This is a genomic window from Lysobacter sp. ESA13C (assembly GCF_019970005.1).
Lineage (GTDB): Bacteria > Pseudomonadota > Gammaproteobacteria > Xanthomonadales > Xanthomonadaceae > Lysobacter > Lysobacter antibioticus_B.
The window spans coordinates 230,687-344,485 of sequence record NZ_JAHXYK010000006.1 but is presented as its reverse complement, the minus strand read 5'-3'; the positions used below and the strand labels follow the sequence as shown (position 1 = coordinate 344,485).

The following is a 113,799-nucleotide window of genomic DNA, read 5'->3' as shown; positions in this document are numbered from 1 at the left end:
CGGCGCCCTGGCGGTATCGCTGGGCCTGCTGGGCGGCTGCGTCGCCTTCGAGCGCTCGCCGGTGACCGAACGCAGCTGCGACCCGGAACTGCCCGGCGAGTGGAACCTGCGCGCCGACGGCATCGCCAAACGCATCCGTATCGACGCGCGCTGCCACACCGAGGACTGGCCCGGCCTGCGCGAGCAACCGGTCGCACTCGACCTGACCGGTTTCAAAGTCGGACGCGACCGCTACATCGTCCTGACTCCCGCCGATGCCGAGCGTGCGATCGGGGCCGAGCAGAAGCAACTCAGCAAGACCGCGCCGGCCGGCGCCGTATTCCTGGTCCTGTACCGCATCGAAGGCGACCAAGCCAATGCCTGGTTGCCCGACTCGCAACGCGCGCTTACGGCGATCGCCGCCGGCAGCCTGCGCGGGCGCAAACTCGAAGACCGCTTCGCCCTGGTCGAGGGCACGTCGCAACAACTGCGCGACACCCTCGAAGAGCACGCCGGTCTGCTCTACGACACCGACAAGAAAGCCATGGTGCTGCAACGCGCCACCGCCAAGGACACACGATGACCCAGCCCGCTTCCGTACGTATCGTCGAAGTCGGTCCGCGCGACGGACTGCAGAACGAGAAGACGCAGATCGCCACCGCCGACAAGATCGCCCTGATCGATCGCCTGTCGGCGACCGGCCTGCGCAGCATCGAAGCGACCAGTTTCGTCAGCCCGAAATGGGTGCCGCAGCTCGCCGACGCCGCCGAGGTCTTCGCCGGCATCCATCGCAAGCCCGGCGTGCATTACCCGGTGCTGGTGCCGAACGAACAAGGCTACGAACGCGCACGCGCGGTCGGCGTGGAAGAGATCGCGGTGTTCACCGCGGCCTCGGAAGCGTTCAACCGCACCAACATCAACGCCAGCATCGACGAGTCGCTGGCCCGCTTCGAACCGGTGATGGCGCGCGCCAAGGCCGACGGCGTCGCGGTGCGCGGCTATGTCTCGACCGTGCTCGGCTGCCCCTACCAGGGCGCGGTGCCGGTCGCCGATGTGGTGCGCGTGGCGCGCGCGCTGCATGCGATGGGCTGCTACGAGGTTTCCCTCGGCGACACCATCGGCGTGGGCACGCCGGGCAAGGCGCGAGCGATGTTCAAGGCGGTAGCCTCGGAAGTGCCGACCGCGGCCTTAGCCGTGCATTTCCACGACACCTACGGCCAGGCCCTGTCGAACATCCTGGCCTGCCTGGAAGAAGGCGTGGCCGTGGTCGACTCGGCGGTCTCCGGCACCGGCGGCTGCCCCTACGCCAAGGGCGCCAGCGGCAACGTCGCCAGCGAAGACGTGGTCTACATGCTGCACGGGCTCGGCATCGAGACCGGCGTCGATCTCGACGCGCTGGCCGAGACCGGACGCTGGCTGGCCGGCCTGCTCGGCCGCGAAACCGGCAGCAAGGTCGGCAAGGCCCTCGCCGCGTGAAGCCCGGCGCGCCCGCGGACACTCCGCTGCCATCGGCGCAAGCCTCGGTGGCGGATACGCTGGCGGCGCTCGAACGCGCACTGGACGACCCCGCCCTCGATCCGGGCTTGCGCCGCGTGCTCAACGATGCCGCCGAGGCCTTGCGCCGTGGCGGCAACGGCAGCGGACACGAAGCCGCCGGAGCCGATCACGCCTGCCTGTATCGTGCCGCCTTCGATGCGATTCCCGACCTGGTCACCGTGCTCGACGAAGAAGGCACCGTGGTCGAGATCAACCGCCACGGCACCCAGGAGCACCGGCGCATCCGCGACGAGATCCTCGGCCAGCCGATCCACATCCTCAATCCGGAACTGCCGCGCGATCATTTGATCCCGGTGTGGGAAACGCTGAACCGCGGCCAGAGCTACATCATCGAAGTCACCAACAAGCGCGGCGACGGCACGCGCTTTCCGGTCGAAGTGCATTCGGCCGGCTTCCTCCATCAGGGCCAGCGCCGCATCATCGCCATCGCCCGCGACCTCAGCAATCGCCAGGAAGCCGAGCTGCGTTTCCGCGAGTTGGTCGAACTGATCGATCGCGGCGTGATCGTGCAGGACGACAACCTGCGCATCGTCTATGCCAACAGCGCGGCGATGCGCCTGCTGTCGTTGCACAGCGGCGAAAGCATCGCCGACGAACTGCGTTCCGGGCAGTGGATGGTGATCGACGAGCGCGGCCACGAACTCAGCCGGGACCAGTATCCGTCCACGGTCGCCCTGTCGACCGGCCGCATCGTCGAAAGCACCGTGCTCGGTCTGTACCACCGCGACCGCCGCGAGCTGATCTGGCTGTCGGTGACCGCGGTGCCGCGCTTCCCGGCCGGCGGCGACCGCCCGCACCAGGTATTCGCGCTGTTCTCCAACGTCACCGCGCTCAAGCGCGACAGCGCCCTGTTCGACCGCGCCCAGGCGCTGGCGCACATCGGCGGCTGGGAATGGGACTCAGGCCGCGACCGTCTGTACCTGACCGACGAAGCCACTCATATCCTCGGTTACGACACGCCGCTGATTTCGATAGAGGAACTGCTCAACTGCCTGCGCCCGCTCGATCGCCACCGCCTGCGCAACGGGCTCGAACGCAGCCTCGGCAACGGCCGCGGCCTGGACCTGGAAGTGCAAGGCCTGCGCCCGGACGGCAGCAGCTTCTGGGTGCGCGTCATCGGCGACGCCGGCACCGGCGAGCCGATCGGCCAGGTCATCACCGGCACCCTGCAGGACATCACCGAGCGCAAGCTCGAAGAGGAACACCTGCGGGTACAGGCGCGCAGCGATCCGCTGACCGGCCTGCTCAACCGCGACGCCGTGCAGGCCGAACTCGAACAACGCCTCGATACTTTCCCGCAATCGCCCATCGCTGTGCTCTACATCGATCTCGACCGCTTCAAGGTCGTCAACGACGTGCTCGGCCATGCCGCCGGCGACCGCCTGCTGGCATCGGCGGCGCGGCGCATCCGCCAGGCCGTAGGCGAACGCGCGCAGATCGCCCGCTTCGGCGGCGACGAATTCCTGGTGGTCTGCTCGCTCGACGGCGAGCCGCAGCGCGCCGAACGCATCGCCGATTCCATTCTGGAAACCTTCGGCGACAGCTTCCGCGTCGACGGCGAGGAGTTCAGCATCACCGCGAGCATCGGCATCGCCCAGTCGCCGCTAGACGGCCGCACCGCCCAGCAGCTGATCCAGAGCGCCGATGTCGCCATGTACGACAGCAAGCGCCGCGGCCGCAACAGCTGGCAGGCGTTCACGCCCGAACTGGCCGAACAGCAACTGCATCGCCTGCAACTGGAAACCCATCTGCGACGCGCGGTGCACAACGACGAACTGCACCTGGTCTATCAACCGCAGGTCGATCTCAGCGACGGCAGCGTGATCGCAGTCGAGGCCCTGATCCGCTGGCGCAACCGCTCGCTCGGCGAGATGCGCCCGGACCGTTTCATCGGCCACGCCGAAACCACCGGCGACATCGTCGGCATCGGCGGCTGGGTCCTGCACGAGGCCTGCCGGCAGTTGCGCGAGTGGCGCGACCAGGGCCTGCGTATCGAGCGGGTCGCGGTCAACGTGTCCTATCGCCAGTTCCTCGGCGACGACCTCGCCAACAGCGTCACCGAGGCCTTGTCCGAGTACGGCCTGTCCGGCAGCGCCCTGGAACTGGAATTCACCGAGCGCGTGTTGATCGAGGACGCCCCCGACACCGTGCGCACCTTCGCCCGCCTGCGCGAACTCGGCGTAAGCCTGTCGATCGACGATTTCGGCGAAGGCTACAGCGCCCTCAACTACCTGCGCCGGCTGCCGATCCACGGCCTCAAACTGAGCCAGTTGTTCGTCCAGGGCGTGCCCGACAACCAGTCCGACGTCGCCGTCTGCCAGGCCGTCACCGGCATCGCCCGCAGCCTCGGCCTCGGCCTGGTCGCCGAAGGCATCGAAACCGAACGCCAGCGCGCCTTCCTGCGCGAACTCGGGGTCGCCATCGGCCAAGGCTTCCTGTTCGCGCCGGGGCTGGCCCCGAACGACCTGCGCGACTACTGCCTCGGCCGGATGCGGGGTTGAGGCGCGGCCTCCCCTCAGCTCAAGGCGGCCCTTGCACCGAGTCGGCCTCGTCGACGGGGTCGTAGATGTCCAGGATCAGCTCGATGCCTCGCTGGCCCAGCGCTAGCAACGCCTTCGGGGACAGGCCCAGACCGTCGTTGCCGCTGCGCATGAAAAGGCCGCAGAAAAGATCGGGTTCGTAGCGCGCCAGCGATTGCCAGATGCTCGGGTCGGCGGACAATTGATCGAGAATTTCGAACACCTGCGCTTCCAGATCCTCCGGCTCCCGGTTCGTCGCTCTCAATCTCCAACTGCCGGTCTTAGCGATCCGGGTGGCGCCATCGCCGCCTATTCCAACCGTTTCGCCCTTGCTTACCGCTGCACTCGGCTGCGCCCCCAGCAATGCGCTGATAGCGTCCGGAACGAGATCGTCACCGAACAGGCGCAGTGTCGCGAATGAATGATCCAAAGCGCCCATCGACTGTCCTTATCTTCATATGTCAGAGCATCCGAGGCAGTGAGCGATCGGTTACCAACGGCTATACGGGCGAACGCTGTCGTCGCGGCTATTCAACGAGCCAGCCTTGCTCGTCGAGCAACGCCATGATTTCCGGCAGGGTGTATTTTTGCCAGGGAATCGTACCTTCAGCATCGTGCGAACGACGATACTCGCCGCTATCGAAAGCGTGATAAATCCGGAGCACCAGACCTTGTATGTCCTGCCAGACGTAAGCGGCCAGATCGTTGATGGCGCAGTCGGCGTCGGCATAGGACAGCTCGCCCATGGCGAACTCGCAGGCGACGAAGCGCGCGAACCGGTGCTGAAACTGTTCGGGCGGAAGACCGTACCGCGTGCAGAACTCGGATACGACCGCCGGGGTCAGCGCGTTATAGGGGGCACGGGCGACGCTTAGCGCTACCAGGGCGCTCAAACCTTCTTGCATGAAACAGGCCTCTGCTCTGCTGTGGGCGGGAGCCGGATGGCCTGGCCGGCACGGCGGACGGAGCCGACATGCTGCCATACCAGGATTTCCGCGGCCTACCCAACCTGTATCTGCGACAGAACCAGAATGATTCGCCAAGCAGACAAGGCCCAGCGGCCGCGCGCATAAACGCAATCGCAGCGGCAATACGGACACGGGGCGTTCGGAGGCGCACGCCAGGCGGTTCCCTGCGCCCTCGGCCAGCCTCAACATCTTCGCAAGCGCCCCGACCTGAGCGAGGATGTAGCCCGATCCCTTCGAAGAGTTCCGCCCGCATGACCTTGCCGCCCGGTGTCGTAGTGCGTCCGATCCTGCCCCGCGACGATGCCGCGCTGGCGGCCATCGCCCGGCAGGTGCAGGCGGAATTCGGCGCCGGCTCGGTCAGCGACCCGGAAGTGGATGCGATGCAGCGCTTCTACAGCCGGCCGCGCAGCGCGTATTTCGTGGTCGAACGCGACGGCAAGCTAGGCGGCGGCGCCGGCATCGCGCCCTTGCTCGGCGGCGACGACGGCACCTGCGAGCTGCGCAAGTTCTACCTGCTGCCGTCGGTGCGCGGGCTGGGCCTGGGCCAGGCGCTGCTGGACAAATGCCTGCTGACGGCGCGCGGCTACGGCTTCGGCCAGTGCTATGCCGAGATGCTGGACCGGATGAGCGAGGCCCAGCGCTTGCTGCAGGGCAACAGTTTCCAGCTGCTGGAGGCGCCGATGGGCTACGGGGAACTGCCCGGCAGCCACACCTGGTATCTGCGCTCGGTTTAGGTTTGCAAGGCGTGGTGGGCCCGACCGGGCCACAGGGACTGCAGCGCCCTGCCCCGACGCCGGCCCGGCGGGTCCTTTAGAATGGCGCCCTTTCCGCCTTCAGGACCGCTCATGCAACTCGACAACGTCCGCGCCGTGATCACCGGCGGCGTTTCCGGCCTCGGCCTGGCCGTGGCCCAGCACCTGGTCGCCCGCGGCGGCAAGGTCGCCCTGTTCGACGTCAACGACGACAAGGGCGCGCTGGCCGTCGCCGAACTGGGCGCCGACAAGGCCCGCTATTTCCGCACCGACGTGACCGACGAAGCCGGCGTGGCCGCCAACCTCGGCGCCGCCAAGGAGTTCCTCGGCGGCCTCAACGCGACGATCAACTGCGCCGGCATCCTCGGCGCCGGCCGCGTGCTCGGCAAGGACGCGCCGATGGCGCTGTCGCAGTTCCAGACCACGGTCATGGTCAACCTGGTCGGCAGCTTCAACGTCGCCAAGGCCGCGGCCAACCTGATGCAGCACAACGAAGCCGGCGAAGACGGCGAGCGCGGCGTGATCGTCAACACCGCCTCGGTGGCCGCCTACGAGGGCCAGATCGGCCAGGCCGCGTACTCGGCCTCGAAGGCCGGCGTGGTCGGCATGACCCTGCCGATGGCGCGCGAATTTTCGCGCTTCGGCATCCGCGTGATGACGGTCGCCCCCGGCATCTTCTGGACCCCGATGGTCGACGGCATGCCCGACTCGGTGCAGCAGTCGCTGAGCGCTTCGATCCCCTTCCCCTCGCGCCTCGGCCGTCCGGAGGAGTTCGCCGACCTGGTCGCCTACATCCTCGGCAACCGTTACCTCAACGGCGAGACCATCCGCCTCGACGGCGCGACGCGGTTGGCGCCGAAGTAAAGCCGGGAATCGGGATTCGGGATTCGCACAGCGATCCGCGCCCGCTCCCAACCTCCTCGGCTCCCTGGTTCTTTCTAATCCCGAATCCTCAATCTCGAATCCCTAACGCCCATGAAAGCCTACGACGTAAAAAAAGGTAACGTAATCGAGCACAACAACACCGTGTACCAGGTGCGCGACATCGAACGCAGCTCGCCGCAAGGCCGCGGCGGCAACGTCAAGTTCCGCTTCACCATGTACTCGGTTCCGGGCGGCACCAAGTTCGACCTGAGCGTCGGCGGCGACGACGAGCTCAAGGAAGTCGAACTGACCCGCCGCCAGGTCACTTACTCGTACAAGGACGGCGACGCGTTCGTGTTCCTCGACGACGAGGACTACACGCCGTACACGCTCGATGCCGATGTGGTCGGCGACGACGCCGGCTACATCGTCGACGACCTCAGCGGCTGCTACGTGCAGATCATCGACGATCAGCCGGTGGCGCTGCAGTTGCCCGCCAGCGTCGCCCTGGAAGTAGTCGAGACCCCGCCGGAACTCAAGGGCGGCACCGCGACCAAGCGTCCGAAGCCGGCCAAGCTGCAGACCGGCATCGAGATCATGGTGCCGGAATACATCGGCAACGGCGAGCGCGTACTGGTCAATACGGCCACGGGCGAATTCGCCGGCCGCGCCGACTGATCGTGGCGCAAGGCTCCGACTATCGCTTCGCAGCGGCGACCGACGCGGACCTTCCGCGTCTGTTGCCGGTGCTGCGCGAGTTCTACGAAGTCGAGCACCTGCCCTGGAACGAAGCCGCCCTGCGTCGCGCACTGACGACGCTGGTGGCCGACGCCACTACCGGCCGCCTGCGTTTGATCGAACGCGACGGCGAGATCGCCGGCTATTTCGTCCTGGGTTTCTGTTTCAGCCTGGAATTCGGCGGCCGCTACGGCCTGCTCGACGAGCTGTTCGTGCTGCCCGCGCACCGCGGCGGCGGCCTGGCCAAGCGCGCCTTGGCCGAGATCGAAGCGCTATGCCAGGCCGAGGGCCTGGATGCGTTGCGGCTCGAGGTCAACGACGACAACGCCCATGCGCGCGGCATTTACGAACGCGCGGGCTATGCGGCGCATCCGCGCCGGCTGATGACCAAGTGGTTGCGAGATTGAGCAGCGTCCGTCCCGCTCCGGGTAGGAGCGGCGCGAGCTGCGACCGCGAAACCACGGCTACGACGAAACCCTCTGCGCAACATGGGTCGCGACTTTCGTCGCTCCTATCCCAGGCGCATCGGCTCTTGTAGGAGCGGCGTGAGCCGCGACCTCGAAATCACGGCTACGACGAAAACCCTCCGCGCAACGTGGGTCGCGACTTGCGTCGCTCCTGCCCCTGGTGCATCGGCTCTTGTAGGAGCGGCGTGAGCCGCGACCTCGAAATCACGGCTACGACGAAAACCCTCCGCGCAACGTGGGTCGCGACTTGCGTCGCTCCTGCCCCTGGTGCATCGGCTCTCGTAGGAGCGGCGTGAGCCGCGACCTCGAAATCACGGCTACGACGAAAACCCTCCGCGCAACATGGGTCGCGACTTGCGTCGCTCCTACCCCTGGTGCATCCGCTCTTGTAGGAGCGGCGTGAGCCACGACCACGAAACCGCGGCCACGACGAAATCCTCTGCGCAACGTGGGTCGCGACTCACGTCGCTCCTACAGAAGACCGCCAGCGCCGGGTAGGAGCGGTGTGATCCGCGAAAACGAAAGCAAGCCCTCCACGAATCTTTCGATCGGGTGATCGCGACTTGCATCGCTGCTGTCCCTGGCGCGTCGGCTGCTTGCATCACCCCGAGAAAACGCCTCAAAACGCTGCAATTTTGCGCATATACCTCCCGGCATGAGCGCAACGAAAGCATCGCCGAATCCGCACGCCGCGATGACGCTCACATAACTTCCCCTGTCGATCGCCCGCGCGCGCTTGCGAAAACGTGACCCGCCCCGCTGGCGCGACGCTGCCACAAACCTGCAATCTGTAACGCTCAGGCTTATCTTTTCCTGCGGCGATACGCCGCCACGCCCAGCACCGGAGCCAGGCCTTGACCGCATCCACCCGTCGCGACTTCCTCAAACTCGCCGGCGCGTCCGCCGCGCTGGGCCTGCTGCCTCCTTCAATCCGCGCTGCGCTCGCCACGCCGGCCGCACGCGTCAGCGGCACGATCCAGGACGTGCAGCACGTGGTGATCCTGATGCAGGAAAACCGCTCCTTCGATCATTACCTCGGCGCGCTGCGCGGGGTCCGCGGCTTCGACGATCCGCGCCCGATTCCGCTGCCGGGCGGCAAGACGGTCTGGCAGCAGCCGAAGTCGACGACCAACTCGCAGGCCGTGCTGCCGTTCCATCTCGACACCCGCAGCACCGCCGCGCATTGCATGGCCGATATCGACCACAGTTGGAAGGGCTCGCACACGCGCTGGAAGGACTACAACGCCTGGGTCGCGACCAAGGGCCCGATGTGCATGGGCCATTTCACCCGCGAGGACCTGCCGTTCTACTACGCGCTGGCCGACGCGTTCACGGTGTGCGACGCCTATTACTGCTCGCACCACGGCCCGACCAATCCGAACCGCATGCACCTGTTCGCCGGCACCAGCGGCATGACCGTCGGCGATTTCGGACCCCAGGCGGTCAACAACGCCGACGACGGCAACTGGACCGCGGACATGGCGCTGGACAAGCCGACCTTCGTCGGCCATCGCTGGACGACTTATGCCGAGCGTCTGCAAAACGCCGGCATCGCCTGGCGGGTGTACCAGGAGCACGACAACTACGGCGATAACTCGCTCCCCTACTTCGCGAACTTCCGCAAGCTCGACCGTCAGTCCGAACTCTACAAACGCGGCCGCGCCTGGGCGCCGGGTTCCACCGCCGAGAACGCCAAGGCCTCGCGCGGCGAATACCTGATCGCCGATTTCGCCAAGGACGTGCGCGAAGGCACCTTGCCCGCGGTGTCGTGGATCGTGCCGCCTTACATCATGAGTGAGCACCCGGAAGCTACGCCGGCCTACGGCGAGTCGCTGACCGCGCGCCTGCTCGAAGCCCTGGTCGCTAATCCCGAGGTCTGGTCCAAGACCGTCTTCATCATCAACTACGACGAGAACGGCGGTTTCTTCGATCACGTGCCGCCGCCGCTGCCGGCGATCACCTCCAGCCTCGGCAAGAGCACGGTCGATACCGCGACCGAGAACTACAACGGCGTGCCGGTCGGGCTCGGCGTGCGCGTGCCGATGTTCGTGATCTCGCCGTGGAGCAAGGGCGGCTGGGTCAATTCGCAGGTGTTCGACCACACCTCGGTGCTGCGCTTCCTGGAAGCGCGCTTCGGCATCGCCGAGCCGAACATCAGCGCCTGGCGCCGCACCGTTGCCGGCGACCTCAGCACGGCCTTCGATTTCGCCAATCCGAATGCGCAGTGGCCGGCCCTGCCCGACACCGACGGCGCCATGTCCGGCGCCGACGCCAGCTGCAAACTGGCGACCCCCAAGCCGCCCGCGCAAGCGCGGATGCCGCGCCAGGAGCGCGGCCAGCGGCCCGCGCGCGCGCTGCCGTACGAGCTGCGCGTCGACGGCCGCATCGAAGCGAGCAGCGGACGTTATTGGCTGGATTTCGGCAACGACGGCATCGCCGGCGCCTGTTTCAACGTGTATGCCGGCAACCGCAGCGACGGCCCCTGGTACTACACGCTCGACCCGGACACGCAGTTGTCGGATTACTGGAGCGCCAAGCAGTACACCAAGGGCATCTACGATCTTTCGGCCTATGGCCCGAACGGTTTCCTGCGCGTGTTCCGCGGCGACCTGCTCAAGGCAACCGCGGCCCAGGGGGCGGACCCGGAAGTCTCGGTCCGCCACGACGCGATCGGCGAGATGCTGGTGCTCGAATTCGTCAACCGCGGCCGCGCCGCCTGCCGCCTGAGCCTGCGTGCGAACCGCTACAGCGACGCACCGGCGCGCCATTACGACCTGGCGCCGGGCGCGACCCTGCGCGACCACTGGCCGCTTGCCACGAGCAAGCGCTGGTACGACTTCAGCATCACCTCCGATTCGGATGCGGGTTGGCTGCGGCGCATCGCCGGCCATGCCGAAAACGGCACGGCCAGCGTCAGCGATCCGGCGATCGGGGTCTGAGCCCGCGCCGCATGCTACGACGCCGCTCTCGCTAGAGGGCGGCGGTAAGGCCGATCAAGACCTCGTAGTCGCAACGCCCCCGAACATCACGGTCGCGGCTTGCGCCGCTCCTACCCAATGGAGCGGCGCCGCTTTGGGGTAGGAGCGACGCAAGTCGCGACCGCCCGAAGACGGGATCTGCATAGGCAGCGCACGTCCACGAAGCCGGCGCACTCCGGCCATGTCTGTCGCATCGGGTGGAGGTCGCGGCTCACGCCGCTCCTACAGGGGGCGACGCTGCATCGAGTGTAGGAGCGAGGTAAGTCGTGCCCCCCGCAGCCAAGATCCGCAAACGCAACGGACGTTGCCGTTGCCGTTGCCGTTGCCGTTGCCGTTGCCGAGATTTTGATCTGCTTTGCCGGTCAAGTGGAGACCCGGAGGGCGGCGCACAGGACGTGCGCCGTTTTTCGATAGGACAAGGATGTCCTATCGAAAAATCCCGGCGCTAGCATCGCACTCGTGGCCTGTGCCCTTGCAAGGAGAGCCCTTTTCTTTGGTTAGCTTTCTTTTGGGCCAGCAAAAGAAAGTAACCCGGCCGCGTCAGCGGACGGAAGCTTTGCTCTTGCTTGAAAGTTACGCCGGAGGCCGGCAGAGCGTGGTCGCGACTTACGTCGCTCCTGCAGGGGTGTGCTCTGCTCTTGCCTGTGGTTTCTAAGAAACAAGATCAAACGCCAAGAGCTTCCGCCGCTAAAGCGGCGGGTTACTTTCTTTTGTCATAAGCAACAAAAGAAAGGTAACCAAAGAAAAATGCTTTTCTTTGAATCAAGGGCCCGCACGTTCGATGCCAACGCAGGGCTTTTTCATACGGGACATCCCTGTCCCGATGAAAAACGGCGCGCATCCCTGCGCACCGCCCTCCGGGTCTTCGATGTCCTTCGCCAGTGCGAAACGACGCACAACAAAAGCCACAGCAAAAACAGCCATAGCCATAGCAAAATCCAGCCTTAGCCAAGAAGGAAATCGCACGGGACAGGGCAACAGCATCGCGAAGACTGGTAGCACCGCCTGAAGCCCTGCGGTCGCGGCTCACGCCGCTCCTACAGGAAGCTGCGGCTGGTAGCGCCGCGAGGCCGGGACGGCGCGGTCGCGACTTGCGTCGCTCCTACCCTTTGGTACGCATCGCTCGGGCGGTATCGCCCGGCACCGCCAGCATCTTCATTGCGGCCGCCGCCTCAGCCACGATCCAGCCACTTGCGCGCCATGCGCCGCATCGACTCGTCGCTGCCCGGGTCCTCGAGCAATTCGGCGATCTCGCGCCAGGCCAGGTCCAGCGATTCCTCGCTGATCACGTAGTCCTCGTTGTCGCTCGCGCGCACGACGTAACGCAGGTCGTAATGCCAATGGCCGGGGACGTCGCGACGTTCCGGGATCCAGTGGCGGTCGAGGTCGAACAGCTCGGGCTCGACGCTGAGCCCGGTCAGGCCGGACTCCTCCTCGGCTTCGCGCAGGGCCACCTGGGCCAGGTCGCGGTCGCCGTCGGCATGGCCGCCGAGCTGCAGCCAGCGCTCCAGTTTGCGGTGGTGGGTCAGCAGGACCCGGGCCCCAGCCCGGTCGATCAGCCACGCACCGCCGGTGAAATGGCCGGCCAGGCGCTCGCGCAGGAAGGGGTCGCCGGGCGCCAGGGCGCCGTCCGGGGCGGTGCCGCGGCCCTGGGCCTCGTCGAGCAAGGCTAGAAACGCCAGCGTATGTTCGGCTTCCTGCGGCCAACGTCGGCCATATTCGATGAGATTGGAACGCAGAACTTCGACGACGTCGGAATGTTTCGCAGGCATGCGGAGTGAACACTGGCGCGCGACCGGGGGCGCGATTATGCGGGCAAAGCCCGTGACGGTGTGCGCTTGCCGCCCATTTCCACCCTGGGTTAAGGTGGCCCGCCGCTCCACTGAGGGAGGCGGTCATCGTCGTCGCCAGAACGACGGGTAGAGATCACTTCTTACGAGAGAGAGGGGAGTTCGATGTCGAGAGGCCTGTTCATCACCAAACCGGTGGCGCCGTCCGGCCACGTGGATGCCGGCGAGCCCGTAGAGGGCAGCCTCGAAGGCGAGGCAACGCTGAAGCGATCGTTGACCGCCACCCAACTGGTGATGCTAGGCATCGGCGCCGTGATCGGCGCCGGCATCTTCGTCCTCTCCGGTCACGCCGCGGCCGAACACGCCGGCCCGGCCATCGTACTGAGCTTCATCGTCGCGGGCATTACGTGTGCCTTCGCCGGTCTGTGCTACGCCGAGTTCTCGGCGATGATGCCGGTCTCCGGCAGCGCTTATTCGTATTCCTACGCCACCCTGGGCGAATTCGTCGCCTGGTTCATCGGCTGGAACCTGGTCCTCGAGTACCTGTTCGCGGCCTCGACCGTCGCGGTCGGCTGGTCGGGCTACCTCAACAGTTTTCTAAGCACGTGGGGCATGGGCCTGCCGGCCTCGCTGGCGGCCGCGCCGCTCAACGTCGTCGACGGCAGCATCGTCTACACCGGCGGCCTGATCAATCTGCCGGCGGTGGCGATCGTCGCCGCGCTCAGCGGCCTGTGCTATGTCGGCATCACCCAGTCGGCCTTCATCAATACGATCATCGTCGCGATCAAGGTGATCGTGATCACCCTGTTCGTGGCCTTCGCCGCCAAGTACATCAACCCCGACAACTGGGTGCCGTTCATCCCGGAAAGCCAGGGCCCCGGCAAGTACGGTTACGACGGCATCATCCGCGGCGCCTCGGTGGTGTTCTTCGCCTACATCGGCTTCGACGCGGTCTCGACCGCGGCCGGCGAGGCCAAGAACCCGCAGCGCGACATGCCGATCGGCATCCTCGGCTCGCTGGTCATCTGCACCATCATCTACATCATCGTGTCCGGCGTGCTGACCGGCCTGCTGCCCTACCACATGCTGAGCACGCCCAAGCCGGTCGCGACCGCGCTGGAAGCCTATCCGGCGCTGAGCTGGCTGAAGATCGCCGTCGAAATCGGCGCCATCGCCGGCCTGAGCTCGGTGATCCTGGTCATGCTGATGGGCCAGCCGCGCATTTTCTACTCGATGTCGAAGGACGGCCTGCTGCCGGGTTTCTTCGCCAAGGTGCATCCGAAGTTCCAGACGCCCTACGTCGGCACCATCATCGTCGGCATCTTCGCCGCGCTGCTGGCCGGGTTCCTGCCGATCGGCCTGCTCGGCGAGCTGGTGTCGATGGGCACCCTGCTGGCCTTCGCGACCGTCTGCATCGGCGTGCTGATCCTGCGCAAGACGCGTCCGGACTTGCCGCGCCCGTTCCGCGTGCCGCTGGCCGTGGTGATCTGCCCGCTCGGCGCGGCCGCCTGCCTGTACCTGTTCTGGAAGCCGTTCTCCGAGCATTGGCACCTGATGACCGGCTGGACCGCGATCGGCATGCTGATCTACTTCGGCTACGGCTACCGCAACAGCAAGCTGCGCAAGGCCGCCAACGGCGCCTGACCGGCACGCAGTCAGCAAGGCCGGCGGAACTTCCGCCGGCCTTTTTCCTTTTCACGTAACGCATCGCACCAGCGATCGGATTCGAGTCACCAGGCCCGGCGGCGTTTGACCGCCATCCCCGCGCAGGCGGGGGTCGAGCGAGTTCAAAGGTTCTCGCAGGTAAGGCCCTGGATTCCCGCGTTCGCGGGAATGACGAGCGGAAGGTCGCTGCACAGCCGCAAGCAGCACCAGGAAGAAACACATGCTGGGACAACTCTGGGCGACCAAACATCCGCATGCCGCCCACACCGACGCCGAAGGGCTGAGCCTGCACCGCACGCTCGGGCCCTGGGGCCTGACCGCGCTCGGCATCGGCGCGGTGATCGGCGGCGGCATCTTCGTCATCACCGGCAAGGCCGCGGCCGAACACGCCGGCCCGGCGATCATGCTGTCGTTCGTGCTCGCCGCGATCTGCTGCACCTTCTGCGCCCTGGCCTATGCCGAGTTCGCGGCGATGGTGCCGGTCTCGGGCAGCGCCTACACCTACACCTACGCCACCCTCGGCGAACTCGCGGCCTGGTTCATCGGCTGGATGTTGATATTGGAATACGGCGTGTCCGCGTCGGCGGTCGCGGTCAGTTGGACCGGCTATTTCCTCAGTCTATTGGAACATTTCGACATCACCCTGCCCGCGGCGCTGGTGCAGGCGCCGCTCGACGCCAAGCTGCGTCCGACCGGCGCGATCGCCAACCTGCCGGCGGCGGCGATCGTGCTGCTGCTGACCTGGCTGTGCTACGTGGGCATCCGCAAATCCTCGGCCATGAACATGGCGATGGTGTTGCTGAAATCTGGCCTGATCATCCTGGTGATCGTGGTCGGCTGGAAATACGTCGACCCGACCTTGTGGCAGCCGTTCATCCCCGAATCGCAGGGGCCCGGCAAGTACGGCTGGGAAGGCGTGCTGCGCGGCGCCTCGATGGTGTTCTTCGCCTACATCGGCTTCGAGGCGGTGTCGGTGGCGGCGCAGGAATCGCACAAGCCGCAGAAGGACATGCCGATCGGCATGCTGGCCTCGCTGGCGATCTGCACCGTGCTCTACATCGGCATGGCCGCAGTCATGACCGGCCTGGCGCCGTACAACCTGCTCGGCACCGACGAGCCGGTGGTCACCGCCATCGCCGGCCACCCGGAGCTGAACTGGCTGCGCCTGGTGGTCGAGATCGGCGCCTTGGTCGGCCTGTCTTCGGTGGTGCTGGTGATGATCATCGGCCAGCCGCGCATCTTCATGATCATGGCCCGCGACGGCCTGTTGCCGCCGATCTTCACCAAGATCCACCCCAAGTACCGCACCCCGCACGTCAACACGGTGATCACCGGCATCGGCATCGCCCTGCTCGCGGCGCTGTTCCCGCTCGACATCCTCGGCGACATGACCTCGATGGGCACCCTGATCGCCTTCGCCGCTGTCTGCGCCGGCGTGCTGATCCTGCGCCGCACCCAGCCGGACCTGCCGCGCCCGTTCCGGATCCCGTTCGCCTGGGGCATCTGCCTGGCCGGCATCGTCAGCTGCCTGGTGCTGCTGTCGACCATGACCGCGCACAACTGGATGCTGATGGGGGTCTGGACCGGCATCGGTTTCGCCATCTATTTCGCCTACAGCTTCCGCCACAGCCGGATGCGCAAGAACGGCTGAACGACCCGGCCGGCCCTTGATCGGCCGGACCAAGCCCATCGCGGCCCCGCGGCAACGCTGTGTTGCCGCCAGGACCGGCAATGACGCGGCGACCGGAGCGATCCGGTCGCCGTTTGTTTGTAAACTGCGACCATGAACAGTTCTCTGCCCTACGACCCCCAACGCCTGTCGCACTGTGCCGGCGAGATCATCGTCAACGTGCGCGAACTGGCGCTGCGCGGCTGGACCCCGGCCACGAGCAGCAACTTCTCCAGCCGCATCGACGCCGGGCACGTCGCCATCACCGTCTCCGGCCGCGACAAGGGCCGCCTGACCGAAGGCGACATCATGGTGGTCGACCTCGACGGCCAGCCGGTCGCGACCAGCCACCGCCCCTCGGCCGAGACCCTGCTGCACACCCAGTTGTACAAGCGCTATCCGCAGGTCGGCTGCGTCCTGCACACGCATTCGCAGACCCAGACCGTGGCCTCGCGCCTGTACGCCGGCATCGGCCACGTCCACCTGGAAGGCTACGAGCTGCTCAAGGCCTTCTCCGGCACCACCACCCACGAAACCGCCCTGGACCTGCCGGTGTATCCGAACACCCAGGACATGCCGACCCTGGCCGCCCAGGTCGACGCGACCCTCGACAGCCAGCCGATGTGGGGCTATCTGATCGACGGCCACGGCCTGTACGCCTGGGGCCGCGACATGGCCGAGGCACGGCGCCATCTGGAGGCGTTCGAATTCCTGCTGGGATGCGAACTGGAACTGAGGAGACTGCAGCGATGAGTCGCCTGCGCATTTTCGTCGAGGACCAACCCGACACCCCGCAGCTGAGCACCTCCGACCAGGGCGAGATCGCGCGCGAGCTCGCCAGGATCGGCGTCGGCTTCGAGCAATGGCAGGCCGCGCAGCCGGTCAAGCCGGGCGATTCGCCCGAGACCATCATGGCCGCCTACCGCGGCGACATCGACCGCATCGTCGCCGAGCGCGGCTTCAAGACCGTCGACGTGGTCAGCATCGCCCCGGACAACCCGCAGCGCGACACCATGCGCAACAAGTTCCTCGACGAGCATTACCACAAGGAAGACGAAGTGCGTTTCTTCGTCGCCGGCTCGGGCTTGTTCACCTTGCATGTCGAGCCGAAGGTCTACGAGATCAAGTGCGAACAGGGCGACCTGATCTCGGTGCCCGACAGCACCCTGCACTGGTTCGATATGGGTCCGGAACCCAGCTTCGTCGCGATCCGCTTCTTCACCGAGCCGGACGGCTGGGTCGGCTACTTCACCGGCACCGACCTGGCGCAGCAGTTTCCGCGCTACGAGAAGGGCCAGGCGGGCTGAACCAGGAAACCAGCGAAGAGGAGTGAGGAGTGAGCGGGTTGCGCTCGGGCCCGATCCGCCTCGCTCGTTTGCCGGCCGCCGCTGGCGCTCACTCCGCGCCATAACGCCCAACGCTCACTCCTCACTCCTCTCCGCTCAAGACTAGTCTTATGCCCATCCGCGCCATCCTCACCGATATCGAAGGCACCACCAGCAGCATTTCCTTCGTCAAGGACGTGCTGTTCCCGTACGCGCGCCGCGCCCTGCCGGGCTTCGTCGCCGCACGCGGGCGCGAGCCGGCGGTGCGCAAATGGCTGGATGCGGTCGCGCTGGAAAACGGCGGCGTGTGCCAGGACTCGGTGGTGGTCGAGGTGCTGCAGGGCTGGATCGACCAGGACCGCAAGCACACCGCGCTCAAGGCCCTGCAGGGCATGATCTGGGCCGACGGCTACAAGAGCGCCGACTTCACCTCGCACATGTACCCCGACGCCGCACCGGCGCTGCGCCAATGGAAGGACCAGGGCCAGCGCCTGTACGTCTATTCCTCCGGCAGCGTGCCGGCGCAGCGCCTGCTGTTCGGCCACAGCGATGCCGGCGACCTGACCGAACTGTTCTCGGGCTGGTTCGACACCGAAGTCGGCGGCAAGCGCGAACGCGACAGCTATGCGCGCATCGCCGAATCGATCGGACTGCCCGCAGGCGAGATCCTGTTCCTGTCCGACGTGGTCGAAGAACTCGACGCCGCGCGCGAGGCCGGCCTGGCCACGGTGCTGATCGACCGCCTCGACGACTACCCGCAACCGCGCGAAGGCGAAGCCACTCACGGCCACACCCGCGCGGTGTCGTTCGCGCAGGTCGAGGTTTGAAGGCAAGTGACGGTTTCGCCGTCGTTTGAATCGCGGTCGCGGCTCGCGCCGCTCCTACCCAGGAGCGGTATCGCGCAGGGGTAGGAAAGGCGTCCCACAGGGATTTCCTGCGGTCACGAGCCGCAACCGCGAACCGACGACAGCGATCGAATCCACGGCCGCCCGTCACAGCGACGCGATGTCGGGGCGCGCGGCTTACGCCGCTCCTACAGGATCCCTGCGACGACGCTACAACCGGCTCAAATGCCGGATCCGCACTTCATCGCGCTCCACGCCGCGTTCGCTGGCGACCTGGCTGCGGATGCGCTCGACCAATTCGGCCGGATCGAAGCCTGCCGCATCCGGCGGCGCGTAATCCAAGGTGGTCTCGCCACGGATGCAGAAACGCCCGCCGACCAGGATCTCGTAATCGGCGAAATAGAAATGATGCTCGGACGCGGGGCTCATGAACGCGGCTCAGGTGCCGACGTGGACGTCGTTGCCGCTTTCGGCGCAGCCCAGATGCTCCAGGGCGATCGACAAGGCCAGGGTATAGCTTTGCGCGGCGTAGCCATGGACCAGGCGCAGGCGCGGGCCGCATCGCGGCGCGATCGACGGCTCCAGGGCGTTCATGTCGTCGTCGTGGACCTCGATGTAGGGCATCGGCAACCGCGCCAGTGCGCCGCGCAAGGCCTCGCTCGCCGGCACGCAGGCGCCGGGGTCGAGCAGCAGCAGTTCGGTATTCGCCGCGCGCATCGCCTGCAAGCATTCGACCAACTCGTCTTCGCTGCGGCAACTGCGCAGCGCGAGCGCCTTGCCGGCGATGGCGGCGCGCTCGACCAAAGTCGCGCGCACCGCGCCGGCCAGGGCCGGAGCTCTCGGATCAACCTCGGACACACCGCCTTGCGGGCCGCGCAGGATCAGGATCGACACGTCGGTACTCACGGCGCACTCGGAATGGCGCGCCTGCGGAGCACTGTAGGAACGGCGGGCGTAAAGGCGCCATTCGCTGCGCGGGCGGCGGCGTAAAACCGGCGTCAATTCGTGGTGGGTTCGCGGCGTACGGTTCGCCGGAAAGTTCGCTGATACGACGCTGTTTGCGTCGCGGTCTGCGTCTCGATGTCGCGGCTTGCGCCGCTCCTACCCAAGAGCCGCGCAGCAAAGGGGTAGGAGCGGCGCGAACCGCGACCGCGTCGCTGCAAGATCGCGGCGAAAACATCGGCAAGGGCGATCGTTCCGCGGCATCGGCAGCGAAGACGACCGCGCGCCCTCACCCGTGAATCTTCTCCCCACGCGCCAGCATCGCCACGAATTTCTCGATCCGGCTCGCGCGCGTCTCCGGCTTCTTCGCCGTCTGCACGCGCCACAGCACCGCGTAGCGGTTGGTCTTGTCGAGTTGCTCGAAGAACGCGCGCGCCTTGGGCTGCTTGGCCAACGCCTTGGCCAGGTCTTCGGGTACTTCGATCTTGCTGGCCGAATCGTAGGCCGCGTCCCAGCGCCCGTCGGCCTTGGCCGCCTCGACCTCGCGCAACCCGCCGGCGGCCATGCGGCCCTCGGCGATCAGCCGCTCGACCTTGCCGATGTTGATCTTCGACCACAGGCCCTTGGGTCGGCGCGGGCTGAAACGCTGCAGGAAGAAACAGGCGTCGAAGCTGCGCTTGAGTCCGTCGATCCAGCCGTGGCACAGGGCCACGTCGAGCGCCTGTTCGTAGTTTACCGTGACCACGCTCTGCCCTTTCTTGGCGATCTTCAGCCAGACGCCGGTCGCCTCGGGATGGGCGAGCAGCCACTGCTCGAAGGCGGCAGCGTCGTCGAAGACGATGATCGGCGAATCGTCGAGTGCGGCCATGGCCTCAGTCCTGTGCGGTGTCGAGCAAACGGTAGGAGGCGGACATACGCTGCTCGCCCTGCCAAGGATCGAAGACGCGTACTTCGACCTTGTGTTCGCCGGCGGCGGCATCGGTCGGCAGCGGCGCGTTCCACAGATGCGCCGAGGGCGTCGCGGTGGCGGCGCGGTCGTAGCCGCGCAGGCGTTCGGTCTCGTCGTCGCGCGCGTTCTCGGCCAACACCGCAGGGTCCGGCTGTTCGACCCGGCGCATCGGCTTCCAGTCGCCGTCGTCGAGGCGGTACTCGACCCGGCTGTCCTCGCGGCCCATGTAGACGTTGGCGAACACGCCACGGCTCGGATACGAACCGCGCCGCAGCACCTTCGGCAGGTACAGGCGCAGGTAGGGGTTTGCGACCTTATCGCTGTCGCTCTGGCGCGCCGGGAACCAACGCAGGCCATAGCCGGCATCGGCGCGCACCGACAAGCGCGCATAACCGTTCGGCGTGCCGTCGCTCATGGTCGTGTCCGGAATGCCCTGCGCATCCTTGACGCCGGACCAGAACGCGCCGCAGGCGGCGCCGACGTTGTATTCGTGCAGCGGCTTCGCGCCCTGCCAACCGCTGGCGGCATCGTGGAAGACGTGGCGCTGGGTGTGGCTGTGGCCGCTGAGCACCAGCAGGTTCGGAAAATCCTTCAGCAGCCCGAATAAGCGCTCGCGATCGGCGCGGCGGAAGGTCTCGCGGCCCGGCGCGGCATCGAACAAGGGGATGTGCATGGCGAGCACCAACAGGCGCTGCCTGGACACGCCCGCCAGATAACTTTCCAGAAAGGCGAACTGGTCCGGGCGCAGGCCGCCGATGTAGTCGGCTTTGCTGCCCGGCTGATAGACCACATCGTCGAGCACCACGAAATTCGCCTGCGCTTCCTCCCAGGCGAAAGTATCCGGCCCGTAGACGTGGCGGAAACTCAGCAGCGAATCCTCATCGCGGGTCGCGTCGAAATCCAGGTCGTGGTTGCCCGGCGCGTGCAGCCACGGCACCTCGAGGCTCGCGGTGACCGCATTGAGCTTCGGATACAGGGACAGGTCGTCGTGGGTGATGTCGCCCAGACTCAGGCCGAGGTCGGCGACGCGGCGGCCGGCGAGGCGGTCGGCGAGCAGGGGCTCGACGATGTCGCGTCGGTAGTAGTCGACGTCGGTCGCGGTCTTGGTCTGCGGGTCGGCGAACACCAGCACGTCGAGATCGCCGGCTGCCTTGCGACGTTCGGGGATCAGGCCGTAATCGCGGCAGCTCGTCGCGACCGGCATGCCGCCGTACTTCAGCGCCGGACCTGCTTGCAGGCGCACGTTGAGCCAATAATCCGGCAATCCGCTGGCCCGGTTCGCCAGCCGGTAACCGGCCGGTTTGATCAGGAACTGACTGCGGTTGTCGCGCAACGGCAGCCGATAGCGGCCCTGCGCATCGCTGACGACGATGCGCTCGCCATCGGAGACACGCTGCCCTTGTAGCCCCGGCTCGCCCGCATCGCGGCGGCCGTTGCCGTTGCGGTCCTCGAACACGCTGCCCCCGTCGCAGGGCGCCGCCTGGGCCAGCGCCGCGGCGGGAACGATCAAGGCGAGCAGCAAGGCGGCGACGGATGCGGATGGACGCATGGAGGGCTCCGGAGTAAGCACACATTATGCGTCGATCGGGCCCCGGACCGAGGCCGGCGGCACGGTGCGAGGATGGCGGCGGAGCGGTCCAGCCGCCCGGGCAATGGCTGGCCGTTCCTTGGGGATTCGGCAGTCGCGCGAATGCCTCGGCGGTTCGGGCAGCCGGGGGTTCATGCACTGAGGTTGGATGGATCGCAAACCCGATGCAGCATCGCTCGCTGCTTACGCCGCTCCTACAGGGCTGCGGCTGGTAACGCCGCGAGGTCGAGACGGCGCGGTCGCGGCTTGTGACCGAAGGAAATCCAGTAGGACGCCGCTCCTACCCAAAAGCGACCGCGTTGCCGTTGCCGTTGCCGTTGCCGTTGCCGTTGCCGTGATTTTGATCCGCTTTGCCGGTCAAGTGGAGACCCGGAGGGCGGCGCACAGGACGTGCGCCGTTTTTCGATAGGACAAGGATGTCCTATCGAAAAATCCCGGCGACAGCATCGCACTCGTGGCCTGTGCCCTTGCAAGGAGAGCCCTTTTCTTTGGTTACCTTTCTTTTGGGCTTAGCAAAAGAAAGTAACCCGGCCGCGTAGCGGACGGAAGCTCTGCACTTGCTTGAAGCTTCTAAAGAAAACAAGATCAAACGCCAAAAGCTTCCGCCACTAAAGCGGCGGGTAACTTTCTTTTGTCTAAAGCAACAAAAGAAAGTCACCAAAGAAAAGTGCTTTGTTTTGAATCACAGGCCCGCATGAGCGGTGCCTCCGCGGGGATTTTTCATACGGGACATCCCTGTCCCGATGAAAAACGGCCCGCATCCCTGCGGGCCGCCCTTCGGGTCTTCTGTGGCCTTCGCTAGTGCGAAGCGACGCACAGCAAAAACAGAACAACTGACAGCAACAGCCACAGTTGCCGTTGCCGTTGCCGTTGCCGTTGCCGTTGCCCCAGAGCTTGGCGTAGTACCGAACTCGCGAGAACACCTGGAGACCCGGAGGGCGGCGCACAGGACGTGCGCCGTTTTTCGATAAGACAGGGACGTCTTATCGAAAAATCCCGGCGTCGGCACCGCACTCGTGGCCTGTGCCCTTGCAAGGAGAGCCCTTTTCTTTGGTTACCTTTCTTTTGGGCTTAGCAAAAGAAAGTAACCCGGCCGCGTCAGCGGACGGAAGCTTTAGATGTTGCTTCACCGCACTGCGGTAAGAAACGCAGTGACCGCCAGTTGCGTGGTCGCGGCTCGCGCCGCTCCTACCCCAGGAGCAGACCGCCCGAGGCCGAGACCAACCCCCTAATCGCCCTGCGAACCCCGATGCGGCTTGCCATGCCGCTCGCGCAACACCGCCACCGCGTCGCCCAGCGACAGCCCGCGCGCGCGCAACAGCACCTGCAGGTGGAACAACAGGTCGGCGGCTTCGCCGCACAAGGCGGCATCGTCCTGGGCGACCGCGGCCAGCGCGGTCTCGACGCCTTCTTCGCCGACTTTCTGCGCGATCGAGCGCACGCCTTTCTCGAACAGCTTGGTGGTGTAGCTGCCGGCGGGACGCTCGCGTTCGCGCTCGGCGATCAGTTCATCGAGCTCGCCAAGAAACGCCAGCTCGTCTCCCGGCGCGCTCGGGAAGCAGCTGTCGCGGCCGAGGTGGCAGGTCGGCCCATGCGGACGCGCGCGCACCAGCAAGGTGTCGCGGTCGCAATCGGTCTCGATCGAGACCAGGTCGAGGTAGTGCCCCGAGCTTTCGCCCTTGGTCCACAAGCGCTGCTTGCTGCGGCTGAAAAAGGTGACATGGCCGCTGTCGAGGGTGAGCTGCAGGGCGGCACGGTCCATGTAGCCGAGCATCAACACGCGCAGGTTGACCGCGTCCTGGATCACCGCCGGCAGCAGGCCGTCCTGCTTGTCCCAGGCCAGGGCGTCGATCTGCTCCGCGCTCAGCGTCGCGGACGCTGCGGTGGAGGTATTAGTGGAGCTGTCGGACTGGGACACCCTGCTCTCGCAATGCTGCTTTCAAGGCCGGAATGCGGATGCTGCCGGAATGGAAGACGCTCGCGGCCAGGGCCGCGTCGACGTCGGCCTGCAGGAACACCGCACCGAAATGCTCGATCGCGCCGGCGCCGCCGGAGGCCACTAACGGCACCTCGCAGATCGCGCGTACCGCGGCCAGCTGTTCGAGATCGTAGCCGCTGCGCACGCCGTCGCTGCCCATGCAGTTCAGCACGATCTCGCCGGCGCCACGCTGCTGCGCCTCGACCACCCAGTCCAGGGTATGCCGGGCCAGAGCTTGGGTGCGCGAGGGGTCGCCGGTGTACTGGCGCACGCGCCATTCGCCGTCGGGGTCGCGCAGGCTGTCGATGCCGACCACCACGCATTGCACGCCGAACTCCTCGGCGATCTCGCCGATCAGCTCGGGACGCTCCAGCGCCGGGGTGTTGATCGAGATCTTGTCGGCGCCGGCGTTGAGCACCCCGCGCGCGTCGGCGACCGAGCGGATGCCGCCGGCGACGCAGAACGGGATGTCGATGGCGCGCGAGACGCGTTCGACCCAATCGCGGTCGACACTGCGCCCCTGCGGGCTGGCGGTGATGTCGTAGAACACCAGCTCGTCGGCGCCCTCGTCCCGATAACGCAGGGCCAGCTCGACGATGTCGCCCATGTCGACGTGGTCGCGGAAACGCACGCCCTTGACCACGCGCCCGTCGCGCACGTCCAGGCAGGGCACGATGCGCCGGCTCAGCCCGTTCAGCATCGGCGCACCTGACGCAGCGCGTCCGTCAGTTCGAAACGGCCTTCGATCAGGGCCTTGCCGAGCACCGCACCGGCGCAGCCGACGCCGTCGGCGGCGACGATGTCGGCGATGTCGCGGATGCCGCCCGAGGCCTGCAGCTGAACGTGCGGGGCGACCTCGTGAATGTGCCGGTACAGGTCCAGATTCGGCCCGGCCAGGGTGCCGTCGCGCGAGACGTCGGTGCACAGCAGGTGGCGCAGGCCGGCCTGGGCGTAGCGTTCGAGCAAGGGCTCCAGGCGCATGCCGCTGTCCTCGGTCCAGCCGGCCACCGGCAGCTCCCAGTCGCCTTCGCTGTTCTGGCGCACGTCCAGGGCGATGGTGATGCGGTCGGCGCCGAAGCGCTTGAGCCAGCCGATGACCAGATCGGGTTCCTTGATCGCCAGCGACCCGACCACGACGCGGTCGGCGCCGGCGTCGAGGATGGCCTCGACATCGGCCTCGCTGCGCACCCCGCCGCCGGTCTGCACGCGCATCCAGCTGGAGGTGGTGATTGCGCGCAGCAACGGCGCCAGGGTGTAGCCGCCGTAGCGCGCGGCGTCGAGGTCGATCAGGTGCAGCCACTTGGCGCCGGCCTCGGCGTAACGCGTGGCCAGGGCCAGGGGCTCGGTTTCGTAGCGGGTTTCCTGGGCGTAGTCGCCCTGGTGCAGGCGGACGACCCGACCGTCGCGAACGTCGATCGCGGGATAAAGCGTGCTGTTGCCCATGTTCACGCCTCCAGCGCCAGGAAGTTGGCGAGCAGGCGCGAGCCGACGGCCGCCGAGCGTTCCGGATGGAACTGGGCGCCGTAGCAGCGCCCGCGCCCGGCGACCGCGGTGAAACTGCGGCCGTAACTGGTGCTGGCCAAGGTGTCCGAGGTCAGCGGCGCGGCATAGCTGTGAACGAAATAGGCTTGGTCGCGCTCGCCGATGCCGGTCAACAATCCCGGGGCGCCGGTGGGCGTTTCGCATTTGTCGAGGAAATTCCAGCCCATATGAGGCACACGTACTCCTGGTCCTGGTTGCAGCCTGGTGATCCGGCCCGGAAGGAGTCCGAGGCACTCGACCTCGCCCTCCTCCGAGGACTCGTACAGCAGCTGCATGCCCAGGCAGATCCCGAGCAACGGCTGCTGCAAGCGGCGGATCGGATCGACCAGGCCCCGTTCCCGCAACCGCGCCATCGCGGGGGCAGCTGCGCCCACGCCCGGCAGGATCACGCGATCGGCGGAGGCGATCGTTGCGGGGTCGGCGCTCAGGATCGAACGCGCACCCAGCCGCTCCAATGCATAACGCACCGAGCCGATGTTCCCCCCACCCGAATCGACGACTACAACCCAAGACATCACAAGACCCCTTTGGTACTCGGCAATTCGCGACCTTCGCGGCGGATCGCCTGGCGCAGCGCGCGCGCCACGGATTTGAAGCAAGCCTCAACTTTGTGGTGATCGTTATCACCTTCCACGTTCAGATTCAGGTTCAGCCCGGCGGTTTCGCACAACGAACGGAAGAAATGCGCGACCAGTTCGGTCGGGAAATCGCCCACCCGCTCGCGCGCGAACGTGCCGGAGAAGACGAAATAAGGGCGGCCGGAGAAATCCAGCGCCGCACGCGCCAGAGTTTCGTCCATCGGCAAGACGACGGCGTGTCTGCCTAATGTGCTTTCTTGAAGTGTGCTTTCTTGAAGTGTGCTTTTTGCGGGTACAGCTTCCTGAAGTGTGCTTTCTTCGACTGCGCTTTCGGTGCCATCCGCGGCCACCGCATCGAAGCCGTAACGGCCGATGCCGCGCTTGTCGCCGAGCGCCTCGCGCAGGGCCTGCCCCAGCGCCAGTGCGCTGTCTTCGATGGTGTGGTGCTCGTCGATGTGCAGGTCGCCTTCGCAGCGCAGCTCCAGGGCGAAACCGCCGTGCTTGCCGATCTGTTCGAGCATGTGGTCGAAGAAGCCCAGGCCGGTGTGGACCTTCGGCTCGGCGACGCGGTCCAGGTCGACCGCGACTTCGATCCGGGTCTCGCGGGTGTTGCGCTGCACGCGCGCGGTGCGCGGGCAATCGGCCAGGGTGTGGGCGATGCCGGCCCAATCCCACTCGCCGCCGAACTGCTCGGTGCGCAACTGGAACGCGCGGATGCCGAGGTTGGCGGCGAAACCGTTGTCGGTCTCGCGGTCGCCGACCATCGCCGAGCGCGACCAGTCGATGCCGCGGTCTTTCAGCAAGGGCAGCGCCAGGCCGATGCCGGGCTTGCGCGTGGGCAGGTTCTCGGCCGGAAAGCTGGTGTCGATGAGCACCTCGCGGAAGACGATGCCCTGGCTTTCGAACACCTGCATCATCAACTGATGCGGGCCGTCGAAACTCCAGCGCGGATACGCCTCGGTGCCGAGGCCGTCCTGGTTGGTCACCATGACGAACTGATAGCCGGCGTCGCGCAGTTTCAGCATCGCCGGGATCACCCCGCGCACGAACCGCAGCTTGGCGTAGCTGTCGATCTGGAAATCGGCGGGTTCTTCGATCAGGGTGCCGTCGCGATCGACGAACAGGATCGGCGTCAAGGCGCTCATGCCGCCACTCCGCGCATCTGCGCAAGGCGGGTCAGCACTTCGATCACCGCCGCGTTCTGCTCCGGCGTGCCCAGGCTGATGCGCAGGGCGTTGCCGAGCTGCGGCGCGGCGCGCATGTCGCGCACCACCACGCCGGCATCGAGCAGGCCGTCGAACGCGGCCTGCGCGTCGTCGAAACGGGCGAGCAGGAAATTCGCCTGCGAGGGATAGACCTGCAGCACGCCGGGCAAGGCCTGCAGCGCGGCGAACAATCGCTCGCGCTCGCCGATCGCGGTGACCACGCGCGCCTTGGTGGTGTTGTGCGGCACCTCGGCCAGGGCGCGCAGGGCCAGGTTCACGCAGGGCGTGGGCAACGGGTACGGCGCCTGGCAACGCTGCAACGCGGCGATCAGCTCGGCGTCGGCGATCACAGTGCCGATGCGCGCCGCGGCCAACGCGTGCGCCTTCGACAAGGTCCGCAACACGGCGATATTGCGGCGCGCAGCGAGCAGGCTCACCGCCGAGGCGCCGTCGGCGAATTCGAGATAGGCCTCGTCGACCACCACCAGGGCGCGGCCGCGCAGCCGCAAGGCCAGCGCATCGATCTCGGCCAGCGGCAACAAGGTGCCGGAGGGGTTGCCCGGCGAGCACAGGAACACCAGCTTGGCGTTCTCGCGCTCGACCGCCTGCGCGACCGCGGCGAAATCGCAGGCGAAACCGGCAGGCGTGTCGCGCAAGGCGACTTCGACCGTGCGAGTGCCGTGCAGGCGTGCGTTGACCGCGTACATGCCGAAGGTTGGCGGCGTGATCACGATGGCGTCGCCGCCGGGACGGCACAGCGCGCGCACCAGCAGATCGATCGCCTCGTCGCTGCCGCGGCCGGCCAGCAGTTGCTGCGGCTCGCAGCCGTACAGCCCGGCCAGCGTTTCGCGCAGGCGCTGCGGCTGCGGGTCCGGATAACGGCGCACCGAGCCTTCGCCGTCGGCCACGCTCGGCCAGGCCGCTTCGTTGGCGTTAAGCCAGACTCGGCCGCTGCGCTTCTCGCTGCGCGCCGAGCTGTAGCCGGCGAAATCGCGCAGGTCCTCGCGCAACAGGTTCAGGGGGTTGTCGTCGTTCATTTCGATCGGACTCGATTCGTTCTCAGCACTCATGCCGCTGCCGCCCGCAAACGCAAGGCCACCGCCTCGCGGTGCGCATCCAGCCCTTCGGCCGTCGCCAGCTCGACCGCGCAGGGGCCGATCGCCAGCAAGCCGCGCGGCTGCACTTCCTGCACCGTGATCGCGACCTGGAAGCTGGCCACGTTGACGCCGCTGGCGTAGCGCGCCGCGCCGCTGGTCGGCAGGACGTGGTTGGTGCCGCTGCAGTAGTCGCCCAGCGCTTCCGGCGCCCAGTCGCCGAGGAACACCGAACCGGCCGCCTCGACTTCCGGCAACCACTCGCGCGCATCGCGCAGGGCCAGGATCAGGTGCTCGGGCGCATAACGGTTGCTGACTTCAAGCGCGCGTTCGATCGAATCGACCCGGATCGAACGCGAGCACTGCAACGCCGCACGCGCGGTGTCGGCGCGCGACAGCTTGGCCAACTGCAGGTCGAGTTCGAGGTCGACTGCATCCAGCAATGCCTCGTCGTCGCTCACCAGCAGCACCTGCGAATCCGGCCCGTGTTCGGCCTGCGACAGCAGGTCGGCGGCGACGAAATCGGCGCGTGCGCCGGCATCGGCGACCACCAGCACTTCCGAGGGGCCGGCCGGCAGATCGATCGCCGCCCCGCCCTCGAGCAGCGCGACCTGGCGCTTGGCTTCGGTGACGTAGGCATTGCCGGGCCCGAACAATTTGTCGCATTTGCCGATGCTCTCGGTGCCGAAGGCCATCGCGGCAATAGCTTGGGCGCCGCCGACCTTGAACACCCGGGTCACCCCGCAACGGCGCGCAGCGTAGAGCACCGCCGGGTCGGCGCTGCCGTCGCGGCGCGGCGGCGTGCACAAGGCGATCTCGCGGCAACCGGCCAGATCCGCCGGCACCGCCAACATCAGCGCGGTCGACGGCAATGGCGCCGAGCCGGCCGGCACGTACAGGCCGACCCGGCGGATCGGCCGCAGGATGCGTTCGCAGCGCACGCCGTCGGCGGTGTCGATCGCATACGGCTCGCTCATGCCGGCGTCGTGGAATACCGCGATGCGTTCGGCGGCCTCGTCGATCGCCGCGCGCAAGGCCGGCGTCAGCGAGGCTTCGGCGGCGTCGAACTCGGCGGCGTCGACAGCGAAGCGCTCGGGCGCGCCACCGTCGAACCGTTCGGCATACAGGCGCAATGCGGCATCGCCGTCGCGCCGCACCGCTTCGACGATCTCGGCAACCGCGGCCGCGGTCGAGGCCCGGGTCTGTTGCGCCGGACGGCGCAGCGCCTGTTCGCGCGCGTTTTCGTCGAGCGCATTCCAGTCGAGGCGTTGCATCTTCGCGCTCATGCCAGCATGCCCTCGACCGGCACCACCATCAGCCCGCGCGCACCGGCGCGCTTGAGTTCTTCGAGCCGCTGCCAGGTCACCGCGCCGTGGCACAGCGCCTGCAGGGCCACGCCGTCTCCGTTGTCCAGGCTCATCACCGTCGGCGGCTCGGCGTCGGGCAACAGCGGCAGCAATTCGTCGAGCAGGTTGCGCGGCGCCTGGAACATCAGCAGCTTGCTGTTGCGCACGCGCAGCGCGCCGTCGAGACGGCGCAGCAGCAGGTCGGCCAACTCGCCGCGCACGTCGTCGAAGCCGCCGGCCGGGCCGGCCAGCACCGCTTCGCTCTCGATCAGGGTCTGCACCGGCTTGAGCTGGTTGGCCGACAGGGTCGCACCGCTCGACACCAGGTCGCAGATCGCCTCGGCCTGGCCCAGGCGCGGGGCGATTTCGACCGAACCCGACAGCAGCACGACCTGGGCGTCGACGCCCTCGCCGGCCAGCCATTGCGACAGCAACGCCGGATAGCTGGTGGCGATGCGCTTGCCGGCCAATTGCTGCGGGCCTTCCCAGTGCCAGGCCTCGGGCACGGCCAGCGCCAGGCGGCAGCCGCCGAAACCGAGCGCGCGCCATTCGCGGAATGCCGATTCGCGGCCGTTGCTGCGGCGGTCGCCGTCCTGTTCGAGCAGTACGTTGCGCCCGACCACGCCGAGGTCGCAGACGCCGTCGGCGATCAGGCCGGGGATGTCGTCGTCGCGCACCAGCAGCAGGTCGACCGGCAAGGTTTCGCCGTAGCAGAACAAACGGTCGCGGCTCTCGCGCCAGCTCAGGCCGCAGGCGGCCAACAGCGCACGCGCCGGCTCGGCGAGACGGCCGGATTTCTGGATCGCGATGCGCAAGCGGTCACGCGCGGCGGCGCTGGCGGGAGGGCTCATGAACGGGTCTCGGATGGGGGGCGGTCGATGCGGGGACGAGGCGGCAGTCCGATGACGGGGTGTGCCGAGAGAGGCGCGGACTTGCGCGGTCTTTCAGGAATTCAGCGGTGTCGCGCGGCGCGCCGGTGCAGGGCCGCGCCGTAACCGCCGGTGCCGCGTTCGAGCACGCGGGCGACGCGCCCGATCGTGGTCACGCTGACCTGGGTGCGGTCGTGGATTTCGCGATACGGCACGCCTTCGTTGAGCAGGGGCACGACGCGCCAGCGGTCGCTCATCGCCTCCAGTTCGGCCGGGGTGCACAAGTCTTCGAGAAAGGCCCGCACCTGTTCGGCGCTGCGCAGGCCAGCCAAGGCCACCGCCAGGTCGGCGATCGCATCTTCGGTCTGCTCGGTGTCGTTGGCGCGGCGCTTCATTGCGGAGAACTCATGTCGGCGTGGTAGCTAGGTCGCTGGATCGGTTGCCCCGCCGGGCAGGCGGGGTTCGACGCCCGGGAATCCAACGCCTGGGGATCGAACCCAGGCGCGGATCATCGAACGCATTAATGTACTAACGCGTTAATACATTATCGATCGAGCCGGCCGCCGTCAAGCCGGCCTGTCGCAGTAAGGAATTGCGTTAAGACTCAGATGCGCCCGATCCCACGCCCCTGACCGGGGTCGAGGCGCCGCGACCGCTCCCCCGACGCCCCGCCACCGCGACGCAAAGGCCTGTGTCCGCCACCGCCACGGAAGATGAATACGAACCCTGCCCTCGCTGCCGTACCGAGTCGCCCCGCCTCGCCCCAGCGCCGCTGGGCCGGGTGGGCCCTGCTCTGCCTGCTCGCCGCGGCGTTGCTCGCACCGGCGTCCGCGCACACCGTGCTGAACCTCGAACGCAGCACCCGCGAGGTCGAACTCGCGCCGTTCACCGCCTACTACCACGACACCGGCGGCCGCCTCGATCTCGACGGCGCGCGGCGCGCGCTCGCTGAAAAGCGTTATCGGCCGCTGCCGAACGGCAACGGCTCGTTCGGCTTCCAGCCCGGCGCCTACTGGTTCCACATCGCCGCGGTGAACCGCAACGCCGAGGTGCCGCGCTGGCTGTTGGTGCAGCAGTTCGCGCTCAGCGACCGTCTCGATGTCTACACCCGCGCGCGCAACGGCGCTTCGACCCACCAGGTGGGCGGCGACAGCCAGTTGTTCGCCTCGCGCGCGATCCGCTACCGCCATCCGAATTTCTGGATCGACCTGCCGGCCGACCAACCCGTCGACATCTTCGTGCGCGTGCGCAGCGACAGCTCGATGCAGGTGCCGCTGACCCTGTACACGCCGAGCGCCTTCACCGAGCTCGCGCGCGACGCCCAGTTCGGCATCGGCATCTACTACGGCATCCTGGTCGCGTTGTTCTTCTACAACCTGGTGCTGTGGCTGAGCCTGCGCGACTCCAGCTACTTCTGGTACCTGTTCCATATCTGCGCGTTCGGCCTGGTGCTGCTGACCCTCAACGGCCTGGGTTTCGAGTACCTGTGGCCGCGTTCGCCCTGGCTCGCCGACCACTCGGTGCCCTTGTCGATCTGCCTGGCCCAGATCGGCATGCAGCAATTCGCGCGCAACTTCCTCAGCCTGCACCGGCGCTGGCGCCTGGGCGATTACGTCGGCCTGGGCATGATCGCGTTCTTCGTCCTGCTCGGCATCGCCGCGACCCAGCTGCCGTACCGCATCGCCACGCCGATCGCTTCGGCGGCGGTGTTCGTCAGCATCGCCTGGATCGCGGTCGAAGGCATCGTGGTGATGCGCCGCGGCTACAAGCCGGCGCGGCTGTTCCTGCTGGCCTGGTCGGCGTTCCTGCTCGGCACCGGCATGTTCGCGGCGATCGCCTTCGACCTGCTGCCGAAGATGTTCATCACCGAGTACGGCGTGCAGATCGGCTCGGCGCTGGAGATGCTGCTGCTGTCGGTCGCCCTGGGCTATCGCTACGCCTCGCTGCGCAACGAAAACGAACGCATCGTGCGCGAGGCCAAGGAGCAACTCGAACACAAGGTCGAGCAGCGCACCACCGAGCTGCGCAGCACCCTGGCCCTGCTCGAGGATGCCCATGCGCGCCTGCGCGAAACCAGCCAACGCGACGGCCTGACCGGCCTGCACAACCGCAGTCATTTCCGCGAGGCCTTCGAGGCCTTGCTGCACCGCTCGCGGCGCCAGCACCGGCCGCTGGTGCTGATGATGATCGACCTGGATCACTTCAAGCAGATCAACGACCACCACGGCCATCTGGTCGGCGACGAGTGCCTGCGCTGGGCGGCGGGCCTGATCGCGCAGATCCTGATCCCGCAGCACGCCCTGCTGGCCCGTTTCGGCGGCGAAGAATTCGTCGCCGTGCTGCCCGACCACGACCTCGATGCCGGCGCCCGCGTCGCCGAGGCCTTGCGCCTGCGCCTGAGCTCGCAGCCCTGCCCCAGCCGCAGCCACGACATCCCGGTCACCGCCAGCATCGGCGTGTACGAGATCACTCCGGACTCGGACATGGGCGTGGAAGCGGCGCTGCAGTTCGCCGACCAGGCCCTGTACCTGGCCAAGGCCGAGGGCCGCGATTGCGTGCGGGTGTGGGGGGCGGCCGTGCAGGCTTGAACCACTGCGCGACTCGCGCAGCGCGGACTCAGCTCGGCGCGTACATCACGTCCGAGCGCAGTGCGTACTTGACGCCTTCGAGCACCGCGGCGCCTTCGTGCCAGGTGTCGTGCACGAACAGCAGGCCGGCGCCGGTCTTCGGCACCACCTTGAACTGGCGGAAGTCGGTGTCGCCGCCGACGAAATCGTCGTTGAGATAGACCAGCAGGGTCAGCCTGCTCGACCGGCCGTCTTCGCTCCAAGGGCCGTCCTTGTGCATGCGGAAACGCTGGCCCGGCGAATATTTGTAGAAGCGCAGCGCCCGCGGCAGGCCGACCGCGCTTTCGCCGTCGAGCATGGGCAGCTCAAGCGCAGACAGCCGCTGCCATAAGCGTTCGACCCAGGCCGGCGACTCGAACACCACGCGTTCGTTGTTGCGCACGTGCTGCAGGCTTTTCTGCTGGCCCGAGGGGGTGCGCACGCCGGCGGATTCGAAGCCGTGGTCTTCGGCGAGTGCGACCAGTTGCTCGCACTCGGACGCAGTGAGCAAGCCTTCGATGCTGAAGACGCGGTCGTTGTGGAAGATCGTCTGCATCCTGGGCTCCTGCCGGGGAACAACGATGCGGTGAGTGATTCGGTGCTTGGGGCCGAGCGGCCCTTCACCCCAACCCCTCTCCCGCTGGCGGGAGAGGGGCTTTGACGCACGTGCCGCTTAGCTTTGCACCGCAGCGCGCGCCGCGGCGATCAGGGTGCCTTCGTGGACCAGTTGCACGGCGGTGGCGACTTCGCCGTCGAGCGCGCGGTCGCGGTCGAGGAAGGCGATGGCTTCGCGCAGCTTGGCGTGGGCCGCGGCGACCGCCTTGCCCGGACGGAACTCGTCGGCGGCGGCCAGTTCGGCGCGCAGGCCTTCGACCTCGGCGAGAAAGCCGGCGTGATCGGCACTGTCGCCGACCGGACCACCCGAGACCTTGCTCGCGAGCGTCTTGGCGTCGGCGCGGTCGGCCAGGTCGCGGGCGGCGTTGATCATGTCGCGTCGCAGGTCCAGCGCCTGGGCGGCGGTGTACAGCTCCAGCGCGAGCACCTTGCCGAGGTCTTCGGTCATCGACAGCACGTGACGGGCTTCGTTGGCGCCCATCGAGACGTGGTCCTCGGCGTTGGCGCTGGTCGGGATCGAATACACCGAGGCCGGATGCGCGCGGCTGGCGAGATCGTTGACGATGGCCGCGGCGGTGTACTGCACGATCATGTGGCCGGATTCGGTCGCGTCTTCGTTGCCGATCAAAAAGCCCGGCAGGCCGTCGTTGGTGGCCGGGTCGACCAGCTTGTTGAGGCGGCGCTCGGAAATGCTGGCGAGCACCGGGATCGCGGCCTTGACGTAGCTCATCACCAGGGCCAGCGGCATGCCGTGGAAATGGCCGGCCGAGATCACCTGCTGCTCGACGTGCTCGGCCTGCGCATCCGGGAACACGATCGGATTATCGGTCAGCGAATTGAGCTCGACTTCGAGCACGCGCGCGGCCTGGGCGATGGCGTCGCGCACCGCGCCGTGCACCTGCGGGATGCAGCGCAGCGAATAGCTGTCCTGCGGCTGGTGCTTCTTGCCGCCGCGGAACGGACGGAAGCGGGTGTAGAACTTCTCGCGGCCGTGGCGCTGGCTGAAAGGCACCCAATCCCAGCCGATGTCGAAGCTGAGCTGCTGCGCCTGTTCGGTGTCCCAGCTCTGCGGCAGCCAGGGACGGAAGCGCGGCACCAGGTGATAGGGAATATCGGCGAGGGTAGAGCCTTCGAGCAAGCGGCGCAGGTTGGCCGCGACCTCGACCTGGCCCGGGTGCGGACGCAGGTCGTGCACCGCCTCGGCGAAGGCGCCGAGACGGCCGGCGAAAGCGTCGATGGTCATCGCCGCGGCGAGGTCGGCGGTGTCGAGCAGGTCTTCGAGGCGGGCCAGCGCCAGCACGCCGCAGGCGAGCATCTGCGCGGTGCCGTTGTTGAGCGCCAGGCCTTCCTTGTAGGACAGCTTGACCGGGGTCAGGCCGGCGAGCTGCAACGCTTCCGCGCCGGGCATGCGCCGGCCGTCGTAGAAGGCTTCGCCGCCGCCGAGCAACACGATGGCCAGGTGCGACAACGGCGCCAGGTCGCCGCTGGCGCCGACCGAGCCGAGCTGCGGCACCACCGGCACGATGCCGGCGTTGAGCATCGCCGCGAGCGCCTGCAGGGTCTGCACGCGGATGCCGGAGTGGCCGCGCATCAGGGTGTTGATGCGGATGCACAGCATCGCGCGCACGATCTCCGGCGCGAACGGATCGCCGACGCAGACCGCGTGGGTAACGATCAGGTTGCGCTGCAGTTCTTCGTGCAGGGTCTCTTGATTGCGCTTGGCGCCCGGCAACTGGTCGCGCAGGTGGTGCGCGCCGAGCAGACGGTCGGCGTTGCTGCCGAAACCGGTGGAAACGCCATAGATCGGTTCTTCGCGGCGCACCTGTTCGGCCAGGAAGTCGGCCGCGCGGGCCACCGCGGGCAACTGCGCCGCGGCCAGTTCGACCTGGGCGCCGTAGGCCACGGCCACGAGTTGCGAACGCGTCAGCGAACGGCCATCGAGTTGGATCTTGTTCAAGTTGTAACCTCGCCTCGCACCCTGGCGATCATCTGAACGGCCGCGCTTACGCCGCGAACGGCGCAGCCCGGCCGAGCGTACTCGGGAGTCGGTGCGTCAATGAAACGATGGGAACCGCGGCGGCGTCATTGCGCCGCGGCGTGGAGTCGGCCCGCATCCGCGCCGGATCGCTATCCGGTGCGGGACGAACCAGAGAATCGGCCGCGCACGCGAACCCACGCGCCCGCCGCCGCAGACCCGCCGCACAGACGGCCGGCATGCGGATCGCGAGATCCGCCACGCCGGCACGGCCTGCACGGGTCGGGATCACTTCATGACCCGCGACTGCTCCAGTTCGACCCGCAGCGTGCGCGCCAGTTCGGCGCGCGACACCTCGAACTGGTCTTCGCGGCGCAGGTCCTTGACCGTCGCCGTGCCCTTGGCGATTTCGTCCTCGCCCAGCACCACCACGAAACGGATGCCGGCGCGGTCGGCGTACTTGAACTGCTTGCCGAGCTTGGAGGTTTCCATCACCACTTCGGTGTTGAGGCCGCCGTGGCGCAACTCGTTGGCCACCGCCAGGCAATGCGGCAGGTGGGCGTCGTCCATCTGCGTGACCAATACCTGCACGCTGCTGTCGGCGGTGCTGACCAGGCCGGCTTCCTGCAACTGCCAGAACAAGCGGGTCAGGCCGATCGAAATGCCGACGCCGGGCAGCTTGGACTTGGTGTAGTGGCTGGCCAGGTCCTCATAGCGCCCGCCCGAACAAATCGAGCCGATCTGCGGGAAGTCGTCGAGGGTGGTCTCGTAGACGGTGCCGGTGTAGTAGTCCAGGCCGCGCGCGATCGAGAAGTTGAGGGCGTAGTTCTTTTCCGGCACGCCCAGCGCGCGGATCAGTTCCAGCACCTCGCGCAGCTCGGCCACGCCTTCGCGCAAGGCCTCGTTGCCCTCGCCCAGCGCGGCCAGCTTGGCCAGCGCGTCGGCGTGCGAGCTCGAACGCACCGCGACGAAGTCCAGGATGGTCGCGACCGCGTCCGCGGCCAGGCCGAACTCGGGCCCGGTCAGGGTGTCGCGCACGTAATCGGGGCCGCGCTTGTCGAGCTTGTCGACCTCGCGCAGTACCAGCGCCTGCAGGCCGCCGTCGGCGACGCCCTGGGCCTCGAAGAAGCCGCGCAGCAGCTTGCGGTTGTTGAGCTGGATCGTGAACGGACCGATGTCGAGCTCGGAGAACACCGCGTAGATCGCCGCCGGCAGCTCGGCGTCGTAACGCACGCTGAGGCTGTCTTTGCCGATCACGTCGATATCGCACTGGTAGAACTCGCGGAAGCGGCCGCGCTGCTGGCGCTCGCCGCGGTACACGCGCTGCATCTGGTAGCGGCGGAACGGGAAGGCCAACTCGTGCTCGTGCTCGGCCACGTAACGCGCCAGCGGCACGGTCAGGTCGAAGCGCAGCGCCATCTCCGGCACCCCGCGCTCGCCCGATTGCGCGCTTTTCTCCAGCGAGCCGGTGGACTGGGCAAAATAGACCTGGCGCTCGGTTTCGCCGCCGGACTTGGTCAGCAGCACCTCCGACAGCTCCATGACCGGGGTTTCCACGGGCAGGAAGCCGAAGCGCTCGAAATTGCGCCGGATCGTGTCCAGCATGCGCTGGAAGGCGATCTGGTCGCGGGGCAGCAGCTCCATGACTCCCGGCGGGGTACGAGGCTTGATCAAGCGGAACTCCAATACGTCGGCCGCGCCGACAACGAGCTGTGGGGGTTGGAAAGCGCCACAGTTTAACGGCCGCCCCCGCTCCCTGCTCGTCCGATCAACAGACCCCTTGCGCCGGCCGGGGGTGAGTCGCTAGAATTTGCGGCTCAGCAGTCGGGGTGTAGCTCAGTCTGGTAGAGCGCTACGTTCGGGACGTAGAGGTCGCAGGTTCGAATCCTGTCTCCCCGACCAATGCTGAGAGTGTTTCTGACTAAGCCGGCCTTGCGCCGGCTTTTTCGTGTCTGCGCACCGCGGCCGCGAGGCCGCCCGGCCTGCGCCAGGCCCGGATGGGCCGGCCACGCCGCGATCCCTTCCCGCTCGCAATCGCGTATTCGACGGACCTCGGCATTCGGCTCGCGACTGCGCCCGGCGTTCCCGCGATGAGAGCGCCCGCCGGCCCGAGCGAGCGGCGACGACGCCGTCGCGGCCACGCCCGCCGGCCCGCGCGCCCGGCCCCTAGCCCTGCGGCACCCCGGTCATGTCGGGCAAGCGGTGGGCCACGCCCTTGTGGCAATCGATGCAGGTCTTCTCGCCGGTGCCCAGCCACAGTTTGTGGATCTGCGCCGCCCGCGTGCCCTGGCGGGTCAGGTCCATCGAGTCGTATTCGTGGCAGTTGCGGCATTCCAGCGAGTCGTTGGCCTTGAGCCGGGTCCACTCGTGTATCGCCAACTGCAGGCGGTGGTCGAGGAACTTCTCGCGGGTGTCGATGCTGCCGAACAGCTTGCCCCAGACCTCCTTGGAGGCTTGCATCTTGCGCGCGATCTTGTCGGTCCAGTCGTGCGGGACATGGCAGTCCGGGCAGGTCGCGCGCACGCCGGAGCGGTTGCTGTAGTGGATGGTGCCCTTGAGTTCCTCGAAGACGTTGTCGCGCATTTCGTGGCAGCCGGTGCAGAACTTCTCGGTGTTGGTCGCCTCCAGCGCGGTGTTGAATCCGCCCCAGAACACGATGCCGGCGACGAAGCCGGCCACGGTCAGAAAGCCCAGGCTGTAATGCACGCTCGGCGAACACAGGGTGTGCCACAGCGGGGCCAGGATCGCCTTGAGTCGGGTCCACATCGCCTAGTTCCTCGCCGGCGGGTTCAACAGGCGGTCGACGTCTTCGAAGGTATTGGCGACCAGCGGCCGCGCATCGGTCTGCACGATGTGGCACTGGTTGCAGAAATAACGCCGCGGCGAGACCGCGGCCAGGAACTGGTCGTCGCGGTCCATGTAATGAGTGACGCTGACCGGAGGCGCCTGGAACGTCGCCGCATTGGCGCGCGAATGGCACAGCAGGCAGCGGTTGCTGTTCTTGTCGACCTGATAGCCGTCGATGGCGTGCGGGATCGTCGGCGGCTGCATCGGGTAGGCGCGCACGCGCTTGAGGTCGGCGTTCTCCACCCGCGCCAGCGGCGGCGGCACGGCCTCGCCGCCGATCGGCACGCCGCGCCGGAGCGCGTCGAGCTGCATCCCGGCCGGACCGGCATCCGCGTCGTCTGCGGCGGCGAGCATCGGCGCGGACGGCGCTTCGGGCGCCGCGGACGGCACCTTGGCCGAACCGAACAGCCAACCGGCGATGAAGGCCATGGCGGCGAGGACCACCACCAGGCCCGAAGCGATCAACAGATATTTATTGCGCATACCGCCCGCCTCCTTAGGCCGCCTGAACCTTGACCGCGCATTTCTTGTAATCGGTCTGCTTGGAGATCGGGTCGGTCGCGTCCAGGGTGACCTTGTTGATGAGCTGGCCGGCATCGAACCAGGGCACGAAAATCACGCCGCGCGGCATCCGGTTGCGGCCGCGCGTCTCCACCCGCGACAGCATCTCGCCGCGGCGCGAGGCCACCCGCACCGGATCGCCGCGCTTGAGCCCGCGCGCCTTGGCGTCGTCGGGGTTCATGAACACCACCGCGGCCGGGAAGCTCCGGTACAGCTCCGGCACCCGCATCGTCATCGAGCCCGAGTGCCAGTGTTCGAGCACCCGCCCGGTCACCAGCCACAGATCGAACTCTTCGTCGGGCGATTCCGCCGGCGGCTCGTACGGCAGCGCCCAGATCACCGCGCGGCCATCGGGGTTGCCGTAGAACTGGAAGCCGCTGCCGGCCTTGACGTAGGGATCGGCGCCCTCGCGGTAGCGCCAGCGCGTCTCCTTGCCGTCGACCACCGGCCAGCGCAGGCCGCGGGCGCGGTGGTAGTCGTCGAACGGCGCCAGGTCGTGGCCGTGGCCGCGGCCGAAGGCGGCGTATTCCTCGAACAGGCCCTTCTGCACGTAATAGCCGAATGCGGCCGACTCGTCGTTGTCGTAGCCGGCCTCGATCTCGCTGCTGGGATAGCGGTCGACGTTGCCGTTGCGGAACAACACTTCGTACAAGGTCTTGCCCTTGAAGCCCGGGTTCGCTGCCAACAGCGCCGGCGGCCAGCATTCGTCGGTGACGAAGCGCTTGGAGAACTCCATCAACTGCCACAGGTCCGAGCGCGCCTCGCCGGGCGCTTTCACCAGTTGGTGCCAGAACTGAGTGCGGCGCTCGGCGTTGCCGTAGGCACCCTCTTTTTCCACCCACATCGCCGCCGGCAGAATCAGGTCGGCGGCCTGCGCGGTCACGGTCGGGTAGGCATCGGAGACGACGATGAAATTGGCCGGATTGCGATAACCCGGCAGGGTTTCCTGCATCAGGTTGGCGGCGGCCTGCACATTGTTGTTGACCATCACCCAATAGGCGTTGAGCTTGCCGTCGCGCAGGGCGCGGTTCTGCTCCACCGCGTGATAGCCGGGCTTGTCGTGGATGGTGCCTGGCGGAAGTTTCCAGATCTCCTCGGCCTTGCGGCGGTGTTCGGGATTGGTCACCACCATGTCCGCCGGCAGGCGGTGGCTGAAGGTGCCGACCTCGCGCGCGGTGCCGCAGGCCGAAGGCTGCCCGGTCAGCGAGAACGGACTGTTGCCGGGCGTGGCGATCTTGCCGGTCAGCAGATGCAGGTTGTAGACCATGTTGTTGGCCCAAACCCCGCGGGTGTGCTGGTTGAAGCCCATCGTCCAGAACGAGGTGACCTTGATCTTGGGGTCGGCGTAGAGCTCGGCCAGCTTCTCCAGCCAACCGCGTTCGACCCCGGTCATTTCCACGGTCTTTTCCAGGGTGTACGGGGCGACGAAGGCGGCGAACGCAGCGAAGTCGATGTCGTGGCCGCCGTTCGGGTCGTCGGCATGCTTGGCCTGGCGCTGCAGCGGGTGCTCCGGGCGCAGTCCGTAGCCGATGTCCTGGTTGCCCTGCTTGAAACGGGTATGGCGGCCGACGAAATCGCGGTCGACCCGGCCGCTGCGGATGATGTGGTTGGCGATGTAGTTGAGGATGACCAGATCGGTTTGCGGCTTGAACACGATCGGGATGTCGGCCAACTCGAAACTGCGATGCTCGAAGGTCGACAGCACTGCGACCTTCACCTGCGGATGCGACAGGCGCCGGTCGGTCACCCGCGTCCACAGGATCGGGTGCATTTCGGCCATGTTCGACCCCCACAGCACGAACGCGTCGGCCGCCCCGATGTCGTCGTAGCAGCCCATCGGTTCGTCCATGCCGAAGGTGCGCATGAAGCCCATGACCGCCGAGGCCATGCAATGGCGCGCGTTGGGGTCGATATGGTTGCTGCGGAACCCGCCTTTCCACAGTTTGTTGGCGGCATAGCCCTCGAAGATCGTCCATTGTCCGGAGCCGAACATGCCGACCGCGCCCGGCCCTTTGTCCTTGAGCACGCGCTTGAACTGCGCGGCCATGACGTCGAAGGCCTCGTCCCAACCGACCGGCTCGAACTCGCCGTCCTTGGCGTAGACGCCGTTCTTCTTGCGCAGCAAAGGCCGGCTCAGGCGGTCCTGGCCGTACAACACCTTCGACAGGAAATAGCCTTTGACGCAGTTCAAGCCGCGGTTGACCTCGGCGTGGACGTCGCCGTGGGTGGCGACGACGCGGCCGGACTTCACCGCCACGTTGACCCCGCAACCGGTGCCGCAGAAACGGCAAGGCGCCTTGCTCCACTTCAACCCGGTCAAGTCGCCCTCGGTGACCAGGTTGCTGCCGCCGCCGCTCAGGGGAATGCCGGCGGCGGCCGCGGCGGTGGCGATCGCGCTGTTGCGGATGAAGTCGCGTCGGGTGACGGCCATGGCCCTACTCCGCCTGCAAGGAAGATTCGATGGGTTGATCGAGCGCGGCAGCCGGCTCGGCGTGGTGATAGACCAACAACACGTTCAACACCCCGGGCATGTCCCGCAGCGTGTCGATGCGCTCGGTGAGTACCGTGCGCGCCTGGGATTCGCAGACCACCACGCTCGCGCTCGCGCTGGCCAATGCCAGTTCCAGGTCCGGATACGCGGCGACCGCGGCGGCGACCGTTTCGGCGGCACCGGCGCGGTGCTGCACGATGAAACTGGCGATATGCACCTCGCCTTCGCGGTTCGCCCTCGAATTCATGACGACGCCTCCGCCGCGCACTCGAAGCGCACCGCTGCGGCCGGGCAGACGCCGACACAAGCGCCGCAGCCGTTGCAACGCTCGGCATCGACCCTGAGGCCGCCCAGGCGCCCCGGGACGCGCACGATCGCCTGCTGCGGGCAGGCATCCTGGCAGCTGAAACACACCACGCCCTGGCGGCCCAGGCAGCGTTCGGACACGACGGCCCGCCAAGTCCACGGCGGCGCCGAAGGCTGCTTAGACAGCGCGCCGGATGCGCAGCTTTCCGCGCAGGCGCCGCAAAAACTGCATTCGCCCGAAGCCGGGTCGAACACTGGGCGACCGGTGGCGTCCATGCTCAGCACCCGCTCCGGGCAGGCAGCCACGCAGTCGCCGCAGCGGGTGCAGGCATCGGCGAACGCGCTCGCCGGCCGCGCCCAGGGGGGCCGGATCGACGGCTGCTGTGGTTTCGGCCCCCGGCCGAACAGGAGTGCGCGCCTGGACAGGCTCGTCGCCGACATCGCCGTCAGGGCCCCGTCGGCGGGCCGGTGAAGATCTGCCAGATCCACACCGCGAAGCCGTAGCCGGCGACGACCAACACCGCGAGCAGCGGAAACACCACCCCGGTCAGCAGCAGGAACGCCGCGCGTTCGCGCCGCTTGCTGCTGCCCGCAGACTCCGTCGGCCGGTCCATCCGTCATCACCTGTCATTGAGTGAGGCGATACCCGCCGGACGCTAACACAGCCTCCGGCCCCGCATTGCGACGCAGGCCGCAAGCGCGGGAGCGGGCGCAACAGTCGACAGCCTAGGCGCCCGCGGGCGGGCGGCCTTGATCCAGATCAAACCGCAGGCGTCCGCCGCGGGGAACGGATGCCGCGCCGGCAGGCTCCGGCGCGGCGTTGCTGTCGCCGCTTACCGCAGCGGGAACGGCAAGGGATTGGTGTGGTGCACGACAATGTTCACCACGCTCACCCGGCACTGATAGTGCAGCAGCGGGACCAGTTCGTTGGCGCCCGGATCCGGCCAGACCTGCGAGCGGTAGACATCGCAGACCGACTGCGCGAACGCGCCCTGCCCCCGATAGGCGAACAACATCGCGTTGTCCCACAACTGCCGGAAATACACCACCGAATCCGGAGACGGAGCCACCGCGGCGGCATTGCCCGCACTCATCAGCGTCGAGGCGCCGAGCGCCCCGGCCAACACCAGCTTCAATACATTCATTGTCTTGGTACTCCTTGTGATGGACGATGAAACGAACGACGGCACAGCGTCTGTATAGACGAGGCTGTGCGGCGGCATCCCTTACCTCAAACAGCGCCGGTCGCTGGTTCCACGATGCGCATCACAGGCGAAGTGCGGCGCCGAGTCGCCGAGGCCCGCCGTTTCGCGCTCTGCGCAGGCGGATTCGTGCCTGGCACGGTAAGCACCGCTGCCCGGCCAGAAGCCGCGGCCGGCGACGACATCGCGGAGAGGCGCTCGGGTGTATGGCCGGTTCGGTTCGAGCGGCTCGTTAAGCATTGAGTCCCCTCAACCCGCCAGGTGCAGGCTCATGACCGACCTTCCCGATACCCCGTCCGCCGCCGAGACCGACATCCGCGAGCACATCGAAGCGATCTCCGCGGCGGCCGAGCGCGCGATCGCTGCCTTGCATTCGGTTTCCGGGGATGCCGCCAACCAAGTCGCGCAATCTGCCGCGGCCTATTTCGACGGCGTCACCAAGATCGCACTCGCCAGCCAAGGCGTCTTGATGAAGCAGATGACCCAGGACCTGGTCGAACAGTCAGTGCAACAGTCTGCCGAAGACGCCCTGGGCCTGTTGGCCACCGACGTGCTGATGGGCGCGGCCGCCGCGGTCGCCGCCGCGGCCGCTGCCATGGAAGCCGAGTCGGCGGCTTTTGCAATCGACCGGATCGACCAAAGCATCGCCAAGTACTCGTCGATGATCCGGGACCGCATGCCCTGACTCCGACCGTCTGCATGCCGCTCGACCGGCGGCGATGCAACGGCCGCAGGCAGCAAGATGCCGCGCGAACCCGGCCTCCCTCGCGCCTCGGCGGCCGGCCCAAGCTCCGGCTATTCGAGGCCGGCCATATCGCGGTTCCGGCCGCCCCGAGCCTGCTCTATCCTGTCCACCGGCCGCGCACGATGCGCGACCCCATGCCATGCAAGGAGCTGCAAGCCGATGGGCCATTACTTAAAAATCTGGAACTGGATCGCGATCTTCGGGGTCTTCACCGCGCCGCTGTTCGGCGTGCGTTTCTCGCCGAGCAGCCTGCTGATGGGCCTGATCCCATTCGTGTTCGCCCTGCTCTCGGCCTCGTTGGTGCGGGCATCGTGGTTCGCCTTGCTGGTACGTCTGGGTTCGGGATTGTTGGCCTTGCTGGCAGCCGGCATGGTGCTCCGCTACGGCGCCGTCACGCCGCGCGTGGTGCGGGTGCTGTTGTTGTTTTCGGTCGTGCCGATGCTCAACGCGATCTACCTCGTCCCCTGCCCGCCCGAATTGCCGACCTTGCGTCCGCACCGCACGCCGCTGCCGCCGCGTCCGGTACCTAGCCAAGACCCGGATCGTCCGGCGCCCTGAGCCACGACGCCGTGGCCGCGGTAGCGAGGCTTTGGCTGCCTGTTCCAGGCTGCGCCGCATCCGCAGGCAGGAACTCGCCGACCCGCGCGAAGCCATAGCCTTGCCCGCGCAAGGCCGGCACCAGGCGACGCACGATGTCGACGATGCCGTGACGGGCGCGGCCGTGCTCGTCGTCGCCGTCGTGCAACAGCACGATCGCACCGGGGTGGATGCGCGCCAGTACCGACTCGACCACGCAGGACACGTAGCCGGGCGCCTCGGGTTCGAGCCAGTCGCGCGGGTCGACCGACCAGCCGACCACGGTATAGCCGAGGCGTCCGAGCGCATCGACCTGCCCTGGCGCGATTTCGCCGTAGGCCGGGCGGAACAGTCGCGGTATTTCACTTAGCCCTGCGTCGCACAGGGCCGCCGCGGCGGGATGAATTTCGCGGTCGATCCAATCCTCGACGCCGAAACCGCGCGCATCGGCATGACTCAGCGAGTGGTTGCCGACCTCGTGGCCTTCGCGAAGGATGCGTTCGATCAAGGCGGGCTGCGCGCGCGCGGCCTCGCCGACGCAGAAGAAGGTCGCGGCCACTTCGAGTTCGGCCAGCAAGGACAACAAGGCCGGCGTGGCGCGGCCGGGGCCGTCGTCGAAGGTCAGCGCCAAGCGGCGTTTATCCGGCAACCCGCGGCCGAGATAGGTGCGCGGGTGGTCGGCGAGGAAGTCGTGATAGTCCATACCCTGCCCCGCCCTCAGCGCGTCAGCCAGGTCTTGCGATGGCCGCGCAGTTCGTCGATCAGGCCGATCACGTTGGCCGGCAGCAACAGCACGTCGATCACCGTGTTGCAGATCGACACCAGCACCAGGTCCAGCGGCCCGAGTTGCAGGCGCGTGCGCGCCTGCATCACCGCGATGAAATTGAGCAGGGCCATCAGCCACCAGTTCAGGGCGGCGATGCCGAGCAGGGTCGGGCTGCGATAGATCGAGGCGCCGGCGATCAGCAGCAACAGGGTCGGCACCAGCGCCGACTGCGCCCACAGCAACCACCACGGCAGCATCTTCATGGTCCGCGGCCAGGAGATGCGCCAGGCGACGCGGAAGGACTCCAAACGCCCGCGCGCCCAACGCCGGCGCTGGCGGAACAGGCCGAAGAAAGTCGAGGGACAGATGGTGTAGGCGATCGCATCGGGCGCGTAAGCGATGGAATAACCGTGGGCCAAGGCGCGCCAGGTCCAGGCGATGTCCTCGACCAGCCATTCGCCCCAGCCGCCGAGTTCGCGGATCACCTCGGTGCGATGCAGCGAGAAGGCGCCGGCGACGACGTTGACCACGCCGATCTTGCTCTGCACGTAACGGATCGCCGCGAGCGCGCCGACATGCTCGTAGAACTGCAGACGGTGCAACCAGGAATTATGCCGTCCGGCCGGCACGATCAGGCCGCAGGCGGCGGCGTGGCGCGGCGAGCTGTACAAGGCTTCGACCGCCCGGCGCAGCGAGCACGGCATGATCACGGTGTCGCTGTCGATCACGGTGACGACGTCGGAATCGGCCGACAGCTGCGGCAAGGCCGCATCGAGCGCTAAACCCTTGGCGCCGCCGTTGCGCTCCAGCGAGATCAATCGGTAGGTCTTGTCGCGCGGCTGCGCCAGCCAGGTCGCGACCGTGGCCGGCGTGGAATTGGTCGAACCGTCGTCGACCAACAACACTTCGATACGGCCCGGATAGTCGGCGCGCTCGATCGCATCGAGCGTCATCAGGAACGACGCCTCGGGCTCGTTGTAGAACGGCACCAGGATCGACACGAACGGATAGTGGGCGAGCGTCGGCGCGGTCGGCCGGCGCACCGCCTTGAAGAGCGCCCACCCGGCCAGGAACACCAGGCAGCACAACAGCACGAAAGTGGAGAAACCGACGAGGCCGGTGAGGACGAACTGGCTGAACATGAGGCGATGCATCCGGCAGCGCGATACGCCTCCGCGGCATCGTCGATGCGCAGTGCGTTCGCAGGGTCTGATTGGCAGACCGGACGCGTCGATACGGGTCGCCGCGCGTGTGCGCGGCCCCGCACGCCTGGTGCTTGTAGGGGAACTACTTTTGCAGAACTCAGGGGTAGGACGTGGTGGGGTTAATGGTTGCTTGCGAAACGGTGCCGCATCTATCCATCGATCGAAACGCAATGCGTTGTCGCGTTTTCTCAATAGAGAATGAAAGCAGCAAGCGTTTTATTCTGTGACGACGGCAAGCAGTTCGACGATCGTTGTAGCCGACGTCGCTCGACATGCGATCGATGATCGATGAAGAATCGAAACCGTTCTGTCTTATCCCTTGGTCATGATGAACAATCCCCCGACGATCGCCCCCACGCAGGCCGCCCCGATGTTCCGTCCGCGCTTCGATATCGGCGCCCAGCGCATCGATTGCGGCCGCGAGCCCGACGTCGCTACTCACGACGCCGCCGACCAGTTCGCCACCTGGCCGCTGCTCGACTATTCCGCCTGCGAACCGACCGAAGACCAGGCCGCGATCAACCGCTGGTTGGCCGCCGCCGACCTGCGCGAACGCGACATCCTGCACGTCGGCACCGGCAACTCGTCGGTGGCGCGCCTGCTCGCCGGCAAGGTGCGCGGCATCGTCTCGGTGACGGTGGCCCACAACGAATGGCAGCACGGCAACGCGCTCGGGCTGCCGCAGTACTCGGTGCATCTGCTCAACAAACACAGCGACGACTTCGCCCGCCAGTTCGAGCCGGCCAGTTTCGATTGCATCCTCGACAATAACCTCGCCAGCTTCGCCTGCTGCCAGCGCCACCTCGAACGCTATTTCGAGGCCCTGGTGAGCCTGCTGCGGCCCGAGGGTTTCATCCTGACCCACTGGCTCGGTATGCAGTGGACCCTGGACGTCGGCGTCGACGACGTCGAGCCGGTCTGGCAGCTCGATGCCGGCAAGCTGCGCGCTATCGCCAGCGCTTACGGCCTGGCGGTCGAACGCCAGGACGAGTTGTTCTTCTTGCGCCGCGCCCGCATGCCGAACGCCGGCGCGACCAAGCCCTGACCCGCCGCTCGCCGCGCCGTCGCCTGCGACCGCCGTGAGCGAGCGCCCTGCCCCAGTACCGCCTCGCCTGCGCAGCCGCTTCGCCACGGCGGCGCGGCTGTGGCGCATCGGCCGGCGCGAGCCGCGTTTCGGCTGGCTGCTGCTCGACAACCTGATCACCACCTTCGGCGCCAGCTTCACCCTGATCGCGCTGCCGTTTCTGGTGATGCGCCTCACCGGCAGCGCCTTCGATCTCGGCCTGACCGCCGCCATCGAAGCCTTGCCCAGCGTGTTGTTCCTGTTCTTCTTCGGCGGTTTCCTCGACCGCGCCAACCCGATCCGGGTGTTGTGGATCTGCCGCGCGCTCTACGTCGCGATCAACGCCAGCATGGGCCTGCTGACCTGGTTCGGCCTGATGACCATCGAGATCATCTACGCACTGGCCTTGTTCGGCGGCCTGGTCTGGGCGGTTGCGTATCCGGCCGGGCGCGCGAGTTTCGGCCTGTACATCCGCAAGGGCCTGCTGCCGGCCGGCAATGCCTTGTTCGCGGTGGCCTCCAGCCTGGCGATGATGCTGCTGCCGATGCTCGCCGGCAGTCTGATCCTGGCCTCCAGCGACAGTCACGGCCTGGCCATCGCGTTCTGGATCGACGCGCTCAGCGTCGCCGCCTCGCTGTGGCTGCTCGCGGCGGTGCGCCGGCGCGGGCCGGTGCGACGGCCGGCGCAAGAAAGCGCGGCCGACGCGCCCTCTAATGACATTGCAGGATCGCCGCCTGCATCGTCGCCCGCGATCATCCCTCGCAGCTATTACCTGTATCTGTTGATCAGCACGGTGCTGGTGTTCGGGCCGGTGCAGATCCTGCTGCCGGTGTTGCTGGTCGAACACGGCGACACCCGCTACTTCCTGGTATATGTCGCCCAGTTCGCCGGCATCACCGCGGCGGCGGCCTTCGCCGGCCGCACCTCGACCGGTCTGGCCGGGGTGATCGTCAAGTTGCTGGCGTGTTGGGCGGTCGCCGCGCTGGCCTACGGCCTGCTGGCCTGGAACGCCAGCCTGGCGACGGTGTTGGCCGCCTTCTGCCTGCTCGCGGGTGCCTCCAATTTCTACGGCATCCAATCGCTGTCGTGGCTGCAGCGCAGCGTCGCCGCGCAACACATGGGCCGCGAGATGACCTGGTTTTCGGCCGCGACCATGGGCGCGATGCCGCTGGCGACCATGTTGACCGGTCTCTTGCTCGAACGCCTGCGCTTCGCCGCAACGACGCAGTGGCTGATGGCGCTGATCGCGCTGTCCTTGCTGGCCGGTGTCGTGCACCTGCGTCTGCGGCTTGCGCGCGCACCGGTCTTGCAAACGCTCCGGGGGCCGACGGCCCCCGGAGCTTGACGCCTTTGTCGCTTTCGACGCTCAGTTCGTCTTCAAGCCGTACATGAAGGTCGCCGGCACGCCGTTGATCGCGCCTGCGGTGCCCGGGTTCGGGCTGGTGTTGCCGGCGCCGCCGATGCCGTCCCAATTGGTCTGGCCCAGCGAATACAACCCCGCACCGACGATCGACAGCGCATTGAGCGCAGCGGTCTGGGTCGGCGCCGCACCGTAATAGGTGACGAAGCTGCGCGCCGCCCCCGGTGCGAGCGAACCGAAGCGGAAGTCCATGTGCGCTCCGAGATCGCCCGGGCCGTTATCGGTCATCGGCCCGGACAAGCCGGAGTTGGCCGCAAGCGGGTCGAGCGAGTTGAAGCCGTTGTTGTTCCAGGCCAGCAGGAACGGCGAGGCCCCGGCCAGGGTGATGTACTCCGAGAACGTATTCGGCGGCACGTCGTAGTCGATGCCACGGGTGTAACGCAGATCCTTGACCGTGGTGCGGCCGATGTTCTCGATCTTGACGTCGACGCGATACAGGAAGCTCGTCGCCGCGATCGGCGTGTACTGATGGGTCACCCGGAACGTGCTGCCCACCGTCACCACCGACGTCGCCATGCTCGTGGTCGGAGTGAAGCTGACCAACGTGACGTTGCTGGTGCCGGCGCAACGCGAGGTCCGGCCGGTCACCAGTGCGGCCGGATCGGCATTGGCCACGCCCCAGCCTTCGCAGGGCGCGCCCGGTGCCGAGGCTTCGCCGTTAGTCGGCATGTAGCGCAGGCCGACCAGGCGGGTGCCGTAGCGGCCGCTCGACAGGTCGATGTTCGGGCACTCGATGTTGAGATAACCGGTCGGCGCCACGCCGAGCTGGATGATGCCGTTGTTGATCAGGCCCGGGCAGCCTTCCGGCGGATCGACCGCGCAGACGTAGCCCCAGTCCTTCGCCTCCACGCTCGGCGTGTCGACGCGCTGGAACTTGGGAATGCGTTCCAGGTGCGGCAGGAACTCCTTGTACGGCAGTTGCGGCCGGAATGCGCCGGGGTCCCACAGATCGGCGCAACCGGTGTTGAGGCCGGGGTCGACCTGGACGAAGTAGAAGTCCTGGATATCGCCTACGCCCTGCCAGTCGCTGAAGGTGTTGCCGGCGAGGATGAAGCGGTCGCTCTTGCGGTCGATCGCATACAGGCTTTCGCGGAACTTGTCGCCGAAGCGGCGCGGCGACAGGCCGCCGTAACGCAGCAGATCGCTGGTATTGGCCGCGAACAAAAAGCCCTGGGTGCCGGCGATGGTGCCGACCACCGCGACCGCGCCCTCGCGGCCGTCGAGGCCGCGCGCTTCGACCACATCGAAGGCGGTGAAGCTGGCCTTGTCGCGATCCACCCAACTCGCCTGCACCAGCGGTCTGCAGCTGTAGCGGGCGTAACGGGCCAGATAGGCCTGCGAGGCACTGCCCTCGTCGAGCCCCGTGGACGCACCGACCGAGACCGTCTCGCCGGTGTAGTTCGCGTTCAATAGTGCGGTCAGGCCATGGAAGTCGCGATGGTCCTGGCCGTCGATCAACACGCTGCTGCACACCGGCCCGCCGTTGGCGTCGGTGCGGAACATCAGGCCGCCGCGTTTGGCATCGGTGGTCAGTGCGGTGCCGGCGACGACGATGTCGGTGAAGCCGCCGCTGCTGGCGAGGTTTTCGGTGACGGCGCGGAAGCGCAGCCCCGGCCAATCGCCGCTGCCGTCGTAGCGGTGATCCCACAGCACGTTGCCGACCGCATCCAGGCGTGCGATGCGGCCGAGGGTGCGGCCGTCCTTGTCGTTTTCCTCGCCGACCACGACCAGGTCGCCCTGCGCCGGCGCCTTGCTCGGCATCACCGATCCGGTTTCGATCAGGTCGTAACCGGTCGCGCGGTGACTGGTAGCGACGTTGTCCAGCAACGTGGTCCAGATCTGCCGTCCGCGGCAATCGATCTGCAGCACGTAGATGAAACTGCCCTCGCCGAGCTGCACCGCGCCGGTCACGGCAAAACCGCGCTCGCCGCTCAACTCGACGATGCCGTAAGCGTCGGAGCGTTTGCTGCCGGCGATCATGTAGGCCTGTTGCCAAGTGTTGATGCTGCTGTCGTCGGTGACGCCGAGGTCGTTGGCGCGGGTCACCAACACCTGGGTATTGCCGTCGCTGGAGCGACGCGTGCCGACGGTGACCGAGCCGCGGCCCGGACAATAGTTCACCGCCTTGACGTCCTCGCCGCCATCGCGCCAAGGTTGGTTGCCGTAGTGAGTTTCGAAGTTCTGGGCTTGCGCCCAGGGTGCTGCGAGCATCAAGCCCGCTGCCAGCACCGCGGCGTGATGCCGCAGCCTGGAGCCGGTACGTCCCATGAGTTCCATATGAGCCTCGTTGCGGAATCATTCCGCGTGGATGGGTCGATCGCACTGCATCGCCGAACTTAGCCCTCCTCGACGCGCGTTCCGAGGAAGAACACGGGGCGATATCGGGACATAACGGGAACGATTCGCGCGATCGGACCGCTGCGTTCGAGGCGAACGCATGAGGTTTCCGTTAAAGCGCACAGCGCGTCACAGCGCCAATGCGAGCGCCGGCAGATTAACGTGGCGCGCGCCGACCGACGGCGCGCGACGAATGCGGCGTGGCCGCAAGCGTGCGCTGCGACCTGAACTGTCTGAACGCGTTGTTCGAACGCGCTGCGGTATTACTGTCGCCGCGACCGCCGCACAACGCATTCGACGTTGTCGCGGCGCGGGCGCGCCGAAGCAGGCGGCAACGCCGGCCCTATTTCGTCTCGCCGAGCAACTCCACTTCGGCCAGCTCTATGCCGCCCTGCCCGGCGCCGTCGGCGAGCAGGCGCAAGCGATAACGCGAGTACGCGGCGGCCTCGGCGATGGCGAACGCACGCGTCTGCTTGCGCCAGGCGAAGACCTGCCCGCTGCGTTCGTCGAGCGTGGTCCATTGCGCGCCGTCGTTGGAACCCTGCAAGGCCCAGGCCTGCGGATCGCCGCGTCGCGCCGCCGAGGTCAGGGTGTACAAGCGCACCGTCGCCGGCGCCTTGAAGTTCCAGCTCAGCAGCGGCATCGGCCCGCTCAAGCGCGTCGAAGTGGTCGCGTCGTCGTCGAACAAGGCCGCGGCTTGCTTGGCCGCGACACCGGCGACCGTCGCATTGTCGCGCCGCCCCAGGTCGCGCAGCGGCTTGGGTGTCTCGCCGTCGGCGCTCAGCGATTCCGGCAAGGCCTGCGCGCTGCTCGCCCAGTTCGACGGCGACGGCCCCATGCGGAAATCCAGCACCGCGCCTTGCGCCAATAATTCATGCGGCAGGGTCAAGCGGTCCCAGGCTTCGCCGTTGACGCGCAGCGATTGCACGTAGCGATTGCGCGCGCTGACCTTCGGCGCGTTGATCTGCAGCTCGCGGCCGTTTTCCAGGCGGATGCTCATACGTTCGAAGCGCGGCGCGCCGATCACGTACTCGGGCGAGCCCATGCGCAGCGGATAGAAACCGGCGGCGCTGAACAACCACCACGCCGACATTTCGCCGTTGTCCTCGTCGCCGGCATAGCCCTGACCGATCTCGCCGCCGACGTAGAGGCGGTCGAGGATGTCGCGCACTTTCTCCTGGATGCGCCAGGGTTGGCCGGCGGCGGCGTACATATAGGGAATGTGGTGCGAAGGCTGGTTGCTGTGGCCGTACTGGCCCATGCGCACATCGCGTGCTTCGAGCATTTCGTGGATCACGCCGCCGTAGCTGCCGACCTCGAACGTGCCCGGCGTAGCGAAGAACAGATCGAGCTTGTTGCCCAAGGCGGTGCGCCCGCCGTGCAACGCGGCCAGACCGGCGCCGTCCTGCGGCGCGTGGAAGGCCATGTTCCAGGCATTGGTCTCGGTGTAGTCGCCGCCCCAGCGGGTCGGGTCGAACTCGGTCGCGGTGTAGCGCCAGCGGCCGTCGCGATGGCGGCCGACGAAGAAGCCCAGTTGCGGATGGAACAGGTTGGCGTAGCCGAGCGCGCGATTGCGGTAGTAGGCCGCGTCGTCGCGATAGCTGCCCTGGTAGGGATCGTCGGCGCCGGCCTGCTGCGCCAGCGCGCCGGCCAGGCGGCCGATGGCGAAGTCGTTGATGTAGCCGTCCATCGACCACGACAGGCCTTCGCCGACCGTGGTGTCGGTGTAGCCGGCGAAGATCGCGCGCTCGATGCCCTTGCGGCCCGCGCCCGGCACCGGGCTGACGCTGGAGGCGTTGCGGAGCGCCGACTGATAGAACGAGCGCACGTCGAAATTGCGCACGCCCTTGAGCCAGGCATCGGCGAAGGCGACGTCGGAACTGGTGCCGACCATCAGGTCGGCATAGCCCGGCGAGGACCAGCGCGCGATCCAGCCGCCGTCGCGGTACTGCTGGACGAAGCCGTCGATCATCTCGCCGGCATGCGTCGGCGTCAGCAGCACGTAGGCCGGCCAACTGGTGCGGTAGGTGTCCCAGAAGCCGTTGTTGACGTAGACCTTGCCGTCGACGATGGCCGCGCCGGTGGCGCCGGCGCTGTCCTTGCCGGTCGGCGCCGAGAACGGGCTCGCGTATTTGTACAGCGGCCGCTCGGCGGTGCCGGTGTTCTCGTAGCCGCTGTTGGGGTACAGGAACAAACGGTAGAGATTGGAATACAGCACCGCTTGCTCGTGCGCCGGTGCGCCCTCGGCGCGGACGATGCCGAGCTTGGCGTCCCAGGCGGCGCGGGCGCGTTCGCGCACCGCGTCGAAGCCTTCGTCGGCGCCGATTTCCAGCTCCAGGTTGCGCTGCGCCTGTTCGACGCTGATCAGCGAGGTGGCGATGCGCATCGTCACCTGGCGGGTGGGATCGCCGCTCAGGTCGAAGCCGTACCAGGCCGAGACGCGGTCGCGCCCGGCCTTGTCGCGGTCGAGCCGGGCGCCGTCGCGGATCGGGCGGTCGAACCGGGCGTAGAAGAACAAACGCGAGGCGCCGGTCGAGAGCTTGCTCATGCTCTCGCTCCAGCCGCTGAGCGCGCGGCCGTCGCGGTCCAGGCGGATGTCGCCGTGTTCGTCGCGGTGGTCGAACAGCAACTGCGCGCGAGTCTCGCCGGGCTCGGCCGGGAAGGTGAAGCGCATCACCGCAGCATGGTCGGTCGGGGTCATCTCGGCGACCAGGCCGTTGTCGAAGCGCACCCGGTAGTAATCGGCGCGCGCGGTTTCCTCGTCGTGGCCGAAACTCAGCGCGCGCTTGCTGCGGTCGAACTCGGGCCGGCCCTCGCCGATCGCCGGCATCACGTGGAAGGTCTGGCGGTCGCCCATCCACGGGCTCGGCTCGTGCGACAGCGCGAAGGCTTCGATGCGCGGGCGGTTGTCGTCGCCGTTGCGCTCCTGGTACTGGTAGATCCAGTGCGAACCGGCGTTCGTGGTCGGGGTCCAGAAGTTGAAGCCGTGCGGCAGCGCGACCGCGGGAAAGGTGTTGCCGCGCGAGAAGCGGCTGTTGGAATTGCTGCCGCGGCGGGTGTCGACGTAGTCGCTCGGGCGCAGCGCCGCGCGCTTGCCCTTGGCGAGCGCCGGCGCCGGGGCGATGCGCAGGTCGTCCAGATAGCCCTGGTAGGGCAACGCCGTGTCGCCGTCGTGGACCAGCAGGATCTTGCGCACGCGGCGACCGGCCGCGACCTCGCCGATGCGGCTGCTGACCGCGTTCCACTGGTCGGGATAGAGCAGCCGCGCCATGCCCTGCTCGCGCGCGGTCAAGGCGTTGCCGTACAGATCGAGCGGCTTGCGTTGCGACAGACGGCTGCCGTCGTCGAACACCAGGTCGATGGCGACATAGGTCGAACCGTTGCGCAGCGCATCGAGTTTCGACGGCGCCGGCTGGCCGGCGATGTGCGCGCTCGACAGCGGGAACAGGCGATAGGAAAGCTGCGTGTCCTTGGCGACGGCGATGTCGACCTCGAAGGCCTGAACGCTTTGCGCCGCGCCGCTGCCCACGCCCTGGTAACGCAACGCGCGCACACCGCTGAAGCCCATGTCGGGCTTGGCGGTCAGGGCGGCGGCCTGGGGCGGGCCGCCGTCGGCACTCAGGCGCGGCACCGCCCCGGTGGCCGTGGGTCCGGCCGTGGGTTCGGCCGCGGCCGGCTCACCGGCCTCGAACGAGGTCCAGAAGCTGCGCGCGGGCCCGGCCATCGCCGTCGGCATCAGTGCCCCGGCCAAGGCCAGCGCCAAGGTGTGCTTCGCCGCTGCCCGTGCGCCATCGCGGCGCGCTCTCCACGTTGCCGACATTCCCGCTCCCATTGCCCGGACGGCGACTGCCTCCGATTCGCACTGTGCCGACCGGCACAGGCCCCTGTTTTCACGATTTAAATCGATCTAAATCGAGCTTGTCAAACCGCGCTGCAGCATCCGCAGCCGCGTCGCGGGAATAAAAAAGCCAATCCAGACAAGCACTTCCAGCATCGTTCAAGCAGCGGACGGGGCCCCTTGGCACACCTTTTGCACCACCCTCCCTGCAAATGTGATTTGCATCACATTTTTATCTTGGAATAAATCGCATCTGCACCCCCCTGCCTTACGGACCCTGTCGCTCATGCCGACTCCGCACCGACTTGCTCTCTCAATCGCCTTGGCGACCGCGAGCGCAATCTGCCCCCTGACGTCAGTTTTTGCTGCGGAGCGTCAAACGACCGCAACGAATGCGATGCCGGAGATCGAGCGCCTGCGCGCCGACCGGCAATGGCTCGCTGCGCTGTCCCGCATCGAAAGTGCGCAAGCGGCAACGCCCGGCGACGACCGCCTGTACCGCCTGCAAGTGCTGACCCTGGCCGACCTGGGCAGCGCGCATCGCGCCTGGACCTTGTACCAAGCTCGCCCCAACCTGTTCGATACCGCCGAACGCAAGCGCCTGGACTCCGGCCGCCTCGCTCGCCTTGCGGTCTGGGGCAGCCTCTACCCCGAAGACGAAGCCACCCGCCTCGACGAAATGCGCAGCGCGCGCGACGCCTTCGAGCAGTACCGCGCCACCCAGACGCCGGAGCAACGCCAGGCCGACCTGCGCACGCGTTTCGACGAATTGATGCTGCTCAACCATCTGGAACGCCACGCCGAGGTGGTCGAACGCTACCGCGCCCTGCAGGCCGAGGGCGTCGAGATACCGATGTATGCCTTGTCCAAGGTCGGCGCGTCCCTGCTGGCCGACAAACGCCCCGAAGAAGCCGCGACCGTGCTCGAGCGCGTCGTGCGCGAATGGCCCGAGGACCACGACTCGCAGCTGCAGTTGGCCTACGCCTATTCGGAAGGCGAGCGTTTCGACGACGCCCTGGCCCAACTCGACAAGATCAAGGCCGCCGAACCGGCCTGGGTGCGCGTCAACGGCGCCAAGCAGAGCGTCGAAAACTGGCGCCATTACGACGCCGACAGCACCCAGACCATGATCCGCCTGTACGGCGAAGACACCGTCGGCGCGCAGCAGCGACTCGAAGCGATGGCGGCGATCGGGCCGGACAACCCCGGCGTGCAGACCAATCTCGGCGTCGCTTATCAAAAACGCGGCTGGACCGATCGCGCGCTGCAACGCTTCCAGATGGCGAGCACGCTGGAACCGACCGGCGTCGGCGCGCGCGTCGGCCAGGTCGGCGCCTATCTCGACCACGCCCGCGTCGACCTGGCGCGGCCGATCCACGACGAATTGATCGCCAACCGCCCGCGCGACGTGCAAGTGCGGCAGATGAGCGAGTCCTGGGACAGCCGCCTGGGCTGGCAATGGTTGTTCAGCACCGCCAGCGGCCGCAGCGATGCGCGCGGCGGCGGCGCCACCGCCTCGCCGCTCGGCACCCGCGATGCCGTGCACCGCCTCGAGGTGCGCAGCCCGCTGATCAACGACCGCTGGCGCCTCACCGCGCACGCGCAGGATGCCTGGGCCGATTACCCCGGCGACCGCGTCCATGATCGCCGCGCCGGCATCGGCGCGCTGTATGCCTACGACCGCCTGAGCCTGGGCTTCGGCATCGACCGCGCCAACGACCGCTGGCTCGATCGCGGCGACCGCACCGGTTATTACGTCGATGCCGGTTGGCGCCTCAACGATGCCTGGCGCGCCAATGCGTCCTGGTATCGGCAGACCCCGGACGCTTCGTTGCAGGCGCGCGGCGCCGGCATCGATGCCGATGCCTTGAGCCTGGGCCTGCGCTGGACGCCGAGCGAGCGCACCTCGCTCGGCGCGAGCGCGCAGCAACTGCGCTACAGCGACGACAACCGCCGCAGCGCCGTCGCGCTGAACCTGGATCAGCGCCTGTACACCAGCCCGCATCTCCAGGTCGCCGGCCTGGCCGATCTGTCGGCCAGCCGCGCCAGTCGCCGCGACGCCGACGTGCCCTATTTCAACCCCAGCCGCGACGCTTCGCTGAATCTCGGCGTGCGCCTGGATCACGTCGCCTGGCGCCGTTACACCCGCCACTTCCTGCAGCGCCTCACCGCCACCGCCGGGCCGTACTGGCAGCAGGGCTACGGCAGCGCCTGGGTGCCGCAACTGCGTTACGAACACGAATGGCGGTTCGGCACCGGCCGCACTCTCAACTACGGCCTCAACTGGTCGCGCCCGGTCTACGACGGCGTGCGCGAAGACCGCGTCGCCTTCGATCTGAGCTTCCGCTGGGGTGAGGAATGAACATGCTGTATTTCGCTGCGCCGCTTGCTGCCCCCCTGCGCGGGTTGATCCACCGGGCGCTCGCATTCGCCGTGCTGGCCGTGGCCGCGCTGGCTCCGCTCGCGGCCGGCGCGAACGAACTGTTGGTGCTGAGCTATCACGACGTGCGCGACGAAGTGGCGCGCAAAGGCGATCCCGATGCCTACGCCGTCAGCACGCAGAACTTCGCCGCACACCTGGACTGGTTGTCCGGCCACGGCTACCACCCGGTCGCACTGAGCGAGGTCATCGCCGCCTCGCGCGGCGGCAAGCCGCTGCCGCCCAAGGCGGTGCTGCTGACCTTCGACGACGGCCTGCGCAGCATCTACACCCACGTCTTTCCGCTGCTGCGCGCCTACAAGTACCCGGCGCTGATGGCGGTGGTCACCTCCTGGGTGGACCTGCCGCGCGATCAGAAAGTCGATTACGGCCCGCGCATGTTCACCCACGACGACTTCGTCACCTGGGAGCAATTGCGCGAGATGCAGGCCTCGGGCCTGATCGAAGTGGCCTCGCACAGCCATGCCCTGCACCGCGGCGTGACCTCCAACCCGCAGGGCAACAGCATGCCCGCGGCGATCACCCGCGCCTGGGACGAGAAGGCCCAGCGCTACGAAAGCGAAACCGAATACCTGGCGCGCATCCGCAAGGACCTGGGCGACAGCGCCGCCGAGATCAAGCGCGAACTCGGCGTCGGCCCGAAGTCGGTGATCTGGCCGTACGCGGCCTACAACAGCCAGACCAACGCGATCGCCGACCAACTCGGCATGGCGGTCACCTTCGACCTGGAAGGCCGCCACCAGAAGATCGGCGCCGACCTGCACGGGCTGGCGCGCCTGTTGGTGTTCAACAACCCCACCGTCAACGACCTGGCCTATGAGTTGCGCCACGACGAAGCACTCGACGGCCTGCGCGCCCTGCAAGTCGACCTGGATTACGTCTACGACGCCGACCCGGCGCAGCAGGCGCGCAACCTGGACAAGCTGATCGAACGGGTCAAGCAGATCGGCCCCAGCCACGTGTTCCTGCAGGCCTTCGCCGACCCCGACGGCAACGGCTCGGCCGATGCGCTGTACTTCCCGAACCGGCATTTGCCGATGCGCGCCGACCTCTACAACCGCGTCGCCTGGCAGCTCAAGACCCGCGCGAACGTCAAGGTGTTCGCCTGGCTGCCGGTGCTCGGCTTCGAGCTGCCCGATGCGGCCTTGAACCAGCGCCTGAAGATCCAGGCCAGCAACCCGAAAGAAACCTTCCGCCTCAATCCGTTCGAGCCGCAGACCCGGCGCATCGTCGCCGACATTTACGAAGACCTCGCGGTGAGCGGCTACACCGAAGGCCTGCTGTTCCACGACGACGCGCTGCTGCGCGACGACGAGTTGCGCGGCCAGGCGCCGGCCGACCCGGCCGCGCGCACCCAGGCGCTGATCGACTTCACCCGCGAACTGGCGCGCGCCGCCGGCAAATGGCGTCCCAAGCTGATCACCGTGCGCAACCTGTTCGCCGCGCCGGTGCTGGAGCCGCGCAGCGAAGCCTGGTTCGCGCAGAACCTGGCCGCCTTCAACCAGGCCTACGACTACACCGCGGTGATGGCGATGCCGTGGATGGAAAAGAGCCGCGATCCGCAGGCGTGGATGGACCAGCTGCTGGCCGACGTGAAACGTTCGCCGCGCGGCCTGTCGCGCACGATCTTCGAGTTGCAGACCGTCGACTGGCGCAACGAACGGCCGATCCCGGCCGCGCGCCTGAAGGCGATGGCCCACCGTTTGCAGGCCGGCGGCGCACGCCACCTGGCCTGGTACCCCGACAACTTCATCGACGACCAACCCTCGACCCGGGACGCACGCGAAATCATGTCCGCGCGCGGCTTCCCCTACATCGAGCGCTGAGCGCCGCCCCGACCGCCAATCGCCGCCTATCGACATCCGGCCAGCCTGTACGCGCTGCCATCGAGCCCATCATGAGCCAGGTCACTAATCCGCTGCTCACCGCGCTGTTCCAGTTCGCGTTCTTCTATCCGATCGTGATGTCGTTCTTCTGGATCTCCGGCGGGCTGTACTACTACTTCCGCCGCGAACGGAAGGCGCGGGTGCGCACCGATCCGCCGCCGCTGGAGAACGCGCCGTTCGCCTCGATCCTGATCCCGTGTCACAACGAAGGCGACCACGTCCACGAAACCATCGCCGCGGCCCTGGCCCAGCGCTACCCGCAGTTCGAAGTGATCGCGATCAACGACGGCAGCCGCGACGACACCGGCGACAAGCTCAACCGCCTCGCCGCCGCGCACCCGCAACTGCGCGTGGTGCACCTGGACCGCAACCTGGGCAAGGCCAACGCCATGCGCATGGGCGCCCTGGCGGCGCGTTCGGACTACCTGGTCTGCATCGACGGCGACGCCCTGCTCGACGAATACGCGATGCATTGGATGATCTGGCACCTGTGCTCGGGCGCGCGCGTCGGCGCGGTCACCGGCAACCCGCGCATCCGCAACCGCTCGACCCTGCTCGGCCGCCTGCAGGTCGGCGAGTTCTCTTCGATCATCGGCATGATCAAGCGCGCCCAGCGCGTCTACGGCCGCATCTTCACCGTCTCGGGGGTGATCTGCGCCTTCAAGCGCAGCGCCCTGCACCGGATCGGCTACTGGTCCGACAGCATGGTCACCGAAGACATCGACATCAGCTGGCGCCTGCAGATGGACCATTGGGACATCCGTTACGAGCCCAATGCGATGTGCTTCATCCTCATGCCCGAGACCCTCGGCGGCCTGTGGAAGCAGCGCCTGCGCTGGGCCCAGGGCGGCGTGGAAGTGTTGATCCGGCACGGCCGCGACCTGCTCTCGTGGCGTCGCCGGCGGATGTGGGCGGTGCTCGGCGAGTACGTGTTGAGCCTGGCCTGGGCCCACATCATGGCCTTCATCATCGGCCTGTGGGCGCTGGGCCTGGTCGTCGATCTGCCCGAACAATTGCGCGTGACCACGCTGCTGCCGTCGTGGCACGGCGTCATCCTTGCCCTGATCTGCCTGCTGCAGTTCGCCGCCAGCATCGTCATCGACCGCCAGTACGAAACCGGGGTCGGGCGCAACTACTACTGGATGATCTGGTACCCGATGGCGTACTGGCTGCTCAGCTTCACCACCACCGTCGCCGCACTGCCCAAGGCCTTGTCGAAACGCCGCGGCACGCGCGCCACCTGGGTCAGCCCGGACCGGGGGATTCGATGAACAGCCAACTCTCTCCGGCGACGCCGAAACACGCCGACTCGCATCGCACGGCACGCAAGCGGGCCGCGCACAAGCACGACTCGCGCCTGATCCAGAAACCCGGCTCGCAGGACGCCTGGCCGCGCACCTTGTGGGGCGTGGTCACCGGCGCCTTCTGGCTGGCCTATCTGTATCTGTGGATACCGGTGGCGACCTTGGTGATGTGGCTGCTCGGCATCCGCCGCACCGCCTCCGAACTGTATCTGCGCGAGCACGGCGTCGACCCGTTCCTGATGCTGGTGCTGCCGGCGACGGCGGCGGTCGTGGTGGCGATGCTGCTGATCTGGGCCGAATACAACCGCTGGCGTTTCGCCACGGCCAAGGGCGAACGCCGCGGTGCGCAACCGACCGTCGGCCTGGACGAAGTCGCCGACCACCTTGGCGCCAGCGCCGAAGTCGCACAGGCGCTCAACCAAGGCCGCATCAGCGTCCTGCACATGGACCCGAACCACGCCGTGCCCTTGTCGCTGACCGCGGTGACTCCGCCAGCGATCAGCCAACCCTTCCCACCGGTGGCGCCGATGCCGCGCTTCGCCCGCGACATGGCGCCGCAAGGCTCATGGATACTGATGATCGCGCTGGCGATCTCGGTCGCGATCGTGGTCGGCGTGTTGGCCGTAGTCTCGTTCGGCTATCGGCAGATCCAGAGCGTGGCGCCGAAACGCACCATCGAAGGCACACCGGGGTTGGACCGCCCGGCCTACTTGCCCGAAGAGCCCGAGCCAGCGCTGGACCCGGTCGCGATCGGCAAGCACACCGCGGCCGGCATCGAATCGGCGGTGCGCGATGCACGGCAACTGCAAGCTGCCGAGGCGATGCGTCCCGCCCCCGCGCGCCCGCGCGGCAACACCGGCGCCCTGGCGCCCAACGCCAAACCGCGTCCCTTGCCCGGCCGCAGCCCGAAACCGCCTTACCCCATCGACGCACTGCGCCGCGGCGAAGGCGGCCTGGTGACCCTGCGCGTGCAAGTCTCGGCCGATGGGCGCCCGCTCAAGGTCGACGTCAGCAAACGCAGTAGCAACCGCGAACTCGACCGCGCTGCCGTGCGCACCGTGCGCACCTGGCGCTTCGCCCCCGCCGTGCGCAAAGGCAAAGCGGTGGCGGCGGTCGTGATCGTGCCGGTGGAGTTCAAGCCGGATCGCTGAGCGGCCGCTTCTCCCGCTTGCGGAGATGGCTCTTGCCTTCTCTCGCTGGCGGGAGACAGCTCAACTGCGACTGGAAACGCAAAAACTCGAAACACCCGCCCTTGCCCTTCCCCCCCTTTGAAAAAGGGGGGCTTGGGGGGATTTGCCTTTGCCTTTGCCCAAGCCGTAACCCAGCCCCCCCCTCATCAGTGCAGACTCCCCGCCGACCCCGCCCCGACGCCACCCTCCCCCGCGGCCGCCGAAACACAAGCCGCCATCACCGGGTCCAACCGCCGCGCCAACGCCTGAAACACCTCCCGCAACAACCGGTGATTCTGCCCCGCGGGATAACCAATCTCGACCAACACCTCAGGCTGCAGAGTCCGCACGATCCCGTGCAACTCCTGCTGAAAAGCGGAAAGCGCTTCGAACGCATCAACGGGCATGACCACCCCTTCCCGCGGGGGCGTGAGCTCAGGCTTGCGACGCATACGCGGTACTCCTGTCCTTAGGCAAGGAACCCGCGCGGTGCGACACGCGACCGGCGGGATGTCGGGAGGTTCGAAACCGCACACAGACGGCGGGCGTATTCCCCTTGCGGGTGTTGTATTAGCCGCCCTCCCGACGCAGGCAAACGCGTCGGCATGCCCAAACGTCAGGCATGAAAAACCCACCATTAACGAAGGCGGGCACCGCTGTGTGTTTGGGAGTTTCGACGCTCCTTGACTGCGACTTTGCAGAGCTTCCGAACGGCTGTCAATCAGACATGTCCGAGTCCGTCGCCAAATCACGTATCCCATAAAGGATGTTCCGGACGGTGGGCTCGCGGCGTCGATGTCGGCTTTCGACCCAAAGCGGTCATATGGTCTGCGAACTACGAGATGTGGCTTCTGGCACCCTTTGTGAAAAGCGCTCGTCCTTCAGTAATCCTATGTGACGCGGTCCAAGATGCCGCACGCACGTTCGACACTGCCAATTGGTTAGTAGCAACTAAGGGGAGACGATGTACGTATCGGAGATCCATATTCGTGGTTTTCGCTGCTTCAGTGCGGACAGTCCTCTAACGCTCAAACTTCGCCCGGGCCTAAATATTCTCGCGGGCCCGAACGATGCAGGAAAAACCGCGATCATTGACGCGCCCCGTCATGTGCTTTGGACGCGTGGCGATGATTTTGTGCGCCTCGATCCCGGCGACTTCCACGTGAGTGCCGGCGGCGAGCGAGCCACGGAAATGCTAATTAGGTGCAGCTTCGAGGGCCTGGAACCTGATGAAGAAGCCCGCTTCCTTGAGTGGTGCACCAACGAAAATGGCGTCCTTCGACTTTATGTTTGCTTACGTGCCTCCCTGCGTAAACAACCCGGCGGCGGCTTCGCCGTTGCGACTCAGTACCGCGCCGGCCGCGACGCCGACGGGTTGCCCCTCGAAGGTGAACTGCGCGAATACCTGAAGGCGACCTACCTCAAGCCACTGCGTGACGCGGAGCGAGAACTTCGCTCTGGCCGGCGTTCTCGCTTGTCACGCATCCTTGGCGCCCTGCCAGTGATGGCCTCGCAGTCGAAGGCGTCCGCAACTGGGGAAACTGCCACCTTAGTCGACGTGATGAAGCGCACCGACGACGACATCGACGATAACGACGGCGTCACCAAGGTGGAGGAGGCTGTCAACAGCACTTTCTTGGATAAGCTCTCGTTCGCGAACGACCAATTGACCGCCACCTTGGGCCTTGGGGCCAAGGGATCGTTCGAGCAGCTTCTTGAACGTATGGAGCTTTATCTGGATCCGCCCGCTGGTCACACCGAGCGAGTTGCTCGCGGCCTGGGCTACAACAACCTGCTTTTCATGGCTGCGGAGCTATTGCTACTTGAATCCCATCCCGAGCAAGTGCCATTTCTTTTGATCGAAGAGCCGGAGGCGCATCTCCATCCGCAGCATCAGACCCTGTTTATGCAGTTGCTGGAGGAGCACACCGTTCCGCCCAAAGCTGGCGAGGCTCGCAAGCAGGTGCAGATCTTGTTGACGACCCATAGTCCGCAGCTGGCCGCCGGGGCGCACCTCGAAAACGTGACCCTGGTAGTGAACCAAAGCACCTTCTCCTTGGACAAGGGGCAAACCAAGCTGGAAGACGACGACTACACGTTTCTTCGCCGTTTCCTCGACGCGACTAAAGCCAATCTATTTTTTGCCCGCGGCCTGCTGATCATCGAGGGCGACGCGGAGAATCTGCTGCTGCCAACAGTTGCCCGAAAGCTAGGTCGTCCGCTGGGCAAGCATGGCGTCTCGATTGTCAATGTCGGGCATCGGGGGTTATTTCGCTACAGTCGCATCTTGCAGCGGCTGGACGACAGAATTCTGCCGATTCCCATCGCCCTAATGCCGGATCGGGACATCCCGCCAAACGCGGCGAAGGGCATGATCCGCACGGGTCGGCGCACTGAGAGCGACTACTCCGCCGCTGAGCTTGCCGACCATATGGTCACATTGAAGTCGGACGAAGGTGGCTGCGTAAAAGCCTTTCCGTCGGAGCAATGGACACTGGAATATGACCTGGCTCGCACAGTGGAGTTGGCGGTGATGGTCCACCAAGCGGTGATGCTGGCGAAGCGACCGGCCGGCAAGACCTCGGAGCAGATCAAAGACGATGCGGCCAAGCAAATTGCGACTTGGCGTGGAGAGGCCGGCAGCACGGATGAGGCCGTTGCCATGCGCATTTACGAGCCGATGCTTAAGAAGAGCGTGTCCAAGGCTCAGGTTGCCGAGCAGATGGCGAAGTTAATCGACGAGCTGCCGGACGATGCTGTGACATTTCGCAGAAAGCTACCAAACTATCTGGTGAAAGCGGTGGACTACGTCACCTCTGCAGCACCGCATCCTGAGGACTCCGCTGCAGAGGCTGGTGAGGCTGCGGAGGCGGAGTCTTGATCCGGATTCCAGAGCTGACGCCAGAGTTGCTCGATGAGTTGGGAAAGTCGTTGGGCGGCTGCACGTTCGATGACGAGAATCAGATTCGTTTCCTGCGTACGGTGGACTCATGCGAGGTCCAAGCGGCGCCCGGCAATGGAAAAACGACGTTGTTGATTGCGAAGTTAGCCCTGTTGTCGCGGACCTGGACGTCGCGTGTCCAGGGCGTATGCGTCATCTCGCATACAAACGCGGCGCGCGACGAAGTCGAAAAGGCTCTGCTAGGGCATGCGGCGGCCTCGGTGTTTCTCGGCTACCCACATTTCATCGGGACGGTGACGGCCTTCTTGCACCAATACCTCGCCATGCCTTACCTGCGGGGTCTAGGTTGGTCGGTAGAGCGTATCGACGATGATGCATTTGCCGCCGCGGCCAAGCGGGCGATGCGCGGTAAGGCCAGCCTCGTCAAGCGGACCAAACAACGAAAAGGGATGTTTGCGCGCCAAACCGAGACCTGGGCTTCCAATCTGGAGCTGGCCGATGATTTTACGTGTATGGCAGGCCAGCCACCGGACCGTCTGAAGGTGCGTGCGCTGCGAGGCCAGCACGGCCCCAGTACTGATTGCGGTTCTGATCTGGAGTCCTTAAAGACTGAACTAGTCAACCAGGGCATATACCGGTTCGGTGACTTGGTTGCCCTGGCAAAGAAGGCGCTCGACCTGTCTCCTAATCTCGCTGATCGGGTCCGTCGGCGTTTTCCGCTGGTTCTGCTCGACGAAGCGCAGGACACAAGCGGTAGTCAGTTGAAAATCCTAAATACGTTGTTCGGGAATGGCGGGGCCGCCTATCAGAGGTTAGGCGATCGGAACCAGACGCTATACGAAGGCTTCGCCGAGGAGGACACCCTCTGGGCGCCGGCGGCTGCGGTCATACCCCTAAACCGAACCCGACGGTTCGGCTCGGAAATCGCTGCGTTTGCCAGCAGTCTTACTACCAGACATCGGCAGCAGATTCAGGGCGAGCCAGGTCTTCCCTGCCGGCGCACCTTGCTGTTGTTTGACCAAGCGTCGATCGATCGCGTGCATCCGGCCTATGTCGAGGAGATTCAGACGCACTGGCCGAACCCGCCTGGCCCGCCGGCGGCGTTGTGGGCCGTTGCATCGCGTCATAGCAGCTATCGTCCGCGAGGGGCTTGGTTGCCAAAAAGCTTGGTGGACTACTATCCAAGCTATCGGGCCGACAGTTCATCTTCGGCACAAGCTGAAACTCTGTGCAGGATGATGCAGAAGGCTTCGCTATTGCACGCTGGTGGCGGGCAGCCACGCGCGTCGCTGGCCTTCGCCGAGTCTGCACTGGTGCGCTACTTGCGACTGTATGGCTGCACGGCCGAGAACGGAGGGCGCATCCACAATGCAAACCTGTGGCGCATTCCGCTGTTCTCCGAGGATCGATGTCGCAGCTTGGCTGTGCGACGCCTTTTCCGCGACAGCATCCTGATGGGAACTTCTGCATGGGCGAAGAACGAGTGGGAGTCGTTCTGCGAGCGCCTGAAAACTTGCTTGGGTTTGGGCGATGCGTCCGGCGACAAAGATGCTCTCAAGCTGTTCCTAGAGTTTGAGGACCGTGAGGCTATGACGGCGTCGACACCTACGCAGTCGGCCAAGTTAGCGCAGATTGACGGTCTGTCTGTGCACTTGGGCTCCATCCATTCGGTCAAGGGCCGGACTGTTGACGCCGTGCTCTTGGTTGAGTCCGAGATCTGGAAGGGCAACAAAACAGAAGACAAATGCATGGACCTGGAGACAATCCTTCCCCACGCGTTCGGAATCGAAGAATGCGATTTCAGCGGAAACGACGCTCACCTTACTGCTGCTACCAATGCATTCGTCGGAGTGACACGGGGCCGCCAGGTACTAGCTTTAGCGGTGCGAAGATCAGCTGTGTCGGTGCAACTTCTGGCCGCAGCGCGTGATCAGGGCTGGATTGTGCGCGATCTCACTTTGGCCCCAGCCAGCTGATTAAGCGGCGTTGACTGGCTAGCTGTTTGTTGGATTTCTGCGCGGTGCCGTCCGCTCTTGGCCGAAAGCAGACAATTCTTAGAGAGAGCGGCCTAAGTCGATGTCTTTGTCGTACTTGAGGTTGAACCCGTAGGTGTCGATCACGCCTGCAGGAGGCATCTCCTCAACGACTGTAAAGGTCGGCCCAAAGTACTCCCAGAAGACCCAATCTCTGTGCGGATCCCAGTACTCTCCGACGACCGCCTGGATAGGCTTTCTTGCCTCCAGACGCGCATCGAGCTCACGGACCAATCGAAATGGCGCCTTGTGATAGTCAGGCATCTCGACCCGATACAGTCGAATAGCTTCTGGTGCCGCGTTCTGGCCCCGTAGAAAAGCAGTCGATGCTACCGTGCTGTCGGACGCAAATAGGCAAATCGATCGCGAGGGCGCGTCATTCGGTCGGTGCGCCTCCAAAATCGCGACGACGTGCGGGTAATAGTCTGTCGCTCTTGATGCTGTGACGACCTGACCTGCTGAGAGCACCTGCAACGTGGCGTGGAACAGCGGCGGATGTAAATTGGTCATGAGCAGCAATGGGTGTAGATATGAAGGCGGTAGCGTGTCACATCGCTTGGGCTGTTGGTACAACCATCTGGGCGAAACTATGAGATTGCGTAGCCAGTTCCCGCGTAGGGATTGCCAGTCGGTGACGTGCCTAGGCGAGGAGACTGACGTAGCTACCCAACCGCGGTCGAGTTGCTGCGAGCGCGCCTCGTCTTACGGGATCATGTCCGCTCACGACCCATAGCGGACATCAGGCCACACGCGAGCGTACTTGGCGTCTCTCTCGGGCGTAGCCACTCGGGGATCGACCCACGTAGCGAGTGAAGGCAGTACTGAACGTGCTCGCCGACGAATAGCCCACGCGCTCGGCTACCTTCTCGATCACCAGGTCCTGACGATCGAGGATGTCCTTCGCGATTGCCATCCGCCAGGCGAGCAGATACTCCATCGGCGGCATGCCGACCGCACGAGTGAAGCGTTGGAAATAGGCCGACCTTGACAGCGCGGCGGCCTTTGCCAACTGCTCCACCGTCCAAGAGCGAGATGGATCGCGGTGCATCTCCCGGATCGACAGGGCCAGACGCTCGTCCGCGAGACCGCGTAGCAGACCTGCCGGCGCAGTGTCGCCCGGTGCTGCGCGCAAGGCTTCGATAAGCAGAACCTCGACCAGCCGGGTCAGGATGAGGTCGCGCCCCGACCTCGTTTGCATGGCTTCCTCGCGCACGAGCCGCACCAGCACGCTGAAGCGATCCTCGCCCCGGACGTGGATGACCGGCGGGAGCAGCGCCACCAGCAGCGCCGTGTCTGGCGAATCGAAGACGAAATAGCCACCCAGCATGCGCACGTCGGGCTCCCCCTCGATGGAGCCATGGCGCAATTCATGGCCTTGGTCCGCGATGGCGGTGGGATCGACCTGCTGCGGCTCGATGGGCTCGAACCCAGACAGGACAAATCCCGGTGTAGCGGGCAAGAACACGAAATCGCCTGCCTCCAGACGCAGCGGATCCGCGCCATCGACCTGCAGAAGGCAGGCGCCGTCGGTCACCACACAAAACCCAGGGTGTCCGAATGGCGCGTAGCGGACACCCCAGCGCCCGGCGCCGGAAATGCTCTTGCCCATGACCCGGGCGGGTCGAAGCAGGGTGATCAGCTCGGTGAGGGGGTCGGCCATGACAGGACTATACCCAATGTTATGTGGACTCTACAGCATCGATAGTCCGACATTGCATGCCTATCGTGGTCGCACCTACCAACCACGGAGTCCCCGCAATGAAGACCATTCTGATCACTGGCAGTTCCTCCGGCTACGGGCTCGAAACCGCCCGTTACTTCCACGATCGCGGGTGGAATGTCATCGCCACGATGCGCCGCCCGAATCCCGACCTCCTGCCCGCGTCCGACCGCATCAAGCTGGTCGCGCTGGATGTCACCGATGCCGACAGCATCGCCCGCGCCATCGAGGAGGCCGGCCCGGTCGATGTTCTCGTCAACAACGCGGGCATCGGCGTCGTCGGCGCCTTCGAGGCCACGTCGATGCAAACGGTGCGCGAGGTGTTCGAAACCAACACGTTCGGCACGATGGCGATCGTGCAGGCGGTGATTCCGCAGATGCGCGAGCGCCGGGCGGGCACGATCGTGAATGTCACCTCGAGCGTCACTTTGGCCAGCATGCCGCTCGCTGCCGCCTACACGGGGAGCAAGACGGCGGTCGAAGGTTTCACCGGCTCCCTGGCGCACGAACTGGGCGCGTTTGGCATCCGGGTCAAGCTGGTCGAACCCGGCTACGGCCCGACCACGCGGTTCGCCGAGAACGGGGCCGAGCGCATGAATGGTCTTATCCCGGATACCTATGCGGACTACGCCCGCCCGATCTTTGAGGCCTTCGCCCGTCCGCAGGCGACCACGCGACCCGAGGATGTGGCCGAGGCGGTCTGGCAGGCCGCGCACGACGGCTCCGACCAGTTCCATTTCCCCGCTGGAGCCGATGCCGTCGCATTGGCAGGGCCGCGGTGAATACGCCGGCACGATTGCCCCGGTCTGGAAGGCGACAGCGGCGCTGGATGCCGGTCCTCAGGTTGCTCCTGGCAGCGGTGCTCGTCGCCGCTGCCTTGGGGGCGTCGGGGCATTCCCGTGAAGCCCCGATACGACCGCTTACTCCCTTCAGCCTGGAGGTGGTTCGCCAACATTCCGACGCAGCATCCGGCGCGGACCAGTCCGTGGCCCTGGTGCTCGGCGGCGGTGGGTTGCGTGGCTTCGCCCACATCGGCGTGCTGCGCGCGCTTGAGGAGCGCGGGATCCGGCCAGACATCGTGGTCGGCACCTCGGCAGGTGCCCTGGTCGGTGCCGCCTATGCCAGCGGCGTTACCGTCGAACAACTGGAAGCTGCAGCAATGGACATCGACGTGCCCGCGCTGATCGACTGGACGCTAGACGAAGGCGGCTTGATGCGCGGCGACGAGATTGCACGTTGGGTGGATGGCGCGACCCGGGGACGACCGATCGAGGATTTCCCTGTGCGCTTCGGTGCGGTCGCGACCGATCTCGACAGCGGTGACGCTGTTCTACTTGCGGTGGGTGCGCCTGGGGATGCCGTCCGCGCTTCGGCGGCTGTACCGGGTGCGACCGTGCCGGTGGCCTATCCCGGTGGTCATTTGGTCGACGGCGGCGTCAGCAGCCTGGTGCCGGTGCGCTTTGCACACGCGATGGGTGCGCGTGTCGTCATCGCGGTGGACATCTACTGCAATGCCGACGAGTTCACGGCGTTATCAGCCCCGGGCGTGCTCCGGCGCTCCATGCGCCTGCAAACATGCCTGTTGGCGGATTCGGAATTGAGTGAAGCCGACATCGTCATCCGGGCAGATGTGCCAATGCCGAAGATGTCCGAGGCAAGTTCCAGGCAAATGGCAATGGATGCGGGTTATGAGGCTGCCACTGCGGTCTTGAACAAGCATGACGGAGCTTCATTGAGGGCATCATTGGACTTTCAGGACTAGCGCCGGCTTCTGGCCGATAGCAGCCGCTAACTCAGTGACTGCTATTGGCCGAAAGCGGCCGCTGTGACGCAAACACGAGTCCGCGCTGCTGCGTTTTTCCGCTCTTCTCTTCTACGAAACTTGGCCTGTATTCGAGCCGCCTCAGGCGTTCGCAACGTCCGCTGTGCACAAGAGTAACCGGCAGTCGTCTGAACTTCCGTCCTCAGCTCGAGTTGCAGGAGTGTCCTGGCTCAGACGGTCGCGAGATTATGGACGTCTTCGGCTGGAAATAGTCCAGGATCCACGATGGTGGCATGCGCCGCCACTTGGTTGTCCGCGAAGAAAAAAACAGCCAAATCCTTCCCAGCGCGCGAGCAACACACATACAGCAGGCGCCACGTGCGGCCGAAAGTTATTTCGCTGCCCTCACGCTGGTTGTTCCGGTCGGTATCGGATGGCGACGTCATGCCGAGAAGTTTATCGTATGAGAACTGGTTATGACGGCCTTCCTCGTCATCGAGAACAGTCCTATGCTGTCAGCGGAGCCAAGTTGGCGTTCGACAATGCCGCCGCCAGACACGATGCGATACCCATAGTTGCGGTCGCGCAGTTTGAGAGCCCGTTCAGCACAAGCGCGCCTGAGATACGGGTCATATCTCGGCATCCTCGGTGCCGCATCTGCTTGACCCATGGCGTTCGCTCTTCCAGGATTAGCCGCGAATGCTCCGGCAGTTCGGACGCCGACCGCGGCATACATGGAGACGTAAATGCCGAAGCTCGACTCTCATCTCTTAGCGGCGAAACTAGCGTCACTAGTCTGGGTGTTCGCTATCTGTGCGTGTGCCGCCAAAACCGCGGGCCCTACTTCAGCTCAAGGCAAAGCCGCCATCAACGACTCCCTTAGCGCACAACAACTCCACGACAGGCTCCTGGCCTGGATCTTGAGTGTGAACGACGCCCGAGACTTATCCGGGCCGAACGTCGAGAAACGCATTGGTCTCGACCTGGGACTTGCCCCCGAGACTCCCAACAATTTCCACGCTGTCGGAACACTGTCTGAAGGTTGGCGGTACTCGCTGTCTTCGGTTAAAACCACGCCCGGACAGGAACCCCATGCCGTCCTGCTCAACATGAGGCGTACCGGCGACGGCTACGCCGATATGACTCGCGCATGTGTTGGCCTGGAACACTACCAATCCCCCCTCATCGCCGCAGGATTCGAAGCGTCTGAGCGCCCTCGGCGGGGAGGCACGGAATACAGGATCTTCAGAACGAAGAAGGTCCATGTGCGTATTGAACTTCAAGGGAAGACAACACCCCTCGACGAGAAGTTGTGTGTTTCCAGGGTATTCGTCGCGGCTGCGGCCCCTCAAGGATGATCGTGTATGGCAACACTTCAAGATGAATTAGCTGCAAAGCATAAAGCTCGACGCCTTGACCCCTGGCAGCCCGTCTTCCAGGATTAGCCCGCGAGTGCGCTGGCAGTTCGGACACGGAACAGCCGCACACATGGAGACCTAAATGCCCAAGCTCGACTCTCACCTCCTAGCGACGAGACTGGCCCCACTGGTCTGCGTGCTCGCTGCCTGTGCGTGCGCCACCACGACCGCGGGCCCCACTTCGCTTCAGGAGAAGGCCGCCGTGACGGATTCGGCATCGCCCACCATCAACGACTCGCTAAGTGCACAGCAACTCAACGACAGGATTCTGGCCTGGATTCTGAGCGTGAACGACGCCCGCGACCTGTCCGGGCCGAATATCGAAAAGCGTACCGGCCTTGACCTGGGGACCAAACTGGAGACCCCCAACATTTTTCGCGGCGTCGGGGCTCTGACTGAAGGTTGGCGCTATTCGCTGTCTTCGGTTAACACCGAGCCAGGACAGAGGCTACATGCTGTCCTGTTCAAGATGGGACGTGCCGGCGACCGCCACGCCGATATGACCCCTGTGTGTGTTGGCCTGGAGCATTATCAATCCCCACTCATCGCCGCCGGATTCAAAATGACCGAGATGCCTCGACGGGCGGGTACGGAATACCGCATCTTCAGAAATGGAAAGGTCTATGTGCGCGTTGAGCTTCACGGAAAGACAACACCCATCGACGAGAAGTTATGCGTTTACAGGGTGTTCGTCACCGCTGCGGCCCCTCAGGGATGATCGGAAATGGCAGCACTTCAGGATGAATTAGAAGCAAGGAAAAAGCTCGACGCGATGCTGACTGAGTTCGAACAACGAGGCGAAAAAGACGATCTGAACCCAGGGGAGATTTTTCGCGGCGTCCTCGACAGCACCCCGGGACTTAAGGCGCAGTTCCTCCTCGCCGTCGAGAAAGGACACTTGGTCGCGATAGAAGCCGAACCCGATCCGAGATTCAACGGTAGTTACGACTACATTGACCGGACCATGCGCCTGTCGGCCAAGCAGTTGAGCGAAGCCGATCCGAGCCAGCCCCCTGACGAAATCCGAGCAGCTGTCAATTTCATTCGCTATACCGCCGGCCACGAGATCGACCATGCTCTGTCCCGCAACGAACACTTGCAGTTGGGGCAGCGATTCCAGGAACAGGTTGCGACGATCGCGAATGGTCCGTCGCCTCACGACTTTACCGCTGCGGTGAAGGAATACAACGAGGGGGCGCGCACAAGAGAGGCGCGAGCTGAAATCGCAGGGTTCAACACCATTGCAGCTCAGGTGCGGCATGAGAACCCTGAGGCGACACTGGCCCATGTGTATAAAGCCGACGGCAGCGCTTCCAACTACATCGATGAAAGCAATGAAAACCCTCCGCGCTACGCCGCCGATTCGGGCCTGTACATCAAATCCGATCTACAGATGGACGCGGATAAAAGCCTGGAGACGATGGCGAAGGAGTTTTACGACCGTAACCCAGGCTACCCCGCCCGCAACATCGACTGGGCCTTCGGCGAAATCTACCGCCAGGAAGCCATCGCACAGGCCGCACAGCCCGGGCGCGACTTTCCAGAGATCAGGATCAATGCCCAGGCGCTCGGCGCGCAGGTGACCTTGCCTCCGGACTTCATCGACAGCAGCCGCGCGCCGGACAAGCCGGTGCCGCCTGCGGAGCGCCCTGCCACGCCCAACGCCAACGACCCCAGCCATCCGGATCACCCGCTGTTGGAGAAGATCCGGGGCAGCGTGCGAAGCCTTGAGCAAAGTATCGGCAAGCCCTGGGACGAGCAGAGCGAGCGCATGAGCGCCAGCGCGCTTTCGCTGGCGGTCGCCAATCGGTTCGGCCCTGGCGACGACGTCAAGGTCACGCTGAACCGCCCCACCGCGCAGAACGCGGCGGGCGAAGTGCTGTTCGTGTACCGGGACGGCCGCGGCGCCTCTCCCGACCCGGCGGCCAACTATGCGCACATGCCGGTCGCTCAGGCTCTGTCCCTGCCCTCGCCCGAGCGCTACGAACAGGCGCAAGCCATACGCGAGACTCAGGCGGCCGAGCAACGCTCGCTGCGGGAAAGCGCGCAGCAGACACAGGGGATGGACGGACAGGCTCAGGGTGGGCCGCGGATGCAGCATTAGCCGGCGCAGCGGTGCAAGCGGTGTCCACTTCCGGCCCGAAGCGGACATCCAGACGATGTCCGCCTCTAGTGCTCAGCGCACGTCCGGCCGATCTGCCGGCCGCGGCGCGGTGTGTCGGCGCCGGGCATGTTGCGGTGGTACTTACTTGGTCGAGCGCGCCGTTTCCTTTGCCGCGCGATCGATCGTGTCGGCGACCACTTTGGGCTGGGTCATGAACACCGCATGGCTGGCGGCGACCTTGGTGATGCGCGCTTCGATGCGCTCGGCCATATGGATGAGCATGGCCTGGTCGAACGCCTTGTCGTCGGTGGCAATCACGGCCCAGCTGGGCTTCGTGCGCCAGGCGGCCTGCGTCAGCTTGGTCCCGAACACCGACATGTTGATCGGCACCTGCGAGTCGCGCAGAAACGCTGCGTCGGCATCGCTGGTGTCGTGGGCGAAACCTGCCTTGAACTTGGCGGGGCTGATGAAGCCGTAACCGTCGCTGCCGGTTTCGATGACGAACTCCGGCGTGGGTGCGAAACCGGCGTATTGCTGCGCGGTGGTTTCGCCGGCATCCGGCGCGAGCGCGGAGACATAGACCAAGCCCGCCACCTTGTCGTGGACGCCGGCTTCGGTGATGACCGTGCCGCCCCAGGAATGCCCGACGAGAATGGTGGGGCCGTCTTGGCGGTCGAGCACGCGCTGTGTGGCCTTCACGTCATCGGCGAGCGAGGTCAACGGGTTCTGCACGATCGACACGCGATAGCCGCGCGCGGTCAACTCGTCGTAGACCGGGCGCCAGCCTGAGCCGTCGGCGAAGGCGCCGTGCACCAGAACGACATTCTTCACCTGCCCGCCATCGCGGGCTGCGGGGGCTGCGGCATCGTGGGCTTGGGCAACGGGGGAGATGGTGGCCGCCAGAGCGGCGGCGAGCACTGCGGGGATGAGCTTGAGCATGGACGTGGCCTCGGGCGGTGGGTGGTGGTAGTTCGATCTGCGGCATTGGCCGGCAGGGCTACTTTGCGGGGCGAGCCCGGACCATCGGTGACCGAACGTCCTGATAACTTGACCGAACGTATTTATCAGCCGCGAACGAGAGCCTGCCCGGATCGAGGGGCGAGTCAGCGGGAAGGCCTGCTCTCGCGAAACAGCCGGGAACCGGGAACCGGGACGCACCGATGCGGCCGGCCGGGGCGGTTACACCGTCGGCACGGTTCCGCCGTCGATCGTGTATTCCGTCCCCGAGATCGACGCGGCCCGGGGAGAGACCAGGAACGCGATAAGGTCGGCCACTTCACCCGGCTTGGCCGGGCGCCCCAACGGAATCCCGCCCAGTTCCTTCATGACCAACTGCTTGCCGCCTTCGTAGTCCGTCCCCGCATGGGCCGCGACGCGTTCGACCAACGCGACCGAAGCCTCCGTCTCGATCCAGCCCGGCGAGACACGAACCACGCGCACGCCCTTCGGCGTGACTTCCTTGGACAGCGCCTTGCTGTAGGTCGACAACGCCGCCTTGGCAGCGGCATACGCGGTCGTGGCGTCCGGCAGCGGCAGCGTGCGCTGGATCGAGGTGACATGCAGGATCACACCCGAGCCTTGCGCGATCATCGCGGGGAGCAAGGCGCGATCCAGTCGCACGGCCGATATCAGATTCAGATCGAGCGCCTTCGCCCACTCCGCATCGTCCAGGGCGGCGAACCCGCCCGCCGGCGCCGACGATCCCCCTACCACGTTGATCAGGGCATCCACGCCGCCGAGATGGCGCAGCGCCGCCTCCGCCGCTTGGCGAGCGCCTTCGGCCGTGGCCAGGTCGGCCGCCATATAGTGCACATCGTCGATGGGCCGGTCCGGCTGCGAGCGCGCAGTCGCCACGATATGCGCGCCGAGCTGGGACAACCGTTCGACGACGGCAGCGCCCACACCGCGCGAGCCGCCTGTCACCAGGACGCGCTTGCCGGCCAACTGCAGGTCGAAGCTCACGGCGCGATCTCCAGCGTGGCGATCTTGCCGCGCTCCAGGGTGAAGCCATAGCGCAGGTCCACCGGACTGCCGGGGAAGTTGCCGGCGACGCGCGCCGTCACGATGTAGGTGCGCTCCTGCTGCTCCAGCGTGTGGGGCTTGGCGGTATAGGTGTACTTGGCGAACGAATCGGTCTTCCACGCTGCGATCGCAGCGAGGCCCGAGTGGGTCTTGCCCTCGTCCCGCACCAGCCCGTCTGCGGTGAAGCAGCGGGCCACCGCTTGCGCGTCCTGGGTGTCGGCATGGAAGTAGGCCGCGATCGGCTCGGGCAGGTTCAGATCGTTCATTGCAATGCTCCGGTTGGGTCCACGGAGCAAGGTTGGCCCGTTCTCATAGATAAGAGAATCACCTACTATCTGATCAGGCTATGTAGAGATCAGTGCACAATGCGCGGCTCTGAATTCGCGGAACTCAAGGCCTTCGTGGCCGTCGTCGACCGGGCCAGCTTCGCGCGGGCCGCCGATCACTTGGGGCTGTCCCGGTCCGCCCTCAGCCAGATCGTTCGCCAGTTGGAATCGCGCTTGGGGGTTCGCCTGCTGAACCGGACGACGCGCAGCGTCTCGCCGACCGAGCCGGGCCGCCGATTGCATGAGCGCATCGCCCCGATGCTCCGCGACATGGACGAGGCCGTTGCGCAGGCCGTGGGTACGAGTGCGCGTGCCGCGGGGACCCTGCGGATCAACACCCTCAGCATGGCAGCGAAGAAGGTGATCGCGCCGCGACTGGGTCGTTTCGCCAAGGCGCATCCCGATGTAGCGCTCGACATCGTGATCGACGATGGCTTGAGCGATATCGCGGGCGAAGGATTCGATGCAGGCATCCGCGTGGGCGGCCGCCTGCAGAAGGACATGATCGCGGTCCGACTTACCCCGGACATCGAACTGCTGGCCGTGGCTTCGCCCGACTATCTCGCCAGATGCGGCGAGCCCAAGACACCCGCCGACCTGAGCCATCACGCCTGCATCAACTGGCGTTTCCCGGGCAGCGGAAAGGTTGCAGGGTGGGAGTTCAAGAAGAAGGGGAAAGCGGTCGAATTTTTCGGTGAAGGCACCGTGACTTCCAACCATCAGGACATCGTCGTGCCCGCCGCGCTCCAGGGCCTGGGCATCCTCTATGCCTACAACGACGACGGCATTGCGCAGGCGCTGCAGGACGGGCGCTTGAAGCGCGTGCTTAGCGACTGGTCGCCGACGGTCCCCGGCTTGTACCTCTACTACTCCAGCAGACGTTACCTTCTTCCCGCACTCCGCGCGTTCATCGACTGCCTGCTCGATCGCGATCTCGGCAGCGAGGGTCCGTCGACGTCAGGAACCAGCCCCTGACCGATCCGGCGGCAGTGCCGACACTACCGAGGTCTGCGCGTCGATCTGCGCGCGAGCTACCTGATTTTCACCAGCACCTTGCCCTTGGCGCGCCCGCCGTCCGCGTAGGCCAAAGCCTCGTGCGTATCTTCGAACGGGAACACCCTGTCGACGACGGGGTGGATCGCGCCCGATTCGACGAGATGCGCGATCTCAGCCAATTGCGCCCCGTCGGCTCGCATGAAAACGAAGGTGTACTCGACATTCTTCCGCTTGGCCTTGTTGCGGATGCCACGGCTTAACAGGCGCGACACCAGCTTGATCGGCCAGGCCAGTCCTCGCGCGGCGGCGAACGCCGGCGTGGGCGGCCCGGAAATGGAAATGAGATGCCCGCCGGGCTTGAGAACCTGCAGGGATTTGTTCAGTTCGTCGTTGCCCAGACTGTTCAGCACCACGTCGTAGTCATGCAGCACGGTGGCGAAATCCTGCTGCTTGTAATCTATTACGACGTCCGCGCCCAAGGCCTTTACCCAGGCGATGTTGGCCGTACTCGTGGTCGTGGCGACGAAGGCGCCCAGGTGCTTGGCGAGCTGGATGGCAATGCTGCCCACGCCGCCGGAACCGGCGTGAATCAGCACCTTCTGTCCTCTTTTCAGCTTGGCGGTTTCGACCAGCACCTGCCAGGACGTCAGGGCCACCAGCGGAAGGGAGGCGGCCTCGACCATGCTGAGGTTGGCGGGCTTGAGCGCCAGCGACAAGGCCTTGACGGCGATGAACTCGGCGAAGCCGCCGATGCGATCATCGTCGGGGCGTGCATACACTTCGTCGCCCGGTTTGAACTGGTGCACGCGCGCGCCAACGCGCACGACCGTGCCGGCGACTTCGTTGCCCAGAATCAGCGGGAAGCGATAGGGAAGAATCAGCTTGAACTCGCCGCTCCTGATCTTGGAGTCCAACGGGTTGACGCCTGCGGCGTGGACCTGGATCAGGACATCGTCGTCGCGCAGGTCCGGCTCGGGCATGTCGCCGATGCGGCCGGTTTCTTGCTTGCTGTACCGGTCGATGATGAAGGCTTTCATGTCGTGTCTCTGAGTGGGTGGTTCGGCCAGGCCGCCGACGTCGATCGACCCGTTGAGGTCGTGTCCGACGCCGGGCGTGTGTCGAGCCTGGCCGGGTCACAACAAGGTGCGGTTTGCCGTACGACCGCCTCAGACGGCGGTGCGATAGCGCTCCGCGGCCTGTGCCTGCCGGATGTCCGTGAGCAGGGCCTGACGCGTGGCATCCAGGGTGTCCCAGCGTGCGGCAACATGCAGTGGCGGGATGGTGACGGCCTCGCGGCGATCGAAGCCGACCAGGGCCGCATCGACCAGTTCGCCCGTGTCCATCACCTCGGGCAGCGTGTTGATGTCGATGCCGGCGCGCTCCCATATCTCGGTGCGCGTGGCGGCAGGCAGAACCGCTTGCACGTAGACGCCCTTGGGCGCGAGCTCCAGGCTCATTCCTTGGGACAGGAACAGCACGAAGGCCTTGGTCGCGCCGTAGACGGCCATGCCGAGCTCCGGCGCCAGGCCGACTACCGAGCCGATGTTCACGATCGCGCCCTCGCCTGCAGCGACCATTCGGGCGGAGGCGGCGACGGCCAGGCGGGTCAGCGCGGTCGTGTTCAACGTCACCAGTCGTTCGATGCTGTCGGCCGATTGATCGATGAAACCGCCGGACTGGGCGATGCCCGCGTTGTTGATGAGGATGCCGATGCGGGCGTCGTCGCGCAGGCGTGCTTCGATGGTGGCCAGTTCATCGTGCTGGGTGAGATCGGCCGGCAGCACCTCGACCGCGACGGCGGTTTCCTGGCGCAGGCGAGCTGCCAGCGCTTCCAGTCGTGCCTGGTCGCGTGCGACCAGCACGAGGTCGTGGCCGCGCCGTGCGAAGCGCTCGGCATAGACGGCGCCGATGCCGCTGGAGGCACCGGTGATGAGGACGGCAGGGCGTGTGGTCATGGTGCGTTTCTCTGGAATTTTGATGGGGGGCATGGGAGGTGCGACGTATCGGGCCAGTGAGCCGGGAATGACGTTCGTTTCCTGGTCCCTGTCTGGTGACGGCCATAATGATGATGACCGTAATCTTTAATGTCAATAGTTTGATGATGAACATCATCTATATGGTAAAATGCGCCGCTGCCGTTGGCAGGCAGGGCATCAGAGGCATCCGTAATGAAGGTCACCAAGGCACAAGCGCAGGCAAACCGGGCGCGCATCATCGAGACCGCGTCCACCCTGTTCAGGGAGCGGGGTTATGACGGCGTGGGCGTAGCCGACCTGATGGCGGCCGCCGGCTTTACCCACGGCGGCTTCTACAAGCATTTCGGCTCCAAGACCGATCTGATGGCGGAAGCGGCAAGCTGCGGTTTAGCGCAGTCTGCGGACGTCGCGGCGGGCGTCGATCTGAAGGACTTCGTCGAGCTTTACCTCTCCCGAGAGCATCGGGACAAGCCGGGCGACGGCTGCACGCTGGCCGCGCTATGTGCGGATGCCGCGCGTCAGCCGGAATCGGTCAAGGCGGCCTTTGCCGCCGGTATCGAGCGCCAGCTGGCGGCTCCGGCCCGCCAAGCGGGGCGGCCGGTCGACGACGCGAACAGCGAGACGCGCGCGCGCCGAATCGCCCTGATGGCGCAGACCATCGGCGCGGTGGTGTTGTCGAGGTCCTGCCCCGACGATGCGCCGCTGGCGGACGAAATCCTGGAGGTCTGTCGGGCGCGCCTCTTTGCGCAGCTGTCGGACGAAGGGCTTATCTAGACAGCCCTTCCGGGATCGTTAGAAGTTCACCGCGAGCTCGCATGCATCGCCAAGCGGTTTGACGGCTCAGACAGGTCGAACAGACCGCCCATGCGTCTTATGCCTCCCTGCCCTATGCCTTGGCAGGTGTCCGCTCATGACCGAAAACAGACGCGTGCCGTCGCATCGGCCGGAGCCGCTTGCGGCGAGTTGCGGCGAGCGAAGCGCCTGCCGCTAACTCCAGCTCGCGCGACACCGGGCCGCTGTCTTGTGCGTCGGCTTCAACGGCTCAGCGGAATCTCCAGATAGCTGCCTCCATACCAGCGCACCCGCACCGGTTCGCCGGCATCGGCGATGCTCTCCCCTGCCACCGCCTTGCCGCTGCCGTAGTTGATCTCCTGCTGCGGGTTGCGCAGCACGCTCACCACCGCCACCAGCCGGCTGCCGGGCTGCATGCGCTTGCTGGTGGCGCGACCGGCTTCGAAGTCGAGCACGGTGCGATGGTCGGGTTGCAACAGTTGCCGGCGGCTGACGTCGCCGACGTAGCTGGCGCGCGATTGGTAGCGCGAGAGTTCGAAATAGCGTTGGTCGGGCAGTTGTTCGTACAGCGAGATGTTGAAGTCGAAGTCGCGCTTGTTGGTTTCGATTTCCAGCCGGCCGGAGAACAGGCCGCTGAATTCCTCGGCCTCTTTGAAGGGTTCGCTGACGAACACCAGGCTTTCGGCGGTGTCGAGTTCGCGGTCGACGATGGCGCCGCCCGGGACGATGCGGTCGGCGTCGCTGCGGTCGCGCAGGTCGATGGTCTGTTCGGCGTAGCTGTCGGCCGCGACCGGCTGCGCGGCGAAAGCGTGGCGGCCGTCGCTACCGGCGGCGCCGAGGTAGAAGCGTTGGCGCCGCTGCGCCATCGCCGCCAGCGAGGGCGCGTGCTTCCATTCGTTGGCGCCCATCACTTGGTAGTTGATGCGGTCGGCGAGCAGCGCGGGTTTGGGCGCGCCTTTGAACACGTAGTCGAACCATTGGTAACGCAGTTCGCCCAGGTCGATCTGCGCTTGCGGGTCGAGCGTGTAGCCGCGCAGTTCGGTGCCGGTGGCGACGGTGCCGCGCTGGCCGCTGACGTGGTTGTAGGGGCCGATCACCAGGTAGTGCTCGGCCTGCGGGCGGTAGCGATAGTGCTGGCGCAGATAGTACAGCGCGCCGATCTGGGCGCCGTCGTAGTAACCGGTGGTGGTCAGCACCTTCAGATCCAGCGCGGCGAATTCGTCGCGATAGGGGATCATCGATTGCCAGTAGGCGTCGTAGTCCGGGTGCGACAGCCAGCGCAGGTAGAGCGGATTGGGCGTGCCGTCGATCTGCGGCAGTTCGCGGTAAGGGCGCCCGCTGAGGTACCACTGGCGATACATGCGATTCCAGCGCGGGTAATCCTGCAAGGGCGCGTTGTCCACCTGACGGTTGTTGGTGATGTAGAACGGCCAGTAGTACTGGAAGCCATAGAAAATGCCGCCTTCCATCGGCACGTCGAGGCCGGGCGCGCCGGTCACCGAGGGCATCAGCGCTTTCAGGGCCTTGGGGCGGCGCTTGGCCGTGGCCCATTGAGTGAAGCCCTCGTAGCTGCCGCCGTACATGCCGACGCGGCCGTCGCTCCACGGTTGCGCGGCGATCCAGTCGATCAGCGCCGCTGCATCGTCGCCGTCGTGTTCGTAGGGCGTCGGGCGGTCGGGGCTGCAGCCTTTGCCGCGGCTGTTTCCGATCACGCCGGCATAGCCGTGCGAGGCCGAGCGGCGCGCTTCGTTGAAGGTGGGGACCGGGTCGGCGTAGATGGTGAAGTTCAGCAGGGTCGGCAGGCGCTCGGGCGCGTTGCGCTGGCGCACGATCAGCGCGCAGACGGTGGCGCCGTCGGGCGTGGTCACCGCGACATCGCGTTGGATCAGGTAGCGGCGCGCGTCGTCCGCGGCGATCAGCGCCGGCAAGTGCGGCGCCAACGCCGCGTAGCTGCGTTCGACCTGGTAGCTGCGCAGCAAGGCCAGCGCGGCGTTGCGGTCCAGCCTGGGCTGTTTGCGCAGCGGCGCCAAGGCATCGGCCAGCGCGCGCTGCTGCCGCGGCTGCTCTGCGGTCTCGAAGTTGAGCACGCGCATGGCCACGGCGGCGCTGCGGTCGTCCATCGTCGCGATCGATTCGGCGAAGGCGCGCGGCAGGGCCTGCTCGAAGCTCAACCCCTGCCCCGCCTGCAGCGCCTTGGCGCGGGCGTACAACCGGTATTGGGCGAGGTTGAGCCGCACCGGCACCGGGCCCTGGGTGGCGGTGGCGGCGAGTTCGTCGAGGCTGCGTTCGGCCGCAGCGTAGTCGCCGGCCACCAGTTGCAGGCGGAAGCGTTGGTTGAGGTCGCGGCTGCGGTCGGGGTCGCGATAGTCGGCGAGCAGTTGCCGGGCCAGCGACGGCATGGCGGCGTCCAGGCGCTTCGCATCGTCGGCGACGATCGCGGGCAGCGCATAGGACGCGGCGGTTTCGGCCGCGCGGGCAGCGGAACCGCACAGGCCGACGGCAGCGATGGCCGACATGAGAATGATCGATCGCAGCATTTGCCCTCCCAGGCGTGCATGTATCCCTGACTGGATGGCGCCAGCGGCGGAATCGTCGCATAACCGACACCGCCGCGAACGAATACACGATTACGCCGGCTTGCTTGCTGTAGGAGCGGCGTGAGCCGCGACCCGGGATCCCTGCTTGCGGCGCTCACTGGAAAGCCCACGGTCGCGGCTTGCGCCGCTCCTACAGGAGGCGGGCTGCAACCGAATGTCCCAGGACGGGCATATAGCCAAGGTCGCGCCGCGGGCCCGACAATGGCGCTTTCCGACAATGGATGTTGCGCATGCGTGCTGCCGCCCTGTTGCTTCTTCTCGCATCGTTCGGTGCCGACGCGATCGTCGTTCGCGACGATGTCCCGGATTTGCGCTATCGGATGGCGGCCTCCGAATTCCCGGCGCTGGTGGACCTGCCTGGCGAGGGCCATGGGGTGCTCATCGCGCCGCAGTGGGTCGTTACCGCCGCCCACGCCGTCGCCTGGCAGCACGCTGTCGATGAGGTGGTCGTCGGCGGCACGCCGCGTGCGGTACGCCGCATCGTCGTCCATCCGGGTTATAAGCAGCCGCCTCAGGCGATGATCGACGCCGCGCTGAAATCGGGCGATTGGGAGGCGTTCTTCGCGTTCGCCGCTACCTCCGACGACATCGCCCTGATCGAGCTTGCCGAGCCGGTGCGCGATGTCGCACCGGCGCGCATTTACCGCGGCTCGGCATTGGGCAAGGTCGTTCGGATCATGGGGCGCGGCGCCACGGGGACGGGTTCGAAGGGCCATTCGCTGCATGGACCGAACCGGACCGCCCTGCGGCAGGGCTACAACCGGATCGGCATCGAGGAAACCCGCTGGATCGGCTACACCTTCGACGCACCGCCGAAGGCGCTGCCCCTGGAGGCCTCGACCGGTAGCGGGGACAGCGGCGGGCCGATCCTGGTCGCGGTGGACAAGCAATGGCAGGTCGCAGGCGTAACGGCGTGGAAGCGTGGCCTGGTCGAGGGCACCGAACTGCGCCCGGGGCGATACGGCGAGACCAGTTACGGCGTGCGGTTGGGGAACTACGCGAGCTGGATCGAAGAGACGATGGCGTCGGGCGGGGATTCCGGGAAATCCGCCGGGCGTTGAAGCGGCGCTGGCGACGGGGATAGGAATGCCGGTGGATCGCTGCCTGATGCAGGTGAATCGCTCCCTGTAGGAGCGGCGTGAGCCGCGACTGCGAATCCCTGGCGCGCGACGCAAGCTGGAAACCCCGCGGTCGCGACTTACGTCGCTCCTACAAGGGGCCCAGACGGCTGCGCGGCTCTTTCGGATGCAGGCGAATCGCTCCCTGTAGGAGCGGCGTGAGCCGCGACCACGAATCCGGGCGTGCGGCGCAAGCTGGAAACCCCGCGGTCGCGACTTACGTCGCTCCTACAGGGGCCCAGATGGCTGCGCGGCTTTTTGGAATGAAAAGCCGGCGGAGACAGGAATGCCGGTGAATCGCTTCCTGTAGGAGCGGCGTGAGCCGCGACCGCGAATCCAGGCGTGCGGCGCGAGCTGGGAAGCCTGCGGTCGCGACTTACGTCGCTCCTACAAGGGGCCCTGATGGCTGCGCGGTTTTTGGCATGAAAAGCCGGCGGAGATAGGACGGCCGGTGAATCGCTTCCTGTAGGAGCGGCGTGAGCCGCGACTGCGAATCCAGGCGTGCGGCGCAAGCTGGAAACCCCGCGGTCGCGACTTGCGTCGCTCCTACAGGGGCCCAGGTAGCTGCGCGCGGGGTCAGCGATTCTGCGACTCGGGGTGCCGCACCTGCCCTGCTCCGCGCACGACGAAGCGTTCGATGGTCAACGACTCCACGCCCATCGGGCCGTAGGCGTGCAGGCGCGTGGTCGAGATGCCGATCTCCGCGCCCAGACCGAGCTGGCCGCCGTCGTTGAAGCGCGAGGAGGCGTTGACCATCACCGCCGAACTGCGGGTGCCGCGGACGAACGCCTCGGCGGTGGCGGCGTCTTCGGTCGCGATGACTTCGGTGTGGTCGGAGCCGAAGCGGGCGATGTGCGCGAGCGCTTCGTCCAGCCCATCGACCACTTTCGCGGCGATGATCAGGTCGAGGTATTCGGCGGCGTAGTCGCCCTCGTCGGCGGGCTGTACCGTGCCGGCCGGCAGGTTCGCGGCCAACGCACGCGTGCGCTCACAACCGCGCACCTGCACGCCACGCCCCGCCAGCGCGGCGAGCGCGCGCGGGACGAAATCAGCAGCGATGTCGCCATGCACCAGCAGCGTTTCCAGTGCATTGCAGACGCCAGGACGCGAGGCCTTGCCGTCGATCAGCAGGCCGAGCGCGAGGTCGAGGTCGGCGGCGCGGTCGACGTAGAGATGGCACACGCCCTTGTAGTGCTTGATGACCGGCACGCGGGCGTGTTCGGCGACGAAACGGATCAGCCCCTCGCCGCCGCGCGGAATCGCCAGGTCGACCAGGTCCGACAGTTGCAGCAGTTCGAGCACATGCTCGCGCGCCGGGTCTTCGATCAACGATACCGCCGCGGCCGGCAAGCCCTGCTCGCGCAGTGCCGCATGCAGGCAGGCGGCAATCGCGGCATTGCTGGCGCGCGCTTCCGACCCGCCGCGCAGCAGCACCGCGTTGCCGGCTTTCAGGCACAGCGCGGCGGCATCGGCGGTGACGTTGGGGCGCGCCTCGTAGATCATCGCGATCAAGCCCAGCGGCACTCGCTGGCGTTCGATCACCAGGCCATTCGGCCGGGTTTCGCGACGAGTGACTTCGCCGAGCGGGTCGGCCTGCGCCGCCACTTCGCGCAACGCAGCGGCGATCGCGGCCAGGCGCGACGGGTCGAGGCGCAGGCGGTCTAGCATCGCCGCGCTCAGGCCGGCCGCTTCGCCGCGGCCGAGGTCTTCGGCATTCGCGCTGAGAATGCGCTCGCTGGAAGCGTCGAGCTGCGCCGCCATCGCCTCGATCAGGCGGCGGCGCGCGTCGCCGTCGAGCGCGGCGAGGACGACGGAGGCGTCGCGCGCCTGTTGGGCCAGGGCCCGGACATAACCGCTCATGGCAAGACTTCCTTGGGCAACTCGGTGACGGCGCCGGGACCGGCGTCGCCATTGGAACTCTGGGACGGCGCGCTGGCGCGATCGAGCAGCACCAGGTCGTCGCGATGCACTACCGATTCGCCGTAGCGGAAACCGATCAGCGCCTCGATATCGCGGCTGTGGCGGCCGGCGATCCGGCGCACCTCGCCGGCGTTGTACTGGACCAGGCCGCGCCCGAGCACCGCGGCGGCATCGCCGACGCTGCGCAGCTCGACCACGTCGCCGCGGCGGAACTCGCCTTCGGCCGCGACCACTCCGCCCGGCAACAACGAGGCGCCGCGATCATGCAGGGCCGTCGCCGCGCCGGCATCGATGCGCAGGCAACCGCTGGCCGGCGCATGCCGCAGCCACTGCTTGCGCGCACGCAGACGGTCGCTGCGTGCCGCCACCAGGGTGCCGTGCAAGCGGCCTTCGCCGAGCGCGGCGACCACTTCGGCATCGCGGCCGCAGAACAAGGCAGTGGCGATGCCGGCGGTGGCGGCCTTGGCCGCGGCTTCGAGCTTGGTGCGCATGCCGCCGGTGCCGAGCGTGCCGGCGCCGCCGCTGGCGGCGTCGAGCAGTTCCGGCGTGACCACGGCGACCTGCGCAATCGGCCGCGCCGTCGGATCGCGCTGCGGATGGCCGCTATAGAGGCCGCCGATGTCGGTCGCGATCAGCAGCAGGTCGGCATCGACTAGCGACGCGACCGCAGCAGCGAGGTTGTCGTTGTCGCCGAGTTTCAATTCGTCGACGGCGACGGTGTCGTTCTCGTTGATGACCGGCAAGGCGCCGAGCCGCAGCAGCTCGCGCAACGAAGCGCGCGCATTGAGATAGCGGCGGCGGTTGCGCAGGTCGTCGTGGCTCAACAGCACCTGCGCCACCGGTACCGGCGACAGGCCCTGCCAGAATGCGATCAGCGAAGCCTGGCCCAGCGAGGCCAAGGCCTGCCGCAATACCAGGCCGTTGCCGCCGGCCTCGATGCGGCTGCGCCCGGCGGCGACTGCGCCGGACGACACCAGCACCACTTCGCGTTGTTGCGCGCGCGCTTCGGCGATGAAGCGCGCCAGCCCGGCCGCATAGCGCGGGTCGAGCCCGCCGCCGGCCTGGTCGGCGAAACCGGCCAGCAGACTGCTGCCGACCTTGAGCACAGCGCGACGCCAGTTCGGCAACAATTGCGCGGGAAAGTCCGATGAACTCACTTCAGTTCCCTGAGATGGATCAGTTACCTGCAAACTGCCAGATATCGCCGGAACGGATGGTCATGACCGGGCTGCGATACAGCAATGTCGTTCCGTCCGTGTCATAAATCGAGTACCGGCCGGTTTCGACCGAGTTGGACATGTGCAAAACGATCTTGTCGGGGCCGCGCGCACTCTCGATATCACCCCAGCGGGTTCGTTCGCTTTCAAAGATGACTTTCTTTTGCAGCCATGCAGCAAAGATTCTGTTTTCCGCCAAGGTTCCGCTAGCGCCAGCACCATACAACGCGCCATACAGACGCGATCCGTCGCTGACGAACCCCACCGAGGTGATGTAGCGGTCAGCTTGATCGTAATGAGTAAACAGTGTCTTCGCCGGCGCGAACTGACTGACGCTTTGCCCCGCGCTGTACCATATCCGGTCGTTATTCAAATGAAAACCGGCCAGATACTGCTTGGCAGGCCCATTGCCGAATGATTTGAAGTCATTAATGACCAAGTTATCGGCTGACGCTTTGCCCTGGTAGTAAAAGTTCTTACCGTCGGTACTGGCCGCGTACGGCACCCCCGAAAAATTCTTGAAATCGACGAAGTACAACAAATACGTACCATCGGCATGATAGAGCACGTTGCCGCCGTTGACATCGGCATTAGTCCAACCAGGATAGCCACTCATCCCGATCAATGCCGTCGCCGACGCTTGACTGGGCGACCAGTTGACACCGTTGGTCGAAGGCACGCACATCGTCCTGTTCAACGAATTGACGTCCTTTATCGAGGTGTAGCACATTCGCCACAGTCCTTCGCCAATCCGCAATGCGGACGGATTGTTGACGTGTAGGTAGCTCCCGCTATCAATCATCTTCTCATGCGGCGAAAGCGTATCGAAGTCTTCGGTGGTAACTATGGAGATGCGGTCGTGCCGATCTGTTGTACCGTCCCAGCCGCCAAAATAGATATTCCAAGTGCCGCCGTTTTTGACCACCGAAGGTGCGTAAATGTTTGCATCCCCGCCCGGCTTTGGCGCAATGAAGGGCCGACGGATATCAAAATTCCAGTTACCCAGCTTGGCGGGATCGTAAGCACCAGAGCCGACGTTGCGAATTTCGTTTACGTGGGACGCTCCGTTATTGCCGAGATAGCGTAACCCCTCGAATCCGCTGTCGTACCCTGCTGTCGCCTCGCCCATCTGGAAGACATAATTGCCAACGCCGTCGGTTCCGAGCGACTCGGCCACGACATGGATGCCGTTCGCTCGAACTTTCGACGGTAAAGGTAGAACAATCCAACCGTCCTGGTTTGTCACCGGGAAGTCGCTATAGCTAGACGCAAACTGCCAGGTGCTGCCATCCGACCAGTACAGCTTAAAGTCGGTCGGAAAGCCCAAGGCCGTCTGGGTATGGCGCGGCCTGAACTTGACGTAGTTGATGTCGTAGAAACCTCCGAACCAATAAGCAATCCATTCTTGATGGGCGGCGTCTGCATGCAGCGAACTGCTCCAGACCGTGTTGGCATCCCCATCGCCGAGGCGACTCGCTGGCCATAACTCGGATGAGGCATGGGCATCAGTCACGACGAGGTCACCGCTTTGTGCCATCGCGTATGCGGGCATCAGTGCGACCGCCGTGATGGCAGCCGACTTGAGAAACGTAGCGATAGAGAACCGCCCGTAGTTGGGTTCGAATCCTGGCATAGTCTTAGTCCTTTAATTGCGGCTCATGAAATAACCTGCACCACAGCCCGGCGATGCAGGCGGGCCTTAATCATTGCGCGTCCAGGTCTTCCAATCTGCGACGCAGCACGTCCAGGCGCAGGTCGGCGGACGCTCCGGGTGACACGCGCGCGGCCAGACTCGCTTCGGGATCGCCTTCGGCCCAGCGCGCCGGATCGGCCGCCTGCTTGTAGGCGTCGCGGAACGGCACGCCTTGACGAGCCAGGTCGACGGCGAGGTCGGTCGCGTACATCGACGGGTCGAGCGCCGCGCGCAAGTTGTCGGGCTTCCACTCCAGATTGCGCAGCAGATCCGGCAGCAGTTCGAGCGCGGCCAGGCCGCGGCCGAAGGCGTGGAAGATCGCGCCCTTGGAGAACTGCAGGTCGCGGTGATAGCCGGACGGCAACGACAGCAGATGCTCGATCTCCGAGCGTGCGGCGGCGACGCTGGCGTAGCTCGCGCGCATCAACTCGATCACGTCCGGGTTGCGCTTGTTCGGCATGATCGAGCTGCCGGTGGTGTACTCGGCCGGCAGCGCGACGAAGGCGAACTCGGCGGTGGTGAACAGGCTCAGGTCCCAGGCCAGGCGGCGCAGGTCGAGCACCGCGGTCGACAAGGCGTCGATCGCGCCGAGCTCGAACTTGCCGCGCGAGAGCTGCGCATACGCCGCCGACACCTGCAGGCGGCCGAAGCCGAGCGCCGTGGTGGTGTGGTCGCGCGCCAGCGGCAGGTTGACGCCGTAACCGGCGGCGCTGCCGAGCGGATTGGCGTCGACCCAATCGAGGGTCTGCTGCGCGCGCACGGCGTTGTCGATGAAGCCTTCGGCCCAGGCGCCCCACCACATGCCGGCCGAGGACACCACCGCGCGCTGCAGATGGGTATAGCCCGGCAACGGCAACTGCGCTTCGGCTTCGGCGCGGGCCAAGGCGACCTCGGCGGTCTCGCGGCAGAGCGCGTACAGATGCGACAGGCGATCCTTGAGCCAGAGCCGGGTCGCGACCAGGATCTGGTCGTTGCGGCTGCGGCCGGTGTGGATCTTGCGGCCGGCATCGCCGAGGCGTTCGATCAAACGGCCTTCGATCGCCGAATGGCCGTCCTCGAAACGTTCGTCGAGGACGAAGCGGCCGGCACGGAAGTCCTCGGCCAGCACGTCGAGTTCGCGAGTCAGGCCGGCCAGCTCGTCGGCGTTGAGGATGCCGATCTGCTGCAGGCCCTGCGCATGCGCGGCGCTGGCCTGGATGTCGAACAGGAAGAATTCGCGGTCGAGGATCACGTCCGCGCCGGCGAGGAAGTTCTGGATGCGCGCGTCGACCTTGACGCCGGGTTTTTGCCAAAGCAGATCGGACATGGGGGCGGCTCGCGGGGGGGGCTGGAGGTTGGTGTGGGGGTGAGGAGTGAGGAGTGAGGAGTGAGAAATGAGGAGCGAGGAACCAGGAACTGGGAACTGCAAGCAACGCTTTACTCGTTACTCTCTCCTGTTCACTCGTTCCTCGCTTCGATCCGCGCCGGCACGTCGGCCGGCGTCAGTTCGCTGCGTTCGCCGCTGGCGCGGCGCTTGAGTTCGACGATACCGCGATCCAGTCCGCGCCGGCCCACCACGACCTGCCAAGGCAGGCCGAGCAGGTCCATGCGCGCGAACTTGACCCCGGCGCGTTCTGGGGTGTCGTCGTGCAATACGTCGATGCCGCGCGCTTCGAGCTGCGCTTGCAGTTCGACGCAGGCGGCCTCTACTTGCGCATCGGCCGGATCGAGATTGACCAGGCCGACGCGGAACGGTGCGACCGCATCGGGCCAGACGATGCCGCTGTCGTCGTGGCCGGCCTCGATGATCGCGCCGAGCAGGCGCGACACGCCGATGCCGTAGGAGCCGCCGTGGATCGGCCGCTCGTCGCCCTCGGGCGTGGTCACCAGCGCCTTCATCGGTGCCGAGTATTTGGTGCCGAAGTAGAACACCTGCCCGACCTCGATGCCGCGGGTCTGCACGCGCTGTTCGGACGGCACCTCGCGCTCGAAGCGCTCGATGTCGTGGACGTCCTCGGTGGCGGCGTAACGCGCGGTCCAGGCCTGCACGATCGGTTCCAGGTCGCCTTCGTAATCGGTGTCGTCGCCGGGAATCGGCAGATCGAGCACGGCGCGGTCGCAATACACCGCCGACTCGCCGGTCTGCGCCAGCACCAGGAACTCGTGCGAGAGATCGCCGCCGATCGGGCCGGTCTCGGCGCGCATCGGGATCGCGCGGATGCCCATGCGGGCGAAGATGCGCAGATAGGCGACGAACATGCGCCGGTACGAGCGGCGCGCCGCGGCTTCGTCCAAGTCGAAGGAATAGGCGTCCTTCATCAAGAACTCGCGCCCGCGCATGACCCCGAAGCGCGGCCGTTGCTCGTCGCGGAACTTCCACTGCACGTGGTACAGGTTCATCGGCAGCGCGCGGTAGGACCGCACGTTGGCGCGGAAGATCGCGGTGATCATGTCCTCGTTGGTCGGCCCGTACAGCAGCTCGCGCTCGTGCCTGTCCTTGATGCGCAGCATCTCCGGGCCGTAGGCGTCGTAGCGGCCGCTCTCGCGCCACAGGTCGGCCAGTTGCAGGGTCGGCATCAGCAGTTCGAGCGCACCGGCGCGGTTCATCTCGTCGCGGACGATGGCCTCGATCTTGCGCAACACCCGCAGACCGGCCGGCAACCAGGAATAGATGCCGGCGGCTTCCTGGCGGATCAGCCCTGCGCGCAGCATCAAGCGATGCGAAGCGATCTGCGCGTCGGCGGGGTTTTCCTTCAATGTCGGCAACAGGTAACGCGACAGACGCATGGCGACCTACTCCTGGGTTTCGAACGACTCACCGACCACCAACCTACTTACCGTCCCGCTCCCCCCCTTTGGAAAAGGGGGGTTAGGGGGGATTTGCTCTTGCTCGACCAACGACAAAAACAACGGCAACAGCAAATCCCCCCTGCCCCCCTTTTCCAAAGGGGGGAACGGCTTGGGGTTACGGTTGCGGTCGCGACTCCACTTCGATGCCGGCCAGCTCGTCGAAACCGAATGCCAGGTTGAGGTTCTGCAAAGCCTGCGTCGCCGCGCCCTTGAGCAGGTTGTCCAGGGTCGATACCACCACCACGCGGCGGCCGTCCTCGGACATGCTGAAGCCGCCGATGTCGACGTGGTGCTTGCCGGCGATCGCGCTGACCCACGGCGCCTCTTCCTGCACCCGCACCATCGGCTCGCCGTCGTAATGGCGGTGGTAGTGCTCGACCAGTTCCTCGCGCTCGAAGCGGCGCGACAGATGCAGGTTGGAGGTGATGGTCAGGCCGCGGAAATGCGCGGCCACGTGCGGCATGAACTCGACCGGGTGGCCCAGGTGACGGGTGACTTCGCGCTCGTGCATGTGCCCGGTCAGTGCGTACGGCATCAGGTTGTCGCGCAGCTTGTCGGGGTCGTTCTTGTCCGACGGCGAAGTGCCCGCACCGGAATAACCCGACACGCCGAAGCACTGCACCGGGCCTTCCAGCACATTGAGCAACGGCGCGATCGCCAACTGCATCGCGCTGGCGTAGCAACCCGGATTGCTGATCCGGCGCTGGCCGTGGTACTGGCCGCGGGTCAGCTCCGGCAGGCCGTAGTACCAGTGGTCGTCGAAGCGGTAATCCGCCGACAAGTCGATCAGCACCGGTTCGGCGCCGACCGCGTCGAAGGCGGCGACGCACTGCGCGGCCTTGCCGTTCGGCAGGGCCAGCACGATCGCGTCGGCACCCAGGCTGGGCAGTTCCTCATGGCTCGGCGAGCTGTAGCGCAGCTCGCCGCCTTTCGCGGCGTATTCGGGAATGTGGTCGGCGACCGGTTGCCCGACCAGCTCGCGCGAGGACACGAAGGCCAGCTCGAACTGCGGATGCGCGGCGATCAGCCGGATCAGGTCGGCGCCGACATGGCCGCGCGCGCCGACGATGCCTAGGGTCTTAGCCATGGGTCTTGCCTCCGGAAGCGTGCTGTTCGAGCTTGTACTGCAGATTGCGTTTCACCGCCGGCCACTCGTTGTCGATGATCGAGAACGCGACGGTGTCGCGGCGGCTGCCGTCGGCATGGCGGCGATGATTGCGCAGCACGCCGTCCTGCTTGGCGCCGAGGCGGGCGATCGCGGTGCGCGAAGCCAGGTTGAACCAACTGGTCTCGAAGCCCACCGCGATGCAGTCCAGCGACTCGAAGGCATGCCCGAGCAGCAGCAGTTTGGCTTCGGTGTTCAGGCCGGTGCGCTGCACGCGCGGCGCGTAGAAGGTGTAACCGATCTGCACCCGCGGCACGCTCGCGTCCATGTCGTAGTAACGGGTGCTGCCGACCACCTCGCCGGCCGCATCGAGCACCGCATAGGCCCAGGCCGTGCCCTTGCCCTGCATCGCCAGGGCCGCATCGACATAGGCCTCGACGGCTTCGGGCGCAGGCACGTTGGTGTACCAGGCGCGCGCCAGTTCGCCGTCGGCCAGGGCCGTGCGCAGGCCGTCGGCATGCGCGTAGCTCAGCGGTTCGAGCGTCACGTGCTCGCCGCTCAAACGGATCGTCCTACGCCAGGCGGCGGCGGTGTGGTCCTCGCTCATGGGTTCAGTCCTGCAGGGTCGGGTCGCGCTCGGAAGAGAACGCCACGCATTCGGCGATTTCGTCGAAACCGTTCATGCCGTACCAGAACACCTTCCACTTCTCCTGCTTGTAGCAGCCGTCGGACTCGGCGTAATAGAACGGATTGACCGGGTTGCCGTGGCGCGAGCGCCAGAACAGGCTCGGGTTCTGTTCGCGCATGACCTGCCACACGGCGCGGCCGAGGCCTTCGCCCTGGGCGTCGTCGAGCACGGCGAACTTATCCAGATAGGTGTGGCCGCCGCCGTCGATCAGGATCACCGCGGCGCGGTAGTTCTCGCTGACGTAGGCGCGCTTGAGCGTGGTGCGCTCGAAGTAGTCGCCGACCAGTTTGCGCCCGAACGCGGACTCGATCAGGCTGCGCAACCGCACCAGGTCGAGCTGGTCCCAACGCTCGGCCTGCAGCACGCGCTCGCCACGCCGCACCAGGGTGCCCGAACCCTTGTGGGTGAACAGTTCCTTGGCCAGTTCGGCCGGTTTGGTGATCGACACCGACGAAGTCAGCGGCAATTTGTCGAGCAAATCCTTGATCTGCTCGATCTTGACCCGCATGCCGCCGTTGATCCACGGCTGCTGGATCAGGTGCTCGTACTCGGTCGACAGATTGATCGAGTCGATGACCCGGCCGTTGTCGTCGAGCAGGCCGCCGGTGCCGGTCAGGAACACGATCTTGTACGGCTGCAGCACCTGCACCAGCTCGTTGGCGGCGAAATCGGCGTTGACGTTGAGGATCTGGCCGCCGGCGGTTTCGCCGAGGCTGGCGATCACCGGGATCGAGCCGGCCTGCAGGCTGGCTTCGATCGGCGCCAGATTGATCGCGCGCACTTCGCCGACCAGGCCATAGGTGTCGCGGTCGAGGTAGTCGGCCTCGAACACGCCGGAGATGATCGAAGTCGCGCGCGCGTCGCCGGTCTGCAAGGCTTCGACCAGCTTGAGGTTCTGCGCCTGGAACACGCGGCGCACGATCGCCAGCGCTTCCGGCGAGGTCACGCGCAGGCCGTTGACGGTCTGCTTCTCGATGCCGGCCGCGGCCAGTTCGGTGTCGAGCTGCGGGCCGGCGCCGTGGATCACGATCGGGGTCAGGCCGACGTCCTGCAGGAAGGCCAGCGACGAGGTCAGCGCGGTGAGATCGTCGCGCAACACCGCGCCGCCGACCTTGACCACGGCGAAGCGCTTGGCGTCGAGCTGGGAAAAACGTTTGAGGTACTGCGAGATCTCCTTCGCGCTGGCCATGCTCGAAAGCAGGCGCACGATGGTCTGTCGCGTTTGCAGGTGGGCGTCCATCGAAATGCTCATTGCGCGTTGTTGTCCATGATGCGGGCGACGCTGTCGGCGTAACGTTGCAGTTGTTCCAGGGCGACCCACTCGTCGGCGGTGTGGGCCTGGGCGATGTCGCCGGGGCCGTACACCATCGCGGTCAGACCGCCGGCCGAGAACAGCGAGGCCTCGGTCCAGAAATCCACCGCGTTGCCGATCGGCAGGTCGAGTGCGTCGGCAAGGTCGCGCGCTTCCAGGCGCCGTTGCTCGGCGGTGGCGACGTCGCCGGCCGGCAGCGAGGGGCCGCGGAAGGTTTCTTCGTAACTCTCGATGGCGCTGGCGTCGGCCATGCCGCGGAAGCCCTCGTGCAGGCCGTCGATCGATTGCGACGGCAACGGCCGGAAGCCGAAGCGCAGCTCGGCGCTCGGCGCGATCATATTGGCCTTGATGCCGCCTTCGACCCGGCCGATGTTGAAGCGTAGGCCGGTCAGGCCGCCGAAGCGCTGGTGCGACTGCGACTCGACGAAGTCCAGGGCCTTGCCGCCCCAGCGGATCGCCTGGTGCAAGGCGCTGGTCTGCATCGCGTTCGCACCGGAAGCGTGGCCGGCGACGCCGCGGAACTTCAGCAGCACCGAGCTGATGCCGCGATGGGCGAGCACCGCTTCGCACATCGTCGGCTCGGCGATGATGGCTTCGTCGAAACCGTGATCGGTGGCGAGGAAACCGGCGATGCAGCGCGGGTCGTTGGCTTCTTCGTCGGTGCTGAACAAGAACGCGGCATCACCCCTCGTCGTCGCGGCGGCCGCGAGCAGACCGGCGGCCGCGCCCTTGATGTCGCAGGCGCCCAGGCCGATCGCACGGTCCTCGGTGACACGCAAGGTATGCGGATCGGCGCTCCAGGCCTGCGACGACGGCACCGTGTCGAGATGGACGTTGAACAGACGCCGCGGTTGCCCGCGCACGGCCAGCATCGACACCGCCCCGGCGCCGTGATCGACGACTTCGATACGGAAGCCGTCGAGCTGACTGCGCAAGTAATCGAAGATGCCGCCGGTGCCGATCTCGCGCGGCGGATTGCGGGTGTCGAAGGACACCAGGGCCTGCAGGTGCTTCAGGACTTCGGGGAGCATGATTGGGCTCGAGTCTTTCGCTTGGGTGGCGGACGAGGAGTGAGGAGTGAGGAGTGAGGAGTGAGAAGTGAGAAGTGAGAAGTGAGGAGAGGTTAAGTTCGCTTTCGCTCACTCCTCACTCCTCTCCACTCACTCCTGGCAAGAGCATCAGCCCTTGCGGTTGATCTCCGCCCACAGCGTGCTGCTCATACCGAACAACTTGATGAAGCCCTCGGCCTCGGCCACGCCCCAGTCGGCGGCCTGGGCGTAGGTCGCGCCCTTGGCGTTGAGGATGTGCGCCGAGTTGATCGCCACCGCGTTGACCACGCCGCCCGAGGTTTCCAGCACCACTTCGCCGTTGACCGTGCTCTGCGAGCTGGCCAGGAAGGCTTCGAGATCGGTCTTCAGCGGGTCGTGGAAGAAGCCTTCATAGACCAGTTCGACCCACTTGCGCGCCACGTCCGGCTTGAAACGGTTCTGCTGCTTGCTCAGCACCGCCTCTTCCAGCGCGCGATGCGCGGTCAACAGCGCGATCAGGCCCGGCGCCTCGAAAATGATCCGGCCCTTGAGGCCGATGGTGGTGTCGCCGGTATACAGGCCGCGGCCAACGCCATAGGGCGCAAAAAGCCCGTTGAGCTTAGCGAGCAAAACATGGCCTGCGGTGGCCTCTCCGTTCAGTGCGACAGCCTCACCGTTTTTGAACGTCAACTTCACCGACAAGGTTTCGCTCGGCCATTCCGCACGCGGCTTGCACCAGCCCACCGCGCCCTCGCCCGGCGCCTGCCAGCGGTCGATCTCGCCGCCGGACATGGTCAGGCCGAGCAGGTTCTCGTTGATCGTGTAGGCCTTCTGCTTGGCGCGCACGCCGAAGCCGCGCTCTTCCAGGTACTTCTGCTCGTAGGCGCGCACTTCGGTGTGTTCTTTCTGGATTTCGCGGATCGGCGCGACGATCTCGTAATCGCCGAGCGCCTTCACCGCCAGGTCGAAACGCACCTGGTCGTTGCCCATGCCGGTGCAACCGTGGGCGATGACCTTGCAGCCCAGCTCGGCGGCGCGCGCGAGCGCGGCCTCGACGATCAGGTAACGGTCCGACACCAGCAGCGGGTACTGGCCCTGGTAGCCCTCGCCGGCCCAGACGAAGGGCTTGACGAAGCCCGACCAGATCGCCGGGCCGCCGTCGACGGTGACGTGGCTGGCGACGCCGAGTTCGGCCGCGCGCTGCTCGATGAAAGCGCGCTCTTCGGCATCGACGCCGCCGGTGTCGGCGAACACGGTGTGCACGGCCCAGCCGCGCTCCTGCAGGTAAGGCACGCAGAAGCTGGTGTCGAGGCCGCCGGAGAAGGCCAGCACGATATTGCGATCAGTCATGGGGGTTTCCGGGGAGAGAAGTGAGTGAAAAGGAAAAGGAGTGAGGAGTGAGCAAGAGCGGGAGCGCGGGAGGGAGGACGAGCGAGCAGGAGCCCTGCTCACTCCTCACTCCTCTCCACTCACTCCTAGATCAGGGCGGCCATGATCGCCTTCTGCACGTGCAGGCGGTTTTCGGCTTCGTCGATGGCGATGCACTGCGGCGAATCCATCACCGCGTCGGTGGCCTTGACGTTGCGGCGCAGCGGCAGGCAGTGGCTGAAGACGCCGTTGTTGGTCAGCGCCATCTTGGCTTCGTCGACGATGAAGTGCTGGTACTGGTCGCGGATGGGCTTTTCCGGGCCCCAGTTGCCGAAGTACGGCAGTGCGCCCCAGCTCTTGGCGTAGACCACGTCGGCGCCGCGGTAGGCGCTTTCGATGTCGTGGCTGACCTGCAGCGAACCGCCGCTTTCGGCCACGTTCTGCTCGGCCCAGCCCATGTAGCGCTCGTCGAGCACGTACTCCGGGGTCGGGCACAGCAGGGTCACGTCCATGCCCATGCGTGTGGCGATGGTCAGGGCCGAGTTGGCGACCGCGGTGTTGAGCGGCTTGGGGTGATAGGTCCAGGTCAGCACGTACTTCTTGCCGCGCAGGTCGCTGGTGCCGAAGTGCTCCTGCAGGGCCAGCGCGTGGGCGAGCTCCTGGCAGGGATGGGTGATGGTTTCCATGTTGATGACCGGCACCGGCGAGTACTTGGCGAAGCTCGCCAACACCTTGTCCTGGCGGTCGTTGGCCCAGTCGACGAACTTCGGGAACGCGCGCACGCCGATCAGGTCGACGTAGCGGCCGAGCACCTTGGCCACTTCGGCGATGTGCTCCTCGGTGTCGCCGTCCATCACCGTGCCCAGCTCGAACTCGATCGGCCAGGCGTCCTTGCCGGGCTGCAGGACCACGGCATGGCCTCCGAGCTGGAACGCGCCGAGCTCGAAGCTGGTGCGCGTGCGCATCGACGGATTGAAGAACACCAGCGCGATCGACTTGCCCTTGAGGTGGTCGCCGAGCTTGCTGCGCTTGAACGCGGCGGCCTGCGCCAGCAGCGCATCGAGGTCGGCGCGCGACCAGTCCTGGGTGTTGAGGAAATGCTTCATTGGTCAGCTCGAGAATGGGGAATCGGGAATGAGGAATCGGTTAGAGCGGTTGCGCTGTGGCCGGCAGTCGCGAGAGGAGACGGATAACGGCGTACTGCTCTGCCATTCCCGATTCCCCATTCCCGATTCCCGACCCGAAAAACAAAAAAGCCCAGCGCTAAGGCTGGGCTTTTCGTGTGTGGTGCTTGTTACACGAACGACGGCGAGCGCCGTCACCCAGCTGATTGGCAGGGCAACGGTCGACGCGCGCGCGAGGTCATGCCCGCCGCCATGTAGGCGGAGGTCAGGATGTCGGCGTCGGCGTAGTTCGGGTTCATGAGGCCGCGAATGCTCGCATGGGCAGGCCCGGGGCGCAAGCCGGCCAAGCCAGGTCAGGCCCGCTCCAGGCCGGTCGGGATCAGCGCGAAGTGCTGATCGGGGTGATGATCGGGGTCACCGCGACCCGGATCCGCAGCTTGTTGCCGGGGTCTTCGGGCAGGCGCGAGCGGAACCGGCTGCCCTTGTAGACGTAGTCGACGTCGTAGGCGATCGGGCGGCGGAACTCGCGCTCGACCGGCACCGGCTTGCAGTTGTCGCCGGTGCTGGGCTTGGGATTGCGCTCGCGGCCGAGGGCTTCGCGGACCGCGCCGACTACCCGCGACAGGCGCGAATCCTCGGGGGTGGGCGGCTCCGGCTCGCACTGCTGCTCGACCGTGGTGGCGCGCAGGGTCTGGTAGACCGGCGTCACCTTCAGCACCTGGGCGTAGTCGAATCGCACGTTTTCGGCCTGGATGACCGTGTGCTGGGCCGCCGCCGGGATCGTCCACAGGCCAGCCAGGGCGCTGGCGAGCACCAGGATCGAAGCCTGCAGGACGGTTCGGTTCATCGGGCTCGCGGAGTGGGATTCGTAAACAAAGTGTAAGAGCAGTGTCCGCTCACGGCCTGAATCCCGCCTTTAGACCTTGAGCCTGCGAGCTCTCGGCGCGGTGCCGGCGCCGCTTCGGAGGCCGGAAGCCGGCCGGATTGCGCACCGGGCCCGCGCCGTCGCGCCCGAATCCTCGCCCTGCCCCTGCCACTTGCCCGCCGTTCGCACCGGCACCGCCGCGTCGAACCGCGAAGCGGATCGGCCGCATCGCCGGCCCGGATCGCCGCGGCGCGCACCGCGAGGGTCATCGGCCGTTAGAATGAACCGACCCCAAGCCGTATCTCCATGAGCCTGCATCTCTACAACAGCCTGTCGCGACAGGTCGAAGCCTTCGTCCCGCTGGATCCGGCACGCCCGACGATGTACGTCTGCGGCCCCACGGTCTACAACTTCGCGCATATCGGCAACGCCCGCGGCCCGGTCGTGTTCGGCGTGCTCGCCGACCTGCTGCGCCGTCGCTACGGCGTGCTGGCCTACGCGCGCAACATCACCGACGTCGACGACAAGATCAACGCCGCGGCCGCCGAACAGGGCGTGCCGATCTCGACCATCACCGACCGCTTCGCCGCCGCCTACCGCGAGGACATGTCCGGCCTCGGCGTGCGCCTGCCTGAGATCGAGCCGGCCGCGACCGCGCACATCGGCGAAATCGTGACGATGATCGAGCGCCTGATCGAAAACGGTCACGCCTACGCCGCCGAAGGCCACGTGCTGTTCTCGATCGAGACCTACGACGGCTACGGCAAGCTTTCGCGCCGCGACATCGACGACATGCGCGCCGGCGCCCGCATCGAGGTCGCGCCGTACAAGCGCGACGCCGGCGACTTCGTCTTGTGGAAGCCCTCGACCGGCGACCTGCCGGGCTGGGACTCGCCCTGGGGCCGAGGCCGCCCGGGCTGGCATATCGAGTGCTCGGCGATGGCCGCCGCGCACCTGGGCGAAACCATCGACATCCATGCCGGCGGCGTCGACCTGGTGTTTCCGCACCACGAGAACGAAATCGCCCAGAGCGAATGCGCCCACGGCGGCAAGACCTTCGCCCGCTTCTGGCTGCACAACGGCATGCTCAATTTCGACGGCGGCAAGATGGCCAAGTCGAAGGGCAACATCGAGACCGTGCGCGACCTGCTCGGCAAGCATCCGGCCGAAGCGCTGCGCTATGCCCTGCTGTCGGCGCACTACCGCCAGCCGCTGGAATGGTCGCCGGGCCTGATCGAACAAAGCGCGCGCACCCTGGACCGTCTGTACGGCACCTTGCGCGAGCTGGCCGAGGTCGACGCCGGCGCCGTTGCGATCCCGGCCAGCATCGAGGCCGCGCTCGAGGACGACCTCAACACCCCGCAGGCGCTGGCCGAACTGGCGCGCATCGCCGGCGAAGCGCGCAAGGCCACCGACCCGGCCGAACAGGCTCAGCTCAAGCGCGACCTGCTCGGCGCCGGCCTGGCCCTGGGCCTGCTGCAGCAAGACCCGGCGGCGTGGTTCGTCGGCGCGGTCGATGCCGACGACGACGCCCGCATCCAGGACCTGGTCGACGAGCGCAACGCGGCCAAGAAAGCGCGCGATTTCGCCCGCGCCGACGCGATCCGCGACCAACTCGCCGGCGAAGGCATCCTGCTCGAGGACACGCCGGCCGGCGTGCGCTGGGTCAGGAAGCGCGCCACCCAGCCGGCCTGAGGCCGGTCGCGGCGACCACCGCTGCGCTTGTGCACGCCCGGCCGGCAACGGCCGCGGCGCACGCCCCGAATACCGCGCCAGGGACGGCCGCCTACCGTGATGAATCGATGATAGTCAGTCCCTTCCCGCTCGAACCCACCGCCGCGCAAGCGCAGGCCGCGATCCGCGAAGAATTCGCCTTCTTCGGCGACTGGTCCGAGCGTTACCAGTACCTGATCGACCTCGGCCGCAAGCTGCCCGACCTGCCGGACGAGTGGAAGACCGAACAGCATCGCCTGCTCGGTTGCCAGTCGATGGTCTGGATCGTGGTCGAAGGCGACGCCGACAAGCTCGTGTTCCATGCGATCAGCGACTCGGCCATCGTCTCCGGCCTGATCTACCTGGCCCTGCGTGTGTACTCGGGTCGCAGCGCGACCGAGATCGTCGCCACCCAGGCCGACTACATCGCCGACATCGGCCTGGCCAAGCACCTCTCGCCGACCCGCAGCAACGGCCTGGCGGCCTTGCTCGCCTTCGTCCGCGACCAGGCGCAACGCCGGCTGTGAGCACCGACGCCGACCGCCCCGCTGCCGTCGGCACCGGCTCACGCGACGCTGCCACTACCGTTCAAACCTCCGCCGCTCCAGCGATAGGCGCCGCGCAACTGCTGCGCAACCCCGGCTTCGTCGGCCTGCTGGTGTATCGCTTGCTGGGCATGCTGTCGTACCAGATCGTCGCGGTCACGGTCGGCTGGCATGTCTACGAAATCACCCACGACCCGCTCGCGCTCGGCCTGATCGGCCTGACCGAGGTCATCCCCTACTTCTGCTTCGCCCTGTTCGCAGGCTATGCGGTCGATCACCTGCCACGGCGCAAGCTCGGCCTGTTCGCCTGCCTCGGCTTGTTGTTGACGACGCTGATGCTGGCCGGCGTCGCCAGCGGCCATCTGCCGACCGGCGCGTTCGGTTTCGGCACTTTGACCATCTATGCGGCGATCGCCATCAACGGCGTGGTCCGCGCCTTCCTGGCGCCGGTCTACATGTCGTTGTTCGCGCGCGTGCTCAAGCGCGAGCACTACGCGCGCGGCGCCGGCGTCAGCAGCGTGGTCATGCAGACCGGACTGGTGCTCGGCCCGGCGATGGGCGGCGCGCTGGTGGCTTGGGGCGGCAAGACCTCCGCGTATCTGGTCGCGGCCGGTTTCGCCCTGGCCGCGGCGGTCGCGATCATTTCCCTGCGCGTGACCGAACCGCCGGCGCCGGCCGAACGCGCGCCGGTGTTCAAGAGCATCGGCGAAGGCCTGCGCTTCGTCTTCAATAATCAGGTGGTGCTCGGCGCGCAGGCGCTGGACATGTTCTCGGTGTTGTTCGGCGGCGCGGTGGCGCTGCTGCCGGCCTTCATCAACGACATCCTGCATTACGGCCCGGAGGCCCTCGGCGTGCTGCGCGCGGCGCCGGCCGCCGGCGCGGTGCTGATCGGGCTGTGGCTGGCGAAACATCCGCCGCAGAAGAACGCCGGCCGCTTGCTGCTGTACGCGGTGGCCGGGTTCGGCGTGTGCATCATCGGCTTCGCCCTGTCGCGGCAGTTCTGGCTGTCGGCGGCGATGCTGATGCTGTCGGGCATGTGCGACGGCGTTTCGGTGGTGCTGCGCTCGACCATCCTGCAGTTGTCCACGCCCGACGAAATGCGCGGCCGGGTCTCGTCGATCAACGGCATCTTCATCGGCTCGTCGAACGAGCTCGGCGCCTTCGAATCGGGCCTGGCGGCGCGCCTGTTGGGCCTGGTGCCGTCGGTGATCTTCGGCGGCTGCATGACCCTGGCGGTGGTCGGCGCGACCGCGAAACTGGCGCCGAAGCTGCGCCGGCTGGACCTGCGCGACCTGCAATGAGGCCGCGCCGCGGCCGGATCAGCGGCCGGATCAATCGCTGCGCAGTCTGACCCGGCGACGCTCCGCTTCCGAATGTTCCGCCGCGTCGGCGCGCGGCGCCGGCTTGCGCACGGCCGCCGCGATCGCGGCGACCAGGGCGATCAGGCCGTTCAAGGCCACCGCCGCGACCGCCACCAGCACGTCGCCATAGCTGCCGGCGGCGCTGGGCTCGGCATCGAGATTGGCCAACTGCCATACGCCCACTCCGATCAGGGGCGAACCGACCAGCAGGTTGAGCACGAACAAGGCCGGGCCGGCCACGCGGTCGAAGCGGTAGGACAGCCGCCACAGCACGAGGTTGAGGCCGATGATCAGCACCGGTGCGGCCAGTAACAGCAAATCGTCCATGAAGGGTGGCTGGGTTGTGCGGGTACGGACACGGTATCACCGCATCGGGGTGCCGGTAGCCGCCGGCGGCTAAGCCGGCGATGCCGCAGGCGACATGCCGCGCAGGCGCTCCATGCCGGCCCGGCATCGCTCGGCGTAGTCCGGGTCGGCGGCGATCTCGTCGAGAATCGCGATCTCCTGCGCCCGCGCCGCCGCCTGCAGCGAAACGAACGCATCGAGCAACCCGGCAAAGTGCGGCGGCGAATTGAGTATCCGGGTGTGCAACAAGGCGCACCACTCCGGCGCCCGCTGCCGCAGCGTCGCCAGGTTTTGCGCCAGCGCAGCGAAATACCGGTCCGAGGCAAAGCTTTCGACGGCGTGAACGACGCCGAAGATCACCTCATGGAATTCGCAATCGTCGTCGAGCAGGCCGAGCAAGACAGGGATCAAGGCCTCGTCCTCGGCGCGATACGCCTCGGCGATCAAGGCGTCGAAGCGCGCCACATTGGTGTCGTCGACCGGCCCGAAGGCGAGCAGGTCGCGGCGGATCTCGGAGGTGGGGCGCATCGTGCATCGCTCCTGGGCAACTCGTGGTGGGTGCGTCGTACCGGGGTCGATCCGGCACAGCGTGCCCGGCCCGGCCTGCATCGTAGCGGCGCGGCCGCAAACGAAAAGCCCCGCTTTCGCGGGGCCTTTCGTGATGCGGGACGAAGCGACGGTTCAGTCGCCCATCTGCTTCTGCAGATGTTCCCAACGCTCCTGGGCGTCGATGGTGCGCTCGGCGGTCAGGCGCGCCTCCAGGCGCTCCAGGCCGATTTCTTCGCCGGTGTCGACGCAGAAACCGTAGTCGCCGGAATCCACGCGCTTGAGGGTGCTGTCGATTTTGCTGATCAGCTTGCGGTAACGGTCGCGGGTGCGAAGCTCGAGCGAGTTTTCGGTCTCGCGGGTGGCGCGCTCGGCCTCGTCGCCGACATCGCGCACTTCGTCCTTGAGGTTCTCGATGGTCTGCTTCGACTCTTCGACCAGGTCGGTGCGCCACTGCAACAGACGCTGGCGGAAGTACTCCAGCTGCAGCGGGCTCATGTATTCCTCGTCCGACGCCGGCTTGTAGCCTTCCGGCACGAGCGGACGACCGGTGGCGGGGTCGTTCTTGTAGGGCACGACCTTGACCTTGGTTTTCGGGGCGGGGGTTTGTTGGCTCTTGGCGGTCACGGCCACGGCGACCTTGCCGGCCGGGCGCGGAGCCGGAGCGGCGGCGGTTGTCGCAGGCTTGCCCGCGGGAGTTTTGCTGGATGCTGTCTGGGTCACTGTGTTCTTGCTTTGGTCGGAGATGCTGACGACCTGCGCCGGGGCGACCTTGGAGGACGGCGGCGACGCGGGCTGCTTGTCGGCAGGCTTGGCTGCGGGCTTCACAGCTTCGGGCTTTTTCACTTCAGTTTTCTTAAGCTCGGGCTTCTTTGCTCCGCTGTCCTTGCTTGCCGCGGATTTATTGGCCGGTGCGGGCACCGCCTTCTTCGCCGGAACCGCCGGCTTGGCGGCCGGCTTCTTCGCGGCCGGAGCCTTGGCAGGCGCCGTCTTCTTCGCGGGCGCGGCCTTCTTGGCCGCCGGTTTGCTCGGCGTGGCTTTCTTGACTGCTGCCGTCTTGGTCGCCGCGGGCTTGCTCGCAGGCTTCTTGGCCGCGGGCGTCTTGACCGCAGGCTTCTTGGCGACCGCCTTCTTCGGCGCAGGCTTGGCCACGGGTTTGGCCACCTTCTTAGCGGCCGGCTTGACGGTCTTCTTGGCGGCCTTGGCGGCCTTCTTCGCAGGTTTTTTCACTGCCACGAGCGGCTTGTCCTTCTATTCCCTGAGGGCGCCCCTGGACGCCGTCCAGGAGCTTCGCGGGCCAAGCATGACCCACCCGGTCATCAAATGCACATGCGTTCGACGACCGCAAGTGAAATCCGACATTACGCCGGTTTTCGCCCGGTCCGAGCAAACTTGGCGGCTTCGCTTCCACGCCGCACGGACCTTCGTCTTGCACTTGCCTTGTTTGGGGAAAGCGCGCTGTTATACCCTGCTGCGGCACCCGCGGCAACCGCGCGAAATACCCGGCCAAACGCAGTGCCCGCGGGTCTATCCAGCGCCCCGGCCCTGCCTTAGTCCCTACCGTTGCCGGCATGAAGGAAACGTGATCGACCGCCTGCTCATCGCCCTGCTTCATGGCTACAAACGTTGGATCAGTCCGATGTTAGGCCAGCGCTGCCGTTTCTATCCCAGTTGCTCGTCGTACTCGATGCAGGCCATCGAGCGCTTCGGCGCACTCAAGGGCAGCTGGCTCACGGTCCGGCGCATCGCGCGCTGCCATCCCCTGCACCCCGGCGGGCACGATCCGGTGCCGCCCCTGGAACCTGGAAAGCACTCATGTCATCGACACTGATCGTCAACGCCCGCCTGGTCAACGAAGGACGCGAGTACGACGGCGACCTGCGCATCGAGGACGGCCGCATCGCCCAGATCGGCAGCGGCCTGGCCGCGCGCGGCAACGAAACCGTGGTCGACGCCCGGGGCCGGCGCCTGCTGCCGGGCATGATCGACGACCAGGTTCACTTCCGTGAACCGGGCCTGGAGTACAAGGCCGACATGGCGACCGAGTCGGCCGCGGCGGTCGCCGGCGGCCTGACCACGTTCATGGACATGCCCAACACCAATCCCCCGACCCTGGATGCGCAGGCGCTGGAGGACAAATACCGCCGCGCCGCCGGTCGCGCCTGGGGCAACTACGGCTTCTACCTGGGCGCCAGCAACGACAACCTGGCCGCGATCCAGACCCTGGACCCGCGCACGGCGCCCGGTGTGAAAGTGTTCATGGGCGCTTCGACCGGCAACATGTTGGTCGACGACCCGGTCACCCTCGACGCGATCTTCCGCGACGTGCCGACGCCGATCATCACCCACTGCGAAGACACGCCGATGATCGACGCCGAACTGGCGCGCTACAAGGCACAGTACGGCGACGACATCCCGGCCCGCTTCCATCCCGACATCCGCTCGCGCGAGGCCTGCAAGAAATCCACCGAACTGGCGATCTCGCTGGCGCGCCGGCACGGCACCCGCCTGCACGTGCTGCACATCAGCACCGCCGACGAGCTGGCGCTGTTCGAAGCCGGCCCGATCGAAGGCAAGCGCATCACCGCCGAGACCTGCATCCATTTCCTGCGCTTCGACCGCGACGACTACGAGAAGCTCGGCCACCTGATCAAGTGCAATCCGGCGATCAAGGACCCGGCCGACCGCGAGGCGCTGATCCGCGCGGTCGCCGGCGACGTCATCGACGTGCTCGCCACCGACCACGCCCCGCACACCCTGGAAGAAAAAGCCCGCCCCTACACCGGCGCGCCGAGCGGCCTGCCCTTGGTGCAGTTCGCGCTCAATGCCGCGCTGGAACTGGTCCACGAAGGCCATTTGACCACCGCCCAGGTGGTCGACAAATTCGCCCACGCGCCGGCCAAGCTGTTCGACGTCGACCGGCGCGGCTTCCTGCGCGAGGGCTATGCCGCCGACCTGGTGCTGATCGACGACACGCCCTACACGGTGCAGCGCGAGGACGTGCTGTCCAAGTGCGGTTGGTCGCCGTTCGAGGGCCGCACCTTCCATTCGCGCATCGCCTCGACCTGGGTCAATGGCGTGTTGGCCTGGGACGGCAGCGCCCTGGTCGGCGCACCGAACGGACAGCGCCTGGCGTTCAATCGATGAGGGCAGTGCTCGCGGGCTCGATGCTGGTCGCGGCGTGGCTGGCCCCGGTGGCCTTCGCCGGTGCGCAAACCGCTCCGGTCGCGGCGCCGGCGCGCGCGCCGGCCGACACCCGCATCGTGTTTCCGCCGGCGGTGCAGCAAGGCGCGCTGGTGATCGGCAAGGTCCCGGCCGGCAGCGTCGTGCGCTACGGCGAGCGCGTTCTGCGCACGACCGGCTACGGCACGGTGGTGTTCGGCGTCGGCCGCGAGGCCAGCGGGACGGTGGCCGTGCAGGTCGAGACCGCGCCGGGTCGCGCCGAAACCGTACGCATCGCGGTGACGCCGCGCGACTTCCCGACCGAATACATCCAGGGCGTGCCGCCCAAGACCGTCAACCCGCCGCCGGAGATCGCCGCGCGCATCGAGCGCGAGCAGGCCGAAGTCACCGCCGCGCGCGCGCGCGACGACGACCGCGCCGATTTCGCCCAGCCCTTCGTCTGGCCGGTGCGCGGCCGCATCAGCGGCCGTTTCGGCAACCAGCGCGTCTACAACGGCCAGAAAGGTTCCGGCCATTCCGGCATGGACATCGCCGCGCCGACCGGCACCGCGATCGCGGCGCCGGCCGCCGGCGTAGTCACCTTCGCCAAGCCCGGCCTGTACCTGACCGGCGGCACCGTGCTGCTCGACCATGGCCACGGCGTCAGCTCGAACTTCCTGCACCTGTCGCGCATCGACGTCAAAGTCGGCGACCGCGTCGCCCAGGGCCAGACCCTCGGCGCGGTCGGCGCGACCGGACGCGCGACCGGCCCACACCTGCACTGGGGCATGAACTGGTTCGACGTGCGGGTCGACCCGCTGCTGGTGTTGGAACGCGGGCAAGCGACCCAGGCGGCGAAAGCGCCGACGCCGTAAGAGCTATCTGGCGCTCAAGTGGCGCCGGGCGCCGAATACAGGCGACCGAGCGGCTCGTAGGAAGGCGAGCGTTCCAGCTCGCACAGGCGCAGCCACTTCGGATTCGGTTGGCGCGGCCCCGCCGCGAGCAGGCCGGCGCCGGTCGAGATCAGGCCGAGCCGCGAACGCGCCGCGGTCGCCGCGATGTAGAAATCGCCGTCGTCGACGCCCGCGTCGCCGTCGAACGACGGCAACAGGCGGCGTTCCTCGGGCAACCACGGTGCGATCTGCAGCCACAACGCCGGCCAGTCGATCTGCGGAAACGGCGCGGCGCGCGCCGCCATCGGGGTCAGCTGCGGCGCCAGGCGCCCAGGCGGCTGCACCGGGTTCTCGGCGAAGCACCGATAAACGAATTCGCTCGCGGTCATCGCATCGGCGCCGGCGCGGGCGACGCGCTGCAAGGCTTCGTACAGCACCCGGCGCAAGGCCGGTTGCGGCGGCAGCTCGCGCTCGCGCACCGCCGCGAGCACGCCGAGCGCGCGCAAAGGGTCGCCGGCATAGTTCGGCCGGCGCAAGGACAAGGCATGCGCCAGCACGGCGATGCGGTCGTTGTCCTGCAAGTCCTCGCCCTGCCCCGACAAGGGGCGGCGCACGTCCACCGCGACCACATCGGCTGCGCCCAGGCGTTCGTCCAGGGCCGGCTCGACCACGCCGCCGGCGCCGAAATCGATCACGCAACCGGCGCGGCCGACCAACAGCACATGGTCGTAGTCGCTGTCGCCGAACCAGGTGGTCAACGTCGCCAGCTCGTTACGGCTGCGCATCAGCAGCAGGTCGCCGGTGCGCAACTGCGCCGCCGAGACCGTGGCCGGGCTCGCGCCGTCCGGCGGGTTCATGACACGACCTCGCGTTCGGGCGCGACGCTGTGGCCGGTGACGCGGTCGCGCCCGGCCGACTTGCTCGCATACAAGGCGGCGTCGGCGCGTTCGAGCAACTGCTCCGGGGTTTCGCCGGTGCGCAGCTCGGCCACGCCGAGACTCAGGCTGACCGGCAACAGGCGGCCGTCGATCGACAGCGGGCTGCCGCTGACCGATTCGCGCAGATGCTCGGCGACCCGGATCGCGTCGCGCAGATAAGTGTCGGCCAACACCACCAGCACTTCGTCGCCGCCGTAACGGCCGAACAGGTCGTAGGCGCGCAAACGATTGCGGGTGCGCAGCGAAACGATGCGCAGGGTTTCGTCGCCGACGCGGTGGCCGTGTTCGTCGTTGATGCGCTTGAAGTGGTCGATGTCGAAGAACACCACCGACAAGGGCCGGTGCGAACGGTGCGCGCTCTCGACCGCGCCGCGCAGGCTTTGCGAGATCGCCGCGCGCGTCATCGCCCCGGTCAGGCTGTCGTAGGTAGCCAGGCGATTGGCGGTGTCGCGGTCGCGCCGCAGCTGCTGCAGTTTCGAGGTCAGGCCGAGCAACAGGCCGAGCCCGCCGAAGGCCAGACCGACCGGGAAGGAATATTCCAGCCAGGCGTACTCCGGCCACCACTCGTGATTGGCGCCGACCAGGACCACCAGCAGCACCATCAACGGCGACCACGCCAGCAGCAGGAAATACGCCTCGCGCTGGCGCCGCCAGATCGCCACCACGGTGCAGTACAGCACCAGCGCGATCACCAGCAGCAGGTTGAGATTGCCGAACAGCGCGCTGTGCTTCCAGGTCCGGAACAAGGACACCAGCAGCAGCGCGCCGAGCGAGACGCTGCAGTAATCGAGGATGCGCGCGACCTTCGGCTGGGTCGTGCGCAGGCCGAGGAAGAAGATCAAGAAGCGAATGCTGGCGAGCACCGCCGCGGTATTGAGCACGACGTTGGTGCGCCCGTCCGGGGCGATCTCGTCGAGCCAAGGAATTGCGCGCATCTCGCCGCCGTCGGCGGTCAGGGTCAGGATCTGCAGGACCAGGGTCAGGCCGAGGTAGGCATAGCCGCGCTCGCGCAGACCGGCCCAGAAACCGAACGCGAGCACCGCCGCCACCCCCATCGCGGTCAGCACCACGCTGCGCAGGCCGACGTGCAGCATGTCCTCGCGCTGGACCTTCGCCAACGGCTGGATCGTCACCTTGGACGGCAGCACGTCGACCGTCAACACGCGCAGGTACAGCGAGTCGCCGCGGCGCAGGCCCTTCGGCAAGGGAAAGACGATGAACCGGGTGGAATGGCTGAAGTCGGTGTCGGGCCCGTAGATCGAACGCCGCAGCGGCACCGCGTCGCCCGGGCGCCACAGTTCGATCTCGCGGCGATAGGGCCGGCTGATCACCAACTGCGGCGCATCGGATTCGGCGACGTCCTGGTCGGCCGTCACCCGCCACCACACCGGCTGGCGCCGCGGCGCCGAAATCTGGTTGCCGGCGATGCTTACGAACTCGCGATCGAATTCGCCCCCGAGTATCCGCGCCGGCACCGGGTCCTGGCCCAGGCGGGACAGACTCAGCGACGGCGACGCATAGGAGGCGCGGCCCGGCGAAGCCAGGCCCAAGGATTGCGCCGACACGATCGTCGCCACCCACATTCCCAGCAGCACCAACAGGGTCTGCCAGGCTCGACGCGAGGGTTTCCCCATGCCCCTTCCGGTCACAAGTCTGGTGAACCGAGCATAGCCCATGGGCCTCGCGCTCCGGGGGAGGGGGCCGTCACGGTTTGGGCCTCGAATCTGTGCACTCGCACACGCCTCCATGCATTGCCGCAGCGATCCTGCCGCGGCCTGGAGGAGATGCTACACGTCCGTTACGTCGCCGCGATGCCGACTATCCGTAGGACATCGCCGCGTCGCAGCGTCAGTCGCGGGCGCCCTGCCCGGTGACCCGGGCGACGGCGTCGTGCGCGTGCAGGCTTTCGAAGTGGGCGATCTGCGCGTCGAAACGTTCGATGCGCTTGTCGTGCGACAAGGCGGCGGCGACACGGCGCGCGGCGTCTTCGCAGAACATCAGGTTTTCGGCGTTGAGACGGGCGAAGGCTTGCTCGTCCTCGCGCTTGACCGCGGTCTGCACCGGCGTGCCGAGGGCGTGTTCGATCGCGTCGATCAGGGCCACCAGCGGGACTTCGTCGAAAGCCGGACGCAGTTCGACGCGGACGTCGGCGCGGCTGCGCTGGGCGTGCGGTGTCGCCGCCAGGCCGCGTTCGGACGCCAGCCAATCGCTGACCACCGCGGTCGACAGCGGATGGGCGGCGGCGAAGTCGTCGGCGAAGCGTTCGGCGTTGAGCTGGCGCGACAGCGCCGCCGAGGCCGGACAGGTGCTGGAGTACTCGACCGCGAAACGCAGGCCCAGGTGCAAGTGACCGTCGAGCAGGCGCGCGTCGATCTCGACCGGGTAGCGCTTCCAGCCGGCGTTGTGGCTGGCGAGCGCCGGACGCAGAAGCAACTGCTCGTAGCGCAGGACCAGGCGCGCGGCGCTGGAAATGCCGCCCTGGCCGTCGACCAGGCTCTGCAGCACGCGGCGCAGGCCGGCCGGGGTCACCGTCTCGCTGGCGAAGGCGTTCTGCAGATGCAGGTACATGCGCGACATGTGGATGCCGCGTGCGTCGGCATCGCGCAGATTCACCGAGACGTCGACCGAGGCCGCGACCTGGATGGAACTGCCGTCGGCTGCGGCGATCCGCAGCGGCAAGGCGATGTTGGACATCCCGACCCAATCGAGCGGTCGCGCCGCGGCGGCGGCGTCGAAGGCGACATCGGGCAGGACGGGCTTGAGTGCGGAGGGGGTCTTGGGAGGATTCACGACGGCAGACATGGGGGCGCGTGGGGGGAACGCAACGCCGTCATTCTAGCCGCAGGGGGCCGGGCGCCCCCTGCCCGGCCCTGCAACGGTCAGTTGCGGGCGCCGCGCCAGGCCGCCAGCAAGGCCGTCCACGGCGACAGCGGCCGGGCCGCGTCGCCACGTTGCAGGCGGGTATGGGCCAGGGCCGTCCACAAGCGCCGCGGCACGGTCGAGCCGCCGCGGGCCGGCCACTGGGCCAGCAGTTCGCGGCTCCATTCGGCCGCCGCGCCCTCGCCCGGACGCGCCATGCTGCGCGCGACCACGCTCAGCGGCACCGCCGCGTCGCCCTGCAGGACCAGTCGCGCTTCCAGCAGCGAGGACAGGATCGGTGCCACCGCCGCTTCGGCCAACTGCCCCGGTACCGGCCCGAACAGGGCCAGGTCGATGGCGCCGATGGCCTCGGCCAGCGGGGTCAAGGCCTCGAAGGCCTCGTTACGGTCGCCCGGGCGTTCGCGGCTCTCGCGCAGCGACGGCAGCATCACCGCCAGCGCCTTCCACGGCGCCGCTTGCCGCTGCAGGGCCAAACCGAGCGGGTGCCGGCGACGGCCCTGGCTCCAGCCCTGCAGTTCTTCGATCCACCAGCCGAGCTTGGCTTCGCCGGGCGCGGCATCGCTGCCGCCCCAGGCGGCATCGGTCAGTTCCTGCTGCAGGCTGGCCCAGGCCACCGCGGTGCCGCGCTGGGCGCGCGGCACGAACACTTCGGCCACCGACCATTCCGGCCAGCGCGCGCGCCACTTGCCGGTGAAGTCTTCCAGCGCGTCGTCGCGTTCGGCGGCGGCCGCTGCGGTCATCGCGTCGCCGGCCATGCGCCTGGCTCGCTCAAACTCGAAGGCAGCTCGACCAGCACGTCGCCCTGCCAGGCGATCGGGTCGTCCTCGGCCAGGCGATAGCCCCACAGCGCCACCACCGAGGCCATGCCGGCGGCGCGCGCGGCGACGATGTCGCGCTCGTCGTCGCCGACGTAGATGCAATCGCCGGGGCGCATGCCGATCAATTCGGCGGCATGGGTCAGCGGCAGCGGATCGGGCTTGCGCACCGCCAGGGTGTCGCCGCCGATCAGCACCGCGCAGCGCGTCTGCCAACCGAGCAACGGGATCAGCTTGCGCGCGAGGTATTCGGGTTTGTTGGTGACGATGCCCCAGACGCAGCCGGCCGCTTCCAGCGCCGCCAGCATCGGCTCGACGCCCTCGAACGGTGCGCCGTGCAGGCCGAGTTCGTTTTCGTACAGGTCGAGAAATTCCTGCACCCAGCCGTCGCGCTGGCCGGCGTCGATATCGGGAAAGGCCGCGCCGATCATGGCCCGCGAACCCTTCGACACGTGCGGACGCAAAAGGTCGAGGCTGATCGGGTCGCGACCGCGATCGGCGCGCATGCGGTTGGCGACGGCCAGCATGTCCGGCGCGCTGTCGAGCAAGGTGCCGTCGAGATCGAACAGCACCGCCTTCGGAAAGGCGCGTGCGTCGGCCTGGCCGAGCGAAGCGACGGTCATGCGTCGAGCTCCGGCTTCAGCGCACAAGCCAGGTAGTTGACGTCGGTGCGCGAGATCACCCGCGCCGCGTTGCGCCAGGGCTCGTACATCAGGCCGCTGACGTCCTCCATCCGCAGGCCGGCCTCGCGCAACCAGGCGGCGAGTTCGGACGGCTTGATGAAGTCGCGGTACTGGTGGGTGCCCTTGGGCAGCACCCGCGCCACGTATTCGGCGCCGACGATGGCCAGCGCGAACGCCGCCGGGGTGCGGTTGAGGGTCGACAGGAACAGGCGTCCGCCGGGCTTGAGCAGGCGCGCGCAGGCGCGCACGACCGCGGCCGGATCGGGCACGTGTTCGAGCATCTCCATGCAGGTGATCGCATCGAAGCGGCCCGGCATTTCCTCGGCCAGGCTCTCGGCCGGCTGCAAGCGGTAGTCGATGGCGACGCCGGTCTCCAGGCGATGCAGCTTGGCGACCTTGATCAGTTCCGGCGCCAGATCGATCGCGGTGACCTGCGCGCCGGCCGCGGCCAGGGCTTCGCTGAGCAGACCGCCGCCGCAACCGACGTCGAGCACCTGCGCATCGCGCAGATTCGCGCGCTGGGCGACGTAGCCCAGGCGCGCCGGGTTGAGTGCGTGCAAGGCCTTTTGCGGGCCTTCCGGGTCCCACCAGCGATTGGCCAGGGCGCCGAACTTGTCGAGTTCGGCCTGGCTGAAATTATCGTGCTCGGCCGCGGTGCTTGCGCCGTCGGACGCGTCGGAGGGAGTGTGCGGTATGGAATTGGCTGCGCTCATGACTTCCTGCCCGTCATTGCTGCGGATCGTTGCGGAGCGTTCTCTTCGCGCAGAGCGCGGGAGGATCGGTCCGGCGTGGCGCGGGCCGTGCCCGCGGCGTGTGGGTCGATAGTGTGAAGCAAGCGCCGCCGATGCGCCGTCGAGGCCGCGCAAGCGCACGGCGACGGCGCCCGGTGGCGATCGCGTCGCGGCGATCGCGCTCAGCGCCGGATCGTCGCGATGCGTTCGCGCCATTGCCGGGCGTTCGCGACCAGGGCCGCGGTGTCCATGTCGATCAGCTCGCGCTGGCGCAGCTTGCTGCGCCCGGCGATCCAGACGTCGCTGACCTGGTGACGGCCGGTCGCATAGATCAACTGCGAGACCACGTGGTGCACCGGCTGGGTTTCGAGCTGGCCGAGGTCGACGCAGACAAGGTCGGCCTGCTTGCCGATCTCGATCGAACCGATCTTGGCTTCGAAGCCGAGCGCCTTGGCGCCGCCGAGGGTGGCCGCGCGCAGCGACTTGAACGCGTCCAGGGCCGAGGCGTCGTTGGCAACGGCCTTGGCCAGGAACGCCGCGGTGCGGGTCTCGCCGAACATATCGAGGTCGTTATTGCTGGCGCAGCCGTCGGTACCGATCGCCAGGTTGACCCCGGCCTGATCGAGCTTGCACGCCGGGCAGAAGCCCGAGGCCAGCTTGAGATTGGATTCCGGGCAATGCACCACGCTGACGCCGCGCTCGGCGCACAGGGC

Annotated in this window: 101 protein-coding genes and 1 tRNA gene (2 of these 102 only partly in view); 39 read left to right on the top strand and 63 right to left on the bottom strand. The window is 66.7% G+C overall.

From position 1 onward, the window contains the following. The 3 genes in view from LC490_RS14930 to LC490_RS14920 are tightly spaced (at most 47 nt apart) and all read left to right on the top strand, a layout consistent with a single transcriptional unit that may run on beyond the window. Positions 1 to 562 carry the 3' portion of a hypothetical protein gene (locus tag LC490_RS14930; protein WP_031373345.1) on the top strand. 71 nt of this gene lie to the left of the window's left edge, so only the last 562 of its 633 coding nucleotides appear in the window; the start codon falls outside the window, past its left edge; its stop codon occupies positions 560 to 562. Beyond that, positions 559 to 1,455, top strand: a complete 897-nt coding sequence (locus tag LC490_RS14925) for a hydroxymethylglutaryl-CoA lyase (RefSeq protein ID WP_031373344.1) — start codon at positions 559 to 561, stop codon at positions 1,453 to 1,455. The genes LC490_RS14930 and LC490_RS14925 overlap by 4 nt, the downstream gene beginning before the upstream one ends. A 47-nt stretch (positions 1,456 to 1,502) precedes the next feature. Then, a complete protein-coding gene (locus tag LC490_RS14920; RefSeq protein ID WP_051885264.1) occupies positions 1,503 to 4,037 on the top strand; it encodes an EAL domain-containing protein in 2,535 nt (844 codons plus the stop codon). A gap of 19 nt (positions 4,038 to 4,056) precedes the next feature. Here LC490_RS14920 and LC490_RS14915 read toward each other — a convergent pair whose 3' ends face one another. After that, entirely contained in the window at positions 4,057 to 4,494 is a 438-nt protein-coding gene (locus tag LC490_RS14915; protein ID WP_031373342.1) for a DUF4279 domain-containing protein, read from the bottom strand. A gap of 88 nt (positions 4,495 to 4,582) precedes the next feature. Continuing rightward, on the bottom strand, positions 4,583 to 4,948 hold the full coding sequence (locus LC490_RS14910) for a hypothetical protein (protein ID WP_223620678.1): 366 nt from the start codon (positions 4,946 to 4,948) through the stop codon (positions 4,583 to 4,585). 326 nt (positions 4,949 to 5,274) lie between these two features. Between LC490_RS14910 and LC490_RS14905 the strand changes: the two genes are divergently transcribed. The 5 genes from LC490_RS14905 to LC490_RS14885 all read left to right on the top strand — a co-directional run bounded on the left by LC490_RS14905 (position 5,275) and on the right by LC490_RS14885 (position 10,783). After that, on the top strand, positions 5,275 to 5,757 hold the full coding sequence (locus tag LC490_RS14905; protein ID WP_031373340.1) for a GNAT family N-acetyltransferase: 483 nt from the start codon (positions 5,275 to 5,277) through the stop codon (positions 5,755 to 5,757). Positions 5,758 to 5,868: 111 nt separating this feature from the next. Then, the gene (locus tag LC490_RS14900; RefSeq protein WP_223620677.1) at positions 5,869 to 6,639 is read left to right on the top strand and encodes an SDR family NAD(P)-dependent oxidoreductase; all 771 of its coding nucleotides are present in this window, start codon (positions 5,869 to 5,871) and stop codon (positions 6,637 to 6,639) included. Positions 6,640 to 6,750: 111 nt separating this feature from the next. Beyond that, entirely contained in the window at positions 6,751 to 7,317 is a 567-nt protein-coding gene (gene yeiP, locus LC490_RS14895; protein WP_031373338.1) for an elongation factor P-like protein YeiP, read from the top strand. 2 nt (positions 7,318 to 7,319) lie between these two features. After that, positions 7,320 to 7,784: a GNAT family N-acetyltransferase gene (locus tag LC490_RS14890; RefSeq protein WP_223620676.1), complete on the top strand. Its 465-nt coding sequence runs from the start codon at positions 7,320 to 7,322 to the stop codon at positions 7,782 to 7,784. A gap of 914 nt (positions 7,785 to 8,698) precedes the next feature. After that, positions 8,699 to 10,783: a phospholipase C, phosphocholine-specific gene (locus LC490_RS14885; protein WP_223620675.1), complete on the top strand. Its 2,085-nt coding sequence runs from the start codon at positions 8,699 to 8,701 to the stop codon at positions 10,781 to 10,783. Between the two features lie 801 nt (positions 10,784 to 11,584). Here the strand turns inward: LC490_RS14885 and LC490_RS14880 are convergent. Next, on the bottom strand, positions 11,585 to 11,752 hold the full coding sequence (locus LC490_RS14880; RefSeq protein ID WP_223620674.1) for a hypothetical protein: 168 nt from the start codon (positions 11,750 to 11,752) through the stop codon (positions 11,585 to 11,587). Between the two features lie 242 nt (positions 11,753 to 11,994). Next, positions 11,995 to 12,594, bottom strand: coding sequence for an NUDIX hydrolase (locus LC490_RS14875; protein ID WP_223620673.1), 600 nt, complete (start codon positions 12,592 to 12,594; stop codon positions 11,995 to 11,997). A 183-nt stretch (positions 12,595 to 12,777) separates the two neighbouring features. Between LC490_RS14875 and LC490_RS14870 the strand changes: the two genes are divergently transcribed. From LC490_RS14870 to mtnC, 5 genes are all read left to right on the top strand, one after another. Next, a complete protein-coding gene (locus tag LC490_RS14870; protein WP_031373333.1) occupies positions 12,778 to 14,256 on the top strand; it encodes an amino acid permease in 1,479 nt (492 codons plus the stop codon). Positions 14,257 to 14,497: 241 nt separating this feature from the next. Then, positions 14,498 to 15,928, top strand: coding sequence for an amino acid permease (locus tag LC490_RS14865; protein WP_031373332.1), 1,431 nt, complete (start codon positions 14,498 to 14,500; stop codon positions 15,926 to 15,928). 132 nt (positions 15,929 to 16,060) lie between these two features. Further along, on the top strand, positions 16,061 to 16,699 hold the full coding sequence (locus LC490_RS14860) for a methylthioribulose 1-phosphate dehydratase (protein ID WP_031373331.1): 639 nt from the start codon (positions 16,061 to 16,063) through the stop codon (positions 16,697 to 16,699). After that, positions 16,696 to 17,253, top strand: coding sequence for an acireductone dioxygenase (locus LC490_RS14855; RefSeq protein ID WP_031373330.1), 558 nt, complete (start codon positions 16,696 to 16,698; stop codon positions 17,251 to 17,253). The genes LC490_RS14860 and LC490_RS14855 overlap by 4 nt, the downstream gene beginning before the upstream one ends. Positions 17,254 to 17,402: 149 nt before the next feature. Beyond that, the gene (mtnC, locus tag LC490_RS14850; protein ID WP_223620672.1) at positions 17,403 to 18,098 is read left to right on the top strand and encodes an acireductone synthase; all 696 of its coding nucleotides are present in this window, start codon (positions 17,403 to 17,405) and stop codon (positions 18,096 to 18,098) included. A 228-nt stretch (positions 18,099 to 18,326) separates the two neighbouring features. On the opposite strand, the gene LC490_RS14845 is transcribed toward mtnC, so the two are convergent. From LC490_RS14845 to LC490_RS14785, 13 genes are all read right to left on the bottom strand, one after another. Next, positions 18,327 to 18,545: a hypothetical protein gene (locus LC490_RS14845; RefSeq protein ID WP_223620671.1), complete on the bottom strand. Its 219-nt coding sequence runs from the start codon at positions 18,543 to 18,545 to the stop codon at positions 18,327 to 18,329. A 9-nt stretch (positions 18,546 to 18,554) separates the two neighbouring features. Next, on the bottom strand, positions 18,555 to 19,022 hold the full coding sequence (locus tag LC490_RS14840; RefSeq protein ID WP_223620670.1) for a type II 3-dehydroquinate dehydratase: 468 nt from the start codon (positions 19,020 to 19,022) through the stop codon (positions 18,555 to 18,557). Positions 19,023 to 19,347: 325 nt separating this feature from the next. Beyond that, the gene (locus LC490_RS14835; protein ID WP_031373326.1) at positions 19,348 to 19,926 is read right to left on the bottom strand and encodes a YdeI/OmpD-associated family protein; all 579 of its coding nucleotides are present in this window, start codon (positions 19,924 to 19,926) and stop codon (positions 19,348 to 19,350) included. Positions 19,927 to 19,930: 4 nt separating this feature from the next. Next, positions 19,931 to 21,556, bottom strand: a complete 1,626-nt coding sequence (locus LC490_RS14830; protein ID WP_223620669.1) for a calcineurin-like phosphoesterase family protein — start codon at positions 21,554 to 21,556, stop codon at positions 19,931 to 19,933. A gap of 1,267 nt (positions 21,557 to 22,823) precedes the next feature. Continuing rightward, complete coding sequence (gene hisIE, locus LC490_RS14825) at positions 22,824 to 23,462, bottom strand: bifunctional phosphoribosyl-AMP cyclohydrolase/phosphoribosyl-ATP diphosphatase HisIE (protein ID WP_223620697.1); 639 nt, start codon at positions 23,460 to 23,462, stop codon at positions 22,824 to 22,826. Between the two features lie 25 nt (positions 23,463 to 23,487). Next, positions 23,488 to 24,273, bottom strand: a complete 786-nt coding sequence (gene hisF / locus LC490_RS14820; protein WP_223620668.1) for an imidazole glycerol phosphate synthase subunit HisF — start codon at positions 24,271 to 24,273, stop codon at positions 23,488 to 23,490. Continuing rightward, entirely contained in the window at positions 24,267 to 25,016 is a 750-nt protein-coding gene (gene hisA / locus LC490_RS14815; protein ID WP_031370485.1) for a 1-(5-phosphoribosyl)-5-[(5-phosphoribosylamino)methylideneamino]imidazole-4-carboxamide isomerase, read from the bottom strand. The genes hisF and hisA overlap by 7 nt, the downstream gene beginning before the upstream one ends. A 2-nt stretch (positions 25,017 to 25,018) precedes the next feature. After that, on the bottom strand, positions 25,019 to 25,630 hold the full coding sequence (hisH, locus tag LC490_RS14810) for an imidazole glycerol phosphate synthase subunit HisH (protein WP_031370486.1): 612 nt from the start codon (positions 25,628 to 25,630) through the stop codon (positions 25,019 to 25,021). Then, on the bottom strand, positions 25,630 to 26,829 hold the full coding sequence (gene hisB, locus LC490_RS14805; RefSeq protein ID WP_223620696.1) for a bifunctional histidinol-phosphatase/imidazoleglycerol-phosphate dehydratase HisB: 1,200 nt from the start codon (positions 26,827 to 26,829) through the stop codon (positions 25,630 to 25,632). Before hisB ends, hisH begins: the two co-directional genes overlap by 1 nt. 5 nt (positions 26,830 to 26,834) lie before the next feature. Beyond that, on the bottom strand, positions 26,835 to 27,941 hold the full coding sequence (gene hisC, locus LC490_RS14800) for a histidinol-phosphate transaminase (RefSeq protein ID WP_223620695.1): 1,107 nt from the start codon (positions 27,939 to 27,941) through the stop codon (positions 26,835 to 26,837). Positions 27,942 to 27,964: 23 nt separating this feature from the next. Then, positions 27,965 to 29,266 (bottom strand): histidinol dehydrogenase, encoded by a 1,302-nt coding sequence (hisD, locus tag LC490_RS14795; protein WP_223620694.1) that lies wholly within the window; start codon positions 29,264 to 29,266, stop codon positions 27,965 to 27,967. Between the two features lie 8 nt (positions 29,267 to 29,274). Continuing rightward, a complete protein-coding gene (gene hisG / locus LC490_RS14790; protein ID WP_031370490.1) occupies positions 29,275 to 30,189 on the bottom strand; it encodes an ATP phosphoribosyltransferase in 915 nt (304 codons plus the stop codon). Positions 30,190 to 30,290: 101 nt separating this feature from the next. Beyond that, positions 30,291 to 30,602, bottom strand: coding sequence for a YerC/YecD family TrpR-related protein (locus tag LC490_RS14785; protein WP_031370491.1), 312 nt, complete (start codon positions 30,600 to 30,602; stop codon positions 30,291 to 30,293). 318 nt (positions 30,603 to 30,920) lie between these two features. On the opposite strand from LC490_RS14785, the gene LC490_RS14780 reads away from it, so the two are divergent. Continuing rightward, positions 30,921 to 32,795: a diguanylate cyclase gene (locus LC490_RS14780; RefSeq protein ID WP_081930573.1), complete on the top strand. Its 1,875-nt coding sequence runs from the start codon at positions 30,921 to 30,923 to the stop codon at positions 32,793 to 32,795. A 28-nt stretch (positions 32,796 to 32,823) separates the two neighbouring features. Here LC490_RS14780 and LC490_RS14775 read toward each other — a convergent pair whose 3' ends face one another. The 3 genes from LC490_RS14775 to hisS form a co-directional block, all read right to left on the bottom strand. Then, the gene (locus tag LC490_RS14775; protein WP_223620667.1) at positions 32,824 to 33,369 is read right to left on the bottom strand and encodes a 2OG-Fe(II) oxygenase; all 546 of its coding nucleotides are present in this window, start codon (positions 33,367 to 33,369) and stop codon (positions 32,824 to 32,826) included. 117 nt (positions 33,370 to 33,486) lie between these two features. Beyond that, on the bottom strand, positions 33,487 to 35,385 hold the full coding sequence (locus tag LC490_RS14770; RefSeq protein ID WP_223620666.1) for an aromatic amino acid lyase: 1,899 nt from the start codon (positions 35,383 to 35,385) through the stop codon (positions 33,487 to 33,489). 306 nt (positions 35,386 to 35,691) lie between these two features. After that, on the bottom strand, positions 35,692 to 37,077 hold the full coding sequence (hisS, locus tag LC490_RS14765) for a histidine--tRNA ligase (RefSeq protein ID WP_223620665.1): 1,386 nt from the start codon (positions 37,075 to 37,077) through the stop codon (positions 35,692 to 35,694). 151 nt (positions 37,078 to 37,228) lie between these two features. Here hisS and LC490_RS14760 point away from each other — a divergent pair. Next, positions 37,229 to 37,305, top strand: a tRNA-Pro gene (locus tag LC490_RS14760). A gap of 264 nt (positions 37,306 to 37,569) precedes the next feature. Here the strand turns inward: LC490_RS14760 and LC490_RS14755 are convergent. From LC490_RS14755 to LC490_RS14725, 7 genes are all read right to left on the bottom strand, one after another. Then, positions 37,570 to 38,169, bottom strand: coding sequence for a NapC/NirT family cytochrome c (locus LC490_RS14755; RefSeq protein WP_223620664.1), 600 nt, complete (start codon positions 38,167 to 38,169; stop codon positions 37,570 to 37,572). A gap of 3 nt (positions 38,170 to 38,172) precedes the next feature. Then, positions 38,173 to 38,733, bottom strand: coding sequence for a nitrate reductase cytochrome c-type subunit (locus tag LC490_RS14750; RefSeq protein WP_223620663.1), 561 nt, complete (start codon positions 38,731 to 38,733; stop codon positions 38,173 to 38,175). 13 nt (positions 38,734 to 38,746) lie between these two features. After that, positions 38,747 to 41,242, bottom strand: coding sequence for a periplasmic nitrate reductase subunit alpha (gene napA / locus LC490_RS14745; RefSeq protein ID WP_223620662.1), 2,496 nt, complete (start codon positions 41,240 to 41,242; stop codon positions 38,747 to 38,749). Positions 41,243 to 41,246: 4 nt separating this feature from the next. Beyond that, positions 41,247 to 41,549, bottom strand: coding sequence for a chaperone NapD (locus LC490_RS14740; RefSeq protein ID WP_223620661.1), 303 nt, complete (start codon positions 41,547 to 41,549; stop codon positions 41,247 to 41,249). Next, positions 41,546 to 42,097, bottom strand: a complete 552-nt coding sequence (gene napF, locus LC490_RS14735) for a ferredoxin-type protein NapF (protein ID WP_223620660.1) — start codon at positions 42,095 to 42,097, stop codon at positions 41,546 to 41,548. The genes LC490_RS14740 and napF overlap by 4 nt, the downstream gene beginning before the upstream one ends. Beyond that, positions 42,055 to 42,222 carry a periplasmic nitrate reductase, NapE protein gene (gene napE, locus LC490_RS14730; protein ID WP_223620659.1) on the bottom strand — a complete coding sequence of 56 codons (168 nt, stop codon included), beginning with the start codon at positions 42,220 to 42,222 and terminating at the stop codon, positions 42,055 to 42,057. Before napE ends, napF begins: the two co-directional genes overlap by 43 nt. A 219-nt stretch (positions 42,223 to 42,441) precedes the next feature. Then, positions 42,442 to 42,753, bottom strand: coding sequence for a hypothetical protein (locus LC490_RS14725; protein ID WP_223620658.1), 312 nt, complete (start codon positions 42,751 to 42,753; stop codon positions 42,442 to 42,444). A 328-nt stretch (positions 42,754 to 43,081) separates the two neighbouring features. Here LC490_RS14725 and LC490_RS14720 point away from each other — a divergent pair, with 328 nt between their 5' ends. Both LC490_RS14720 and LC490_RS14715 read left to right on the top strand, forming a co-directional pair. Continuing rightward, entirely contained in the window at positions 43,082 to 43,495 is a 414-nt protein-coding gene (locus LC490_RS14720; RefSeq protein WP_223620657.1) for a hypothetical protein, read from the top strand. 219 nt (positions 43,496 to 43,714) lie between these two features. Beyond that, entirely contained in the window at positions 43,715 to 44,113 is a 399-nt protein-coding gene (locus LC490_RS14715; protein ID WP_223620656.1) for a hypothetical protein, read from the top strand. Here LC490_RS14715 and LC490_RS14710 read toward each other — a convergent pair. Next, positions 44,082 to 44,834, bottom strand: a complete 753-nt coding sequence (locus LC490_RS14710) for a polysaccharide deacetylase family protein (RefSeq protein ID WP_223620655.1) — start codon at positions 44,832 to 44,834, stop codon at positions 44,082 to 44,084. The two genes, LC490_RS14715 and LC490_RS14710, sit on opposite strands and share 32 nt — an antisense overlap. 14 nt (positions 44,835 to 44,848) lie before the next feature. Next, positions 44,849 to 46,039 (bottom strand): glycosyltransferase family 2 protein, encoded by a 1,191-nt coding sequence (locus LC490_RS14705; RefSeq protein ID WP_223620654.1) that lies wholly within the window; start codon positions 46,037 to 46,039, stop codon positions 44,849 to 44,851. 433 nt (positions 46,040 to 46,472) lie between these two features. Between LC490_RS14705 and LC490_RS14700 the strand changes: the two genes are divergently transcribed. Both LC490_RS14700 and LC490_RS14695 read left to right on the top strand, forming a co-directional pair. After that, the gene (locus LC490_RS14700) at positions 46,473 to 47,147 is read left to right on the top strand and encodes a hypothetical protein (protein ID WP_223620653.1); all 675 of its coding nucleotides are present in this window, start codon (positions 46,473 to 46,475) and stop codon (positions 47,145 to 47,147) included. 34 nt (positions 47,148 to 47,181) lie between these two features. Continuing rightward, on the top strand, positions 47,182 to 48,510 hold the full coding sequence (locus tag LC490_RS14695; protein ID WP_223620652.1) for an MFS transporter: 1,329 nt from the start codon (positions 47,182 to 47,184) through the stop codon (positions 48,508 to 48,510). A gap of 21 nt (positions 48,511 to 48,531) precedes the next feature. Here LC490_RS14695 and LC490_RS14690 read toward each other — a convergent pair whose 3' ends face one another. Both LC490_RS14690 and LC490_RS14685 read right to left on the bottom strand, forming a co-directional pair. Then, a complete protein-coding gene (locus tag LC490_RS14690) occupies positions 48,532 to 50,862 on the bottom strand; it encodes a hypothetical protein (protein WP_051884348.1) in 2,331 nt (776 codons plus the stop codon). 403 nt (positions 50,863 to 51,265) lie between these two features. After that, a complete protein-coding gene (locus LC490_RS14685) occupies positions 51,266 to 54,742 on the bottom strand; it encodes a GH92 family glycosyl hydrolase (RefSeq protein WP_223620651.1) in 3,477 nt (1,158 codons plus the stop codon). A 415-nt stretch (positions 54,743 to 55,157) separates the two neighbouring features. Here LC490_RS14685 and pgaA point away from each other — a divergent pair, with 415 nt between their 5' ends. The 4 genes from pgaA (at position 55,158) to pgaD (ending at position 61,541) form a co-directional block, all read left to right on the top strand. Continuing rightward, complete coding sequence (pgaA, locus tag LC490_RS14680) at positions 55,158 to 57,122, top strand: poly-beta-1,6 N-acetyl-D-glucosamine export porin PgaA (protein WP_223620650.1); 1,965 nt, start codon at positions 55,158 to 55,160, stop codon at positions 57,120 to 57,122. A gap of 2 nt (positions 57,123 to 57,124) precedes the next feature. Then, positions 57,125 to 59,026 carry a poly-beta-1,6-N-acetyl-D-glucosamine N-deacetylase PgaB gene (gene pgaB / locus LC490_RS14675; protein ID WP_223620649.1) on the top strand — a complete coding sequence of 634 codons (1,902 nt, stop codon included), beginning with the start codon at positions 57,125 to 57,127 and terminating at the stop codon, positions 59,024 to 59,026. A gap of 71 nt (positions 59,027 to 59,097) precedes the next feature. Next, entirely contained in the window at positions 59,098 to 60,357 is a 1,260-nt protein-coding gene (gene pgaC, locus LC490_RS14670) for a poly-beta-1,6-N-acetyl-D-glucosamine synthase (RefSeq protein ID WP_223620648.1), read from the top strand. Next, on the top strand, positions 60,354 to 61,541 hold the full coding sequence (gene pgaD, locus LC490_RS14665) for a poly-beta-1,6-N-acetyl-D-glucosamine biosynthesis protein PgaD (protein WP_223620647.1): 1,188 nt from the start codon (positions 60,354 to 60,356) through the stop codon (positions 61,539 to 61,541). The genes pgaC and pgaD overlap by 4 nt, the downstream gene beginning before the upstream one ends. Positions 61,542 to 61,726: 185 nt before the next feature. On the opposite strand, the gene LC490_RS14660 is transcribed toward pgaD, so the two are convergent. After that, positions 61,727 to 62,011 (bottom strand): hypothetical protein, encoded by a 285-nt coding sequence (locus LC490_RS14660; RefSeq protein WP_223620646.1) that lies wholly within the window; start codon positions 62,009 to 62,011, stop codon positions 61,727 to 61,729. Between the two features lie 512 nt (positions 62,012 to 62,523). On the opposite strand from LC490_RS14660, the gene LC490_RS14655 reads away from it, so the two are divergent. Then, positions 62,524 to 64,440 (top strand): AAA family ATPase, encoded by a 1,917-nt coding sequence (locus LC490_RS14655; RefSeq protein WP_223620645.1) that lies wholly within the window; start codon positions 62,524 to 62,526, stop codon positions 64,438 to 64,440. After that, the gene (locus LC490_RS14650; protein WP_223620644.1) at positions 64,437 to 66,437 is read left to right on the top strand and encodes a UvrD-helicase domain-containing protein; all 2,001 of its coding nucleotides are present in this window, start codon (positions 64,437 to 64,439) and stop codon (positions 66,435 to 66,437) included. The genes LC490_RS14655 and LC490_RS14650 overlap by 4 nt, the downstream gene beginning before the upstream one ends. A gap of 78 nt (positions 66,438 to 66,515) precedes the next feature. On the opposite strand, the gene LC490_RS14645 is transcribed toward LC490_RS14650, so the two are convergent. Then, positions 66,516 to 67,004 carry a hypothetical protein gene (locus tag LC490_RS14645; RefSeq protein WP_223620643.1) on the bottom strand — a complete coding sequence of 163 codons (489 nt, stop codon included), beginning with the start codon at positions 67,002 to 67,004 and terminating at the stop codon, positions 66,516 to 66,518. Positions 67,005 to 67,233: 229 nt separating this feature from the next. Continuing rightward, positions 67,234 to 68,154, bottom strand: a complete 921-nt coding sequence (locus tag LC490_RS14640; protein ID WP_223620642.1) for an AraC family transcriptional regulator — start codon at positions 68,152 to 68,154, stop codon at positions 67,234 to 67,236. A gap of 98 nt (positions 68,155 to 68,252) precedes the next feature. Between LC490_RS14640 and LC490_RS14635 the strand changes: the two genes are divergently transcribed. Together LC490_RS14635 and LC490_RS14630 are read left to right on the top strand one after the other, a co-directional pair. Next, complete coding sequence (locus LC490_RS14635) at positions 68,253 to 68,996, top strand: SDR family oxidoreductase (RefSeq protein ID WP_223620641.1); 744 nt, start codon at positions 68,253 to 68,255, stop codon at positions 68,994 to 68,996. 203 nt (positions 68,997 to 69,199) lie between these two features. Then, positions 69,200 to 69,976 (top strand): patatin-like phospholipase family protein, encoded by a 777-nt coding sequence (locus LC490_RS14630; RefSeq protein ID WP_223620640.1) that lies wholly within the window; start codon positions 69,200 to 69,202, stop codon positions 69,974 to 69,976. A gap of 230 nt (positions 69,977 to 70,206) precedes the next feature. Here the strand turns inward: LC490_RS14630 and LC490_RS14625 are convergent, their stop codons facing one another. Further along, positions 70,207 to 70,422 carry a hypothetical protein gene (locus LC490_RS14625; RefSeq protein ID WP_223620639.1) on the bottom strand — a complete coding sequence of 72 codons (216 nt, stop codon included), beginning with the start codon at positions 70,420 to 70,422 and terminating at the stop codon, positions 70,207 to 70,209. A 300-nt stretch (positions 70,423 to 70,722) separates the two neighbouring features. Here LC490_RS14625 and LC490_RS14620 point away from each other — a divergent pair, with 300 nt between their 5' ends. From LC490_RS14620 to LC490_RS14610, 3 genes are all read left to right on the top strand, one after another. Then, positions 70,723 to 71,334 (top strand): hypothetical protein, encoded by a 612-nt coding sequence (locus tag LC490_RS14620; RefSeq protein WP_223620638.1) that lies wholly within the window; start codon positions 70,723 to 70,725, stop codon positions 71,332 to 71,334. Positions 71,335 to 71,476: 142 nt separating this feature from the next. Next, positions 71,477 to 72,112: a hypothetical protein gene (locus LC490_RS14615; RefSeq protein WP_223620637.1), complete on the top strand. Its 636-nt coding sequence runs from the start codon at positions 71,477 to 71,479 to the stop codon at positions 72,110 to 72,112. 6 nt (positions 72,113 to 72,118) lie between these two features. Beyond that, positions 72,119 to 73,498 (top strand): XVIPCD domain-containing protein, encoded by a 1,380-nt coding sequence (locus LC490_RS14610; RefSeq protein WP_223620636.1) that lies wholly within the window; start codon positions 72,119 to 72,121, stop codon positions 73,496 to 73,498. 141 nt (positions 73,499 to 73,639) lie between these two features. Here LC490_RS14610 and LC490_RS14605 read toward each other — a convergent pair whose 3' ends face one another. The 3 genes from LC490_RS14605 to LC490_RS14595 all read right to left on the bottom strand — a co-directional run bounded on the left by LC490_RS14605 (position 73,640) and on the right by LC490_RS14595 (position 75,786). Beyond that, complete coding sequence (locus LC490_RS14605; RefSeq protein WP_223620635.1) at positions 73,640 to 74,437, bottom strand: alpha/beta hydrolase; 798 nt, start codon at positions 74,435 to 74,437, stop codon at positions 73,640 to 73,642. Between the two features lie 240 nt (positions 74,438 to 74,677). Then, positions 74,678 to 75,460, bottom strand: a complete 783-nt coding sequence (locus LC490_RS14600) for an SDR family oxidoreductase (protein WP_223620634.1) — start codon at positions 75,458 to 75,460, stop codon at positions 74,678 to 74,680. Beyond that, a complete protein-coding gene (locus LC490_RS14595; protein ID WP_223620633.1) occupies positions 75,457 to 75,786 on the bottom strand; it encodes a nuclear transport factor 2 family protein in 330 nt (109 codons plus the stop codon). The genes LC490_RS14600 and LC490_RS14595 overlap by 4 nt, the downstream gene beginning before the upstream one ends. Before the next feature lie 99 nt (positions 75,787 to 75,885). Between LC490_RS14595 and LC490_RS14590 the strand changes: the two genes are divergently transcribed. Continuing rightward, a complete protein-coding gene (locus LC490_RS14590; protein ID WP_223620632.1) occupies positions 75,886 to 76,821 on the top strand; it encodes a LysR family transcriptional regulator in 936 nt (311 codons plus the stop codon). Between the two features lie 56 nt (positions 76,822 to 76,877). Here LC490_RS14590 and LC490_RS14585 read toward each other — a convergent pair whose 3' ends face one another. Then, positions 76,878 to 77,879 carry an NADP-dependent oxidoreductase gene (locus LC490_RS14585; protein ID WP_223620631.1) on the bottom strand — a complete coding sequence of 334 codons (1,002 nt, stop codon included), beginning with the start codon at positions 77,877 to 77,879 and terminating at the stop codon, positions 76,878 to 76,880. Positions 77,880 to 78,008: 129 nt separating this feature from the next. Further along, positions 78,009 to 78,797, bottom strand: a complete 789-nt coding sequence (locus tag LC490_RS14580) for an SDR family oxidoreductase (protein ID WP_223620630.1) — start codon at positions 78,795 to 78,797, stop codon at positions 78,009 to 78,011. A 213-nt stretch (positions 78,798 to 79,010) separates the two neighbouring features. Between LC490_RS14580 and LC490_RS14575 the strand changes: the two genes are divergently transcribed. Then, positions 79,011 to 79,592: a TetR family transcriptional regulator gene (locus tag LC490_RS14575; RefSeq protein ID WP_223620629.1), complete on the top strand. Its 582-nt coding sequence runs from the start codon at positions 79,011 to 79,013 to the stop codon at positions 79,590 to 79,592. Between the two features lie 260 nt (positions 79,593 to 79,852). Here the strand turns inward: LC490_RS14575 and LC490_RS14570 are convergent, their stop codons facing one another. Continuing rightward, entirely contained in the window at positions 79,853 to 82,126 is a 2,274-nt protein-coding gene (locus LC490_RS14570) for a CocE/NonD family hydrolase (RefSeq protein WP_223620628.1), read from the bottom strand. Positions 82,127 to 82,437: 311 nt separating this feature from the next. Between LC490_RS14570 and LC490_RS14565 the strand changes: the two genes are divergently transcribed. Then, positions 82,438 to 83,268 carry a trypsin-like serine protease gene (locus LC490_RS14565; protein WP_223620627.1) on the top strand — a complete coding sequence of 277 codons (831 nt, stop codon included), beginning with the start codon at positions 82,438 to 82,440 and terminating at the stop codon, positions 83,266 to 83,268. 633 nt (positions 83,269 to 83,901) lie between these two features. On the opposite strand, the gene LC490_RS14560 is transcribed toward LC490_RS14565, so the two are convergent. The 12 genes from LC490_RS14560 to LC490_RS14505 form a co-directional block, all read right to left on the bottom strand. After that, on the bottom strand, positions 83,902 to 85,185 hold the full coding sequence (locus LC490_RS14560) for a glutamate-5-semialdehyde dehydrogenase (RefSeq protein WP_223620626.1): 1,284 nt from the start codon (positions 85,183 to 85,185) through the stop codon (positions 83,902 to 83,904). Continuing rightward, complete coding sequence (gene proB / locus LC490_RS14555; RefSeq protein ID WP_223620625.1) at positions 85,182 to 86,402, bottom strand: glutamate 5-kinase; 1,221 nt, start codon at positions 86,400 to 86,402, stop codon at positions 85,182 to 85,184. The genes LC490_RS14560 and proB overlap by 4 nt, the downstream gene beginning before the upstream one ends. Positions 86,403 to 86,421: 19 nt before the next feature. Then, on the bottom strand, positions 86,422 to 88,095 hold the full coding sequence (locus tag LC490_RS14550; RefSeq protein ID WP_223620624.1) for a discoidin domain-containing protein: 1,674 nt from the start codon (positions 88,093 to 88,095) through the stop codon (positions 86,422 to 86,424). A 70-nt stretch (positions 88,096 to 88,165) separates the two neighbouring features. Continuing rightward, a complete protein-coding gene (gene argH / locus LC490_RS14545) occupies positions 88,166 to 89,461 on the bottom strand; it encodes an argininosuccinate lyase (protein ID WP_223620623.1) in 1,296 nt (431 codons plus the stop codon). A gap of 131 nt (positions 89,462 to 89,592) precedes the next feature. After that, on the bottom strand, positions 89,593 to 90,921 hold the full coding sequence (gene proS, locus LC490_RS14540; protein ID WP_223620622.1) for a proline--tRNA ligase: 1,329 nt from the start codon (positions 90,919 to 90,921) through the stop codon (positions 89,593 to 89,595). Positions 90,922 to 91,099: 178 nt separating this feature from the next. After that, positions 91,100 to 92,071, bottom strand: a complete 972-nt coding sequence (gene argC, locus LC490_RS14535) for an N-acetyl-gamma-glutamyl-phosphate reductase (protein ID WP_223620621.1) — start codon at positions 92,069 to 92,071, stop codon at positions 91,100 to 91,102. Continuing rightward, entirely contained in the window at positions 92,064 to 92,696 is a 633-nt protein-coding gene (locus LC490_RS14530; protein WP_223620620.1) for a GNAT family N-acetyltransferase, read from the bottom strand. Before LC490_RS14530 ends, argC begins: the two co-directional genes overlap by 8 nt. Before the next feature lie 4 nt (positions 92,697 to 92,700). Then, complete coding sequence (locus tag LC490_RS14525; RefSeq protein ID WP_223620619.1) at positions 92,701 to 94,029, bottom strand: acetylglutamate kinase; 1,329 nt, start codon at positions 94,027 to 94,029, stop codon at positions 92,701 to 92,703. Continuing rightward, entirely contained in the window at positions 94,026 to 95,120 is a 1,095-nt protein-coding gene (locus LC490_RS14520; protein ID WP_223620618.1) for an acetylornithine deacetylase, read from the bottom strand. The genes LC490_RS14525 and LC490_RS14520 overlap by 4 nt, the downstream gene beginning before the upstream one ends. Positions 95,121 to 95,267: 147 nt before the next feature. Then, the gene (locus tag LC490_RS14515) at positions 95,268 to 96,467 is read right to left on the bottom strand and encodes an argininosuccinate synthase (protein WP_223620617.1); all 1,200 of its coding nucleotides are present in this window, start codon (positions 96,465 to 96,467) and stop codon (positions 95,268 to 95,270) included. 125 nt (positions 96,468 to 96,592) lie between these two features. Continuing rightward, on the bottom strand, positions 96,593 to 97,591 hold the full coding sequence (locus LC490_RS14510; RefSeq protein ID WP_031370534.1) for an N-acetylornithine carbamoyltransferase: 999 nt from the start codon (positions 97,589 to 97,591) through the stop codon (positions 96,593 to 96,595). Positions 97,592 to 97,988: 397 nt separating this feature from the next. Beyond that, positions 97,989 to 98,456 (bottom strand): hypothetical protein, encoded by a 468-nt coding sequence (locus LC490_RS14505; protein WP_031370535.1) that lies wholly within the window; start codon positions 98,454 to 98,456, stop codon positions 97,989 to 97,991. A 324-nt stretch (positions 98,457 to 98,780) separates the two neighbouring features. On the opposite strand from LC490_RS14505, the gene cysS reads away from it, so the two are divergent. The 3 genes from cysS to LC490_RS14490 all read left to right on the top strand — a co-directional run bounded on the left by cysS (position 98,781) and on the right by LC490_RS14490 (position 102,033). Next, entirely contained in the window at positions 98,781 to 100,169 is a 1,389-nt protein-coding gene (cysS, locus tag LC490_RS14500) for a cysteine--tRNA ligase (protein WP_223620616.1), read from the top strand. A 107-nt stretch (positions 100,170 to 100,276) separates the two neighbouring features. Beyond that, positions 100,277 to 100,714, top strand: a complete 438-nt coding sequence (locus LC490_RS14495; RefSeq protein WP_223620615.1) for a SufE family protein — start codon at positions 100,277 to 100,279, stop codon at positions 100,712 to 100,714. An 83-nt stretch (positions 100,715 to 100,797) separates the two neighbouring features. Beyond that, on the top strand, positions 100,798 to 102,033 hold the full coding sequence (locus LC490_RS14490) for an MFS transporter (protein WP_223620693.1): 1,236 nt from the start codon (positions 100,798 to 100,800) through the stop codon (positions 102,031 to 102,033). A gap of 30 nt (positions 102,034 to 102,063) precedes the next feature. Here LC490_RS14490 and LC490_RS14485 read toward each other — a convergent pair whose 3' ends face one another. The 3 genes from LC490_RS14485 to dksA form a co-directional block, all read right to left on the bottom strand. Next, entirely contained in the window at positions 102,064 to 102,420 is a 357-nt protein-coding gene (locus LC490_RS14485) for a hypothetical protein (RefSeq protein ID WP_223620614.1), read from the bottom strand. A gap of 69 nt (positions 102,421 to 102,489) precedes the next feature. Beyond that, positions 102,490 to 103,047: an Imm30 family immunity protein gene (locus LC490_RS14480; protein ID WP_223620613.1), complete on the bottom strand. Its 558-nt coding sequence runs from the start codon at positions 103,045 to 103,047 to the stop codon at positions 102,490 to 102,492. Between the two features lie 72 nt (positions 103,048 to 103,119). Next, on the bottom strand, positions 103,120 to 104,220 hold the full coding sequence (dksA, locus tag LC490_RS14475; RefSeq protein ID WP_081930581.1) for an RNA polymerase-binding protein DksA: 1,101 nt from the start codon (positions 104,218 to 104,220) through the stop codon (positions 103,120 to 103,122). Between the two features lie 403 nt (positions 104,221 to 104,623). Between dksA and yidD the strand changes: the two genes are divergently transcribed. Genes yidD through LC490_RS14460 form a run of 3 tightly spaced genes read left to right on the top strand, consistent with a single transcriptional unit; the run spans position 104,624 to position 107,021 of the window. Continuing rightward, entirely contained in the window at positions 104,624 to 104,815 is a 192-nt protein-coding gene (gene yidD, locus LC490_RS14470; protein WP_235186185.1) for a membrane protein insertion efficiency factor YidD, read from the top strand. Next, entirely contained in the window at positions 104,800 to 106,131 is a 1,332-nt protein-coding gene (locus LC490_RS14465; RefSeq protein WP_057972797.1) for a dihydroorotase, read from the top strand. Before yidD ends, LC490_RS14465 begins: the two co-directional genes overlap by 16 nt. Further along, a complete protein-coding gene (locus LC490_RS14460; RefSeq protein ID WP_223620612.1) occupies positions 106,128 to 107,021 on the top strand; it encodes a M23 family metallopeptidase in 894 nt (297 codons plus the stop codon). Before LC490_RS14465 ends, LC490_RS14460 begins: the two co-directional genes overlap by 4 nt. Before the next feature lie 14 nt (positions 107,022 to 107,035). On the opposite strand, the gene LC490_RS14455 is transcribed toward LC490_RS14460, so the two are convergent. The 7 genes from LC490_RS14455 to LC490_RS14425 form a co-directional block, all read right to left on the bottom strand. Next, positions 107,036 to 107,896, bottom strand: coding sequence for a hypothetical protein (locus LC490_RS14455; protein ID WP_223620611.1), 861 nt, complete (start codon positions 107,894 to 107,896; stop codon positions 107,036 to 107,038). Further along, positions 107,893 to 109,611, bottom strand: coding sequence for a GGDEF domain-containing protein (locus LC490_RS14450; RefSeq protein ID WP_161786071.1), 1,719 nt, complete (start codon positions 109,609 to 109,611; stop codon positions 107,893 to 107,895). Before LC490_RS14450 ends, LC490_RS14455 begins: the two co-directional genes overlap by 4 nt. Positions 109,612 to 109,825: 214 nt before the next feature. Continuing rightward, a complete protein-coding gene (gene folE2, locus LC490_RS14445; protein ID WP_031370547.1) occupies positions 109,826 to 110,779 on the bottom strand; it encodes a GTP cyclohydrolase FolE2 in 954 nt (317 codons plus the stop codon). A 77-nt stretch (positions 110,780 to 110,856) separates the two neighbouring features. Then, positions 110,857 to 111,612, bottom strand: a complete 756-nt coding sequence (locus tag LC490_RS14440) for a phytoene/squalene synthase family protein (RefSeq protein WP_223620610.1) — start codon at positions 111,610 to 111,612, stop codon at positions 110,857 to 110,859. After that, on the bottom strand, positions 111,594 to 112,295 hold the full coding sequence (locus tag LC490_RS14435; protein ID WP_223620609.1) for a phosphoglycolate phosphatase: 702 nt from the start codon (positions 112,293 to 112,295) through the stop codon (positions 111,594 to 111,596). The genes LC490_RS14440 and LC490_RS14435 overlap by 19 nt, the downstream gene beginning before the upstream one ends. After that, positions 112,292 to 113,068 carry a bifunctional 2-polyprenyl-6-hydroxyphenol methylase/3-demethylubiquinol 3-O-methyltransferase UbiG gene (ubiG, locus tag LC490_RS14430; protein ID WP_223620608.1) on the bottom strand — a complete coding sequence of 259 codons (777 nt, stop codon included), beginning with the start codon at positions 113,066 to 113,068 and terminating at the stop codon, positions 112,292 to 112,294. The genes LC490_RS14435 and ubiG overlap by 4 nt, the downstream gene beginning before the upstream one ends. Before the next feature lie 200 nt (positions 113,069 to 113,268). Further along, positions 113,269 to 113,799 carry the end of a TRZ/ATZ family hydrolase gene (locus tag LC490_RS14425; protein ID WP_223620607.1) on the bottom strand. The gene runs 810 nt beyond the window's last position, so the window shows 531 of its 1,341 coding nt (coding positions 811-1,341); its start codon lies beyond the right edge, outside the window — the gene reads right to left on this strand; it ends in the stop codon at positions 113,269 to 113,271.

What these genes read in the sequence shown, in the direction of transcription:
- LC490_RS14440 (WP_223620610.1), bottom strand. Translation starts at nt 111,612, where the DNA reads ATGGCCGGCGACGCGATGACCGCAGCGGCCGCCGCCGAACGCGACGAC.
- hisH (WP_031370486.1), bottom strand. Translation starts at nt 25,630, where the DNA reads ATGTCTTGGGTTGTAGTCGTCGATTCGGGTGGGGGGAACATCGGCTCG.
- pgaB (WP_223620649.1), top strand. Translation starts at nt 57,125, where the DNA reads ATGCTGTATTTCGCTGCGCCGCTTGCTGCCCCCCTGCGCGGGTTGATC.
- LC490_RS14640 (WP_223620642.1), bottom strand. Translation starts at nt 68,154, where the DNA reads ATGGCCGACCCCCTCACCGAGCTGATCACCCTGCTTCGACCCGCCCGG.
- LC490_RS14515 (WP_223620617.1), bottom strand. Translation starts at nt 96,467, where the DNA reads ATGACTGATCGCAATATCGTGCTGGCCTTCTCCGGCGGCCTCGACACC.
- LC490_RS14875 (WP_223620673.1), bottom strand. Translation starts at nt 12,594, where the DNA reads ATGCCTGCGAAACATTCCGACGTCGTCGAAGTTCTGCGTTCCAATCTC.
- LC490_RS14755 (WP_223620664.1), bottom strand. Translation starts at nt 38,169, where the DNA reads ATGTGGACCCGACTCAAGGCGATCCTGGCCCCGCTGTGGCACACCCTG.
- LC490_RS14785 (WP_031370491.1), bottom strand. Translation starts at nt 30,602, where the DNA reads ATGAAGCGCCGCGCCAACGACACCGAGCAGACCGAAGATGCGATCGCC.
- LC490_RS14925 (WP_031373344.1), top strand. Translation starts at nt 559, where the DNA reads ATGACCCAGCCCGCTTCCGTACGTATCGTCGAAGTCGGTCCGCGCGAC.
- LC490_RS14740 (WP_223620661.1), bottom strand. Translation starts at nt 41,549, where the DNA reads ATGAATTCGAGGGCGAACCGCGAAGGCGAGGTGCATATCGCCAGTTTC.
- LC490_RS14865 (WP_031373332.1), top strand. Translation starts at nt 14,498, where the DNA reads ATGCTGGGACAACTCTGGGCGACCAAACATCCGCATGCCGCCCACACC.
- LC490_RS14575 (WP_223620629.1), top strand. Translation starts at nt 79,011, where the DNA reads ATGAAGGTCACCAAGGCACAAGCGCAGGCAAACCGGGCGCGCATCATC.
- yidD (WP_235186185.1), top strand. Translation starts at nt 104,624, where the DNA reads ATGTTAGGCCAGCGCTGCCGTTTCTATCCCAGTTGCTCGTCGTACTCG.
- proS (WP_223620622.1), bottom strand. Translation starts at nt 90,921, where the DNA reads ATGCGTCTGTCGCGTTACCTGTTGCCGACATTGAAGGAAAACCCCGCC.
- LC490_RS14495 (WP_223620615.1), top strand. Translation starts at nt 100,277, where the DNA reads ATGATAGTCAGTCCCTTCCCGCTCGAACCCACCGCCGCGCAAGCGCAG.
- LC490_RS14655 (WP_223620645.1), top strand. Translation starts at nt 62,524, where the DNA reads ATGTACGTATCGGAGATCCATATTCGTGGTTTTCGCTGCTTCAGTGCG.
- LC490_RS14855 (WP_031373330.1), top strand. Translation starts at nt 16,696, where the DNA reads ATGAGTCGCCTGCGCATTTTCGTCGAGGACCAACCCGACACCCCGCAG.
- LC490_RS14685 (WP_223620651.1), bottom strand. Translation starts at nt 54,742, where the DNA reads ATGTCGGCAACGTGGAGAGCGCGCCGCGATGGCGCACGGGCAGCGGCG.
- LC490_RS14505 (WP_031370535.1), bottom strand. Translation starts at nt 98,456, where the DNA reads ATGAACCGAACCGTCCTGCAGGCTTCGATCCTGGTGCTCGCCAGCGCC.
- LC490_RS14645 (WP_223620643.1), bottom strand. Translation starts at nt 67,004, where the DNA reads ATGACCAATTTACATCCGCCGCTGTTCCACGCCACGTTGCAGGTGCTC.
- pgaA (WP_223620650.1), top strand. Translation starts at nt 55,158, where the DNA reads ATGCCGGAGATCGAGCGCCTGCGCGCCGACCGGCAATGGCTCGCTGCG.
- napE (WP_223620659.1), bottom strand. Translation starts at nt 42,222, where the DNA reads ATGGACCGGCCGACGGAGTCTGCGGGCAGCAGCAAGCGGCGCGAACGC.
- LC490_RS14480 (WP_223620613.1), bottom strand. Translation starts at nt 103,047, where the DNA reads ATGCAGGCCGGGCCGGGCACGCTGTGCCGGATCGACCCCGGTACGACG.
- LC490_RS14550 (WP_223620624.1), bottom strand. Translation starts at nt 88,095, where the DNA reads ATGCCAGGATTCGAACCCAACTACGGGCGGTTCTCTATCGCTACGTTT.
- LC490_RS14705 (WP_223620654.1), bottom strand. Translation starts at nt 46,039, where the DNA reads ATGTTCAGCCAGTTCGTCCTCACCGGCCTCGTCGGTTTCTCCACTTTC.
- LC490_RS14615 (WP_223620637.1), top strand. Translation starts at nt 71,477, where the DNA reads ATGCCCAAGCTCGACTCTCACCTCCTAGCGACGAGACTGGCCCCACTG.
- hisF (WP_223620668.1), bottom strand. Translation starts at nt 24,273, where the DNA reads ATGCTGAACGGGCTGAGCCGGCGCATCGTGCCCTGCCTGGACGTGCGC.
- LC490_RS14595 (WP_223620633.1), bottom strand. Translation starts at nt 75,786, where the DNA reads ATGAACGATCTGAACCTGCCCGAGCCGATCGCGGCCTACTTCCATGCC.
- pgaD (WP_223620647.1), top strand. Translation starts at nt 60,354, where the DNA reads ATGAACAGCCAACTCTCTCCGGCGACGCCGAAACACGCCGACTCGCAT.
- hisG (WP_031370490.1), bottom strand. Translation starts at nt 30,189, where the DNA reads ATGAGCCCTCCCGCCAGCGCCGCCGCGCGTGACCGCTTGCGCATCGCG.
- LC490_RS14485 (WP_223620614.1), bottom strand. Translation starts at nt 102,420, where the DNA reads ATGGACGATTTGCTGTTACTGGCCGCACCGGTGCTGATCATCGGCCTC.
- LC490_RS14835 (WP_031373326.1), bottom strand. Translation starts at nt 19,926, where the DNA reads ATGGCCGCACTCGACGATTCGCCGATCATCGTCTTCGACGACGCTGCC.
- LC490_RS14830 (WP_223620669.1), bottom strand. Translation starts at nt 21,556, where the DNA reads ATGCGTCCATCCGCATCCGTCGCCGCCTTGCTGCTCGCCTTGATCGTT.
- LC490_RS14710 (WP_223620655.1), bottom strand. Translation starts at nt 44,834, where the DNA reads ATGGACTATCACGACTTCCTCGCCGACCACCCGCGCACCTATCTCGGC.
- LC490_RS14700 (WP_223620653.1), top strand. Translation starts at nt 46,473, where the DNA reads ATGTTCCGTCCGCGCTTCGATATCGGCGCCCAGCGCATCGATTGCGGC.
- LC490_RS14570 (WP_223620628.1), bottom strand. Translation starts at nt 82,126, where the DNA reads ATGTCGGCCATCGCTGCCGTCGGCCTGTGCGGTTCCGCTGCCCGCGCG.
- LC490_RS14565 (WP_223620627.1), top strand. Translation starts at nt 82,438, where the DNA reads ATGCGTGCTGCCGCCCTGTTGCTTCTTCTCGCATCGTTCGGTGCCGAC.
- argH (WP_223620623.1), bottom strand. Translation starts at nt 89,461, where the DNA reads ATGTCCGATCTGCTTTGGCAAAAACCCGGCGTCAAGGTCGACGCGCGC.
- LC490_RS14750 (WP_223620663.1), bottom strand. Translation starts at nt 38,733, where the DNA reads ATGCGCAATAAATATCTGTTGATCGCTTCGGGCCTGGTGGTGGTCCTC.
- LC490_RS14720 (WP_223620657.1), top strand. Translation starts at nt 43,082, where the DNA reads ATGACCGACCTTCCCGATACCCCGTCCGCCGCCGAGACCGACATCCGC.
- cysS (WP_223620616.1), top strand. Translation starts at nt 98,781, where the DNA reads ATGAGCCTGCATCTCTACAACAGCCTGTCGCGACAGGTCGAAGCCTTC.
- LC490_RS14870 (WP_031373333.1), top strand. Translation starts at nt 12,778, where the DNA reads ATGTCGAGAGGCCTGTTCATCACCAAACCGGTGGCGCCGTCCGGCCAC.
- LC490_RS14620 (WP_223620638.1), top strand. Translation starts at nt 70,723, where the DNA reads ATGCCGAAGCTCGACTCTCATCTCTTAGCGGCGAAACTAGCGTCACTA.
- LC490_RS14580 (WP_223620630.1), bottom strand. Translation starts at nt 78,797, where the DNA reads ATGACCACACGCCCTGCCGTCCTCATCACCGGTGCCTCCAGCGGCATC.
- LC490_RS14625 (WP_223620639.1), bottom strand. Translation starts at nt 70,422, where the DNA reads ATGACGTCGCCATCCGATACCGACCGGAACAACCAGCGTGAGGGCAGC.
- LC490_RS14465 (WP_057972797.1), top strand. Translation starts at nt 104,800, where the DNA reads ATGTCATCGACACTGATCGTCAACGCCCGCCTGGTCAACGAAGGACGC.
- LC490_RS14590 (WP_223620632.1), top strand. Translation starts at nt 75,886, where the DNA reads ATGCGCGGCTCTGAATTCGCGGAACTCAAGGCCTTCGTGGCCGTCGTC.
- LC490_RS14635 (WP_223620641.1), top strand. Translation starts at nt 68,253, where the DNA reads ATGAAGACCATTCTGATCACTGGCAGTTCCTCCGGCTACGGGCTCGAA.
- LC490_RS14715 (WP_223620656.1), top strand. Translation starts at nt 43,715, where the DNA reads ATGGGCCATTACTTAAAAATCTGGAACTGGATCGCGATCTTCGGGGTC.
- LC490_RS14530 (WP_223620620.1), bottom strand. Translation starts at nt 92,696, where the DNA reads ATGAGCGAGGACCACACCGCCGCCGCCTGGCGTAGGACGATCCGTTTG.
- LC490_RS14605 (WP_223620635.1), bottom strand. Translation starts at nt 74,437, where the DNA reads ATGCTCAAGCTCATCCCCGCAGTGCTCGCCGCCGCTCTGGCGGCCACC.
- LC490_RS14725 (WP_223620658.1), bottom strand. Translation starts at nt 42,753, where the DNA reads ATGAATGTATTGAAGCTGGTGTTGGCCGGGGCGCTCGGCGCCTCGACG.
- napA (WP_223620662.1), bottom strand. Translation starts at nt 41,242, where the DNA reads ATGGCCGTCACCCGACGCGACTTCATCCGCAACAGCGCGATCGCCACC.
- pgaC (WP_223620648.1), top strand. Translation starts at nt 59,098, where the DNA reads ATGAGCCAGGTCACTAATCCGCTGCTCACCGCGCTGTTCCAGTTCGCG.
- LC490_RS14780 (WP_081930573.1), top strand. Translation starts at nt 30,921, where the DNA reads ATGAATACGAACCCTGCCCTCGCTGCCGTACCGAGTCGCCCCGCCTCG.
- LC490_RS14905 (WP_031373340.1), top strand. Translation starts at nt 5,275, where the DNA reads ATGACCTTGCCGCCCGGTGTCGTAGTGCGTCCGATCCTGCCCCGCGAC.
- LC490_RS14915 (WP_031373342.1), bottom strand. Translation starts at nt 4,494, where the DNA reads ATGGGCGCTTTGGATCATTCATTCGCGACACTGCGCCTGTTCGGTGAC.
- LC490_RS14435 (WP_223620609.1), bottom strand. Translation starts at nt 112,295, where the DNA reads ATGACCGTCGCTTCGCTCGGCCAGGCCGACGCACGCGCCTTTCCGAAG.
- mtnC (WP_223620672.1), top strand. Translation starts at nt 17,403, where the DNA reads ATGCCCATCCGCGCCATCCTCACCGATATCGAAGGCACCACCAGCAGC.
- LC490_RS14460 (WP_223620612.1), top strand. Translation starts at nt 106,128, where the DNA reads ATGAGGGCAGTGCTCGCGGGCTCGATGCTGGTCGCGGCGTGGCTGGCC.
- LC490_RS14525 (WP_223620619.1), bottom strand. Translation starts at nt 94,029, where the DNA reads ATGAGCATTTCGATGGACGCCCACCTGCAAACGCGACAGACCATCGTG.
- LC490_RS14845 (WP_223620671.1), bottom strand. Translation starts at nt 18,545, where the DNA reads ATGAGCCCCGCGTCCGAGCATCATTTCTATTTCGCCGATTACGAGATC.
- LC490_RS14775 (WP_223620667.1), bottom strand. Translation starts at nt 33,369, where the DNA reads ATGCAGACGATCTTCCACAACGACCGCGTCTTCAGCATCGAAGGCTTG.
- LC490_RS14860 (WP_031373331.1), top strand. Translation starts at nt 16,061, where the DNA reads ATGAACAGTTCTCTGCCCTACGACCCCCAACGCCTGTCGCACTGTGCC.
- yeiP (WP_031373338.1), top strand. Translation starts at nt 6,751, where the DNA reads ATGAAAGCCTACGACGTAAAAAAAGGTAACGTAATCGAGCACAACAAC.
- argC (WP_223620621.1), bottom strand. Translation starts at nt 92,071, where the DNA reads ATGGCTAAGACCCTAGGCATCGTCGGCGCGCGCGGCCATGTCGGCGCC.
- LC490_RS14455 (WP_223620611.1), bottom strand. Translation starts at nt 107,896, where the DNA reads ATGAACCCGCCGGACGGCGCGAGCCCGGCCACGGTCTCGGCGGCGCAG.
- LC490_RS14450 (WP_161786071.1), bottom strand. Translation starts at nt 109,611, where the DNA reads ATGGGGAAACCCTCGCGTCGAGCCTGGCAGACCCTGTTGGTGCTGCTG.
- hisD (WP_223620694.1), bottom strand. Translation starts at nt 29,266, where the DNA reads ATGCAACGCCTCGACTGGAATGCGCTCGACGAAAACGCGCGCGAACAG.
- LC490_RS14880 (WP_223620674.1), bottom strand. Translation starts at nt 11,752, where the DNA reads ATGGCTATGGCTGTTTTTGCTGTGGCTTTTGTTGTGCGTCGTTTCGCA.
- folE2 (WP_031370547.1), bottom strand. Translation starts at nt 110,779, where the DNA reads ATGTCTGCCGTCGTGAATCCTCCCAAGACCCCCTCCGCACTCAAGCCC.
- LC490_RS14520 (WP_223620618.1), bottom strand. Translation starts at nt 95,120, where the DNA reads ATGCTCCCCGAAGTCCTGAAGCACCTGCAGGCCCTGGTGTCCTTCGAC.
- LC490_RS14560 (WP_223620626.1), bottom strand. Translation starts at nt 85,185, where the DNA reads ATGAGCGGTTATGTCCGGGCCCTGGCCCAACAGGCGCGCGACGCCTCC.
- LC490_RS14510 (WP_031370534.1), bottom strand. Translation starts at nt 97,591, where the DNA reads ATGAAGCATTTCCTCAACACCCAGGACTGGTCGCGCGCCGACCTCGAT.
- LC490_RS14900 (WP_223620677.1), top strand. Translation starts at nt 5,869, where the DNA reads ATGCAACTCGACAACGTCCGCGCCGTGATCACCGGCGGCGTTTCCGGC.
- ubiG (WP_223620608.1), bottom strand. Translation starts at nt 113,068, where the DNA reads ATGAGCGCAGCCAATTCCATACCGCACACTCCCTCCGACGCGTCCGAC.
- hisA (WP_031370485.1), bottom strand. Translation starts at nt 25,016, where the DNA reads ATGGGCAACAGCACGCTTTATCCCGCGATCGACGTTCGCGACGGTCGG.
- LC490_RS14610 (WP_223620636.1), top strand. Translation starts at nt 72,119, where the DNA reads ATGGCAGCACTTCAGGATGAATTAGAAGCAAGGAAAAAGCTCGACGCG.
- LC490_RS14690 (WP_051884348.1), bottom strand. Translation starts at nt 50,862, where the DNA reads ATGGAACTCATGGGACGTACCGGCTCCAGGCTGCGGCATCACGCCGCG.
- LC490_RS14660 (WP_223620646.1), bottom strand. Translation starts at nt 62,011, where the DNA reads ATGCGTCGCAAGCCTGAGCTCACGCCCCCGCGGGAAGGGGTGGTCATG.
- LC490_RS14585 (WP_223620631.1), bottom strand. Translation starts at nt 77,879, where the DNA reads ATGAAAGCCTTCATCATCGACCGGTACAGCAAGCAAGAAACCGGCCGC.